The 114715-nt window shown below is 66.7% G+C and carries 99 protein-coding genes and 1 tRNA gene (2 of these 100 only partly in view); 45 read left to right on the forward strand and 55 right to left on the reverse strand.

What is annotated here, in order from left to right:
- On the reverse strand, positions 1–1363 hold the beginning of the coding sequence (locus ASF61_RS01645) for a TonB-dependent receptor (protein WP_229205667.1). 1436 nt of this gene lie to the left of the window's left edge; only the first 1363 of its 2799 coding nucleotides appear in the window; the start codon lies at positions 1361–1363; the stop codon falls past the left edge of the window.
- A 223-nt stretch (positions 1364–1586) separates the two neighbouring features.
- Here ASF61_RS01645 and ASF61_RS01650 point away from each other — a divergent pair, with 223 nt between their 5' ends.
- The 3 genes from ASF61_RS01650 to argH all read left to right on the forward strand — a co-directional run bounded on the left by ASF61_RS01650 (position 1587) and on the right by argH (position 5685).
- A complete protein-coding gene (locus ASF61_RS01650) occupies positions 1587–2711 on the forward strand; it encodes a succinylglutamate desuccinylase/aspartoacylase family protein (protein WP_056150485.1) in 1125 nt (374 codons plus the stop codon).
- A gap of 21 nt (positions 2712–2732) precedes the next feature.
- Positions 2733–4127, forward strand: coding sequence for a YfcC family protein (locus tag ASF61_RS01655; protein WP_056150487.1), 1395 nt, complete (start codon positions 2733–2735; stop codon positions 4125–4127).
- Positions 4128–4290: 163 nt separating this feature from the next.
- Positions 4291–5685, forward strand: a complete 1395-nt coding sequence (argH, locus tag ASF61_RS01660; protein WP_056150489.1) for an argininosuccinate lyase — start codon at positions 4291–4293, stop codon at positions 5683–5685.
- Positions 5686–5807: 122 nt separating this feature from the next.
- On the opposite strand, the gene ASF61_RS01665 is transcribed toward argH, so the two are convergent.
- The gene (locus tag ASF61_RS01665) at positions 5808–6461 is read right to left on the reverse strand and encodes a hypothetical protein (protein WP_056150491.1); all 654 of its coding nucleotides are present in this window, start codon (positions 6459–6461) and stop codon (positions 5808–5810) included.
- A 302-nt stretch (positions 6462–6763) separates the two neighbouring features.
- Between ASF61_RS01665 and ASF61_RS01670 the strand changes: the two genes are divergently transcribed.
- On the forward strand, positions 6764–9337 hold the full coding sequence (locus ASF61_RS01670) for a M4 family metallopeptidase (protein ID WP_056150493.1): 2574 nt from the start codon (positions 6764–6766) through the stop codon (positions 9335–9337).
- A 186-nt stretch (positions 9338–9523) separates the two neighbouring features.
- Entirely contained in the window at positions 9524–11389 is a 1866-nt protein-coding gene (locus ASF61_RS01675; RefSeq protein ID WP_056150495.1) for a M4 family metallopeptidase, read from the forward strand.
- A 40-nt stretch (positions 11390–11429) separates the two neighbouring features.
- Here ASF61_RS01675 and ASF61_RS01680 read toward each other — a convergent pair whose 3' ends face one another.
- Positions 11430–13064: a hypothetical protein gene (locus ASF61_RS01680; RefSeq protein WP_056150497.1), complete on the reverse strand. Its 1635-nt coding sequence runs from the start codon at positions 13062–13064 to the stop codon at positions 11430–11432.
- Between the two features lie 114 nt (positions 13065–13178).
- On the opposite strand from ASF61_RS01680, the gene ASF61_RS01685 reads away from it, so the two are divergent.
- Entirely contained in the window at positions 13179–14438 is a 1260-nt protein-coding gene (locus tag ASF61_RS01685; RefSeq protein WP_056150499.1) for a Xaa-Pro peptidase family protein, read from the forward strand.
- Between the two features lie 82 nt (positions 14439–14520).
- On the opposite strand, the gene ASF61_RS01690 is transcribed toward ASF61_RS01685, so the two are convergent.
- The 14 genes from ASF61_RS01690 to paaA form a co-directional block, all read right to left on the reverse strand.
- Positions 14521–14949, reverse strand: coding sequence for a hypothetical protein (locus ASF61_RS01690; protein ID WP_056150501.1), 429 nt, complete (start codon positions 14947–14949; stop codon positions 14521–14523).
- A 65-nt stretch (positions 14950–15014) separates the two neighbouring features.
- The gene (locus ASF61_RS01695) at positions 15015–15440 is read right to left on the reverse strand and encodes a PIN domain-containing protein (protein ID WP_056150503.1); all 426 of its coding nucleotides are present in this window, start codon (positions 15438–15440) and stop codon (positions 15015–15017) included.
- Positions 15431–15694: a hypothetical protein gene (locus tag ASF61_RS23555; RefSeq protein ID WP_162241963.1), complete on the reverse strand. Its 264-nt coding sequence runs from the start codon at positions 15692–15694 to the stop codon at positions 15431–15433. Before ASF61_RS23555 ends, ASF61_RS01695 begins: the two co-directional genes overlap by 10 nt.
- 78 nt (positions 15695–15772) lie before the next feature.
- A complete protein-coding gene (paaZ, locus tag ASF61_RS01700) occupies positions 15773–17818 on the reverse strand; it encodes a phenylacetic acid degradation bifunctional protein PaaZ (protein ID WP_056150505.1) in 2046 nt (681 codons plus the stop codon).
- A 19-nt stretch (positions 17819–17837) separates the two neighbouring features.
- Complete coding sequence (locus tag ASF61_RS01705; protein ID WP_056151198.1) at positions 17838–18449, reverse strand: phenylacetic acid degradation protein PaaY; 612 nt, start codon at positions 18447–18449, stop codon at positions 17838–17840.
- Positions 18450–18475: 26 nt separating this feature from the next.
- Positions 18476–19792 carry a phenylacetate--CoA ligase PaaK gene (paaK, locus tag ASF61_RS01710; RefSeq protein ID WP_056150507.1) on the reverse strand — a complete coding sequence of 439 codons (1317 nt, stop codon included), beginning with the start codon at positions 19790–19792 and terminating at the stop codon, positions 18476–18478.
- 9 nt (positions 19793–19801) lie between these two features.
- Positions 19802–20251 (reverse strand): hydroxyphenylacetyl-CoA thioesterase PaaI, encoded by a 450-nt coding sequence (gene paaI, locus ASF61_RS01715; protein WP_056150509.1) that lies wholly within the window; start codon positions 20249–20251, stop codon positions 19802–19804.
- Positions 20244–21842 (reverse strand): 3-hydroxyacyl-CoA dehydrogenase PaaH, encoded by a 1599-nt coding sequence (gene paaH / locus ASF61_RS01720; protein ID WP_056150511.1) that lies wholly within the window; start codon positions 21840–21842, stop codon positions 20244–20246. Before paaH ends, paaI begins: the two co-directional genes overlap by 8 nt.
- A 1-nt stretch (position 21843) precedes the next feature.
- Positions 21844–22644, reverse strand: coding sequence for a 2-(1,2-epoxy-1,2-dihydrophenyl)acetyl-CoA isomerase PaaG (gene paaG, locus ASF61_RS01725; protein ID WP_056150514.1), 801 nt, complete (start codon positions 22642–22644; stop codon positions 21844–21846).
- 18 nt (positions 22645–22662) lie between these two features.
- Positions 22663–23745, reverse strand: a complete 1083-nt coding sequence (gene paaE, locus ASF61_RS01730) for a 1,2-phenylacetyl-CoA epoxidase subunit PaaE (RefSeq protein WP_056150516.1) — start codon at positions 23743–23745, stop codon at positions 22663–22665.
- An 11-nt stretch (positions 23746–23756) separates the two neighbouring features.
- Positions 23757–24329, reverse strand: a complete 573-nt coding sequence (paaD, locus tag ASF61_RS01735; protein WP_056151200.1) for a 1,2-phenylacetyl-CoA epoxidase subunit PaaD — start codon at positions 24327–24329, stop codon at positions 23757–23759.
- Between the two features lie 55 nt (positions 24330–24384).
- On the reverse strand, positions 24385–25137 hold the full coding sequence (gene paaC / locus ASF61_RS01740) for a 1,2-phenylacetyl-CoA epoxidase subunit PaaC (RefSeq protein ID WP_056150519.1): 753 nt from the start codon (positions 25135–25137) through the stop codon (positions 24385–24387).
- Positions 25138–25144: 7 nt separating this feature from the next.
- Positions 25145–25441, reverse strand: a complete 297-nt coding sequence (gene paaB / locus ASF61_RS01745) for a 1,2-phenylacetyl-CoA epoxidase subunit PaaB (RefSeq protein ID WP_056150521.1) — start codon at positions 25439–25441, stop codon at positions 25145–25147.
- Entirely contained in the window at positions 25438–26439 is a 1002-nt protein-coding gene (gene paaA / locus ASF61_RS01750) for a 1,2-phenylacetyl-CoA epoxidase subunit PaaA (RefSeq protein ID WP_056150522.1), read from the reverse strand. The genes paaB and paaA overlap by 4 nt, the downstream gene beginning before the upstream one ends.
- 152 nt (positions 26440–26591) lie before the next feature.
- Between paaA and paaX the strand changes: the two genes are divergently transcribed.
- From paaX to ASF61_RS01765, 3 genes are all read left to right on the forward strand, one after another.
- On the forward strand, positions 26592–27515 hold the full coding sequence (gene paaX / locus ASF61_RS01755) for a phenylacetic acid degradation operon negative regulatory protein PaaX (RefSeq protein WP_056150524.1): 924 nt from the start codon (positions 26592–26594) through the stop codon (positions 27513–27515).
- A gap of 113 nt (positions 27516–27628) precedes the next feature.
- The gene (locus ASF61_RS01760; protein ID WP_056150527.1) at positions 27629–28759 is read left to right on the forward strand and encodes a M14-type cytosolic carboxypeptidase; all 1131 of its coding nucleotides are present in this window, start codon (positions 27629–27631) and stop codon (positions 28757–28759) included.
- Positions 28760–28921: 162 nt separating this feature from the next.
- Positions 28922–30070, forward strand: coding sequence for a hypothetical protein (locus ASF61_RS01765; protein ID WP_156369420.1), 1149 nt, complete (start codon positions 28922–28924; stop codon positions 30068–30070).
- A gap of 13 nt (positions 30071–30083) precedes the next feature.
- Here the strand turns inward: ASF61_RS01765 and pmbA are convergent, their stop codons facing one another.
- On the reverse strand, positions 30084–31460 hold the full coding sequence (pmbA, locus tag ASF61_RS01770) for a metalloprotease PmbA (protein WP_056150531.1): 1377 nt from the start codon (positions 31458–31460) through the stop codon (positions 30084–30086).
- Positions 31461–31567: 107 nt separating this feature from the next.
- On the opposite strand from pmbA, the gene yjgA reads away from it, so the two are divergent.
- From yjgA to ASF61_RS01785, 3 genes are all read left to right on the forward strand, one after another.
- The gene (gene yjgA, locus ASF61_RS01775; protein WP_056150533.1) at positions 31568–32188 is read left to right on the forward strand and encodes a ribosome biogenesis factor YjgA; all 621 of its coding nucleotides are present in this window, start codon (positions 31568–31570) and stop codon (positions 32186–32188) included.
- On the forward strand, positions 32178–32795 hold the full coding sequence (mog, locus tag ASF61_RS01780) for a molybdopterin adenylyltransferase (RefSeq protein ID WP_056150536.1): 618 nt from the start codon (positions 32178–32180) through the stop codon (positions 32793–32795). The genes yjgA and mog overlap by 11 nt, the downstream gene beginning before the upstream one ends.
- A 125-nt stretch (positions 32796–32920) precedes the next feature.
- On the forward strand, positions 32921–33595 hold the full coding sequence (locus ASF61_RS01785; RefSeq protein WP_056151202.1) for an alpha/beta hydrolase: 675 nt from the start codon (positions 32921–32923) through the stop codon (positions 33593–33595).
- Positions 33596–33608: 13 nt separating this feature from the next.
- On the opposite strand, the gene ASF61_RS01790 is transcribed toward ASF61_RS01785, so the two are convergent.
- The gene (locus ASF61_RS01790) at positions 33609–34163 is read right to left on the reverse strand and encodes a carboxymuconolactone decarboxylase family protein (protein WP_056150538.1); all 555 of its coding nucleotides are present in this window, start codon (positions 34161–34163) and stop codon (positions 33609–33611) included.
- A gap of 116 nt (positions 34164–34279) precedes the next feature.
- Between ASF61_RS01790 and ASF61_RS01795 the strand changes: the two genes are divergently transcribed.
- On the forward strand, positions 34280–35629 hold the full coding sequence (locus ASF61_RS01795) for an aspartate aminotransferase family protein (RefSeq protein WP_056150539.1): 1350 nt from the start codon (positions 34280–34282) through the stop codon (positions 35627–35629).
- 37 nt (positions 35630–35666) lie between these two features.
- Here the strand turns inward: ASF61_RS01795 and ASF61_RS01800 are convergent, their stop codons facing one another.
- The 4 genes from ASF61_RS01800 to ASF61_RS01815 all read right to left on the reverse strand — a co-directional run bounded on the left by ASF61_RS01800 (position 35667) and on the right by ASF61_RS01815 (position 40497).
- The gene (locus ASF61_RS01800; RefSeq protein WP_056150542.1) at positions 35667–36521 is read right to left on the reverse strand and encodes a fumarylacetoacetate hydrolase family protein; all 855 of its coding nucleotides are present in this window, start codon (positions 36519–36521) and stop codon (positions 35667–35669) included.
- Between the two features lie 44 nt (positions 36522–36565).
- Positions 36566–37456, reverse strand: a complete 891-nt coding sequence (locus tag ASF61_RS01805) for a 2OG-Fe(II) oxygenase (RefSeq protein WP_056150544.1) — start codon at positions 37454–37456, stop codon at positions 36566–36568.
- On the reverse strand, positions 37453–38727 hold the full coding sequence (locus ASF61_RS01810) for an MFS transporter (RefSeq protein ID WP_056151204.1): 1275 nt from the start codon (positions 38725–38727) through the stop codon (positions 37453–37455). The genes ASF61_RS01805 and ASF61_RS01810 overlap by 4 nt, the downstream gene beginning before the upstream one ends.
- A 321-nt stretch (positions 38728–39048) precedes the next feature.
- Complete coding sequence (locus tag ASF61_RS01815) at positions 39049–40497, reverse strand: KamA family radical SAM protein (RefSeq protein ID WP_056150545.1); 1449 nt, start codon at positions 40495–40497, stop codon at positions 39049–39051.
- A gap of 239 nt (positions 40498–40736) precedes the next feature.
- Here ASF61_RS01815 and ASF61_RS01820 point away from each other — a divergent pair, with 239 nt between their 5' ends.
- A complete protein-coding gene (locus ASF61_RS01820) occupies positions 40737–41204 on the forward strand; it encodes a cache domain-containing protein (RefSeq protein ID WP_056150547.1) in 468 nt (155 codons plus the stop codon).
- Between the two features lie 27 nt (positions 41205–41231).
- On the forward strand, positions 41232–42941 hold the full coding sequence (locus tag ASF61_RS01825; RefSeq protein ID WP_056150549.1) for a methyl-accepting chemotaxis protein: 1710 nt from the start codon (positions 41232–41234) through the stop codon (positions 42939–42941).
- On the opposite strand, the gene ASF61_RS01830 is transcribed toward ASF61_RS01825, so the two are convergent.
- A complete protein-coding gene (locus ASF61_RS01830; protein WP_056150552.1) occupies positions 42843–43445 on the reverse strand; it encodes a DNA-3-methyladenine glycosylase in 603 nt (200 codons plus the stop codon). The genes ASF61_RS01825 and ASF61_RS01830 overlap by 99 nt on opposite strands.
- A gap of 201 nt (positions 43446–43646) precedes the next feature.
- Between ASF61_RS01830 and ASF61_RS01835 the strand changes: the two genes are divergently transcribed.
- Together ASF61_RS01835 and ASF61_RS01840 are read left to right on the forward strand one after the other, a co-directional pair.
- The gene (locus tag ASF61_RS01835) at positions 43647–44513 is read left to right on the forward strand and encodes an HDOD domain-containing protein (RefSeq protein ID WP_056150554.1); all 867 of its coding nucleotides are present in this window, start codon (positions 43647–43649) and stop codon (positions 44511–44513) included.
- A gap of 25 nt (positions 44514–44538) precedes the next feature.
- On the forward strand, positions 44539–45759 hold the full coding sequence (locus ASF61_RS01840; RefSeq protein ID WP_056150556.1) for a DUF2863 family protein: 1221 nt from the start codon (positions 44539–44541) through the stop codon (positions 45757–45759).
- Positions 45760–45782: 23 nt separating this feature from the next.
- Here ASF61_RS01840 and ASF61_RS01845 read toward each other — a convergent pair whose 3' ends face one another.
- Entirely contained in the window at positions 45783–46292 is a 510-nt protein-coding gene (locus tag ASF61_RS01845; protein WP_056150557.1) for a DNA-deoxyinosine glycosylase, read from the reverse strand.
- A 42-nt stretch (positions 46293–46334) separates the two neighbouring features.
- Positions 46335–46472, reverse strand: a complete 138-nt coding sequence (locus ASF61_RS23675) for a hypothetical protein (RefSeq protein WP_200919781.1) — start codon at positions 46470–46472, stop codon at positions 46335–46337.
- 170 nt (positions 46473–46642) lie between these two features.
- On the opposite strand from ASF61_RS23675, the gene ASF61_RS01850 reads away from it, so the two are divergent.
- Together ASF61_RS01850 and ASF61_RS01855 are read left to right on the forward strand one after the other, a co-directional pair.
- Positions 46643–47551 (forward strand): DMT family transporter, encoded by a 909-nt coding sequence (locus ASF61_RS01850; RefSeq protein ID WP_056150559.1) that lies wholly within the window; start codon positions 46643–46645, stop codon positions 47549–47551.
- Positions 47548–48039, forward strand: coding sequence for a GNAT family N-acetyltransferase (locus ASF61_RS01855; RefSeq protein WP_056150560.1), 492 nt, complete (start codon positions 47548–47550; stop codon positions 48037–48039). The genes ASF61_RS01850 and ASF61_RS01855 overlap by 4 nt, the downstream gene beginning before the upstream one ends.
- A gap of 194 nt (positions 48040–48233) precedes the next feature.
- On the opposite strand, the gene ASF61_RS01860 is transcribed toward ASF61_RS01855, so the two are convergent.
- From ASF61_RS01860 to ASF61_RS01895, 8 genes are all read right to left on the reverse strand, one after another.
- Complete coding sequence (locus ASF61_RS01860) at positions 48234–49991, reverse strand: glycine betaine ABC transporter substrate-binding protein (protein WP_373994521.1); 1758 nt, start codon at positions 49989–49991, stop codon at positions 48234–48236.
- Positions 49988–51220 (reverse strand): imidazolonepropionase, encoded by a 1233-nt coding sequence (gene hutI, locus ASF61_RS01865; RefSeq protein ID WP_056150562.1) that lies wholly within the window; start codon positions 51218–51220, stop codon positions 49988–49990. The genes ASF61_RS01860 and hutI overlap by 4 nt, the downstream gene beginning before the upstream one ends.
- 21 nt (positions 51221–51241) lie before the next feature.
- A complete protein-coding gene (locus ASF61_RS01870; protein WP_056150564.1) occupies positions 51242–51826 on the reverse strand; it encodes a HutD family protein in 585 nt (194 codons plus the stop codon).
- Positions 51823–53196 carry a formimidoylglutamate deiminase gene (locus tag ASF61_RS01875; RefSeq protein ID WP_056150566.1) on the reverse strand — a complete coding sequence of 458 codons (1374 nt, stop codon included), beginning with the start codon at positions 53194–53196 and terminating at the stop codon, positions 51823–51825. Before ASF61_RS01875 ends, ASF61_RS01870 begins: the two co-directional genes overlap by 4 nt.
- Positions 53193–53981 carry an N-formylglutamate deformylase gene (hutG, locus tag ASF61_RS01880; protein WP_056150569.1) on the reverse strand — a complete coding sequence of 263 codons (789 nt, stop codon included), beginning with the start codon at positions 53979–53981 and terminating at the stop codon, positions 53193–53195. Before hutG ends, ASF61_RS01875 begins: the two co-directional genes overlap by 4 nt.
- A 23-nt stretch (positions 53982–54004) precedes the next feature.
- Entirely contained in the window at positions 54005–55549 is a 1545-nt protein-coding gene (gene hutH, locus ASF61_RS01885) for a histidine ammonia-lyase (RefSeq protein WP_056150571.1), read from the reverse strand.
- A 3-nt stretch (positions 55550–55552) separates the two neighbouring features.
- Positions 55553–57253 (reverse strand): urocanate hydratase, encoded by a 1701-nt coding sequence (gene hutU / locus ASF61_RS01890; RefSeq protein ID WP_056150573.1) that lies wholly within the window; start codon positions 57251–57253, stop codon positions 55553–55555.
- Between the two features lie 95 nt (positions 57254–57348).
- Entirely contained in the window at positions 57349–59046 is a 1698-nt protein-coding gene (locus ASF61_RS01895) for an amidohydrolase (protein WP_056150575.1), read from the reverse strand.
- Positions 59047–59142: 96 nt separating this feature from the next.
- Here ASF61_RS01895 and msbA point away from each other — a divergent pair, with 96 nt between their 5' ends.
- On the forward strand, positions 59143–60987 hold the full coding sequence (msbA, locus tag ASF61_RS01900; protein WP_056150577.1) for a lipid A export permease/ATP-binding protein MsbA: 1845 nt from the start codon (positions 59143–59145) through the stop codon (positions 60985–60987).
- Positions 60988–61006: 19 nt separating this feature from the next.
- Here msbA and ada read toward each other — a convergent pair whose 3' ends face one another.
- A complete protein-coding gene (ada, locus tag ASF61_RS01905; protein WP_056150578.1) occupies positions 61007–62098 on the reverse strand; it encodes a bifunctional DNA-binding transcriptional regulator/O6-methylguanine-DNA methyltransferase Ada in 1092 nt (363 codons plus the stop codon).
- 142 nt (positions 62099–62240) lie between these two features.
- Between ada and hutC the strand changes: the two genes are divergently transcribed.
- The 6 genes from hutC to ASF61_RS01935 all read left to right on the forward strand — a co-directional run bounded on the left by hutC (position 62241) and on the right by ASF61_RS01935 (position 71902).
- Complete coding sequence (gene hutC, locus ASF61_RS01910) at positions 62241–62972, forward strand: histidine utilization repressor (RefSeq protein ID WP_056150580.1); 732 nt, start codon at positions 62241–62243, stop codon at positions 62970–62972.
- A gap of 253 nt (positions 62973–63225) precedes the next feature.
- The gene (locus ASF61_RS01915; protein WP_056150582.1) at positions 63226–67542 is read left to right on the forward strand and encodes a PAS domain S-box protein; all 4317 of its coding nucleotides are present in this window, start codon (positions 63226–63228) and stop codon (positions 67540–67542) included.
- Between the two features lie 198 nt (positions 67543–67740).
- On the forward strand, positions 67741–68067 hold the full coding sequence (gene trxA, locus ASF61_RS01920; protein ID WP_056150583.1) for a thioredoxin TrxA: 327 nt from the start codon (positions 67741–67743) through the stop codon (positions 68065–68067).
- A gap of 170 nt (positions 68068–68237) precedes the next feature.
- Positions 68238–69500 (forward strand): transcription termination factor Rho, encoded by a 1263-nt coding sequence (gene rho, locus ASF61_RS01925; protein ID WP_056150586.1) that lies wholly within the window; start codon positions 68238–68240, stop codon positions 69498–69500.
- 292 nt (positions 69501–69792) lie between these two features.
- Positions 69793–70062, forward strand: coding sequence for a type B 50S ribosomal protein L31 (locus tag ASF61_RS01930; RefSeq protein ID WP_056150587.1), 270 nt, complete (start codon positions 69793–69795; stop codon positions 70060–70062).
- Positions 70063–70177: 115 nt separating this feature from the next.
- Complete coding sequence (locus ASF61_RS01935; RefSeq protein WP_056150589.1) at positions 70178–71902, forward strand: glycosyltransferase family 39 protein; 1725 nt, start codon at positions 70178–70180, stop codon at positions 71900–71902.
- Between the two features lie 24 nt (positions 71903–71926).
- Here the strand turns inward: ASF61_RS01935 and ASF61_RS01940 are convergent, their stop codons facing one another.
- On the reverse strand, positions 71927–72313 hold the full coding sequence (locus ASF61_RS01940; RefSeq protein ID WP_056150591.1) for a hypothetical protein: 387 nt from the start codon (positions 72311–72313) through the stop codon (positions 71927–71929).
- Positions 72314–72814: 501 nt separating this feature from the next.
- On the opposite strand from ASF61_RS01940, the gene ASF61_RS01945 reads away from it, so the two are divergent.
- The 8 genes from ASF61_RS01945 (at position 72815) to ASF61_RS01980 (ending at position 82499) form a co-directional block, all read left to right on the forward strand.
- Positions 72815–74734: an AAA family ATPase gene (locus ASF61_RS01945; RefSeq protein WP_056150593.1), complete on the forward strand. Its 1920-nt coding sequence runs from the start codon at positions 72815–72817 to the stop codon at positions 74732–74734.
- Positions 74735–74832: 98 nt separating this feature from the next.
- Positions 74833–74917 (forward strand) — tRNA-Leu (locus ASF61_RS01950).
- A gap of 236 nt (positions 74918–75153) precedes the next feature.
- Positions 75154–75717 carry a hypothetical protein gene (locus tag ASF61_RS23080; protein ID WP_156369421.1) on the forward strand — a complete coding sequence of 188 codons (564 nt, stop codon included), beginning with the start codon at positions 75154–75156 and terminating at the stop codon, positions 75715–75717.
- Positions 75718–75821: 104 nt separating this feature from the next.
- Positions 75822–76328 (forward strand): hypothetical protein, encoded by a 507-nt coding sequence (locus ASF61_RS23085; RefSeq protein ID WP_156369422.1) that lies wholly within the window; start codon positions 75822–75824, stop codon positions 76326–76328.
- Positions 76329–76507: 179 nt separating this feature from the next.
- The gene (locus ASF61_RS01965) at positions 76508–77239 is read left to right on the forward strand and encodes a choice-of-anchor J domain-containing protein (RefSeq protein WP_056150599.1); all 732 of its coding nucleotides are present in this window, start codon (positions 76508–76510) and stop codon (positions 77237–77239) included.
- A gap of 190 nt (positions 77240–77429) precedes the next feature.
- A complete protein-coding gene (locus ASF61_RS01970; RefSeq protein ID WP_056150601.1) occupies positions 77430–77876 on the forward strand; it encodes a hypothetical protein in 447 nt (148 codons plus the stop codon).
- Between the two features lie 170 nt (positions 77877–78046).
- Positions 78047–81637, forward strand: coding sequence for an MHYT domain-containing protein (locus ASF61_RS01975; protein WP_056150603.1), 3591 nt, complete (start codon positions 78047–78049; stop codon positions 81635–81637).
- Positions 81630–82499, forward strand: coding sequence for a response regulator (locus tag ASF61_RS01980; RefSeq protein ID WP_056150605.1), 870 nt, complete (start codon positions 81630–81632; stop codon positions 82497–82499). Before ASF61_RS01975 ends, ASF61_RS01980 begins: the two co-directional genes overlap by 8 nt.
- Positions 82500–82513: 14 nt before the next feature.
- Here ASF61_RS01980 and ASF61_RS01985 read toward each other — a convergent pair whose 3' ends face one another.
- The 8 genes from ASF61_RS01985 to ASF61_RS02020 form a co-directional block, all read right to left on the reverse strand.
- Complete coding sequence (locus ASF61_RS01985) at positions 82514–83734, reverse strand: pyridoxal phosphate-dependent aminotransferase family protein (protein WP_056150607.1); 1221 nt, start codon at positions 83732–83734, stop codon at positions 82514–82516.
- A gap of 106 nt (positions 83735–83840) precedes the next feature.
- On the reverse strand, positions 83841–85247 hold the full coding sequence (locus tag ASF61_RS01990; RefSeq protein ID WP_056150609.1) for a HAMP domain-containing sensor histidine kinase: 1407 nt from the start codon (positions 85245–85247) through the stop codon (positions 83841–83843).
- Positions 85240–85947: a response regulator transcription factor gene (locus ASF61_RS01995; protein WP_056151208.1), complete on the reverse strand. Its 708-nt coding sequence runs from the start codon at positions 85945–85947 to the stop codon at positions 85240–85242. The genes ASF61_RS01990 and ASF61_RS01995 overlap by 8 nt, the downstream gene beginning before the upstream one ends.
- Positions 85948–86168: 221 nt before the next feature.
- Positions 86169–87341 carry a glycosyltransferase family 4 protein gene (locus tag ASF61_RS02000; protein ID WP_056151209.1) on the reverse strand — a complete coding sequence of 391 codons (1173 nt, stop codon included), beginning with the start codon at positions 87339–87341 and terminating at the stop codon, positions 86169–86171.
- Between the two features lie 11 nt (positions 87342–87352).
- Positions 87353–88537, reverse strand: coding sequence for a glycosyltransferase family 1 protein (locus tag ASF61_RS02005; RefSeq protein WP_056150611.1), 1185 nt, complete (start codon positions 88535–88537; stop codon positions 87353–87355).
- Positions 88534–89475, reverse strand: a complete 942-nt coding sequence (locus ASF61_RS02010; protein WP_082491155.1) for an NAD-dependent epimerase/dehydratase family protein — start codon at positions 89473–89475, stop codon at positions 88534–88536. The genes ASF61_RS02005 and ASF61_RS02010 overlap by 4 nt, the downstream gene beginning before the upstream one ends.
- A gap of 6 nt (positions 89476–89481) precedes the next feature.
- Positions 89482–90522: a GDP-mannose 4,6-dehydratase gene (gene gmd, locus ASF61_RS02015; protein WP_056150612.1), complete on the reverse strand. Its 1041-nt coding sequence runs from the start codon at positions 90520–90522 to the stop codon at positions 89482–89484.
- Between the two features lie 172 nt (positions 90523–90694).
- Entirely contained in the window at positions 90695–93010 is a 2316-nt protein-coding gene (locus ASF61_RS02020; RefSeq protein WP_056150614.1) for an NADP-dependent malic enzyme, read from the reverse strand.
- Between the two features lie 291 nt (positions 93011–93301).
- On the opposite strand from ASF61_RS02020, the gene thiL reads away from it, so the two are divergent.
- Entirely contained in the window at positions 93302–94282 is a 981-nt protein-coding gene (thiL, locus tag ASF61_RS02025) for a thiamine-phosphate kinase (RefSeq protein ID WP_056150616.1), read from the forward strand.
- Here the strand turns inward: thiL and ASF61_RS02030 are convergent.
- Complete coding sequence (locus ASF61_RS02030) at positions 94267–96906, reverse strand: EAL domain-containing protein (protein ID WP_056150618.1); 2640 nt, start codon at positions 96904–96906, stop codon at positions 94267–94269. The two genes, thiL and ASF61_RS02030, sit on opposite strands and share 16 nt — an antisense overlap.
- Positions 96907–97120: 214 nt before the next feature.
- On the opposite strand from ASF61_RS02030, the gene ASF61_RS02035 reads away from it, so the two are divergent.
- The 7 genes from ASF61_RS02035 to ASF61_RS02060 all read left to right on the forward strand — a co-directional run bounded on the left by ASF61_RS02035 (position 97121) and on the right by ASF61_RS02060 (position 101388).
- A complete protein-coding gene (locus ASF61_RS02035; protein WP_056150620.1) occupies positions 97121–97606 on the forward strand; it encodes a CinA family protein in 486 nt (161 codons plus the stop codon).
- Between the two features lie 94 nt (positions 97607–97700).
- A complete protein-coding gene (locus ASF61_RS02040) occupies positions 97701–98441 on the forward strand; it encodes a hypothetical protein (RefSeq protein ID WP_056150622.1) in 741 nt (246 codons plus the stop codon).
- Between the two features lie 12 nt (positions 98442–98453).
- Positions 98454–99002: a hypothetical protein gene (locus tag ASF61_RS02045; RefSeq protein ID WP_056151213.1), complete on the forward strand. Its 549-nt coding sequence runs from the start codon at positions 98454–98456 to the stop codon at positions 99000–99002.
- 146 nt (positions 99003–99148) lie between these two features.
- On the forward strand, positions 99149–99412 hold the full coding sequence (locus tag ASF61_RS23845) for a hypothetical protein (RefSeq protein ID WP_082491157.1): 264 nt from the start codon (positions 99149–99151) through the stop codon (positions 99410–99412).
- Positions 99412–99933 (forward strand): AlpA family transcriptional regulator, encoded by a 522-nt coding sequence (locus tag ASF61_RS02050; RefSeq protein WP_056151215.1) that lies wholly within the window; start codon positions 99412–99414, stop codon positions 99931–99933. Before ASF61_RS23845 ends, ASF61_RS02050 begins: the two co-directional genes overlap by 1 nt.
- Positions 99934–100009: 76 nt before the next feature.
- Positions 100010–100336: a helix-turn-helix transcriptional regulator gene (locus ASF61_RS02055; protein ID WP_056150624.1), complete on the forward strand. Its 327-nt coding sequence runs from the start codon at positions 100010–100012 to the stop codon at positions 100334–100336.
- A complete protein-coding gene (locus tag ASF61_RS02060; protein WP_056150626.1) occupies positions 100333–101388 on the forward strand; it encodes a cation diffusion facilitator family transporter in 1056 nt (351 codons plus the stop codon). Before ASF61_RS02055 ends, ASF61_RS02060 begins: the two co-directional genes overlap by 4 nt.
- Here ASF61_RS02060 and ASF61_RS02065 read toward each other — a convergent pair whose 3' ends face one another.
- Together ASF61_RS02065 and tcdA are read right to left on the reverse strand one after the other, a co-directional pair.
- The gene (locus ASF61_RS02065) at positions 101389–101892 is read right to left on the reverse strand and encodes an FKBP-type peptidyl-prolyl cis-trans isomerase (RefSeq protein ID WP_056150628.1); all 504 of its coding nucleotides are present in this window, start codon (positions 101890–101892) and stop codon (positions 101389–101391) included.
- An 88-nt stretch (positions 101893–101980) separates the two neighbouring features.
- Positions 101981–102814, reverse strand: coding sequence for a tRNA cyclic N6-threonylcarbamoyladenosine(37) synthase TcdA (gene tcdA, locus ASF61_RS02070; RefSeq protein WP_056150630.1), 834 nt, complete (start codon positions 102812–102814; stop codon positions 101981–101983).
- A 74-nt stretch (positions 102815–102888) separates the two neighbouring features.
- Here tcdA and pdxH point away from each other — a divergent pair, with 74 nt between their 5' ends.
- The 3 genes from pdxH (at position 102889) to ASF61_RS02085 (ending at position 106057) form a co-directional block, all read left to right on the forward strand.
- Positions 102889–104124 carry a pyridoxamine 5'-phosphate oxidase gene (gene pdxH, locus ASF61_RS22485; RefSeq protein ID WP_082491158.1) on the forward strand — a complete coding sequence of 412 codons (1236 nt, stop codon included), beginning with the start codon at positions 102889–102891 and terminating at the stop codon, positions 104122–104124.
- 156 nt (positions 104125–104280) lie between these two features.
- Positions 104281–104784 carry a flavin reductase family protein gene (locus ASF61_RS02080; RefSeq protein ID WP_056150631.1) on the forward strand — a complete coding sequence of 168 codons (504 nt, stop codon included), beginning with the start codon at positions 104281–104283 and terminating at the stop codon, positions 104782–104784.
- Positions 104785–104872: 88 nt separating this feature from the next.
- A complete protein-coding gene (locus ASF61_RS02085) occupies positions 104873–106057 on the forward strand; it encodes an acyl-CoA dehydrogenase (RefSeq protein WP_056150634.1) in 1185 nt (394 codons plus the stop codon).
- Between the two features lie 60 nt (positions 106058–106117).
- On the opposite strand, the gene ASF61_RS02090 is transcribed toward ASF61_RS02085, so the two are convergent.
- From ASF61_RS02090 to pyk, 8 genes are all read right to left on the reverse strand, one after another.
- Positions 106118–106807 (reverse strand): OmpW family protein, encoded by a 690-nt coding sequence (locus tag ASF61_RS02090; protein ID WP_056150635.1) that lies wholly within the window; start codon positions 106805–106807, stop codon positions 106118–106120.
- Between the two features lie 81 nt (positions 106808–106888).
- Positions 106889–108256, reverse strand: a complete 1368-nt coding sequence (locus tag ASF61_RS02095; RefSeq protein WP_056150637.1) for an SGNH/GDSL hydrolase family protein — start codon at positions 108254–108256, stop codon at positions 106889–106891.
- Between the two features lie 190 nt (positions 108257–108446).
- A complete protein-coding gene (locus ASF61_RS02100) occupies positions 108447–109547 on the reverse strand; it encodes an L-threonylcarbamoyladenylate synthase (RefSeq protein ID WP_056150639.1) in 1101 nt (366 codons plus the stop codon).
- The gene (locus ASF61_RS02105) at positions 109544–110740 is read right to left on the reverse strand and encodes a 5-(carboxyamino)imidazole ribonucleotide synthase (RefSeq protein ID WP_056151219.1); all 1197 of its coding nucleotides are present in this window, start codon (positions 110738–110740) and stop codon (positions 109544–109546) included. Before ASF61_RS02105 ends, ASF61_RS02100 begins: the two co-directional genes overlap by 4 nt.
- 6 nt (positions 110741–110746) lie before the next feature.
- Positions 110747–111241: a 5-(carboxyamino)imidazole ribonucleotide mutase gene (gene purE, locus ASF61_RS02110; protein WP_056150641.1), complete on the reverse strand. Its 495-nt coding sequence runs from the start codon at positions 111239–111241 to the stop codon at positions 110747–110749.
- A 1-nt stretch (position 111242) separates the two neighbouring features.
- A complete protein-coding gene (locus ASF61_RS02115; protein ID WP_056150643.1) occupies positions 111243–112139 on the reverse strand; it encodes a phosphoribosylaminoimidazolesuccinocarboxamide synthase in 897 nt (298 codons plus the stop codon).
- A 95-nt stretch (positions 112140–112234) separates the two neighbouring features.
- Positions 112235–113299, reverse strand: a complete 1065-nt coding sequence (gene fba, locus ASF61_RS02120) for a class II fructose-bisphosphate aldolase (RefSeq protein WP_056150645.1) — start codon at positions 113297–113299, stop codon at positions 112235–112237.
- 80 nt (positions 113300–113379) lie between these two features.
- A protein-coding gene (gene pyk / locus ASF61_RS02125; protein ID WP_056150647.1) for a pyruvate kinase crosses the window boundary here: on the reverse strand, positions 113380–114715 show its 3' portion. The gene runs 119 nt beyond the window's last position; 1336 of the gene's 1455 nt are visible here — the last part of the coding sequence; its start codon lies beyond the right edge, outside the window — the gene reads right to left on this strand; the stop codon is at positions 113380–113382.

A 114715-nucleotide genomic window follows, 5' to 3' on the forward strand; every position in this document is an offset into this window, starting at 1 on the left:
AGTCGTAATCCCAGCCCTGGATGCTGCCGGTCAGGCCCACCACGTAGCGCTGGCTTTCGCTGGTCAGCTCGCTGGTGCGGCGGCCGGCGTCCGGCAGGCGCATGCGCAGGTCGACCATCGGGTCCGACAGCGTGTAACCGTCGAACACGGACAGCTTGCCGGAATCGATCTCGGCGCGGTTGGTCGAGCCGTCGGCATTGGTCTTGTTGTCGGCGCGCGCAGCCGAGCCGACATACCAGCTCTTCGAGCGGCTCAGCGCCACCTCGGCATACAGCTGGCTGTTCTGGTTAATCTGCAGCACGCCGCGCGTGAGCGAATTGAATTTTTCCGTGCGCGGGAACAGTTCGGTATCGCGCATGTAGTTGTAGGTGCAGCCCTGGTCGCCGCCGGCGCCGCCGGGCAGGTACAGGTTGGCCGGTGCCGCGCATGCCGGCACGTACGGGTTGAAGGTGCGCGCGGTCAGCGGCGCGCCGTTGACGGTGAAGTTCTGGTCCTGCAGTTCCTCGAGCTGGCTGCGGCTCAGGCGGATGTTGGCCGGGGTGGTGTAGCTCGACAGCAGGTGCGGCAGGCGCTCGGGAATGCGCAGGTCGCCGATGAAGCGGCGCTGCGCCGTGCTCAGCGAACTGGTCTTCTGCACGTCCGCCACGGTGAAGATGTTGAAGCCGTCCTGGTCCAGGTTGCCGAAGCCGGCCGTCAGGGTGGCCGTGCGCTTGCCGCCGCCGCCCTCCTGGGTCTTGTTGCCATACACATTCATCTCGACGCCCTGGAAATCCTTGCGCGTGATGAAGTTGATCACGCCGCCGATGGCGTCGGTGCCGTACAGGGCCGAGGCGCCGTCGAGCAGCACCTCGACGCGCTGGATGGCCGAGGCCGGAATGTTGTTGAGATCGACGCCGGTATCGTCGCCGGGCGAAGCGAAGTTGGCCATGCGGCGGCCGTTGAGCAGCACCAGCGTGGACGAGGTGCCGATGCCGCGCAGGTTGGCGCTGTTGAAGCCGCGCTGGTCACCGCCGACGTTGATGCTGGCGCCATCGGTCAGGCCGCCGACATTGGACGACAGCCGGGCCAGGATCTCGGAGGCCGTGGTCACGCCGACCTTGTCGATCTCGGCACGCGTGATCACCTGCACCGGCAAGGCGGTTTCCGCTTCGATGCGCTTGATGGCCGAGCCGGTGATTTCCACGCGCGGCACCGGCTTGGCCACGGCGGTGTCGGCTTCGGCAGCGCTGACCGGCGCGCCGGGCGCCTGCTGCGCCAGTGCCGGCTGCGCGGCCAGACCCAGCAGGCCGGCCACGCCCAACCCCAATCCCAGACTCAGCCCCAGTGTGCGGCGCACCGCGTAAGCCATCGTCGAAACTCGCATGCCGTGCTGGTCAGCCATAATATTCTCTTCTTGGTAAAAAACCGGTAATGTTATAAACAGATACATCGATAAAATCGACTGTACGCATAAGCCGCCAAAAACTCAAGAAAGCGCCGCCCGATTCGCGCACTATGATTTACTTTGTGAAAATAGTGCTACATACTCAAGCGCTGTTCGCCGCGCCGATTACCGTTTTCCACCATTTTTCCTGCCGTCCGCCACCATGCAAGCACAAAAACACCCCCTGTCCGGCCTGCACAGCGCCAATACCTTCGAACTGACCAGTTTCCATTTCGGCACGCCCGGCGCCGGCAAAAAAGTCTATATTCAGGCTTCGCTGCACGCCGACGAGGTGCCCGGCATGCTGGTGGCGCAATTCCTGCGCAAGCAGCTGACGGTGCTGGAACAGGAAGGCCGCATCCGCGGCGAAATCATTCTGGTGCCGGCGGCCAATCCGATCGGGCTGGCGCAGGCGATCCAGGGCGCCGCCTTCGGCCGCTTCGATCTGACCACCGGCATCAATTTCAACCGCAACTACAAGCACGTGTTCGACGATGTCAAGGTCGCGGTCGACGGTCTGCTGGGCCAGGACGACCAGGCCAATGTGCGCCTGATCCGCGAACACGCGCGTGCCTCGATCGCCACCTGGCAGCCGAAGACCGACGCCGAAACCCTGAAAAAAGTGCTGATGACGCTGGCCGTGGACGCCGACATCGTGCTCGACCTGCACTGCGATAACGAGGCCGTGATGCACCTGTACGCCGGCACGCCGCTGGCCGACGCGGTGGCGCCGCTGTCGGCCCTGCTCGGCGCGCACGCACTGCTGCTGGCGCTGGAAGCGGGCGGCGAACCGTTCGACGAAGCGTGCAGCCGCCTGTGGTGGGACCTCGACCGTCACTTCGCCGGCGCCTACCCGATTCCGCCCGCCTGCGTGGCCGTCACGGTGGAGCTGCGCGGCGAGGCCGAGGTGCGCTACGACCTGGCCGAGCGCGACGCCAGCGCCCTGCTGCGCTACCTGGCGCTGAACGGCGTGATCGACGATGGCAACGATGGCGAGGCGCTGCCCGCCCCGCTGTGCGCGCCCACGCCGCTCGAAGGCGTGGAGCCGCTGTACGCGCCGCACCACGGGGTGCTGGTGTACGTGCGCGAGATGGGCGAGCAGCTGCAGCCGGGCGACGTCATCGCCGACCTGATCGACCCGGTCAGCGGCAGCACCACCGCCATCCGCACCAGCGTGGCCGGCGTGTTCTTCGCGCGCAGCGCCCACCGCCACGTGCTGCGCGGCATGAACGTCGGCAAGGTGGCCGGCGCCACCGCCTTCCGCGCCGGCGACCTGCTGAGCCAATAAGCTACCGATATCGACCACACAATGGCCATCAAAAAATTCAAGCTGCCGCACACGTTTGTCCTGCTGTTCATCATCCTGGCGCTGATCGCCGCCGCCACCTGGCTGGTCCCGGGCGGCAAGTACGACACCACGCTGGTCAACGGCAAGCAGCTGATCGTGCCGGGCAGCTTCCATTACGTGCCGAGCGCGCCGCAAGGCGTGGTGGCCCTGCTCAAGGCGCCGATCAAGGGCTTCGTCGAGGCGGCGCAGATCATCGCCTTCGTGCTGATCGTCGGCGGCGCCTTCGCCGTGCTGCACAAGACCGAGGCGGTGGACGCCATGATCAAGGCGCTGGCCCAGGCGCACCAGAATTCGCGCTTCATCCAGAAGGCGCTGATTCCCGTCTTCGTCACGCTGTTTTCGATCGGCGGCGCCACCTTCGGCATGAACGAGGAAGCGATTCCGTTCATCCTGATCTTCGTGCCGCTGGCGCTGGCCCTCGGCTACGACACCATCACCGGCGTGTCGATCCCGTTCCTCGGCTCGCAGGTCGGCTTTGCGGCCGCCTTTCTCAATCCGTTCAATGTCGGCATCGCCCAGGGCATCGCCGGCGTGCCGGTATTTTCGGGCTGGGGCTACCGCCTGATCGCCTGGACCATCGCCACCGCGATCACGGTGGCCTTCCTGATGTGGTACGCGGCCCGCGTGAAAAAAAATCCGCAACTGAGTCCCACCTACGCGCTCGACCTCGACAAGCGCCGCGAGCAGCCGGAAGGCCTCGGTGAATTTACCGGCATGACCGCGCGCCACAAGCTGGTGTTGTGGATGTTTGCCGGCTCGCTCGGCATCATGGTGGTGGGCGTGGTTCATTACAGCTGGTACATCGACGAAATCGCCGCCCTGTTCCTGACCATGGGCGTGGTGATCGGCCTGGTGGGCCGGCTCGATTCGGGTCAGATCGTGGACGGCTTCATCCAGGGCGCGCGCGACCTGGTCGGCACGGCGCTGGTGATCGCGCTGGCGCGCGGCACCATGATCCTGGCGCGCGACGCCCAGATCATCGACACCATGCTGCATGCCCTGACGCCGCTGGTGCAGTCGTCGTCGCCGATCTTCACGGCCTGGAAAATGTTCGGCATCCAGACCGTGATCAATTTCTTCATCCACTCCGGCACCGGCCAGGCCGCGCTGACCATGCCGATCATGGCGCCGCTGGCCGACCTGGTGGGCGTGACGCGCCAGACCGCGATCCTGGCTTTCCAGTTCGGCGAACTGACCACGCCGATGATCCCGACCTCGGGCATCACCGTGGGCGTGCTGGCGCTGGCGCGGGTGCCGTGGATCACCTGGGCCAAGTGGATGGTGCCGCTGCAGCTGATCTACGCGGTGATGGCGCTGGCGCTGCTGGTGCCGCCGGTGCTGATGCATTGGCAGTGAGCTGGTCGGCACCGAAATCCGTCATTCCCGCGCAGGCGGGAATCCGGTCCCGCGTGCACTCCATTGATTTAATGACCGGAATGACAACCTCGACCGATTTTTGTACGGCTGGCAGTTTATAATCGTCCAGTTCCGACTTACGTGCCCACTACTTTTTCTCACCATGACTGATCAATTCTCCAAAAAAAGCGAAGCCTGGTCGGCCCGCTTCAACGAACCTGTGTCCGACCTGGTCAAGCGCTACACGGCGTCCGTGTTCTTCGACAAGCGCCTGGCCCAAGCCGATATCGAGGGTTCGCTCGCGCATGCCGAGATGCTGGCGCACCAGGGCATCATCAGTGCGGCCGACCGCGCCGAGATCGAGCGCGGCATGGCGCAGATCCGGGCCGAGATCGAGGCCGGCCAGTTCGCATGGCTGCTGGACCTGGAAGACGTGCACCTGAATATCGAGAAGCGCCTGACCGAGCTGGTCGGCGACGCCGGCAAGCGCCTGCACACGGGCCGTTCGCGCAACGACCAGGTGGCCACCGACATCCGCCTGTACGTGCGCTCGGCCATCGACGACGTGGTGGGCCTGCTGAACGCCCTGCGCGGCGCGCTGACCGACCTGGCCGAGAAGAACGCCGACACCATCATGCCCGGCTTTACCCACATGCAGGTGGCGCAGCCGATCACGTTCGGCCACCACATGCTGGCCTACGTCGAGATGTTCGGCCGCGATGTCGAGCGCATGCTCGACTGCCGCAAGCGCGTCAACCGCCTGCCGCTCGGTGCCGCCGCGCTGGCCGGCACCACGTTCCCGATCGACCGCCTGCGCGTGGCTGCCACGCTCGGCTTCGACGACGTCTGCCACAATTCGCTGGACGCCGTCTCCGACCGCGACTTCGCGATCGAATTCACGGCTGCGGCGTCGCTGGTGATGATGCACGTGTCGCGCATGGCGGAAGAGCTGATCATCTGGATGAGCCCACGCGTGGGCTTCATCGACATCGCCGACCGCTTCTGCACCGGTTCGTCGATCATGCCGCAAAAGAAAAATCCGGACGTGCCGGAACTGGCGCGCGGCAAGACCGGCCGCGTCTACGGCCACCTGACCGGCCTGCTCACGCTGATGAAAGGGCAGCCGCTGGCCTACAACAAGGACAACCAGGAAGACAAGGAACCGCTGTTCGACACCGTCGATACGCTGGTCGACACGCTGCGCATCTTTGCCGACATGGCCGGCGGCATCACCGTCAAGCCGGACCATATGCGCGCGGCTGCGCTGCAGGGCTATGCCACTGCGACCGACCTGGCCGACTACCTGGTCAAGAAAGGCCTGCCGTTCCGCGACGCGCACGAGGCGGTGGCCCACGCCGTGCGCGCCTGCGACGACCTGAAAATCGATTTGTCGGAGATGACGCTCGAGCAGCTGCGCGCCTACTCGCCGCTGATCGGCGACGACGTGTTCGCGGTGCTCACGCTGGAAGGCTCGGTGGCCGCGCGCGACCACGTGGGCGGCACCGCGCCGAACCAGGTACGCCAGGCGATCGCGCGCGTGCGCGCGCAGCTGGCCTGACCAGGCGCTGCGACCCACCGGCTGCGTGGCAGGCCAGCGCCATGCGATGGCGCAGGGCCCGTCGCGCGCTTGCGCTGCCGGCGCCGGTCTGGCGCCGGCAGCGACGGTCGGTCCCAGTCGCGTCAATGCATCTTGAACCGCGCCAGCGTGGAAAACGCCGGCCCGGTCTGGTCCTGCTCGAGCAGCACCGTCAACTCGGTATTGGTGCAGATCATGTTCACCAGCTCGATGCGGTCCCACGCCAGCTGGCGCAGGATGGCCTGGTAGGTGCCGGGGCCGCGGCTGGCGGCGTCCAGGTGCAGCGTCAGCGCATTCAGACCGTCGAGCCGCGCCAGCAACTGCTCGCCTTCGAACGCCTGTTCCACCAGCGGCGCCACCGTGCTGCTGCAGATGACCATCACCTCATTGACCCCGCGCGTGACCGTCACGAATGCGCCGCGCAGCGGCTCGGTCGCGGCCAGCAGCCTGCGGTGGCATTCGTGGCTGGTCTCGCTGTGGCGAAACGTGTACTCGGTCAGCTCGGTGCGCGTGGTCAGTTCGCCCGTATTTTGCACCAGCACGATGTCGCGGCCCGGTTCGGCCGGCAGGCGCTCGGCCACGCGCCGCAGCGCCGTCACCACTGCAGCCTGCCCGACCGGTTTCCATAAATCGCTTTCGAGCTGGGGCTGCAACTGCCGCGCCAGCTCGGACAGGTTGATCAGGCCCCGCTTCAGTCCTTCCGTCAGAAAGGCCGACTCCCGCACAATACGTTCCACTTTGGTGGCAATCGACAACATGAACTATCCCCACATGACATAGATTCCAGGCGCAGTGCCGAGCATCGCCCCTGTATGAACCAAGTGTAATTCGCCAGAGTAACAATCTAAACAGTTTTCAGCGAAAAACGCGTCGAGTGTTGCATAGAAGCTAAATTAAATGACGAGCCCGCCTTCAGCCCGGCCCGCCGCCCCATGACTGATTTGAGCCATTTTTTCTCGCCAGACCCATTTTTGAAGTTTTTTGACTTGCCGTGAGCAACCGGAATAGTGTCGTCATTCCGGCTGGCACCATGTCGCCGCGTAACCATTTGGGAGAAGAAATGAATCTACGTAAGACCCTGATCAGCGCCTCCATCGCCGCCCTGCCGGTCATGGCCGCGATGCCGACCCAGGCGGCGACCGCCTCGTTGAACGCCCAGAACACTGACACCAAAACCCAGTCCCTGCTGACCCAGCTGGCCCAGCGCGACGCCCAGCTTGGCCTCGGCAGCGACAGCAACTTCCGTATCGCCAACCAGCATCCTGGCACGGGCGGCAACAAGATCACCCGCGTCGAGCACACCTACAAGGGCTTGCGCGTGTTCGGTTCCGAGGAAATCGTCGTGACCGATACGGGCGGCGAGATCGTCAGCGTCTCGGTCGCCGAAAAACGCGCGGGCCTCGAAGCGGGCGCCAACCTGGCCAGTACCGAGAGCGTGAATACCGCGCAACGCGTGGTCGCCAAGGCCGCGCCGCAGGCGACGCCGCCGGCCAACATCAAGCCCGCCTTCAGCGCCGACGCCGCCATCGCGCGCGTGGCCAAACAGGTGGCCCCCACCGGCGAGCACCGCTGGCCGCCGACGGCCGAGCTGCTGATCTACCCGGTCACGGCATCGGTCCGCACCGCCGAAGCTGCCGACAAGGCCGACGACGAACTCAATGCACTCGACCTGGAAGAGGTCGTGGAGCGCTATGCCCTGGCGTACTACGTCAAGACCCGCATGGTGGTGGACCGCAAGCCGGTCTATTACGACACCATCCTCGACGCCAGGACCGGCGAAGTGATCGCCCAGTGGCGTGCGCTGCAAACCGTTGTGGGTACCGGCAACAGCCAGTACAACGGCGCGGTGCCGATCAACACCAGCCTGAACGGCAGTACCTACCAGATGCTCGACACCACGCGCGGCACGGGCGGCAAGTTCGGCGGCATGGCGATCACCAATGCCAACCACAGCTCGCAGCAGAATCCGAGCTCGGGCAGCATCTACACCAACTCGACCAACACCTGGGGCGACGGCAAGCAGTACATCTCGGGCGGCAGCACCACCAATGCCAACGGCCAGACGGCAGCGGTCAATGCCTTGTGGGGGCTGATGAATACCTACGACACCAACAAGAACGTGCTCGGCTGGAAGTCGCTCGACGGCAACAACACCGCCACCTATATTGCCGTGCACGTGGACAACGCCTACGACAATGCCTTCTTCGATCCCAGCTGCAAGTGCATGTATATCGGCGATGGCGGCCAGTCGTTCTACAACCTGGGCTCGATCGACGTGATCGGTCACGAAATGTCGCACGGCATTACCGACGCCACGTCCAACCTCGTGTACGCCGGCGAATCTGGTGGCCTCAACGAATCGAACTCCGACATCGGCGGCGACATGGTGGAAGCCTACGCCCGCAACGGCGGCACCGGCACGGTGGTCCCGGCCGGCAACGACTGGATGACCGGCAAGGAAATCGCCCGCAACGGCCAGCCGCTGCGCTGGATGTACAAGCCGAGCAAGGATGGCCGCAGCCCGGACGCCTGGAGCAGCACCATCAAGAACATCGACGTCCACCTGTCCAGCGGTCCCAACAACCGCATGTTCTACTTCCTGTCGCAGGGTTCCAACGCCAGTTCCGGCAGCGACTATTACAGCAAGTACCTGACCAAGAGCCCGGCAGCGATGACCGGCATCGGCAACGACAAGGCTTACCGGATCTGGTTCAAGGCGCTGACTACCAAGTTTACGTCCAGCACCAACTACGCCGACGCCCGCGCCAAGGTCTTGCTGGCAGCGCAGGAACTGTATGGCGCCTCGTCCAAGGAAGCGATCGCCGTACAGCGTGCATATGCTGCCATCAACGTCGGCAGCGACGTCGACGAAGCGGGCAGCAGCAGCGGCTCCGGCCTCAGCATTTCCACCCAGCCGGCCAGCATCTCGGTCGCAGCCGGCGCCACCGCGTCGTTCAGCGTGGGGGCCAGCGGCGGCACCGCGCCCTACAGCTACATCTGGTACCGCAACGGCGCCGTGATCGCAGGCGCCAGCAGCGCCACCTATTCGTTCACGGCCACCCAGGCCGACAACGGCGCCACGTTCAAGGCGCTGGTGCGCGATGCATCGTCCACCACCAAGACTGCCACCTCGAGCGAAGCCACGCTGACGGTGGCCGCTGCCGGCAGCGGCGGCGAGCGGCTCACCAATGGCGGTTTCGAATCGGGCACCACCGGCTGGGCGGGCGATACCGGCACCATCGGTACCTTCAGCGGCCAGACCGCCTACGAAGGCCAGCGCTATGCCTGGCTGGGCGGCAACGGCAAGCGCGCCACCGAAACCCTGACCCAGAGCGTGGCGATTCCGTCGTCGGCCAGCAGCGCCAAGCTGTCCTTCGCGCTGCATATCGATACCGCCGAAGTGGGCCAGGCCACGTACGACACCCTGGTGGTGACGGTGAAAAACAGCGCCGGCACGGTGCTGGGCACGCTGGCCACGTACTCGAACGCCAACGCGGCCAGCGGTTACCAGGTGCGCAACTTCGACCTGTCCGCCTACCGCGGCCAGACGGTGACGCTGTCGTTCGTGGCGACCGAGGACTCCGCGCAGCAGACGTCGTTCGTGATCGACAAGGTAAGCCTGATCACCCAGTAAGCAGGTTGCACGGGCCGCCTGCGCGGCCTTCCCGATGTGCCCCCGGGGCGGAACAGCGGCCACGCTGTTCCGCCCTTGATCTGCCGCAGCACCACCTCCTCCCCGCCGTTCTAGCGTGAGCTGTCCGCTCAGGCGGCCCCGGCCGCATCATCCGATGCACGCTGGAACCGGAATCAGGAGGGTGAGATGAATCGCTCCACGTCTTTATTGCTGCTTTCCGCACTGGCCGGCACGGCCATGGCCCAGCCACTGCCGCCGTCGTCAGCGTCATCGTCGCCGCTGATGGGCGGCCCGGTCGCGCCGCCCTCACCGCAGCAAACCGCCACCCTGCTGGCGCGGCTGGCCGCGCTCGATCGGGCCAACGATCCCCGGCGCACGCTGGCGCCGCAAGCGGACAGGCAGAGCTACCGCATCGCCGCCCACCACCCGGGCGCCGCCGGCCAGACCATCGCGCGCGTGCAGCACACCTACCAGGGACTGCGCGTGTTCGGCTCGGAAGCGGTGGTGGTCACCGACCCGGCCGGCGCCATCGTCAGCGCCTCCGTCACCGACCGCCGGCCGGGCGCGCAAAGCCTGGCCGCGGGCGGCACCGCGCCACCGGCGCCGGCCGACGTGACACCGAAGCTCACGCCCCAGCAGGCGATTGCGGCGGCGATCCGCCCGGTGCGCGACCGCGTGGAAACCATCGAACACCGCTGGCAACCGGTCGCGGAACTGCTGCTCTACCCGGTGGTGACCAGCGCACCGACCATCGCTGCCGCTGCCAAGCCCGACGCCGAGCTCAATGCGCTCGATGTGCAGGAGGTGGTGCAGCGCTACGCGCTGGCCTATTACGTCAGAACGCGCATGGTCAAGGGCCGGCAGCCCCGGCAGCTCCTCTACCACGACACCATCGTCGATGCCCGGACCGGCGAGATCCTCGCCCAGTGGCAGGCGCTGCAAACCGCCGACCATAGTGGCACCGGGACCGGGACCGGGACCGGAACAGGAACCGGCAACAGCCAGTACAACGGCGTGGTGGCGCTGTCCACGTCGCAGGACGGCCAGCAGTTCCGCATGCTCGACACCACGCGCGGCAAGGGCGGGCGCTTCGGCGGCATGGCCATCACCAATGCCGACCACAGTGCCATGCACAATCCCGATCCGGGCCAGGTGTATGCCAGCGCCAGCAACAGCTGGGGCGATGGCAAGCAATACACCGGTGGCAGCACCACCGACGCCAACGGCCAGACCGCCGCCGTCAATGCCTTCTGGGGGCTGATGAACACCTACGACACCAACCGCAACGTGCTGGGCTGGCAGTCGCTCGATGGCAACAACACCGCCACCCACATCGCGGTCCACGTCGATCGCGACTACGACAATGCCTTTTACGACGACCGCTGCAAATGCATGTTCATCGGCGACGGCGGCTCCTACTTCTACAACCTCGGATCGATCGACGTGATCGGCCACGAGATGTCGCACGGCGTGACGGCCGCCACGGCGGACCTGGTGTACGCGGGCGAATCGGGAGGGCTGAACGAATCGCACTCGGACATCGGCGGCGAGATGGTGGAAGCGTATGCGCGCGGCGGCGGCGCGGGCGCCACCATACCGGCCCGGGGCAACGACTGGCTGGTGGGCCAGGAGATCAGCCGCGACAGCAAGCCGCTGCGCTATATGATCAAGCCCAGCCTGGACGGGCGCAGCGCGGACGCGTGGAGCACGGGGCTCAAGAAGCTCGACGTCCATTATTCGAGCGGGCCGAATAACCGCATGTTCTACTTCCTGGCGAAAGGCTCGAACGCCGATCCCGCCAGCGACGCCTACAGCAAGTACCTGGTCAAGTCGCCGCAGGCGATGACCGGCATCGGTAACGACAAGGCCTACCGCATCTGGTTCCGGGCGCTGAGCACCAAGTTCACCTCGTCGACCAACTATGCGGCCGCCCGCGCGCGGGTGCTGGAAGCGGCGCAGGAACTGTACGGCGCCGGCTCGAAGGAAGCGGTGGCTGTGCAGCGCGCCTACGCCGCCATCAACGTCGGCGCAGACATCGACGAGGCGCGCTGACGCTCAGTCAACGCTCCGTCAACGCTCCGTCAACGCACCATCAACGCACCGTGACGAATACCGGGTTCGAATAGAACCACAGGCTGCGGTAGTTGCGGTCGTTGATGTCGTTGAAGCGCTGGGTGGCGTCGGCGGTGCTGGTGCGCTGGTCGGCCAGCGGCTCGCCACCCTGGGTCAGACCGGCAACGTCGGTGCCGAGGTTGGTGCCGCGCAGGCGGAAGTACTGGTTCTTCGTGGCCGTGGTTTCGTAGGTGATGGTGTTGTAGCCATCGGCATCGACTTTCCAGTCGGCGCTAGTGAAGCGTTTGACCACGCGGGTGCTGGCGTTGGTGGCCACGGCGTAGGCGGCGGTACCAGGCGCCGCCCTGGCGCCGATGTCGCCCACGATCAGGTCCACGTGGTCCACCAGCGGTTTCACGCTGGCCGAGGCGCCGCTGTCCACCGGCTTTTCGTAATTGTTTTTCGCCGGGCTCTTGAAGCGGATCGTCACCACCACTTTTGCACCGTTGGCCACCGTCAGCTCGCCGCCCATTTCCTTGCGGTCGCTGCTGCTGGCCAGGTTGAAGTCGAGTGCATTGATCAGGTCACCATAGACCGAGAACATTTTCCCCGAACGCAGTCCCTGCAACAGGTCTTTCGCGGTGGGCGTGCCGCTGGCGCTGTTGAAGACGTAGTTTTTCGCGTACTCGCCCGGGAAGTAGCCGCTGCTGTTGTTGCCGACAATTTTGAAGTGGGTGTCGGAGTCGGTCAGGTTCCAGACTCGGCGCCCCTCGCCCAGCAGCGCATCCCACACGCCGCCCAGCTTGGCCACCACGTAGTCGGTGCCGCCGTAGACGCGCAGCGGCGCATTCTCGGCCGTGTAGGCTGCGGTGTAACCGCCCCGGTCCGGCTCCATCTGGTTGCCGACCATGCCTTCGATGGCGAACACGATGTTGGGCGCAGTATCGTTGAACCGGCGGAAGTCTTCCACCGTGTAGCTGCCCTTGTTGCGCGACGGGTGATTGATGACGGCGTAGCTGGTGTCCGGGTAATTGTCCTTGAGCCAGGAGATCGCCTTGACCGCGTCGTCGCCGGTCTTGTTGTAGCGCGTATCGCCGTACTTGGCCTTCCAGGCCGCGACGTCGGCAGGGTCGAACAGCGATGGATCGCGGGTCGTGAACAGGTATTCGAATTCACGCACGCCGCGCGTGCTGACGGCGAACTTGTCGCTGCCCTCGAAGATGCCGATGCCGATGTGGTCGTGGGTCGGCATGTCCCATTCGAAGCCCGAGAAAATCAGCTTGTCGGTATAGGTGCCGGCTGCCTGCAGGGCGGCCAGGTGCGGCTGCTCGTAGCGCTCGACGCCGGTGGCCATCGGGATCGGGGCGGCCAGCAGCACGCCCTTGTCGTCGCGGGTGGACACGCGCAGGTGGTTGGTCACCGCCATCCAGTCCAGGCCATAGCTGGTGAAGGCCTTGCCGAGGATCTTGTCGAGCGTCTGGCTGACGTCGGCGTCGGCCGACTGCGTGGTGTGCGTGTGCAGGTCGCCGGCCAGCCAGCGGCCCTGGGCGATCGGCGGCACGTTGTTCTGGATGGCGCCGTCATCGCTGCCGCCGCAGGCGGCAAACGCGACGGCAATGGCCACGGCGGACGGAATCAGCATGAGGCGGGAAGCGAGACGTGGACGGTACGACATGATATCTTTCTGAAAGTAAGTTCGCGATGACGGCACGTTAACACCGCTCTGTGACCGCCTGATGACAGCTGCTATCATCGCGAACCTTTATCCACATCGCACCGGGAACAGTACATGACGACAGGCGTAACCTCGCACGGCACTATAGGCGGCAAGACCATCGACGAGGCGCTGGCCTCTTTATCGGACATGACGGCGGGCGCAGTCCCGATCGGGCAGGCCGAACACCTGGAGCGCGTGGCGCGGGCCCAGGCCTTCATGCGCGAACAGGGGATCGCCGCCATCTACATCAACGCCGGCGCCAACCTCACCTACTTCACCGGCACCAAGTGGCACGCCAGCGAGCGCATGGTGGGCGCCATCCTGCCTGCCAGCGGCGCCATCGAATACATTGCCCCCGCCTTTGAAGAAAGCACGCTCAAGGATTTCATGCTGGTCGATGGCCCGGTCAACTGCTGGGAAGAGCACGAAAGCCCGTACCAGCTGTTCATCGCCACCCTGCAGCGCATGGGGATTGCCCCGGCTGGCGGCGCCGCGCCGCGCATCGGCATCTGCGAAAGCGCCGCCTTCTTCATCTATGACGGCATCCGCCCGCTGGCTGCCGCTGCCGGCTACGCACTGGAAAACGCCAGCCTGGTCACGGCCCACTGCCGCACCCGCAAATCGGCCAACGAAATCGCCCTGATGCAGCGCGCCAAGGACATGACGCTGGCCGTGCACGTGGCAACCGCGTCCATCCTGCGCGAGGGCATCACCACGACCGAGGTGGAGCAGTTCATCGACCGCGCGCACCGCAAGGTGGGCGCCAGCGGCTCGTACTTCGTGATCGTGCTGTTCGGCGAAGCGACCGCCTATCCGCATGGCGTGAGCTACGTCCAGACGCTCAAGCCGGGCGACACGGTGCTGATCGACACCGGCTGCAAGCTGCACAACTACATCTCCGACATCACCCGCACCTATGTGTACGGCGAGATCAGCGAACGCCAGCGCTCGGTGTGGAACAGCGAGAAAAAGGCGCAGCTGGCAGCGTTCGAAGCGGCCCAGCTGGGCGTGCCGTGCGAAGCGGTGGACCAGGCGGCCCGCCGCTCACTGGAAGCAGACGGTTACGGCCCCGGCTACAAGCTGCCAGGCCTGCCGCACCGTACCGGCCACGGCATCGGGCTCGACATCCACGAGTGGCCTTACCTGGTGGGCGGCAACAAGACGCCGCTGGACGTGGGCATGTGTTTTTCCAACGAGCCGATGATCTGCATACCCGGCGAATTCGGTGTGCGCCACGAAGACCATTTCTACATGACGGAAAACGGTCCGAAATGGTTCACCGAACCGGCCCACAGCATCGACGATCCGTTCGGCCTGGCCGGCAACGCCTGACCAGCCCTGCACTGCACGGCGCCACCAGGCCCGATCGCACGGCCGGCAGCTGCACCGCGGTGGCGCAGTGTCGGCCGCCGCGCTAGGCGTCGAGGTTCTTGACGGCGCGGTAGAAGCGCAGCGGCACGGTGGCGGTGAACCGGCCGCCGACCGCACGCCCGACCACGATCGGGCTGAAGATATGGCGCATCGGCGAGGCGCTGCGGTGGGTGTACACCTGGCCCTGCGCCGATTCGCCGGCAGGCAGGTAGCCGAACATGGCGATGCGCGCCAATAAGGCCGTGGTATCGGCCGCCGCCACCGTGCCGCGCACGGGCAAGTGCTCGAGGGCAGCCGCGCCGATATAGCCAGCCACGCCCAGCATGGCGATGCGCAATATCCCCACCAGGTCGAACCCGCGCGGCAGCAGCCCCACCGCCAGCAAACACGCCAGCGCCACGCCGAACGTCACCCAGGTGCGCGGGTTGTCGATCGGATTGAGGACGAATCGGGTCTTGGTAAAAAGTGCCATGGCGCTGCCTGCAGAGGGAAAACGTTATTGTGAAGGGTGGGCGGGGAATTGAAAAGTACTAAGCTTCACGGCGCAGGGGGCCTGATGTTGATGGCCAAGCCGTTGACGATTTCATAAGGCACACGCACCATCGGGCCCTCACCGCCGAAATCGGCAGGATTGCGGGTAATGACTACCCGTCGATGAACCTCGGCAGTGGCACGTATGATGCAATCGAGCAGAGGCAGCTTTGGTGGCGTTTTCAGGCTGCGGCCACGGATGAGCGCCGCGCGTTCCATGATATCGTCGTCGGGATGCACCACTTGGATACTTGCATCGGCCAGGAACTTTTTGAATCGCTGCACACCGGCGTGATCCATTTTGCATGCGATCTCCACCCAGGTAATCGAACTGATCATGGCATCCCGGTAGTGCATGATCTCGATCACCGCCGCCGCATGGCCCTCCAGATTGTCGATCAGGATATTGGAGTCAAAAAGAACTAGGGACATTCTGCGCGTATTTCTTTTTGGTACTCGACCGCATCGCGCGGCTTGTCGGGGTCGCCCTTCCATGTGCCGTGAACGCTCATCACGGCAGCAAGTCGTCGCGAGCGTTCCAGGTTTGCAGCCGCATCGGGTCCGTTGGAAATCGCTTCCAGCAGTTGCCGACGCGTCATGCCGGCAGGTGCGATGCCACGTGCTACCGCTAACGACTGCAGCATTTCCAGCTCGCGGTCAGCCAGCTCAACGTCAGATTCGGCCATTGCACACCTCCTGCCAGTGATCAGGTTTCGCCAGTGTATAACAGTCTTCGTCGGCTGTCGTATGGTGTGTGTGCGCGATTATTGACGCTTCATCACCAGCGTCAGGATATCGTAACTGGCCACCAGCTCGTCGTGCTGGTTGGTGACCTGCACGTCCCAGGCCACCACCCCCTGCCCGACGCCCTTGTCGTCGGTGCGGTTGCGATCCACCTTGCGTTTGCAGGTGAGACGGGCGCGGATGGTGTCGCCGATGGCGACCGGGGCCACGAAGCGCAGGTTGTCGAGGCCGTAGTTGGCCAGCACCGGACCCGGCGCCGGCGAGACGAACAGGCCGGCGGCGGCCGACAGCACGAAGTAGCCGTGGGCGATGCGCTGGCCGAACTGGGTGTCCTTGGCCGCGATCTCGTCGAAGTGCATGTAAAAGTAATCGCCCGAGACGCCGCCGAAGTTGACGATGTCCGCTTCGCTGACGGTACGACGGTGGGTCAGCAGCGAGTCGCCGATGTGCAGTTCCTCGAAGTGCTTGCGGAACGGGTGCACTTCGCTTTCCTGCACGCGGGCGCCGCGCACGTATTCTCCGGTCACTGCCGCCAGCATGGTCGGCGAACCCTGCACCGCCGCCCGTTGCAGGAAGTGGCGCACGGCGCGGATGCCGCCCAGTTCCTCGCCGCCGCCGGCGCGTCCCGGGCCGCCGTGCTTGAGTTGCGGCAGCGGCGAACCGTGGCCGGTGGAATCGACCGCCGCTTCGCGCTCGAGGATCAGCACCCGGCCGTGCGAGGCGGCCGCCACCGGCACCGCATACGCTGCGATCGCCGGCTCCTTCGTCACCAGCGTGGACACCAGCGAGCCCTTGCCGCGCGCCGCCAGCGCCAGCGCCTGGTCGATGCCATGGTAGCTGATGATGGTGCTGACCGGCCCGAAGGCTTCGACGTCGTGTACGGCGTCGTTGGCCATGCCGTCGCGGCACAGCAGCAGCGTCGGCGCAAAGAACGCGCCATCGGCCACGCCCTCGCCCACCGGCGCGAAACCATCGCGCGCGCCGAACAGCACTTCGTTGCCTTGCGCGAGCCGCGCCAGGCGCTCGCCGACATCGCGCTGCTGGTCTTTCGACGCCAGCGCGCCCATGCGCACGCCCTCCACCGAGGGGTCGCCCACGCTGACCTTGGCCAGGCGTTCGCGCAGGCGCGTGCCCACGGCATCGACCATGGCTTCGGGCACGATGACGCGGCGAATCGCCGTGCACTTCTGCCCCGCCTTGCCAGTCATCTCGCGCGCCACCTCCTTGACGAACAGGTCGAACTCGGGATCGTCGGGCGTGATGTCGGGTGCCAGGATGGCGCAGTTGAGCGAGTCCGCTTCGGCCGTGAACGGCACCGAATGCGCGATCAGGTTGCGGTTCACGCGCAGCCTGGCCGCCGTGTCGGCCGAGCCGGTAAAGGTGACGGCGTCGCATCCTTCGAGCCGGTCGAGCAGGTCGCCGGTGGCGCCGATCACCAGCTGCAGGCTGCCGGCGGGCAGCAGGCCGGAGGCATCGATCATGCGCACCAGCGCCTCGGTCAGGTAGCTGGTCGCCGTGGCCGGCTTGGCGATGCAGGGCATTGCGGCCAGGAAGCTGGGTGCAAATTTTTCCAGCAAGCCCCATATCGGAAAATTAAAGGCGTTGATGTGGACCGCCACGCCGCCGCGCGGCACCAGGATGTGGGTGCCGGCAAAGCCGCCGTTCTTACCGAGCGCCATGGCCGGCCCCTCGTGCAGCACATTGGACGACGGCAGTTCGCGCCCGCCCATGCTGGCGTACGCAAACAGGGTGCCGATGCCGCCCTCGATATCGACCCAGCTGTCGGCGCGGGTGGCGCCGGTCAGGTGCGAGATCGCGTACAGCTCTTCCTTGCGTTCGAGCAGGTACAGCGCCAGCGCCTTCAGGCGCGCGGCGCGCTGCTGGAAGTCGTGCTGCATCAGGGCCGGCAGCCCGGTCTTGCGCGCGTAATCGAGCGCTTCGCCGAAATCGATGACGTCGGCGTGGGTGTGGTAAATCAGGCTTCCGGTCAGCGCGTTGTGCAGCGGCGTGGCTGCTTCGCGACCGATCCAGCGGCCGCCGATCAGGCTTTGCAGGGTGGGTTTCATGTCGGGTCTCCGTTGGGCTTCAGGCCGAAGCGTTCTTGTGCAGGTGCAGCGGCAGCGACGATTCCCAGCTGACGCGGGGACGGTCGGCTGCCACCTCGGTCAGCGCCTCGACTTCGCGCATGGTGGTCATCGAGCGCACTGCCAGTTCGTGGTAATGGCCGGTGCCGCTGGTTTTCCAGGCGATTTCATCGTCCCGCAGCGGGCGCATCACCCTGGCCGGCGTGCCGACCACCATGCTGCGTTCCGGGATGTCCATGCCGGCCCGCACGAAACTCATCGCTGCCACGATCGACTCGGCGCCGACCACGGCGTTGTCCATCACCACGCTGTTCATGCCGACCAGCGCGTTGCGGCCGATGCGGCAGCCATGCAGCACGGCGCCGTGGCCGATATGGCCATCGACGCCGACCACCGTGTCGGCGCCGGGAAAGCCGTGCATCACGCAGGTGTCCTGCAGGTTGGCGCCCTCTTCGAGGATCAGGCGGCCGAAGTCGCCGCGCAGGGCGGCCAGCGGCCCCACGTAGCAGCGCGGACCGACGATCACGTCGCCGATCAGCACCGCGCTCGGATGGACGTAGGCAGTCGGATGCACGACCGGGGTGACGCCGTTGATTTCATAAACCTTGACCACCATGGCTCCTTGTCTTGGGGTTAGTCTCAGCGGGGGCGCTGGTCGATCACGCGCCGCGCCTTGCCGGTCAGCGTGCGCTCGATGCCGTCGGGCGCCAGCAGCTGCACCCGGGTCGTCACGCCCACGTTGGTCTTGATGCGCGCCTCCAGCTCGGCGGCCAGGCCGGCCACGGACAGGTTGCCGGCCTGCGGCCGCAGCTCGGCCAGCACGTCGAGCTGGTCGAGGTGCCCCTCGCGCCGGACGATCAGCTGGTACTGGGGCGCCAGTTGCGGCATTTTGAGTATCAGTTCCTCGATCTGCGACGGGAAGACGTTGACGCCGCGGATGATCAGCATGTCGTCCGAGCGGCCGGTGATCTTGCCGATGCGGCGCATCGACCGCAATCCCGGCGACGTGGGCGGCAGCAGCCGCGTGAGGTCGCGCGTGCGGTAGCGGATGATGGGCAGCGCCTCCTTGGTCAGCGAGGTGAATACCAGTTCGCCTTCCTCGCCGTCGGGCAGCACGGCGCCGGTGTCGGGGTCGATAATCTCGGGATAAAAATGGTCTTCCCAGATGACCGGGCCATCCTTGCTCTCGATGCATTCGCTGGCCACGCCGGGCCCCATCACTTCGGACAGGCCGTAGATGTCCACCGCGTCGATGCCGGCGCGCTGCTCGATTTCGCGGCGCATGGCGTCGGTCCAGGGTTCGGCGCCGAAGATGCCGACCTTGAGCGAGCTGGCGGCCGGATCGCGTCCTTGCCGCTGGTATTCCTCGATGATGTTGAGCATGTACGACGGCGTGACCATGATCACCGACGGCTTGAAGTCCTCGATCAGCTGCACCTGGCGCTCGGTCTGGCCGCCCGACATCGGCACCACGGTGCAGCCGAGCCGTTCGGCGCCGTAATGGGCGCCCAGGCCACCGGTGAACAGCCCGTAACCGTAGGCGATATGCACCATGTCGCCGCGCCGCCCGCCGGCGGCGCGGATCGAGCGCGCCACCAGGTTGGCCCAGGTGTCGATGTCGCGCTGCGTGTAGCCGACCACGGTCGGCTTGCCGGTGGTGCCGCTCGAGGCGTGCACACGCACCACCTGCTCGCGCGGCACGGCAAACATGCCGAACGGGTAGTTGTCGCGCAATTCCCGCTTGCCGGTGAACGGAAACCGCGCCAGGTCGGCCAGCGTTTTCAGGTCGCCGGGATGCAGGCCGGCAGCGTCGAATGCCGTGCGGTAGTGCGGCACGTTGTCGTACGCGTGCTGCAGCGTCCAGCGCAGGCGTTGCAGCTGCAGCGCCTGCAGTTCGTCGCGGCTGGCGCGCTCGATCGGCTCGAAGTCCGATGGATCCGGTATGCGGTAGGCCATGTCTGCTCCTCATTGCTGTGCCAGCACGTGGCCGCCCACGCGCAGCGATTTGCCACGAAACAGGGCGACCGTGCGGCCGTCCTGGTTGACCACCACGACGTCATACACGCCGCTCTTGCCGGCCAGCGCCTGCTCGCGCGCGGTGGCCGTCAGCACGTCATGCGCGCGGCCCGGCGCCAGGTAATCGATGGTGCATGCCGCCCCGACGGTGTTGAAGTTGTAGCTGTTGCAGGCAAAGGCGAACGCGCTGTCGGCCAGCGTGAAGATAAAGCCGCCGTGGCAGCTGCCATGCCCGTTGAGCATGTCGGCGCGGATCGTCATCGCCATGGTGGCGTGGCCGGGACCGACGCCAACGAGCGTGATGCCCAGTCCCCGCGAGGCGGGATCGCGCGCGTACATGGCCGCGGCCACCTGCTCGGCCAACGCCTGCGGATCGGGATCGGTCGTCATCTCATGCATGGATGGTCGCTCCCGATGCGTGCCTGCGCCGCAGCAGAGGCGAAACGCGATAACGGTCTTCGCCATAGCTGGTGGCCAGGTTGTCCAGCACCGTCACCACGTGGTCCACGCCGACCGCGTCGGCCCAGGCCAGCGGTCCGCGCGGGTAATTGACGCCCTTTTGCATGGCCAGGTCCACATCGGCCGCGCTGCACACGCCCTGGTTGACGGCATCGGCCGCCTCGTTGGCCAGCATGGCCACGGTGCGCATCACCGCCATGCCGGGCACGTCGTCGAGACGGGTGACGGTGAAACCGGCTGCCTGCAGCAAGCCCACCACTGCCTGGTAGGCCTCGGGGGCGCACTGGTCGGCGCAGGCCACTGCAATGCGGCTAGCGCTCGCGTAATCGAGGGCCAGGTCCACCAGCACCGTGTCGGGGTGCTGGTTGTCGGCAGCGCGCCGGGTGGCGCTGCGGCCATCGGTCAGGTACACGGCGGCGCCGTTGCAGTGGAACGCCGGCGCATGGTCGGCCTGGCGTGCGTGTACTTCCGCCGTCTTGCGGTGGGCCACGTCGATGCCGGCAGCGCGCAGCCGCGCTGCCAGCGCGTCGGTCACCGCAGCGCCGTGCGGCTGCACGGCTGCCAGCCCTGCGCCAACACTGCCCGCTTCCTGCGTGTAGCTGACGAACGCCGGCCTCGGTAGCGCGGCCTCGGACCGGGCCGGATCGTTGACCGCGCCGTCGCCGTGGCGGTAGCAGCCGCGCCCCGTCTTGCGGCCGAGGAAGCCGGCATTGACCAGCTCCTGCTGCTGCACCGACGGGGTGAAGCGCGGGTCGTTGAAATAGGCCGCGAACACCGACTGCGTGACCGCGAAATTGACGTCGTGGCCGATCAGGTCCATCAGCTCGAACGGTCCCATGCGAAAGCCACCTGCGTCGCGCAGTACGGCGTCGATGGTGGCGGCATCGGCCGCGCCCTCGGCCAGCAGGCGCCAGCCCTCGGCATAGTATGGCCGCGCCACCCGGTTGACGATGAAGCCGGGCGTGGAGCGCGCATGCACGGGCTGCTTGCCCCAGGCAGCGGCGGTGTCGTACACGGTCTGCGCCACCGCGCTGTCGGTGGCCAGCCCGCTGACCACCTCCACCAGCGCCATCAGCGGCACCGGGTTAAAGAAATGCATGCCCACCAGCCGCTCCGGCGCGCGCAGCCCGGCGCCGATGGCGGTGACCGAAATCGACGACGTGTTGGTGGCCAGGATGCAGCCGTCGTGCACCAGGTTTTCCAGCTGGACGAACATGGCGTGCTTGGCGTCGAGGCTTTCCACGATCGCTTCCACCACCATGGCCGGGTTGGCGGCAGCGAGTTCGTCCAGCGCCAGGACCGGTTGCAGCCGCGCCAGCGCGGCGGCAGCGTCCACTGGCGTCATGCGCTGTTTGGCAACGAGCTTGTTGAAGGCTTGCCCGATATCGGCCATGGCTTTGGCCACGGACTCGGGACGGCTGTCGTACAGCTTGACGGTATGGCCGGSGGCAGCGGCCACCTGGGCGATGCCGGCGCCCATGGCGCCGCTGCCGATGACGGCCACGATGCGATCGTGTGACAGTGCGGTCATGTCATTTCCCCGTGAATTGCGGCGCGCGCTTTTCCATGAAGGCTGCCACGCCCTCGCGGTAGTCGCTGGTGCGTCCGAGCTCGCTCATCATCGCGCATTCGAGCGTGAGCTGCTGCTGCAGGGTGTTCTGGGCGCTGGCGTGGATGGCGCGCTTGGTAAAGGCCAGTCCCTGGGTCGGTGCGCTGGCGAAGTGGCGCGCCAGCCTGGCCGTTTCGGCAGCCAGGTCGGCGTCGGGCACGGCCTTCCAGATCAGGCCCCACTGCTCGGCCTTCTCGGCCGTGAGCTTCTCGCCCAGCATGGCCAGGCCCATGGCGCGCGCGGTGCCGACCAGGCGCGGTAAAAAATAGGTGCCGCCCGTGTCCGGGATCAGGCCCAGCTTGCAGAACACTTCCACGAACGTCGCGGAACTGGCGGCCAGCACGATGTCGCAGGCCAGCGCCAGGTTGGCGCCGGCGCCGGCCGCCACGCCGTTGACGGCGCAGATCACCGGCATGGGCAGGGTGCGCAGCGCCAGCACCAGCGGCGCATAATTCTTTTCCACCGAGTCGCCCAGGTCCACCGGCCGCGTACCGGGCGCATTGGACACGGTGCGATCGGACAGGTCCTGGCCGGCGCAGAAGCCGCGCCCGGCGCCGGTCAGCACCAGCACCCGCACGCTCTTGTCGGCGCCGACGCGGCGCAGCGCGTCGCGCACCTCTTCGTGCATGGCCTGGGTAAAGCTGTTCAGTTTATCGGGGCGGTTCAGGGTCAGCGTGGCGACGCCGGCGTCGATCCCGAACACGATGTGTTGATAGACGTTCATGATGGATTCGTTCCTTTCTTATTCGGCCTGGTCGAAGTCGATCACCACCTTGCCGGTGACAGGGAAGCTCTGGCAGCTGAGCACGAAGCCGCGCGCCACTTCGTAGTCTTCCAGTGCGTAGTTGATATCCATGTCCACCTGGCCTTCGACCAGCTTGCAGCGGCAGGTGGAGCACACGCCGCCCTTGCACGCATAGCGCATGTCGATGCCGGCGCGCAGGCCGGCGTCGAGCAGCGACTCCTGGTTCTGCGCCATGGTGAAACTGCTGGCACTGCCGTCCATGATGACGGTCACTTCGGTCTGCTGCGCACCGGCGTCCGTGGCCGCGTGGGCCCTGGCCTGGCGCGGGCCGTTGGCGCCGGTGGCGGCAAACAGTTCGACCTTGATCGCGTCTTTGGGCATGCCCGCCTGCTGCAGGGCGGCCGCGACGCCCAGCATCATGTCTTCCGGCCCGCAGATGAAGGCCACATCGACATCGGCCACGCGCACCCAGTAGCGCAGGAACTCGGCGCATTTGTCCTGCGTGATGCGGCCGTTGAACAGGTCGATGTCCTGCTGCTCGCGGCTCATCACGTAGGCGATGCGCAGGCGGTCGAGGTAGCGGTCCTTGAGGTCGGACAGCTCGTCGCGGAAGATCACCGAGGAACTGGCGCGGTTACCGTAGAACAGCGTGAAGCGGCTGTGCGGCTCGACCGCCAGCGTGGTCTTGATGATCGACAGGATGGGCGTGATGCCGCTGCCGGCTGCAAACGCCAGGTAGTGCTTGCGGTTGGCGGCATCGAGCGGCACGTTGAAGTGGCCCGACGGCGGCATCACGTCGAGCACGGCGCCCGGCTGCAGGTGATCCACGGCCCACGACGAAAACACGCCGCCCGGGGTGCGCTTGATGGCAACGCGCAGCGTGTCGTCCTGCACCGCCGAACAGATGGAATACGACCGTCGCACATCCTCGCCGTCGATCTGCGTGCGCAGGGTCAGGTGCTGGCCCTGCTGGTAGGCATAGCTGGCGCGCAGTTCGGGCGGCACGGCAAAGGTGACGGCAATGGTGTCGCGCGTCTCGTGGCGCACCTGGGCCACCGTCAGGGGATGGAATTGGCTCATGGTCTTAGCGATCAGTGACACTTGAAGTAATCGAACGGCTCGCGGCAGTCGAAGCAGCGGTACAGCGCCTTGCAGGGCGTGGAGCCGAACTGGCTGGTGACGGCAGTGTGGGTGGAGCCGCAGTGCGGGCAGGCGATGCGCGGTGGCGGCGCTCTGCGTGAAATGGCCGCGGCCGGGCCGAGGCCGAGCCGGCTGGTGTCGATCACCTGCTCGGCCGGCGGCGCGATGCCGTAATTGCGCAGCTTTTGCTTGCCCGTTTCGCTGATCCAGTCGGTGGTCCAAGCGGGACTGAGCTGGGTGTGCAGCACCACTTCGCGCACGCCGTGTGCATGCAGCGCCTCGGTGATGGCGGCGCCGATCACCTGCATGGCCGGGCAGCCGCTGTAGGTGGGCGTGATGGTGACGTGGCAGGCGCCATCGTCGGTCACCTGCGCGGCGCGCACGATGCCCAGGTCGATGATGCTGATGGGGGGGATTTCCGGGTCGGGGACGTCGTTGAGCCAGCCGAAGACGCGGTCGCTGTCGTAGCCGGCGCCTGCAGCGGCGCTGGAGCGCCCGGATGGGACTCCCGCCTGCGCGGGCATGACGGCGCGCGGGCTGCCGGTGGACGCCGATGTCTTGGGGGTGTTCATGCGGGGCTCACCACTGCGCGTTCGGGTACGCGCGCTGCAGGAACTGCATCTCGGCCAGGATGTAGCCGAGGTGCTCGGTGTGGCGTCCCTGCTTGCCGCCGCTTTGCATCCAGGCGTCTGCCGGTGGCATGGTCAGGGTGGCCTCGGCAAAGATCTCGGCCACGTGCGCCAGCCATTGGCTGCGCAGCTGCGCGCCCGGTGGCGCGATGCCGGCGTCCACCATGGCCTGGTCCACCGCGTCGTAGGCGAACGCCTCGCCGCTGTACATCCATAGCGCATCGGCGGCGGCCTGGGTCTTGGCATGACTGACGGCCGTGCCGTCGCCCATGCGCACCACCAGGTCGCCGCTGCGGCGCAGGTGGTATGTCACTTCCTTGAGCGACTTTTCGGCGATGGCGGCAATGCGGGCGTCGCTGGCGTGCGTGAGGGCGGCGATCAGGAAGTAGTGCCAGGTGTCGAAATAAAACTGCCGCATCATGGTGTCGGCGTAGTTGCCGTTCGGCTGTTCGAGCAGCAGGCAGTTCTTGAAGTCGTGGGCGTCGCGGTGATAGGCCAGGCGGTCTTCGTCGCGGCCGGCGCCTTCCAGTTCGGCCGCATACTCGTACCACAGGCGGGTCTGGCCCAGCAGGTCGAGCGCGACGTTGGACAGCGCCATGTCTTCTTCCAGCGCCGGGCCCTTGCCGCACAGGCGGCACAGTTGCTGGCTCAGGATCAGGGCATTGTCGCCCAGGCGCAGCAGGTAATTGACCTTGGTGTCCATCGGCAGCTCACAGGTTCTTGACTTCTTCCGGCATCGGGAAGAAGGTGGGGTGGCGATAGACCTTGCTGTTGGCCGGCTCGAACAGGGCGCCCTTGTCGGACGGGCTGCTGGCCACGATGTCGGCCGCGCGCACCACCCAGATGCTCATGCCCTCGTTGCGCCGCGTGTAGACGTCGCGCGCATTGTTGACCGCCATTTCGGCGTCGGGCGCATGCAGGCTGCCCACGTGTTTGTGCGCCAGGCCGTGCTGGCTGCGGATGAAGACTTCCCACAGCGGCCATTCCCTGCTGGTTGGCGATGTCATGCGGCCTCCGTGGTGCGTGGTTTTTTGTCGGCGTGCTTGTCGGCATGGACGACCAGCGCCTCGCGGAACCAGGCGCCCTGCTCCCAGGCGTCGACCCGGGTGCGCAGCCGTTCGCGGTTGCACGGGCCGTTACCCTTGAGGACATTCTGGAACTCGGTCCAGTCGATCGCGCCGAACTCGTAGTGGCCGGTCTGCGCATTGAAGCGCAGGTCGGGATCGGGGATGGTCAGCCCGAGGAACTCGGCCTGCGGCACGGTCTGATCGACCATGCGCTGGCGCAGTTCGTCGTTGGAAAACAGCTTGATGCGCCACTGCGCCGACTGCGCGCTGTTGACCGATTCGGCGTCGGACGGGCCGAACATCATCAGCGACGGCCACCACCAGCGGTTCAGCGCATCCTGCGCCATGGCTTTCTGCTCGGGCGTGCCGCGCGCCAGCGACAGCATGATGTCGTAGCCCTGGCGCGCGTGGAACGACTCTTCCTTGCACACGCGCACCATGGCGCGCGCGTACGGCCCGTACGAGCAGCGGCACAGCGGGATCTGGTTGATGATGGCCGAACCGTCGACCAGCCAGCCGATGGCGCCCATGTCGGCCCACGACAGCGTCGGGTAGTTGAAGATGCTCGAATACTTGGCCTTGCCGCTGTGCAGGGCAGCGAGCAGCTCGTCGCGCGTGACGCCCAGGGTTTCGGCCGCGCTGTACAGGTACAGGCCGTGCCCGGCCTCGTCCTGGATCTTGGCCAGCAGGATCGATTTGCGCTTGAGCGTGGGAGCGCGCGTAACCCAGTTGCCCTCCGGCAGCTGGCCGACGATCTCCGAGTGCGCATGCTGGGAAATCTGGCGGATCAGGGTCTTGCGGTAGGCGTCCGGCATCCAGTCCTTGGCCTCGATGCGCACGCCGGCGTCAATGCGGGCCTGGAAGGCGCGCTCGTCGTCGGCCATGTCGTCAGCGCTGCGGACCGCGCTCAGGCCGGTCTCTACTTGTTGGGCGTACATCGTGGTCTCCTCCTCTGTACTCGATGAAGTGATCATACGATACGAAATTATTTTATGCTACCGATTTTTTGAATCATATTGAAATCTTGCAGATATTTCCCTCGAACGACGTTTCAACCGGTAAACTGACGGTTTGCTTTCCGCTGGACTCCATGGACTGTTCCGACTGGATCACCGACTTCCTCGCCCACGACCCGCCGCGCTCGAAATCGCTGGTGGTGACCATCTTCGGCGACGCCATCGTGCCGCACGGCGGCATGGTGTGGCTGGGCAGCCTGATCGAGCTGCTGGCGCCGTTCGGTGTCAACGACCGGCTGCTGCGCACGGCCGTGTTCCGCCTGGCGCAGGAGGGCTGGCTGGGCGCCCGCCGTGACGGCCGCCGCAGCGCCTACGCGATCACGCCCGACGCCATGGCGCGCTTCTCGCACGCCTACCGCCGCATCTACGCCGAACCGCACGCGCACTGGGATGGCCACTGGACCCTGGTGCTCAGCGGCGAACGCGCGCTGACGCCGGCCGAACGCACGGCCGTGCGCAAGGAACTGTTATGGGAAGGCTACAGCGTGATGGCGCCCGGCATCCTGGCCCACCCTGCGGCAGAACCGGCTGCACTGGCTGACGTGCTGGGGCGCCTGGGCGTGAGCGGCAAGCTGTTCGTGGTGCGCGCGGCCACCGTGCCCGGCGTCGGCGCCCGGCCGCTGGGCGAACTGGTGGCGACCGGCTGGGACCTGCGCGCCGTGGCGGCCGCCTACGAACTGTTCATCGCCCGCTTTGCGCCGCTGCGCGATGCGCTGGGCGCGCGCGGGACCGGTCAGCCGACGCCGCAGCAGGCGTTCGTGATCCGCACCCTGCTGATCCATGCCTACCGCCGCGTGCAACTGCACGACCCGCAACTGCCTGCCGACCTGCTGCCGTCTCCCTGGCCCGGCACCGACGCCTACGCGCTGGCGCGCCAGCTGTACCTGGCGGTCCACGTGGCGGCCGAGCAGCATATCGACACCGTGCTGCGCCGCGCAGACCCGGCGGCGGCACCGGCAGAGGCGGCGTTTTATGCGCGGTTCGGGGGCTTGCGCTGAGGCGCCGAGAATTTCTTGACCACGACCGGCGTGTCGCCAAGCGCCACCACCCTGTATGATGTCGCCACTGCGCCACAAGCGCTCGACTCTGAATTTCAACGGGACCATTCACCATGCCTATCAAAATCAGCCAGCAGTTCGACGCCGGCGCCATCGACGTCATCAGCGCCGACAACCCGGCCGCGATCGACCTGCACATCCGCAAGGACTCGCACGCCGACATCACCCAGTGGTTCTACTTCCGCGTGCAGGGCGGTGCGTCCACGCCGCTGACACTGCGTTTCCTGAACGCCGGCAAGACTGCCTACCCGGACGGCTGGAAAGACTACCAGGCCGTGGCCAGCTACGACCGCGACACCTGGTTCCGCGTGCCGACCTCGTTCGACGGCGAGGTCATGACGATCAACCATACCCCGGAATACGACAGTGTTTACTACGCCTATTTCGAACCGTATTCGTGGGAACGCCACCTGGCGCTGCTGGACAATGCGCAACTGTCGCCGCTGGTCAAGCAGGTCGACCTGGGCAGCACCATCGATGGCCGCGACCTGAACATGCTGGTCATCGGCGACCCGGAAGCGGAACAAAAAGTGTGGGTGATCGCGCGCCAGCACCCGGGCGAAACGATGGCCGAGTGGTTCGTGGAAGGCATGGTCGACGCGCTGCTCGATCCGGCCAACCCGTTCGGCCGCAACTGCCTGAAGGAAGCCGTGTTCTACGTGGTGCCGAACATGAACCCGGACGGCTCGGTGCGCGGCAACCTGCGCACCAATGCCGCTGGCGCCAACCTCAACCGCGAGTGGCTGAACCCGACCATGGAGCGCAGCCCGGAAGTGTTCCTGGTCAAAAACAAGATGCTGGAAATCGGGTGCGACCTGTTCCTCGACATCCACGGCGACGAGGGTTTGCCGTACGTCTTCGTGGCGGGCAGCGAATCGCTGCCGACCTGGACCCCGGACCAGGCCGAAGGCCAGCAATACTTCATCGACAACTTCCTGATCGCCAGCCCCGACTTCCAGGACGAATACGGCTACGGCGAAACCCCGTACACGGACGAAACGCTGACCATGGGTTCGCCCCATATCACGCACCAGTTCGGTTGCCTGTCGCTGACGGTGGAACTGCCGTTCAAGGACAATGCCAACGACCCGGACGCCGACACCGGCTGGAACGGCGCCCGCAGCGCCGAGCTGGGCAAAGCCGTGCTGCAGCCAATCTTGCAGACCCTGGTCGCGCAGCAGTAACTGGGCAGTAACTGAGCAGTTACTCAGTAGTTATTCAGCAGTAGCTCGGTCGTCAAGCCAGCCACCTTGTCCTGGCGCTGTGCCAGCACAAGGTGGCTGTCACCCGCAAAAATACACTGACCTCCAGCGGCGCCAGCGAGCGCCTTCTCCCTGGAGGATCAGATGACCATCCGTTCACCCAAGCGCCGCCCGGCCGCCACTCTTTTGCGTGCCGTACCGGGCGTGCTCGCCGGCCTGCTCCTGCTGGCCGCCTGCAGCACCCCTTACCGTCCTCCCGTGATACTCGAGCGCGACACGCGCTTCCCCGGCCTGGTCGATCTGCCCGCGCAGGCCCGGGGCCGCAGCGCCGAGGTGCTGCTGGTGCACGGCATCTGCACCCACGACGCGCGCTGGGCGCAGCAGGTGGTGGCGCAGCTGGGACGGTCGATCGACGGCGCCACCGTGTCCCCGGCAAGCATCGCCGGCGCAGACACGAATGACATCGAGATCGTGCCGTCCACGGTGGACACGGCGGCCGGCCGCCTGCGCTTCCACGCCCTGATCTGGTCGCCGCTGACGACGCCGCTCAAGCGCCAGCTGTGCGACGACCAGACCGACAAATCGGCAGCATGCACCGGCGCGCCGCCGTACCCGCACCGGCGCGCACTGTGGAACGCCCGTCTGAAAGATACGCTGATCGACGATTGCCTGCCCGACGCGCTGATCTACCAGGGCGTGGCGCGCGACACCATCCAGCTGCGCATGCGCGAGGCCATCCTGCGCGTGCTGGGCAGCGTTACGCCTTCTGATGAGGAGGCCGACAAGCTGCCGCTGGTGGTGATCGCCCACAGCATGGGCAGCAAGATCATGTTCGATACGCTGCTGCGCATGGGCGAGGAGGCGCCTGGTTCGCGGGCGGCGGTCACCGCGCGGCGCACCATGGCCAGGCTGCGCATGCTGGTGATGGCGGCCAACCAGCTGCCGTTGCTGTCGCTGGCCGACCAGCCGCTCGACACCGGCAGCGCGCGCACCGCGCAGCCGGACAGCCTGCAACGGCTGCTGCACCAGCGCGCCGGCGACGGGCGGCGCACGGCGGCGACGCTGACCGTTGTGGCTTTTTCCGATCCCAACGACGCGCTGTCCTATACGCTGCCGGCACAGCGCTACGCCGGCCAGGGCGTCAGCGTCCACAACATCCTGGTCTCGAATGCACCGACGTGGCTGGGATTGCTGGAGCGGCCGGACCGCGCCCACCTCGACTACCTGAACAATCCGGACGTGGGCCGGCTGGTGGCCTGCGGCGTGCCGGCCAGCGCCTTGTGCGTCAAATAATGGCGTGACGAAGTCAGCTTCCGCCGACCACCATCTGCTCGAGCAGGATCGAGCCGGTGCGCTTGGTGCCGCGCACCATGGTGTCGGCGCCGACCGCCACGATCTGCGCCAGCATGTCCCGCATGTTGCCGGCAATCGTGATCTCTTCGACCGGGTACTGGATCTCGCCGCGCTCGACCCAGAAGCCCGAGGCGCCGCGCGAATAGTCGCCGGTAACGTAGTTGGTACCCTGCCCCATCAGCTCGGTGACCAGCAGGCCGGTGCCGAGCTTGCGCAGCATGGCGGACAAATCGTCGCCGGGTGCCGTCAGCGACGACGACAGCGTGAGGTTGTGCGAACCGCCCGCGTTGCCGGTGGTGCGCATGCCCAGCTTGCGCGCCGAATAGGTCGACAGGAAGTACCCCTGCACCACGCCGTCCCTGACCACGTCGCGCGCGCGCGTCGTCACGCCTTCGTCGTCGAACGGGGCCGAGCCCATGGCGCCGATCACGTGCGGGTCTTCGTGGATCTGCACGTGCGACGGCAGCACCTGCTTGCCGAGGCTGTCGACGAAAAACGTCGACCTGCGGTACAGCGCCCCGCCCGACGTGGCCTGCACGTAGGCGCCCAGCAAACCGATGGCCAGCGGCGCCTCGAACAGCACCGGGCAGGTGCGCGTGCTCAGGCTGCGGGCACGCAGCCTCGCCAGGGCGCGCTCGGCAGCGTAACGGCCGATCGCCTCCGGCGACGCCATGCGCGCCGCATCGCGCACCGACACATACCAGTCGTCGCGCTGCATGCCGGCGCCGCGCCCGGCAATGGCCGCCATCGACACCGTGTGGCGCGAATACGGGTAGCCGCCGATGAAGCCGCGCGAATTGGCCGAGACGAATTGCGAGTGCTGCACGTGCACGCCCGCCCCCTCGCTGTTGGTCACGCGCGCATCGACCGCAAAGGCGGCCGCTTCGGCGCGCCGGGCCAGTTCCACGGCGCCGGCGGTGTCGATCTCCCACGGATAAAACAGTTGCAGGTCGGGCGGCGCCATTTCCAGCAGCTCGACGTCAGGCAGGCCGCCGCAGTCGTCTTCGGCGGTGAAGCGGGCGATGTTGTAGGCCGCTTCCACCGTGGCTTGCAGGGCGGCAGTGGAAAAATCGGAGGTGCTGGCATTGCCGCGCCGCCGGCCCAGATGGACGGTCACGCCCATGCCCTTGTCGCGGTTCTGCTCGATGGTCTCGATCTGGTTCCGGCGGACCGAGACCGACAGGCCGCTGCCCTCGCTGAAATCGACCTCGCAATCGGTGCCGCCCTGCGCTTTCGCGTAACCCAGCACGTCGCGGGCGAGCTGCTGCAGCTGTTCGTGCGTGTGGCTGAAGCTTAGGCTCAAGCTCGGGCTGGCGGGGCGGTCGGACATGGGCGGTTTTCGTCGGCAGGCAGCTAAACCGGGTATCATAGCAGTCGTTCACAGTTTACAGGGACGGCTGCACGCCGGACCACGAGTCTTTCCCGAGAGTTAATCATATGGTAAATCCAAACCGCGGCGCCGTCGGCTTCAGCTCCACCGAATTCGAACAGGAATACGAGCGCCCTTCCAAATCCGAGATGAAGCGCCAGGTCGACGCCCTGCAAAAGCTGGGCGAGGCGCTGGTCGCCGAGCCGCGCGACCGTGTCAAGCGCGTGCCGATGCCGGAGGACGTGCGCGACGCCATCCTCGAGTGCCAGACCATCACCAACCATGAAGGTCGCCGCCGCCAGATGCAGTTCGTCGGCAAGAAGATGCGCACGCTGGACGAAGCGGAAGTGGCTGCCATCCAGCAGGCCATCGACAGCTGGAAAGGCGCCTCGAAGGCCGACACCGCCGCCATGCACGCGCTCGAGCGCCGCCGCGACAAGCTGCTGGCCGACGACAAGGCGCTGACCGTGCTGTTGTCGGAGAACCCGGAACTGGACGTGCAGCACCTGCGCACGCTGATCCGCAATGCCCGCAAGGAGCAGGCCGAGAACAAGCCGCCCAAGGCGTACCGCGAAATCTTCCAGATCCTCAAGCAGGTCGAGGCCAAGAAGAAAAAGGCGGCAGCCGGCGCTGCCGACGACGACCTCGACGCCGCTCTCGACGCCGACAGCGAACACGATGACGAATAAGCCGGAACCGGTGCTGGTGATCGGCCTGGTCTCGGTCTCGGACCGCGCCAGCGGCGGCGTCTACCAGGACCAGGGCATTCCCGCCCTGCAGGACTGGCTGGCGCGCGCCATCACCACGCCCTACCGCGTGGAGACGCGGCTGATCGCCGACGAGCGCGCCCGGATCGAGGCGACGCTGGTGGAACTGGTCGATATCGCACGCTGCCACCTGGTGCTGACCACGGGCGGCACCGGGCCGGCGCGGCGCGATGTCACGCCCGAAGCCACGCTGGCCGTGGCCACCAAGGAAATGCCGGGCTTCGGCGAGCAGATGCGCCAGATCAGCCTGCACTTCGTGCCGACCGCCATCCTGTCGCGCCAGACCGCCGTGATCCGCGAGACGGCCGATCACGCGGCCCTGATCATGAACCTGCCGGGCCAGCCGAAGGCAATCGCCGAAACGCTGGGCGGCCTGAAAGACGCCGACGGCAACACGGTCGCGGGCGGCATCTTTGCCGCAGTCCCCTATTGCATCGACCTGATCGGCGGACCGTATATGGAAACCGATGCGGCCCTCTGCAAGGCATTCCGGCCCAAATCGGCGCTGCGGCCTGCGCCTGCTGCGTGAACCTGGCTGCCGACGCCGGGCGGCGCCGCCTGGTGCGCGCTGCCGCGTTGTCGGCGGCGCTGGCGCCGATCGCTGCCCTGATCCCTGTGTTGCCTGCCACGGCAACCGCCACTCCGAGGAAAACTATGAGCCTGCTGCAAACCATCGAAAAAGAAACCGGCGCCAACCCGACTGTCGCCATCATCTGGATGCACGGCCTGGGCGCCGACGCCAACGACTTCGTGCCGATGCTGCAGGAACTCGACCTGCGCGGCCTGCCGGCGATCCGCTTCGTGTTCCCGAATGCCGACACCATGCCGGTCACCGTCAACGGCGGCTACGTGATGCGCTCGTGGTATGACATCGTCGCCACCGACCTTGGTCGCCAGGAAGACGAAACGGGCCTGCGCGCCTCGCAGGCCAAGGTCGAGGCCCTGATCGCCCGCGAAAAGGCGCGCGGCATCGCTGCCGACAGGATCATCCTGGCCGGCTTCTCGCAGGGCTGCGCGATGACGCTGCAGACCGGCCTGCGCCAGAAGGAAAAGCTGGCCGGCATGATGTGCCTGTCCGGCTACCTGCCGATCGCCCCCAAGGCCGCCACCGAGTTCACCCAGGAGAGCCTGGCCACGCCCGTGTTCATGGCCCACGGCCGCATGGACCCGGTAGTCCCCGTCACCCGCGCCACCGCCTCGCGCGACCTGCTGCAACAGTGGGGCTACCAGGTGGAATGGCACGATTACCCGATGCAGCACTCGCTGTGCCAGCAGGAGGTCGATGATATCGGTGCGTGGTTGAAGCGGGTGCTGGTTCAGGCCAGCTGAGGCCTTAGGTCCGTTAATCCGGCAACGCCGGCGCATCCGTCGGCGGCACGGCCGTCTGCGCTGCATTCATCACCATCGCCAGAAACGTGTAGTAGCCGTTGATGCCCATCAGGTCCACCACGCCATGCTCGCCGAAGGCGGCCAGTGCGGCGGCGTAGGTGGCGTCGTCCACCCGTTGCTGGCGGTGCAGCTGCTGGCAGAAGGTCAGCACCAGTGCCTCGTCGGCCGGCAGGTCCGGCGGCTGGCGCCGTTCGGCAATCGCTGCGATCGTCGTCTCGGCGATGCCGTATTCGCGCGCGATCGGGGCGTGGATCGCCCACTCCACCTGCTGGCTCCACTGGCGCGCCGTGACCAGGATGGCCAGCTCCGTCAGGCGCGTGCCGATGGCGCTGCGGTAGCGCAGGTATTCGCCCATGCGCTGGGCAGCTGCCATCAGTTCCGGACTGCGGATCAGCGGCACGAACGGTCCGTACAGGGCGCCGCGCGGGCCGTCGATCACCGCTTGCGCTGCCACCTGCTGGCTGGCGGTCATGTGGGCAAACGGTATCGGTCCCAGGCGATCGGTCATCTTGTCACTCCTCTCAAATTTCTGCCCATGGTGCGGCATGGATCAACAGAAAACAAGCTGAACGCGGATATTGTCTGCTGGCAATCACACGTCGCCACCTGCCCGAAAGGACCTCCATGAACCGCCCCCGCCCTGCCAGCCACCTGATCCACCGTCATCTGCGCCAGACGCCGCCCGTCGTCGGCGCGGCCGCCGGCATGGTCGTGCACGACCGCGAAGGCCGCCGCTACCTCGATGCCAGCGGTGGCGCGGCCGTGTCGTCGCTCGGTCATGCGCACCCCGAGGTGCTGGCGGCCATGCATGCCCAGATCGACCGCAATGCCTACGCCCACACGGCCTTCTTCACGTGCGAGGCGGCCGAGGAACTGGCGGCGCGGCTGGCCGCCGATGCGCCGGGCGACCTCGATCAGGTGTACCTGGTCTCGGGCGGTTCCGAGGCGATGGAGACGGCGCTGAAACTGGCGCGCCAGTATTTCGTCGAGGCGGGCGAAACGCAGCGCAGCGTCTTCATCGCCCGCCGCCAGAGCTACCACGGCAATACGCTCGGTGCGCTGGCCATCGGCGGCAACGAGTGGCGCCGCCGGCCGTTCGCGCCGCTGCTGATGGACGTGGCGCGGGTGGCGCCGTGCTTCGAGTACCGCGAGCGCGCGCCGGACCAGAGCCTCGAGGCCTACACTGCGTCCCTGCTGCGCGAACTGGAAGACACCATCATCGCAACGGGGCCGCAGCGCATCATCGGCTTTTGCGCCGAAACCGTGGTGGGCGCCACGGCCGGCGCCGTGCCGCCCACGCCCGGCTACTTTCGCGGCGTGCGCAGCCTGTGCGACAAGTACGGCATCCTGTGGATTGCCGACGAGGTGATGTGCGGCATGGGGCGTACCGGCACGCTGTACGCGTTCGAGCAGGAAGGCGTGCTGCCGGACCTGGTGGTGCTCGGCAAGGGGCTCGGTGCCGGTTACCAGCCGATCGGCGCGGTGCTGGCACGCGCGCCGGTGGTCGAGCGGCTGCGCCAGGGCAGCGGCATCTTCATGCACGGTCACACGTACATGGGCCACCCGGTGGCTGCCGCCGCCGCGCTGGCGGTGCAACAGGTGATCCGGCGCGACAACCTGCTGGGCGCTGTGACCGGCCGCGGCGCCGTGCTGCGCACCATGTTGCGCGAAGCGCTGGGCGGCCATCCGCACGTCGGCGACATCCGCGGCCGGGGCTTGCTGATCGGGGTGGAACTGGTGCGCGACCGCGCGACCAGGGAGCCGTTCGATCCCGCGCTGGCGCTGCACGCGGCGATCAAGCGCGAGGCGATGGCCTGCGGCCTGATGGTCTATCCGATGGGCGGCACCATCGATGGCGTGCGCGGCGACCATGTCCTGCTGGCGCCGCCGTTCATCGCCAGCGACGCCGACCTGGCCGAGATCACCGACCGCCTGGCGCAGGCGGTCAAGCGGGCGATCGCCGGCGCGTCCTGACCGCAACGACCGGAGCGCCCGGAGCGCCCGGGGGCGGCTATTTGCGCGGCCGCCAGTCGATCACTTCCTGCTGCTGCTCGCCGAGGCCGGGAATGCCCAGGCGCAGCTGGTCGCCCTTTTTCAGGAAGCGCGGCTTGGCCAGTCCCATGCCCACGCCCGGCGGCGTGCCGGTGGCGATCACGTCGCCCGGCTCCAGCGTCATGAACTGCGACAGGTAGCTGACGATCTGCGCCACCGTGAAAATCATGGTGGACGTATTCCCGGTCTGCATGCGCTTGCCGTTTACTTCGAGGTACAGGTCGAGGTCCTGGACGTCGCCGATGTGCTCGGGCGTGACCAGCCACGGACCGACCGGGCCGAACGTATCGCAGCCCTTGCCCTTGTCCCATTGCGGGCCGCGCTCGAGCTGATACGAGCGTTCCGACACGTCGTTGACCACCGTGTAGCCGGCCACGTATTTAAGCGCCTCGTCTTCGGTCACGTATTGCGCGCGCGTGCCGATGATGACGCCCAGCTCCACCTCCCAGTCGGTCTTCTTGGAGCCCTTGGGCAGCATGATCGGATCGTCCGGGCCGCTCAACGCGGTATTCGCTTTCAGGAACACGATCGGCTCCTTGGGCGGCGCCATCTTCGCTTCGGCCGCGTGGTCCGAGTAATTGAGGCCGATGCAGACGAACTTGCCCACGTGCTTGACCGGCACGCCGAAACGCGGGTTGCCGCGCACCACCGGCAGCGTGGCGGGATCGATCTTTTCCAGCTTGCGCAGGGCCTTGGGGGCCAGCTGGGCGGCGTCGATATCGTCGATCACGCCCGACAGCGCACGCAGCTTGCCTTCGTCGTCGATCAGGCCAGGTTGTTCTTTGCCGGGACGGCCATAGCGCACAAGTCTCATGGTTTGCTCTCAAAGGGTACGGAAGCCCGCATTTTACCTCTGGCTCAGCCGTAGCGCGCCTGGCGCAGCCATTTGTTGGCGATGATCTTGGTGCCCTGGACCACCGGCGCGCCGCCGTGCAGGGTCTGGTGGTCGGGATGGTGATGCGGGTCGGTGTTGAGGAACCACAGCGCACTGCCCTTTTTCGGATAGACCTCGAGGCCCAGGCCCGGAAACACGGTGCCGCCGCCCTGCTCCACGTCGGTCAGGTACAGGATGAAGGTGGCCAGGCGCTGGCCGCCGCGCGCCAGGTGGCTGCGGTGGCCGCTGGCGTCGGGATCAAGCCAGTCGTAGTGCGGCCGGTACTCCTGCGTGCTGGCGTACCGTTGCAGCTGGAACGGCTCGCCGCGGTCGGCCGGCCAGTGCGACAGCAGCGCCAGCCGGCGCTCGATGCGATCGGCAATCGCGGCCTCGCCCCGGGCGATGAAGGCCATGTCGCTGGTGCGGCCCTCGTGCACCACGCTCGCACCGTCTTCGGCGCCGGTGACGGTGGAGCGCGTGTAGCGCGAGGAGGAATCAGCCCCGGCATCGCAGTGCGCGACGAGGGCGTCGCACTCGCCGCTGTCGAGTACATTGCCGAGCAAGATCACCTGTGGGCTTTTCAGCACGAACAGCACGTCGATGGCGCGCTGGTCCACCATGATGCGGTTGCGCGTGGTGTCGATGAAAGGCATGGCCTGGTCCGGCGCGTGCACGTTGGCGCCGGGTCCGATCGCGCGTGCGTGCACCGCTTCGTCGAGGGCCGCGCGCGCCACGTCCAGCGTGTACTGGCCCGAGCGCGCCATGCTGTTGACCATGTCGAGCGGGCTGCAGCCGCGCGCCAGGTTGTCGGCGATCCAGTCCTGCCACGACTGCGGCAGCGAAGCGAGCACGGGAGAGGTGGCGGCATCGGTCATGGACTGGTGGGAACCTTATCGGAAGCGGGTGTGATGTCCATTCTACCGGAAGCGTCGTCCGTCTCGCACCGGCGCTGCCAGCAGCGCCAGCCATACCACGCCAGCCCCGGCGCCTGCAGCGCCAGCAGCAGGGCGAAACCTGCCTGATAGGCCTGCGCCGGATAATGGCCGCCGCCGTCGGGCCGCCAGCAATCGAGCACCAGCCCGAAGCCCGCCTGCACCGCGAACGCGCCCAGAAAGATCAGCAGGTTCAGGCAGGTGGCCGCACGTCCGGTCAGCCGGCCCGGCAGGCCCTGCGCCACCATCGTGTACTCGATGCCGGTCACCGTGCCCACCAGCGTGAACAGCACCGCCAGCACGGCCAGTGCCGCCACGCCCGGCTGCCAGCCGCAGACCAGGCCCGCCTGCACCAGCAAGAACAGCGCCACGCCGGCAGCGGCCACGCGCACCGTCGGCACGCCACGGCGTGCGGCCCACTCGGTGATCATGCCCACGGCGATGGCGCCGGCGATCACTGCACCCATGGCCACGTACAGCAGCCAGCTCACGCGGTCCTCGGCATAGCCGGCCACGTCGCCGAGCCAGCGGCCGATCCACAAGCCCTGGATGCCGAAGAACACCATGTGCGGCACCAGCACCAGCTGCGCCGCCTCGCGGAACGCCGGGTGGCGCAGGATCTCGGCCATGGCCGCGCGCAGCGGCTGGTGCTGCACGGTGGCCGGCTGCGGCGGCACCAGCAGCCGGATCAGCACGCCGGTCAGCATCAGCGCCGAAGCCAGCCCCACGAACAGGCTGCGCCAGTCGGTGTAATCGAGTGCGATGCGCACCGGCAGCGTGGCCGATGCGGCGCCCAGGCCGCCGACGGCGATCAGGTAGCCCTGCATCGACGGCAACCGCGCCGGCGTGAGCCAGGTCGACAGCGCCTTGACCGCCGCCATGAAGCAGCCGCCCACGCCGAACCCGATCACCGCGCGCGCCACCAGCAGCTGGGCAAAATCATGGCCGCCCGCAAATGCCAGCGCTCCCAGTGCAGCGATGACCAGCAGCGGCAGCTGCACCCGCGCCGGCCCCCAGCGGTCGAGCGCCACCCCCACCGGCAGCTGCGCCAGCGCGAAGGCGAAAAAGAAGGCGCTGGTGAGCAAGCCCAGTTGCCCGGGTGTGAGCGCCAGCGCCGCCGTTAGCGCCGGCGCCAGCGTGGCGTTAATCATGCGCAGCAGCGTGGACAGATAATGGCCCAATGCGAACGGCAGAAAGACCATCAGCACCACCATGCGTCGCGACAGCGCCGGGGCGATACCGGCAGCGCCGTCTGCGTCGGCAGCCGGCGGGACCGCGGGCAAGCGGCCAGCTTCCGCGCACGCTGCGCAGTCGGCGCCATCGGCGTAACAAGCATGCTCGGCGCAAGCTACGCAGTCTGTGCCACCGGCGCAACGAGCACGGTCGGCGCACGCTACGCAGTCGGCACCATCGACGCAACGAGCGCGGCCAGCGCACGTCGCACGGTCGGCATCATTGGCCCAACAAGCGCGGTCAGCGCAGGCTGCACGCTCGGCGCGGTCAGCGCGATGGACAGGACCGGTGGTCAGCATCGTTCAGGCGGCGCTGGGGGTGACGGGCATGGCGGGGCCGGCCGACGCGCCGCAGCCGTTGGCGGCGCGGGCGCTGCCGGCGGGCACCAGCTGGATCACCTTGCGCTCGCCGGCCGGCGCCGGCGCGTGGTCATGGCCGCTGCGGCTGCCGCCGTCCTCCTCGAAGAAGAACCGGTCCGCGCCGAATGCCGGTTGCAGCTCGTCGAGCCAGGTGGCGTGCGGGTCGAACCTGGCGTAGAACGGCCTGCGCACCCAGTCCGGGTTGCGCGCCTGCAGAAACTGCAGCGCAAACACCTTTTCGCCGCCGATGGTGACCACGCCGTCCACCACCACCTTGCCCGGGAAGGCGCTCATCGACGGGCCGCGCACGGTGCGCGCCAGGCCGGACACCATCTGGTACGCCGCCTGGAAAATCTCGTGCGCCCGCGCCAGCGGCAGCTGGAAGTAGTCGTGCGGACCGGTGTCGCGCTCGACGAACATATAGTAGGGAATCGCCCCCAGGCGCACGCCGGTCTGCCACAGCTCGGCCCAGCTTTTCGGGTCTTCGTTGATGTGGCGGATCAGGGGGCCCTGCATGCGCAAGGTGGCGCCGGTGCCGACGATGCGTTTGACGGCCTGCCGGGCGATTTCCTGGCGTAGCTCCACCGCGTGGTTGTAATGGCCCATCAGGGCCAGGTTCTTGCCCGCCGCGACCACCCGCTCGAACAGGCACAGCAGATCGTCGGCGTCGCGGTCGGTGACGAAGCGCTGCGGCCAATACGCCACCGACTTGGTGCCGATGCGGATGTTCTGGATGTGCGCGAGTTCGGGGGCGAGCAACGGTTCGATATAGGCTTCGAGCGAACGGGTATTCATCACCAGCGGATCGCCGCCGGTGATCAAGACATCGGTCACCTGCGGCTGCGTCTTCAGGTAGGCGGCCAGCTCGGTCGATGCGCGGGCATCGAACTTGAGGTCGTCCATGCCGACGAACTGCGGCCAGCGGAAGCAGAAGGTGCAGTAGGCGTGGCAGGTCTGGCCGGCACTCGGAAAGAACAGTACCGTCTCCTGGTACTTGTGCTGCAGGCCGCGCAGCGGCACGCCGTCCATGTGCGGCACGTTGTGCGTCATCTGCCCGGCCGGATGCGGATTCATCTGCAAGCGGATCCTGCGCACCAGCGCGGCCAGCGCCTCCGGCCTGGCGTTGCCCAGCACCAGCGCGCGCAGCTGGGCGTAGTCGTCCGGCGCCAGCATGTCGCGGTGCGGGAACACCAGCCGGTAAATCGGATCGTCGGGGATGTTGTTCCAGTCGATCAGCTGGTCGAGCACATAGTCGTTGGTGCGGAACGGCAGCACCTGCGATACCACCTGCACGGCTTCCTGCAGCTCGGGCGTGAGCCACTGCCACTGGCGCGCCTCGGTAATCGTCTGTCGGGTATAGGGTTTGAACTTGGCGGGGGCGGGAACGGTCATGAGGACTCCTGTCACAGTCGAAGGGCGGAGACTGGATGCTAGGGGCCACGTCCAGGTTCGTAGTTGCCAGATATCAACGCCACGATTAAATGACCATAGGAAATAAATCAGGCCTTGAAGCAAGTTGGCTGACTGCCACACCAGGAATTTCCATGCGGCCATTACTTGCGTCATCGCAATTTCTCCCGTGCCCCGCGCCGGTACAGTTCACAGCTCCCTCCCCCTGTAAGGACCTCGTCATGAAACTGCACCCCGTCATCACCAGCGTTGCTGCTGCCGCCCTGTTGTCGTGCTACGCCGTGCCGGCACTGGCTGCCGAGCCGACCGAAAAAGACGCCATCGCCATGGCCGAACGCGGCGCCGCCTTCATCAAGGCCCACGGCAAGGACGAGATGATCCGCAAGGTGGCCGCGCGCGACCCGGGCTTCATCCAGGGCTCGCTGTACGTGGACATCCGCGACCTGAAGACCGGCATCGTGCTGGCGCACCCGGTCAACCCGTCCATCGTCGGCAAGGACCTGACCGATGTGCCCGACGCCAGCGGCAAGAAATACCGCCGCGAGATCATCGACCTGGCCGCCAAAAAAGGCAGCGGCTGGGTCGATTACCAGTACAAGAATCCCGCCACCGGCAAGCTGGAACAGAAGACCACCTACATCCTGCGCGTGGACGACGTGGTGCTCGAAGCCGGCATTTACAAGAAATAACACCATTGACACGCACGGGAGAGCACCATGCTGAACAAACTACGGATCGGTCCCAAACTGCTGCTCGCGCCCGGCCTGGTGCTGCTCCTGCTGATCGTCACGGCAGGCGCGGCGTCGGTCGGCATGGTGCGCCAGAACGCCTCGCTGGAGAACCTGGTGCAGATCAGGGCCGCGCGCCTGAAAACCACGGCCGACGTGGCCGGCGAAGCGCGCTATGCCCATGCCCAGATCTACCAGCTGCTGGCGTGGGTCAACGGCAGCTTTGCGCAAAGCCGCCTGGACCAACTGGGGCTGCAGATCAAGACCCGCCACGCCGGCATCGAGGATGCTTTGCGGCGCCTGGCCGGCGCCGCCATCCAGGGCGAGGAGCGGCGCTACGTCGAGCAGTCGCTGGTCGCCCTGGCCGAGTACCGCAAGGCGGTGCTGGAGACCATGGACATGGCGCAGATGGACCAGAGCATCGCCACCAACGCCATGTCCAAGGCCGAAAAGCAGTTCCTGGTGCTCAACGATCAGCTGGCGCAGCTGTCCGATCTGGAAAAGCGCCTGAGCGAACGGGCGCACGCCCGCGCCACGGCCGACTTCCACGCGCTGGCCGGCACCATGGGGCTGCTGGTGCTGCTCTCGATCGTGCTGTCGCTGGGTGTGACCATGGCCGTGCGGCGCGCCATGCTGCGCGATATCCGGGGCATCGGCGAGGTCGTGATGGCGCTGGCCGAGGGCCGGCTCAGCGCCGGCCGCAGCCCGCAGGGGCGCGACGAAATCGCCGACACCGCGCGCCTGCTCGACCAGAGCATGGGCAACCTGACCGGCACCATCGCCACCATCCTGGGCGCGGTGCGCTCGATCGACACGGCTGCCCACGAAATCGCCAGCGGCAACCAGGACCTGTCCACCCGCACCGAGATGCAGGCCAGTTCGCTGGAACAGACCGCCAGCGCGATGGACAGCCTGACCCAGGCCGTCCAGCAGACAGCCGCCAACGCGCGCCAGGCCTGCCAGCTGGCGGCCGACGCCAGCGACATGGCGCAGCGCGGCGGCGCCGCCGTGCAGCAGGCCGTGCAGACCATGGCGACCATCCGCGGCAGTTCGCGCCAGATCGTCGACATCATCGGCGTGATCGACAGCATCTCGTTCCAGACCAATATCCTGGCGCTGAACGCGGCGGTGGAAGCGGCGCGCGCCGGCGAACAGGGACGCGGCTTTGCGGTGGTGGCGGCCGAAGTGCGCACGCTGGCCCAGCGCTCGGCAGCGGCAGCCAAGGAGATCGACGCCCTGATCTCGGCGTCGGTGGCCACCATCGACAGCGGCAGCGCATCGGTACACCAGGCCGGCGAGCGGATGGTCGATATCGTGGCGTCGGTGCAGCAGGTCAACGACATCATCGCCCGCATCAGCGCCGCCAGCGCCGAGCAGGCCCAGGGCATCGCAGAAGTCAACCAGGCCGTGGGCCAGATGGACGACGTGACCCAGCAGAACGCGGCGCTGGTGGAGCAGGCGGCAGCGGCGGCAGAAAGCCTGCAGGAGCAGGCGGTGCAGCTGTCGCAGGCGGTGTCGGTGTTCCAGGTGGGCGAGGTGGCGGCCGATGCGGCAGCAGCCGGGACGACGCTGGCCGACGTGTCGGCTGCGGCGGCGCCGTCACTGGCGGAACGGCTTGCTCAGAAAGCGCGAGCTCGCCAGGCCAAAGCGCCACGGCAGCTCAACGGCTTTGGAAATGCCGATGCGCGGGCCGGCTAACACTTCCATGGCCAGCACCTCGGTGGCTGCGCCGGGGTCGGCGCCTGGCGCCGGCGCCAGCAGCTGAAACGGCGCAGCGTCGAGCGGCAGATTGTTGTCGGCGCGGGTTATGCCCAGCGCCTGGCACAACCGCCCCGGACCTGAACACAGCAGCCGCTCGTCTTCCAGGCCGCGCCGTTCGCGCATCTGCGCCAGTCCCGCCAGCGGCTCGATCGCGCGCAGCAGCACGCCGGCGCCGTGGCCGTTCTCGCGGCAGACGAAGTTCAGGCACCAGTGGATGCCGTGCGAGCGGTAGACATAGCTGCGGCCCGGCGGGCCGAACATGGAAAAATTGCGCGGCGTCTCGCCGATATAGCAATGCGACGCCGGCTCCTCGCGGTCGTAGGCCTCGGTCTCGACGATACGCCCGCCCACCCCGTTGACCAGCACCGTGACGCCGATCAGCTGGCGCGCCACGATGTGCGATGGCGCCTCGAAATCGATTCCGGCAATGATTTTGCTCATGGCTACATTGTAAGGGATGCCACAAAAATGCTAACAAAACATCACCAAACGTGCGCGTGCGAAACACTCTTTTTTAAAAATATAGCCTCATAGCAATAAAAAAGCCAGAAAATCGCTCAGCGAGGCAGCGCTTGCGGCGATAATACCGGGTTACGCGTGCGCCTCTTTTGCGCCTCCCACCAGCTTTTGACGATACGCACCATGAACACAGTTTCATCCCCAGCCCTGCCAGTAGAAAACGCGGTCGAAGAAGCGCTGATGCGTTCCATCCGGATTCCGCCCCGTCCCAGCCTGCTGGTGGACCTGCAGCACGAGCTGGCCAAGCCCGATCCGTCGCCGCGCAGCATCGCCCGCATCATCGGCAGCGACGTCGGCATGTCCGGCGCGCTGCTCAAGCTGGCCAATTCGCCATTCTTCGGCGCTGCCCGCAAGGCCAAGTCGGTCGAGCAGGCCATCAATTTCCTCGGCGTCGACCTGTGCGCGTCCACCCTGACCGGCTTGCTGGCGCGGCGCGCCATCGACGGCCAGGGCGCCGACCTGAGCGCGTTCTGGGAAGTGTCGATGCGCCGCGCCCAGGCGCTGGTATTCACCTCGCGCAAGCTGCGCATCGCGCCGTCCGACATCGCCCACACGTTCGGGCTGTTCTGCGATATCGGCGTGCCGCTGCTGATGGACCGTTTCGCCGACTATGCCGCCACCTACGACGACGCCTGCGACGATACCGCGCGCCGCTTCACCGACATCGAGGATGCGCGCTACAGCACCAACCACGCGGCCGTCGGCTGCCTGCTGGCACGTAACTGGGGCCTGTCGCCGGACGTCTCGTGGGCCATCCTGCTGCACCACGACTACCGCGTGCTCGACGACCCCGCCACCGACGACGCCGTGCGCTCGCTGGTGGCGCTGACGCTGCTGGCCGAGAAAGGCATCGAGCGCTTTTTCGGCCGTCCGCTGTCGCGCGAGTGGGACAAAGGCGGCACGCTGGCATGCCAGCACCTGGGTCTGACCGAAGACGAAGTGGCCGACCTGCTCGACGAATTGCACGAAGCCTTCCATAACGAACGATAACGAACGATAAAGTAGCCCGATCCGCATGCCCAAAAATAAGCGCCCCGTCCCCCGCAAATCCGCCAACTCGCCTGAAGTCAAGGACGAGCAGAACACCACCGAACTGTGCGCGCTGGCGCTGGACCTGTCGGACGGCGAGGCCAATCCCGACATCGTTGCTGCCGCCACCCGCGAAGACCTGGCGCAGAAAGCCATCGCCTTCCAGCGCCTGCTGCGCCGCCTGCTCACGCAAGGCAAGGACGAGGTGCTGTACGGCGCGGTGGAACTGGCCCGCGACGAATCGGTGGACGGCTACCGCTACCTGAAAAACGCCATCGAGGAAGGCGCGGCCAACCTGATCCTGCGCCGCGAAGGCGCGGCCGACATCGAGATCGACGCGTTCGCCATTCCCGTCTTCGTGCACAGCCAGGGCGGCCTCGATCCGGCGCACGATTTCCAGGACAGCGCCGCCTACGACGCGGTGCTGGCCAGCCTGACGGCCGCCGGCCTGGAAAGCCCGAAAGCGAAGGTGGTGCTGGTCAGCCACGCCTACGACCTCGCTGAAATCGAACGCATCACCTATGGCCAGTTGCACGCCATGCTGCGCGAAGCGGCCACCTCGCTGACCGAGAAAAAACTGACAGCTGCGCCGGCGCTCGAGCGCAGCATGGCGCAAGGCTGGGCACCGGTCACGTTCGGCCGCGCAGACAGCGCGGTCGAAGCGCGTTTCCTGGTCGGCTTTGCCCTGAAGCGCGCCGACGACCCGTTCTACCAGGTGCCGAAAAGCGAAAAGGCCGCCGATGCCTACTTCGCCAAACGCGCTGCGGCCTACCAGCAGTGGACCGCCGATTTCGCGCCGCTGGTCGCGCGCTGCCTGGGCCGCGGACGCGGCGCCGACGGCGCGCTCACGCTCAATTTCCAGTACCAGGACCTGTTCTTCGGCGCGCGCGAACAGGCGCAGGCCGAATACGCGACCCTGCAAATCCTCGCCACCATGAACGCCGCCATGGCCGGCCACGCGCCGGACCAGCTGTCGGCCATCATCGCGCCCACCGACATCGACGACGACATGCTGCTGCGCGTGCAGCTGTGCGCCGGCGACACGGTGCTGGCCACGGCCGACAAGCCGCTCGACCTGACCGCCGACCTCGAAGTGGAAGTGGACGACCTGCGCGACGCCCTGGCCAGCATCGGCCTGACCGACATCGCGGTCGCACTGCGTTTCGATGCCGACGGCAAGCCGGTGCAGGTGCGGCCGCTGGCTTGAGGTTCCCCTGAGCGGCCGCGCGGTCAGTATGCGGCCGGTGGCGCCAGCAAATCTTTCAGTTGACTCCACCGCGCCAGCTTTTCCCCATACGCCAGCGTATAGGCCGGGCTGCTCGAGGGCAGCGCCGCGATGCGGTAGCGCGTGGCGTGTTCGCCCAGCACCTTCAGGCCCAGCTTGTAGGCCGTGCCGCCGTTGAAGGCGATCGCGGTGATGGCAGGATGGCGGGCCAGCAGCGCTGGCAGGTCGTTGTCGTCGCGCTGGCGGATGGCGCTGTCCAGGCTGCCGTGGCGGTGGGCTTCGGCCACCACGTCCCACAGGCCGACGCCGTGGCGCAGCAGCGTTTGCAGGCGCTGGTCATACGGCAGCGGCACCAGGTCTTCGCCGATCACGGCCGAGATCAGCATCCAGAACCGGTTCTGTTTATGAGCGTAATACTGCGCGTGGGCCAGCGATTGTTCACCGGGCAGGCTGCCCAGCACCAGCAGCCGGGTATTGGCATCCACCACCGGGGGGAAGCACTGCTTTCGTTCCATTGCGCCATCCTGCGGTATCGAAGATGGCGGCCATTGTACCGGTCAGCGGAACAGCGAGTGGCCGAACAGGGTCTGGACGGCGCTCTGCATCGGTTCGACCGACAGCATCAGCACCAGGCTGGTGGCCACAGCGACATACAAGACCACGGAAACAACTTTAATTTGCAATGCGGTGTTCATGACCGCCTCCGGTTCAAATAGGACATGCACGGGGTATCGGTGCATAAACCATCATAGTTCGTTTTCGCTATTTTTCTTTTGTCTTTACATAATTTAATCAGGCCAGCCGACAGCACCGGGCAAAAAATAGCAGCTAGGCAAGTTACTGCCCGGACAGCTATACTGGTCCGATGTCAACACCGCTGCTCTTCATCACCGCCTGCCTGATCTGGGGCTCCACGTTCTTTGCCATCACGCTGCAGCTGGGCGATGTGGCGCCGGCCGCGTCGGTGGCCTACCGTTTCGGGCTGGCCGCCGCGGTGCTGTTTGCCTGGTGCGCGCTGCGCGGCGACCGGCTCTGGCTGCCGTGGCGCGCGCAGCGCTGGCTGTTCGCACAGGGCCTCGCCACCTTCGCGCTCAGCTACATCTGCACCTACACGTCCGAGCAGTACCTGGTGTCGGGCCTGGTGGCGGTGCTGTTCGCCCTGATGGTGTTCTGGAACCCGCTATTCAACCGCTACGCCTTCGGCACTGCGGTCAGCCGCCGCACGCTGGCCGCCGGCAGCGTCGCCATCCTCGGCGTGGTGCTGCTGTTCTCGCAGTCGATCGCCGGCGCCTGGCGCGACCTGGCGGCCGGCGGCAGCGGCCATTTCCTGCTGGGCCTGGTGCTGGCGCTGCTGGCCACCATCGCCAGCACGGTCGGCAACCTCCTGGTGATCAAGGTGCGCCAACAGTCATCCAATGTCCTGCTCGGCATGGCGTGGGCCATGGCCTGGGGCAGCCTGCTGGTGGCCGCGTGGGTGCTGGTCAGCGGCCAGCAGTTCACGCTGTCCGCCGCGCCGCGCTACTGGGCCGGCCTGCTCTACCTTTCGCTGTTCGGCTCGGTGATCGCGTTTGCCGCGTATTTCACGCTGATCCACCGCATCGGCTCGGACAAGGCCGTGTATGTCGGCGTGGTGACGCCGGTGATCTCGGTCCTGCTGTCGATCCGGCTCGAGCACTACCGTCCCGGCGCGGTCGAATGGGCAGGCATGGTATTGTGTCTGTCCAGCGTCGCCTGGGCGTTGCAACCTCCTTCTGTTACCGTTAAAACGACATGAGTCCTTCAGAACTGATCATCCGCCCGGCCGAGCCGGCCGATATTCCCGCCATCTTCGGCATGATTTTCGAACTGGCCGTCTTCGAAAAGCTCGAGCACATGGTCGTCGCCGACGAAGCGATGCTGCACGAGGCGCTGTTCTGCGACAAGCCCGCCTGCGAGGCCATCGTCGGCGAGGCCGATGGCGAAGTGGTCACCTTCGCGCTGTTCTTCCATAATTTTTCCACCTTCCTGTGCAAGAAAGGCCTGTACCTGGAAGACCTGTACGTCAAGCAGTCGATGCGCGGCCGCGGTTACGGCAAGCAGATGCTGGTCGCGCTGGCGCAGATCGCCACCGAGCGCGATTGCGGCCGCTTCGAATGGTCGGTGCTGGACTGGAACGCCAGCGCCATCTCGTTCTACGAAGGCATGGGCGCCACCATCATGCCCGACTGGCGCATCTGCCGTGTCACCGGCGACGCCCTCACCCAGCTCTCGGCCCAGCGCTAAAAAAATTCCCGCGACACGGGAAGTGATCGCGGGACCGAACCTGTGTCAGAGGAGAGGGAGATGTTTCGACGCCCTCACTATAGCTGCGTCGTTCGTGCCCGTGACGCCGGCTTACAAACACTTACGCCCGAGAGCATTCGCTTACATCGCTTTACATGAACGGCACCTGGACCGGCAGGGTGACGGCGCCGCTGTTACGTGCGCGTGGCAGGCGCCCTGCCGGCCACCCGTTCGAGCAGCTCGAACGCGGCCTGGGTGAGCAGTGCCAGCACCGCTGCCGGGATCGCGCCGGCCAGCAGCATCTGGTTGTCGTTCAGTGCCAGGCCGATGGTGATCCGTTCGCCGAAGCCGCCGGCGCCGATGAAGGCGGCAATGGTGGCCGTCCCCACGCTCATCACGGCGGCCGTCTTGACGCCGGCCAGGATCACCGGCAGGGCCAGCGGCAGCTCGATCAGCCACAGGCGCTGGGCAGGGCGCAGGCCCAGCGCCTGTGCGGCCATGCGCAGGCCCGGCGCCACCTGCAGCAGACCGGTGCAGGTGTTGCGCACGATCGGCAGCAGCGCATACACGACCAGCGCGATCAGGGCCGGCACCGTGCCGATCATGCCCAGCAGCGGAATCAGCAAGGCCAGCAGCGCCAGCGACGGCACCGTTTGCAGCATGCCCGTGGCGCCCAGCACCACCTGCCGCAGGCGCGGATAGCGCGCCGCCAGCACACCGAGCGGCACCCCGATCAGGCAGGCCAGCCCCACTGCCACCAGCACCAGCGTCAGGTGCTGGCGCGTCAGGCGGCCCAGGTTGTCGTCGAAGATCTTGTCGGCCAGGGTGCGCCACGACGACGCTGGGCCGGTGGCGGCCGGGGCTGCTGCACCGGTAGTCGAAGCACCGTTCGTCGCTGCACCGGTGGTCGAAGCACCGGTGGTCGCTGCGCCGGTAGTCGGAGCACCGTTAGCCGCTGCTCTGCTGGCTGGCGTCGCGGTGCCTGCGGTGCCGGGGGTTGCTGCGCCGGAAGTCCCTGCGTTCGCGGCGCCAGCGCCCGGTGCGGCCGGAGTCGGCGTTTCCGCAGTTGCTGCCCCTTCGGCCTTGGCCGGCCCCAGGCCACCGGCGGCGAGCCACGTGCGCGCCACCTGGCTGAACGGCTTGCCGTCGATTTCAGCGGCGGCGTTCATGGCGATCATGGCGTCGGCGCCGATGCGCCCTTCCAGCTTGCCGATCGCCTGCCACGCCGCCGGGAAGCGCTGCGCCGCGTCGAGCCGGTACAGCAGCACGGCGTCGTAGCGGGGGAAGTAGCCGCGGTCGTCGTGCAGCACGCGCAAGCCGTACTGGCGGATCTTGGCGTCGGTGGAATAGATGTCGATGACATCGGTCTGGCGCTGGCGCAGCGCCTCGTAGGCCAGGCCATGGTCCAGTCCCTGCGGGCGCTGCGGCAGGCCGTAGCGCGCGGCCAGTCCCGGCCAGCCGTCGGCGCGGCCGATGAATTCGTGAGAGAGGCCCAAGCGCAGCGCCGGCTGGCTGGCCAGTTCGGTGATGGCGGTGCTGGCCGCATCGGCGCGCATGGCCAGCGCATAGGTGTTGTTGAAGCCGAGCGGCACGGCCACGCCCAGGCCCAGGGGGGCGAGCTCCCTGCGGATCTGTTCGAGCGACGTGGGCTTGGGATGGCGCAGGATCTCGAGATCGATGGTGCCCAGGTATTCGGCATACACGTCGATGCGTCCCGCCCGCAGCGCGGCCAGCACGATGGCGGTGTTGCCCAGACCTTGCAGGTGCACGACCCGCGCATGCGGCGCAGCGACCTGCGTAATCACTTCACCGAGGATGTAGGACTCGGTGAAGCGCTTGGAGCCGACGTACAGCGTGTCGCCTGCCGCCCGGGCGGCGCCGCCGGCCAACAACAGCGAGAACAGCATCAGCCAGGCTGGCAGGCGTGCCCGGGCAAACGGCCAGCCGGTCATCGACGCACGACCGGCGTCGGCGCACGCCATACCCCGCCATTGACCACGCCCTGGCAGGGATTGAAGCCGATCGCGTAGGCCAGTTCGCCCGGCTGGGCGATGCGCCACAGCGCGAAGTCGGCGCGCTTGCCCACCGCCAGCGTGCCCACCTGCTGCTGCAGACCGAGCGCGCGCGCCGCGTGCACGGTGCAGCCGGCCAGCGCTTCCTGCGGCGTCAGGCGCCACAGCGTGCACGCCATATTCATCGCCAGCAGCAGCGAGGTCAGCGGCGAGGTGCCGGGGTTGCAGTCGGTGGAGACGGCCATCGGCACTTCGAGCGCGCGCAATGCGCTGACCGGCGGCGCATTGGTATCGCGTAAAAAATAGTAGGCGCCCGGCAGCAGCACGGCCACGGTGCCGGCAGCGGCCATGGCGGCGATGCCTTCCGAGCTCAGATGCTCGAGGTGGTCGGCCGACAGGCCATCGTAGCGCGCCACCAGTTCGGCGCCGCGCTGGTCGGACAGCTGCTCGGCGTGCAGCTTGACCGGCAGGCCATGGGCTTGCGCGGCCTGGAACACGCGCTCGGTCTGCGCAGGCGAAAAGCCGATGCGCTCGCAGAACGCATCGACCGCATCGACCAAGCCCTCCGCGGCCAGCGGCGCGATCATCGCGCACACGGCGTCGATGTAGTCGTCGGCGCGGTCGGCGTATTCGGGCGGCAGCGCGTGGGCGCCGAGGAAGGTGGTTGCCACCTGCACCGGCAATTCGCGCCCGAGGCGGCGCGCCACGCGCAGCATCTTCGCTTCCGTCGCCAGGTCGAGCCCATAGCCGGACTTGATTTCGAGCGTGGTCACCCCCTCGGCCAGCAGGCTGCGCACGCGCGGCAGGCTGTGCGCCAGCAATTGGTCCTCGCTGGCGGCGCGGGTGGCGCGCACGGTGGCCATGATGCCGCCGCCGGCGCGGGCGATGTCCTCGTAGCGCGCGCCATTGAGGCGCGCCTCGAATTCGCCGCTGCGGTTGCCGGCATAGACGATATGGGTGTGACAGTCGATCAGGCCGGGGGTGAGCCAGCAGCCGTCGCCATCATGCACGCTGGCGGCAGCGCTGTCGGCCGGCAGCGCTGCCCGTGGTCCGAGCCAGGCGATGCGGCCGTCGCGCACCGCGATCGCTGCATCGGCAATCTCGCCGTAACCGTCGTCCGCAGCCATGGTGGCCAGGTGCACATTGGTAAACAACACGTCCCACGCCATGGGCGGCCCTTCAGTTGTTGTTCAGTTGTTGATCAGGTCGACCACGAACACCGTGGCCTGCGCCGCTTCCAGGGTCCAGGCCTGTTCGCCATCGAGGACCAGCAGATCGTAGCGCACCAGCGCCAGCCGCTCGCGCGCGCTGCACACCGACAGCGCTTCGCCGTCGGCCAGAAACACCAGCGTGGTGCCGCTGCGCCGGGGCAGCGCCACCGTGCCGCGCACGATGAACGGTTCGATCCGGTGCCGCCAGCGGCCGCGCCGGGTCATCACGTTGAAGTCGAGCGTGGGCTGGCCGGCCGGCCCGCTCAGCGTCGCATGGACCACATCTTCGCCGGCAAATTCCACCAGCGGTTCGCTGGGGCTGAGCACGATGCGCTCGTCGCCGAAGTCCAGCAGCACGCCGTCGCCGGCCACCAGCGCCAGCGAACGGTCGACGCCGGGAAAGCGGGAAAATGGCCCATCGGCGGCGATGCTGGCCAGGCTCACGCGCCAGTCGAAATCGTCCATGCTGGCGCCCGGCGGCGACACCGCCAGCTCGGTGGTGGTGCCGCCGCCGTTTTTCCACGGCGTGGGCCGCAGGCTTGCGTACTGAATCAGCCGGTTCATCGGAATTCCCTCAGTTCTGCCATCGTCTGCCTGAAGCGCGCGGCGATCGCCTGCTGCGCCACATGTTGTGCATTGCGTACCACCCAGCGGCCACCGACCATCACGTCGCGCACCAGGTTGTCGTTACCACTGAAGACCAGGCTCCCCAGCACCTCGGACAGCGCCAGGCCGCACAGAACCGGATGCGCATCGTCGAGCACCAGCACGTCGGCCCGCCGGCCCGGCGCCAGCGCGCCCACCGGCCGTCCTGCCGCCTGCGCCCCGCCCTGCAAGGCGCCCTGCCATAAAAAGTCGCCGACCTGGCGCTGCCCCGTCGACACCGCGATATTGCGGCGCTGGTGGTGCAGGCGCTGGCCGTACTCGAGCCAGCGCAATTCCTCCACCGGACTGTGCGACACGTGACTGTCGCTGCCGATGCCGAAGCGCCCGCCCGCCGCCAGGAACGCCTGCAGCGGGAACACCCCGTCGCCGAGGTTGGCCTCGGTGGTCGGACACAGGCCCGCCACCGCGCCGCTGGCGGCGATGCTGCGCACCTCGCCCGGCGTCAGGTGCGTGGCGTGAACCAGGCACCAGCGACCATCGACCGGCACCTGGTCGTACAGCAGTTCCACCGGCCGCCGCCCCGTCTGCGCGAGCGACTGGCGCACCTCGGCCTGCTGCTCGGCGATGTGCAGATGCACGGGCCGCCCGGGCGGCAGCGCCGCCACCACCGCCCCGATCTGCGCCAGCGACGCTGCGCGCAGCGAGTGCGGCGCCACGCCCACCTCGGTCTGGCCGTCGCGCAAACCGGCCAACGCCTCGATCACGCGCAGCACGTCGTCGGCGTCGGTGCGGAAGCGCTGCTGCGCCGGCGTCAGCGGACTTTCGTTAAAACCTGAATAACTATACAACACCGGCAGCATGGTGACGCCGATTCCCGCCAACCGTGCGGCAGCAATCACGCGCTCGGCCGTTTCGGCCGGCCGGTCGTACCAGTTGCCGTCGGGTTGGCGTTGCACATAGTGGAACTCGCACACCGAGGTGTAGCCGTGGCGCAGGCAGTCGGCAAACAGCTGGGCGGCAATCGCCTCGATCTGGTCCGGCGTGATGTTGCGCGCGAACCGGTACATCAGGTCGCGCCAGGTCCAGAAACTGTCGTCGCTGTCGGCGCCCGCGCACTCGGTGCGCCCCGCGAGCGCGCGCTGGAAGCTGTGCGAATGCAGGTTGATCATGCCGGGCAGCGCGTAGGTGACGCACGCGATGTTCTCGCCTGGCGGCGCCGGCGCGTCGGGCGTGACGGCGGTCAGGGTGCCGCCGGCATCCCAGGTCAGCAGCACGTCGTCGCGCCAGCCCCCGGGCAGCAGCGCGTGGCGGGCCAGCAGCCGGTTCACGCGCGCACCCAGTCGGCGGCTGCCTGCGTCATCTGGTGCAGCAGGCCCTGCACCTGGGCCGCCAGGTCGGTGCGGTAGCCGTACGGCGCCTGCTCGTCCATGTAGGTGGACTGGCACATCTCGAGCTGGATCGCGTGCACGCCGGTTTCGGGGCGGCCGTAATGACGCGTGATGTGGCCGCCCTTGAAGCGGCCATTGACGGCCACGCTGTAGCGGTCCTGCACCAGCGCGCACGACACCACCGCGTGCGCCAGGTCCGGTGCGCAGCTGGCGCCGTCGGCGGTGCCGAAGTTCAGGTCGGGCAGCTTGCCCGTGAAGAAGCGCGGCACGTGCGACGCAATCGAATGCGCGTCCCACAGCACCACCCGGCCGTGGATGGCCAGCAGGCGGTCGAGCTCCGCCCGCAGCCGGGCGTGGTACGGCTGCCAGTAGCACTGCAGGCGCCGCTCCACTTCGGCCTGGTCCGGCGCCTGGCCGTCCAGGTAGAGCGGCTCGCGGTGGAAGGTATCGACCGGGCACAGGCCGGTGGTGTCCTGGCCCGGGTACAGGTTGGTGTCTTCGGGCGGCCGGTTGAGGTCGATCGCGTAGCGCGACCAGCGCGCCGACAGGGTCGAGGCGCCCATCTGCTGCAAGAAGCCGTACAGGCGCGCCAGATGCCAGTCGGTATCCTGGCGCGCGGTGGCGGCGGCGGTCATGGTGGCGGCGATCTCGTCAGGGATGTCGGTGCCCACGTGGGGCATGGACACCAGCAAGGGGATGGTGCCGGCCTGGAACTGGTAATCCATGGTGTCTCCGGTAAGCGCTGCGGTCAAGGGTGCAGCGGGGCGAACAGGTCGCGGCAGGCGGCGCTCAGTTCTCCGCGCAGCACCATGTCCTTGGCAGCCGCGATATCGGGCGCAAAGAAGCGGTCGGCGTCGAAGAACGGCACCGAGCGCCGCAGCTGCGCATGCACATGTTCGAGGTGCGGCGCGGTGGTAAGCGGACGGTGGAAGTCGATGCCCTGCGCCGCCGCCATCAGCTCGATGCCGATGATGACCGCCGTGTTCTGCGCCATGTCGTCGAGCCGGCGCGCCGCGTAGGTCGCCATGCTGACGTGGTCCTCCTGGTTGGCCGAAGTGGGAATCGTATCGACGCTGCCCGGGTGCGCCAGCGACTTGTTTTCCGACGCCAGCGCGGCAGCGGTGACGTGGGCGATCATGAAACCGGAATTGACGCCCGGCTCGGGCACCAGGAACGGCGGCAGGCCGGACAGGGTGGCGTCGATCAGCAGTGCGATGCGGCGCTCGGCGATGCTGCCGATTTCGGCGATCGCCAGCGCCAGCGTGTCGGCGGCAAACGCCACCGGCTCGGCGTGGAAATTGCCACCCGAAACCACCACCGACAGATCGCCATCCTTGAACAGCAGCGGATTGTCGGTGACGGCATTGGCCTCGATCAGCAGCGTGCGGGCAGCGTTGCCGATGATGTCCCAGCAGGCTCCCATCACCTGCGGCTGGCAGCGCAGGCAGTACGGATCCTGCACCCGCTCGTCGCCGACCAGGTGCGAGGCGCGGATCGCGCTGCCGGCCACCAGCTGGCGGTAGATGGCAGCGGCGGCGATCTGGCCCGGCTGGCCGCGCACTTCGTGCACGCGGGCGTCGAACGGGGCGTCGCTGCCCTTGGCGGCGTCGAGCGACAGCGCGCCGGCAACAAAACCCGCTTCCAGCAGCCGCTCGGCCATGAACAGGCCGTGCAGCGCCAGCGCGGTCGATACCTGGGTGCCGTTGATCAGCGCCAGGCCCTCTTTCGCCGCCAGCACCACCGGCGCAATGCCGGCCGCCTGCAGCGCCGCACCGGCGTCGGTCAGGATACCGTGCACGCGCACCTGCCCTACCCCCAGCATGGCCAGCGTCATGTGCGACAGCGGCGCCAGGTCGCCCGAGGCGCCCACCGAGCCCTTGGCCGGGATGGCCGGCATGATGCCGGCGTTGTACAGCGCGATCAGGGTGTCGATGATCAGCGGACGCACGCCCGAGTAGCCGCGTGCCAGGCTGCCGATCTTCATCAGCATGATCAGGCGGCACACGGCGTCCGACAGCAGTTCGCCGGTGCCCACCGAGTGCGACAGGATCAGGTTGCGCTGCAGCTGTTCGAGCTGGTCGTCCGGGATGCGGGTCTTGGCCAGCAGGCCGAAGCCGGTGTTGATGCCGTAGGCGGCGTCGCCCTGGGCGACGATGGCGCGCACGGCGGCGGCCGAGGCGTCGATCACGGGATAGGCGTCGCGGTCCAGCGCCAGCGGCGCGGCGTGGTTCCAGACCTGGCGCAGGTCGGACAGCGTCAGGGCGCCGGGTTTCAGGGTGAGGGAGAAGGTCATGATTTAATCTTTGGCGTTGAGCATGGGGAGGTTGAGGCCATTGCGGCGGGCGCAGGCGATGGCGCTATCGTAGCCGGCATCGGCGTGGCGCATCACGCCCGAGCCGCTGTCGTTGACCAGCACCCGCGCCAGCCGTTTGGCGGCGGCGTCGGTGCCGTCGGCAACGATCACCACGCCCGAATGCTGCGAGTAGCCCATGCCGACGCCGCCGCCATGGTGCAGCGAGACCCAGGTGGCGCCGCCGGCCGTGTTGAGCAGGGCGTTGAGCAGCGGCCAGTCGGATACGGCATCGGTGCCGTCCTTCATCGCTTCGGTCTCGCGGTTCGGGCTGGCCACCGAGCCGGTATCGAGGTGGTCACGGCCGATCACGATCGGGGCTTTCAGTTCGCCGCTGCGCACCATCTCGTTGAAGGCCAGGCCGGCCAGGTGGCGCTCGCCCAGGCCCAGCCAGCAGATGCGCGCCGGCAGGCCCTGGAAGGCGATCCGTTCGCGCGCCATGTCGAGCCAGCGGTGCACCCGCGCATGGTGCGGGAACAGCTGCTTGATCTTGGCGTCGGTTTTATAGATGTCTTCCGGGTCGCCGGACAGCGCCACCCAGCGAAACGGTCCGCGTCCCTCGCAGAACTGCGGGCGGATGTAGGCCGGCACGAAGCCGGGAAAATCGAACGCCCGCGCCACGCCATGGTCGAGCGCCACCTGACGGATGTTGTTGCCGTAATCGACCACCTGCGCGCCCAGCGCCTGGAAGTCCAGCATGGCCTGCACGTGCGCGGCGCACGAGGCGGCAGCAGCAGCCTGCAATGATGCGTGACGCGCGGGGTCGGCCTGCGCGGCCTGCCATTGCGCCACGCTCCAGCCCTGCGGCAGGTAGCCGTTGATCAGGTCATGGGCCGAGGTCTGGTCGGTCACCAGGTCCGGCACCAGGCCGCCGGCGCGCGCGCGGCGCACCAGTTCCGGCAGCACGTCGGCAGCGTTGCCGAGCAGGCCGATCGAGATCGCCTCGCCCTTCGCCTTGTGTTCGGCGATCATGGCCAGCGCCGCGTCGATGTCGGCGGCCTGCTGGTCGAGATAACGGGTGCGCAGGCGGAAGTCGATGCGCGACTGCTGGCACTCGATGGTCAGCGACACGGCGCCGGCCATGGTGGCGGCCAGCGGCTGGGCGCCGCCCATGCCGCCCAGGCCGGCGGTGAGCACCCAGCGCCCGGCCAGGTCGCCGCCGAAATGCTGGCGTCCGGCCTCGGCAAAGGTTTCGTAGGTGCCCTGCACGATGCCCTGGGTGCCGATGTAGATCCAGGAGCCGGCCGTCATCTGGCCGTACATGAACAGGCCCTGGCGGTCCAGTTCATTGAAGTGATCCCAGTCGGCCCACTTGGGCACCAGGTTGGAATTGGCGATCAGCACCCGCGGTGCATCGGCGTGGGTCTGGAACACGCCGACCGGCTTGCCGGACTGGATCAGCAGGGTCTGGTCGTCGTCGAGCACCCGCAGCGACGCCAGGATCTGGTCGAAACAGGCCCAGTCGCGCGCGGCGCGGCCGATGCCGCCATACACGACCAGGTGCTGCGGGTTTTCCGCCACTTCCCGGTCCAGGTTGTTCTGCAGCATGCGGTAGGCGGCTTCCGCCCCCCAGTTCCTGCAGCTGCGTTCGGGGCCGCGCGGGGCGCGGATATCACGGGTGGCGTCGAAACGGGGATCTGGCTGCATGGTCGCTCCTGCTCCTGGCGGTGGAATAGACGCCCAGCATAGGTTGTCTATACAACCAAGTCAACCGCCTTCGCCGGTTTTCACTGATCTAGTTTTCACTTATCTTTCACCGCCGCGCTTTTATACACGCGCTTGCCGCCCATCCAGGTTTGCAGCACCTCCACCTTGCCCAGCTGCGCCGGTGGCACCGCGAAAATGTCGCGGTCGATCACGACGAAATCGGCCCACTTGCCCGGCTCGAGCGAGCCGATCACGTTTTCCTGGCGCGCCGCATAGGCCGCATCGAGCGTGAAGCAGCGCAGCGCCTCGTTCAGCGTCATGGCCTGGTGCTTGTACCAGCCGCCGACCGGCACGCCGGCCGCGCTCTGGCGCGTGACTGCCGCATGCAGGCCTTCGAACGGGTCGGGCGGCTCCACCGGAAAATCGGATCCGCAGGCGATGCGCGAGCCCTGGTCGAGGAAGGTGCGCCACGCGTAAGCGCTCTTGATGCGCTCATGTCCCACGCGCTGCTCGGCCATGTTCTGGTCGGACGTGGCGTGGGTGGGCTGCATCGACGGAATGATGCCGAGCGTCTTGAAGCGCGGGATATCGTCGGGCAGCACCACCTGGGCGTGCTCGATGCGGTGGCGCAGCGCGGCCGCCTGGTAGCGGGGAATCAGCTGCGCGTAGGCGTCGAGGATCTGGTGGTTGCCGGCGTCGCCGATGGCGTGCACATTGACCTGGTAGCCGGCCTTCATGGCCTTGTCCATCTTGGCGCGCATCTCCGCGTCCGGGTAGAACAGCAGCCCCCTGGTCGACGGCAGGTCCGAGTACGGCGCCATCAGCGCGGCACCGCGGCTGCCCAGCGCACCGTCCGCGTACAGCTTGACGGCGGCCAGTGCATAGGTGTCGTTGGCGTAGCCGGTCAGCGGCCCGTTCTTGGCCAGCTGGTCGAAGTCGGCGCCGGTGTCGCCGATCATCGCGTACACGCGGGCGGTCAGCTTGCCATGGTCGGCGTAGTCGCGGTAGATGCTGTCCTGGGCGGCCGTGATGCCGGCGTCGTGCACGCTGGTCAGGCCCGCTTTGGCCAGCAGCGCCAGCGCGTTGTCGAGCATGGCCCGGGCCTGGGCCGGCGTGGGCAGCGGCACCACCTTGTCGGCCAGCGCCATGGCGCTGTCGACCAGCACCCCGGTCGGTTTGCTCCTGGCGTCGCGCTCGATCTTGCCGCCGGCCGGATCGGGCGTGTCGCCGGTGATGCCGGCCATGGCCAGTGCCGTGCTATTGAGCCAGCTGGCGTGGCCGTCCACGCGGTGCAGCAGCACCGGCCGGTCGGCCACCACCGCGTCCAGGTCGGCCGCAGTGGGAAAGCGGCCCAGCTTCCACGCTTCCTGGTTCCAGCCATAGCCGATGATCCAGGCATTGTCCGGGTGGGCGCGGGCAAAGTCGGCCACTGCGCGCAGCGCGGCCGGCAGCGAGGCCGGCGCAAACAGGTCCACGCCCGAGGCGATTTCGCCGAGCCCGAACACGTGGCCGTGGGCGTCGATCAGCCCGGGCAGCACGGTTTTGCCGTGCACATCGACATGGCGCGCGCCGGGCAGGCGCGCCGCCGTTTCCGCCTCGCTGCCCACTGCCACCACCCTGCCCTGGGCGTCGAAGGCCAGCGACGTGAAACGCTGCAGCGGGCCGGCAGCGGTCAGCGTGTAGCCGTTGGCGTGGTCGATGATGGTCTGGGCATGCGCAGCGGGGACGGCGGCGGCGCCCAGCGCAATGGTCAGGGCCAGGGTCGGCAGGGGGCGCGTCAAGGGGGTGAGCATGGTTTTCTCCGGTCGGAAGCCAGCTGGCAGTGTAGCGAAGTTTGCATCGTGGCAGGACGGGTACAATGGCGGTTTCGCCGAAATCACCACACCCCAGTGAACAGCCGCCAACTCTATCACCGCCTGCTCAAGGAATTCCGCCCCTACCTGTGGATCGGGTTCTTCACCCTGTTCGCAGTCGGCGTGGCCGCCGCCACCGACGTGGTCCTGATCCGCCAGCTGCAAAGCGTGATCGATGCGCTGGCGCCGTCGCACGCGGTGGGCGGCATGCGCCCGCCGGCGTCCGGCATGCTGGCCATGGTGCAGAACTGGCTGTCCGACCTCCTGCCCGCCAGTGACAATGCCGCGCTGTGGAGCATTCCGGCCGTGATTTTCGGCCTGGCGCTGGTGCGCATGGGCTCCAGTTTCGTCGGCGAATACGGCGCCGCGTGGCTCAGCAGCCGGGTCCAGGCCAACCTGCGCGAATCGATGTTCGCCCGCATCATGCGCCTGCCGACCGGTTATTTCGACCAGTCGTCCACCGGCACCACGCTCTCGCGCGTGGCGTTCGACGCGGCCCAGGTGGCGCAGGCCGGCCTGACCGTGGTCAACGTGGCCGTGCGCGACTCGGTGCTCACCATCGGCTACCTGATCACGATGTTCATCGCGGACTGGCAGCTGGCCTTGTTCTGCCTGATCCTGATGCCGCTGGTGGCGGCCGTGGTCACCTTTGCCGGCCGCCGCATGCGCAAGCTGAGCCAGAGCGCCCAGGCCGCCATGGGGGATCTGACCAATGTGCTCGACGAGAGCATCAGCGGCCAGCGTGTCGTGAAAATCTTCGGCGGCCAGCATTACGAGCAGACCCGCTTCGACCGCGTGGTCAAGCTCAATCGCCAGCTGGCCGTCAAGCACGCGGCCACCTCGGCGCTGAACTCGGGCGTGATCATGCTGCTGATCGGGATCACGCTGTCGTCGGTGATTTATTTCTCGCTGTTGCGCCACCAGGCCGGCGCCCTGACGGCCGGCGACTTCGTCTCGTTCATCGTGGCGCTGATGGCAATGCAGTCGCCGATCAAGAACCTGACCAAGATTAACGAGCCGCTGCAGCGCGGCCTGGCCGCCGCCGACTCGGTGTACGGCCTGATCGACACCGCCACCGAGGCCGACACCGGCCGGCACGACACCGTGCGCGCACGCGGCCAGCTCACGCTCGACAATGTCAGCTTCCAGTACCTGGGCGCCGACGGCAAGCCGCTGGTGGCCGAGGCCAGGCCGGCGCTGGACCGGGTGTCGCTCGAGATCCGCGCCGGCGAAACGGTGGCGCTGGTGGGCAGCTCGGGCAGCGGCAAGACCACGCTGGCCAGCCTGCTGCCGCGGTTTTACGACGTCAGCGGCGGCGCCATCGCGCTCGACGGCGTGGACCTGCGCGACTATTCGCTGGTCGCGCTGCGCCGGCAGATCGCGCTGGTCAGCCAGGACGTGGTGCTGTTCAACGACACGCTGGCGGCCAATATCGCCTACGGCGACCCGGCGCCGTCGCAGGAGCGCATCGAAGCGGCCGCGCGTGCCGCCCATGCCCACGAATTCATCGTGCGCCAGCCGCACGGCTACCTGTCGCCGGTCGGCGAAAACGGCCTGCGGCTGTCGGGCGGCCAGCGCCAGCGGCTGGCAATCGCCCGCGCCATCTATAAGGATGCGCCGATCCTGATCCTGGACGAGGCCACTAGCGCGCTCGACACCGAGTCCGAACGACTGGTGCAACAGGCGCTCGAGCGCCTGATGGACGGCCGCACCACGGTGGTGATCGCCCACCGCCTGTCCACCATCGAGAATGCCGACCGCATCGTGGTGCTCGACGGCGGCAGGATCCGCGAGGTGGGCAGCCACGACCAGCTGCTGGCCAATAACGACATGTACGCGCGGCTGTACCACACGCAAAAAATCACCCAGGTGGCGCCGTAACGGCGCTGCCGCCTGCGGTTCACGGCTCCCGTTCGCGGTCGAGCAGCGCCGCCTTGCGATCGACACCCCAGCGGTAGCCGGACAGCGCGCCGTCGTTGCGCACCACGCGATGACACGGAATCGCCACCGCCAGGACATTGGCGGCGCAGGCCCCGGCCACCGCGCGCGCACCCTTGGGCAAGCCCACCAGCTCGGCCAGTTCGGCGTAGCTGACCGTGCGCCCGGCGGGAATCGCGCGCAGCGCCTGCCATACGCGCTGCTGGAACGCGGTGCCGCGCACGTCGAGCGGCAGGTCCAGGCCCAGCGCCGGGTGCTCGACCAGGCCCACCACGCGCGACACCACCTGCTCGTAGCCGGCCTCGGCGCCGATCAGTTCCGCCTGCGGAAAGCGGTCCTGCAGATCGCGCAGCAGAAAATCGGGATCGTCGTCGATCAGGATGGCGCACACGCCATGGTCCGTGCTGGCGACCAGGATGGCGCCGAGCGAACAGGCGGCAATCGCAAAGCGGATCTGCGCGCCCTGCCCGCCCTTACGAAATGCAGTGGGCGTCATGCCCAGCACGGCCGGCGCCTGCGCGTAAAAGCGGCCGCTGGAATTGAAACCGGCCGCATAGATGGTGCCGGTGACCGACGCCTGCTGCGCCAGCGCGTCCTGCACCCGCCGTGCGCGGCCCGCACTGGCATAGGCCTTGGGCGTGATGCCGGTGGCCGCCTTGAACAGTCGGTGGAAGTGGAAACGGCTCACGCCGACGGCCGCCGCCAGCGCGTCGAGGTCGGGCACATCCTCGCCGGCACGGGCAGCGGCGTCGATCAGGGCGCAGGCGCGCGCCGCCAGCGCCGCCTGGCGCACGGCCAGCGGCGGCTGGTCGGGTTTGCACCGCAGGCACGGTCGAAAGCCGGCCTGCTCGGCTGCCTGGCGGCTGGCGTGGAAGGCGACATTGCGGCGCAGGGCCGGACGCGCCGCGCACGACGGCCGGCAGTACACCCCGGTGCTGCGCACTGAATACCAGAACACGTCGTCGGCGCGGCCATCGCGCGCCTGCACGGCGGCCCAGCGGGTTTCGTCATCGGCATAGGCCGGTGCGCAAGTGTCCAACAAAGCGGTCTCCATCTGGTTCTCCCTGCATGAATCGCAATACCGTCATCGTAGCCGGCAGCCCGCGCGCGCGCACTCCGGCGCTTGCTTTCGAATTGTATGTCGATGCTAGAATGCCGGTCAGCCGCCTGTCCGGGCGCGCCCACGGAGACCCGGTTTGGACCAGCAAGCACACAATCGAGCACCCGACCATACCCCGATTTTTCAGCGGATCAAGGATTATTTATTGGCGCAGATCGGCGCCGGTGTGTGGAAGGAAGGCGATGTCATCCCTTCCGAGCAGGCGCTGGTCAAGCAGTTCGGCGTCTCGCGCATGACGGTCAACCGCGCCGTGCGCGAACTGACCGCCGAGCAGGTGCTCACGCGGCGCCAGGGGTCGGGCACATACGTGGCCCAGCAAAAATACCAGTCCACGCTGCTGCAGATCAAGTCGATCGCCGAGGAAGTGCGCGCCCGCGGCCACGTCCACCGCAGCAGCCTGCAACACCTCGAGCAGCTCAAGGCCAGCGAGCTGATGGCCCGGCAATTCGATCTGCCGGCCGGCCACCCGCTGTTCCACTCGGTGATCATCCATTTCGAGAACGGCGTGCCGATCCAAGTGGAAGACCGCTGGGTCAACCCCGACTGCGCGCCCGACTACATGGCGCAGGACTTCGGCGCCGTCACCCCCAACGAATACCTGATGCAGGCCGCGCCGCTGCAGGGCGCCAGCTACAGCATCGAGGCGCTGCCGGCGCCGCGCGAGATCGCCGACATGCTGGCCATCGAGGTGCGCCAGGCCTGCCTGGTGCTGCGCCGCCAGACCCTGTCGGGAGGACGCATCGCCAGCATCGCCACCATGTGGCATCCCGGTCACCGCTACCAGTTCGCCGGCAGCGTCAGCCAGTAAGCCCGCCTCTGCGCGGCACACCTCGGCCGCGCCCGTCAAAGTTACTGAAGTTACTTTCAAGCAACAAGAAGCGGCCCGCGCCGGACGCCTGCACAATCTCACCCATTGTCACGAAAATGCCCGGAAAACCGTGGTTTTATGCGGTCGTTTTCGTGTCCGCGCAACAGATGGTGGGCGAGATCACGCGGCGGTTATGGCAGGCGTTAAAGCTGATATAGTTTCCTGCAGACACAACCGCCCCGAAAGGCCGACCTTGTTCCGCACGCGCTCCCGCACCGCTTTGCCGTCCTGGCGCCCGCTGGCGCGCCGGTGGGCCGCGTGCGTGCTGCTGGGCGGCCTGCTGGTTTGCGCCGGCGCGGCAGCGGCCGAACAAGTCGCCATCCAGCTCAAGTGGCAGCACCAGTTCCAGTTCGCCGGCTACTATGCGGCCCAGGACCAGGGTTATTACCGCGACGCCGGGCTCGATGTCACCCTGCGCGAAGCAACCCCGGGCCGCGACCCGGTGCAGGAAGTGACTGATGGCCGCGCCCAGTATGGCGTGGGCAACACCACGCTGCTGCTGTCGCGCGCGCTGGGCCAGCCGGTCGTGGTACTGGCGTCGGTATTCCAGCATTCCGCCGCCGCGCTGCTGGTGCGCCTGGGGCCCGACGGCAAGCCGCGTCCATGGCCCGGCAGCCGGATCATGCTGGCGCCCAATAACGAAGAGCTGAAGGTATACCTGAAAAAGTCCGGCGTGCGCTACGACAGCGTCTACCAGCTCGATCACACCTATCAATTCGACGACTTCATCGCCGGTCGGGTGGACGCCATGTCGTACTACACGACCCAGGCGCTGTTCGCGCTCGAACGCAGCCGGGTGCCGTTTGCGGTGCGCTCGCCGCGCAGCGAGGGGCTCGATTTCTACGGCGACGTGCTGTTTACCACCGAGAGCGAGCTGCGCGAACACCCTGCCCGCGCCGAGGCGCTGCGCCGGGCCACGCTGCAGGGATGGCGCTACGCCATGGCCCATCCGGCAGAGGTGGCAGACCTGATCCGCGCCCGCTATCCGCAGCGCCGCAGCCGCGAACAGCTGATGTTCGAAGCGGCGCAAATGGCGCCGCTGCTACAGCAGGACCTGGTGGAACTGGGCTACAGCCATCCCGACCGCTGGCAATCGATCGTGCGCGCCTACCGCGAGCAGGGCATGCTGCCGGCCGACTTTCGGCTCGACGGCTTCCTGTACCAGCCGCGCGTGGTGCCTGCGCTGCTGCGCTACGGCCTGCCGCTGCTGGGCGCTGCGCTGGTGCTGGCGGCAGGCCTGGTCATCTGGCGCCTGCGCCGCCAGGCTGCAGCGCTGCACCAGGCCCGCCGCGAACTGGCGCGCTCGGAAAACATGGCCATGCTGGCGCTGGAAGGCTCGGGCGTCGGCATGTGGGAGTGGCAGATCGAGGCCGGCAGGCTGATCCTGTCGGACCGCTCGCGCGAACTGCTCGGGCACGATGCCGACGAGGGTACGGCCCCCTACCCGTCCGACCTCCGGCAATGGCGCGCCGACATCCATCCCGACGACCTGGGGCGCGTGGACCGCAACGTGGAAGAATACCTGGCCGCCAGCGCCGTGGAAGACGCCCGCTTCGTCGTCGAGCACCGCATGCGCTGCCGCGACGGCAGCTGGACGTGGCTGCTGGCGCGCGGCACCGTGGTCGAACGCGCGGCCGACGGCCGGCCGCTGCGCGCCATGGGGACGTTTGCCGACATCACCGAGCGCGCCAACGACGAGCAAACGCGGCTGCACGCCGTGCTCGACGCCACGCCCGGCGCCATGCTGATCGCCGACCGCAGCGGTCGCATCCATTACGCCAATCCGGCCTGCCTGCGCGCCTTCGGCGTCGAGGGCAGCCTGGCCGGACGCAGCATGGCGCAACTGGCGCCGGAGAGCATGCGCAGCAACGGCTCCACGCGCGAACTGTTCGCCCGCCCCGGCCTGCCGGGCCGGGTCATGCCCGCTTACCGCGCCGACGGCGACACCTTCCCGGCGATGGTGCACCTGGCGCCGCTGGACCTGGGCGGCCAGCAGCTGGTGGTGGTCAGCCTGCGCGACATGACCCGGCGCCAGCGCGCCGCAGAAGCGATGCACGCCAATTCCGAGCGCTACCGCCTGATCGTGCAGACCGCCGCCGAAGGCATCTGGATGACCGACGCCGAGGACCGCACCACCTTCGTCAATCCCGCCATGGCCGCCATGCTGGGCGTGGACGCGGACCAGGTGCTGGGGCGCGCCATGGCCGAATTCATGGACGACGCCGGCCGCGTGCTGCTCGGGCAGCGCCTGCAGCGCCAGCGCGCCGGCGAAGCGGTGCAGGGCGACATCCGCCTGCGCCGCGCCGATGGCAGTGCGCTGTGGTGCGTGCTGTCGACCACCGTGATCACTTCCGACGCCGGGCATTATGCCGGCACGCTGGCCATGCTCACCGATATCACCGCGCGCCGCGCCGCCGAAGAGGCGTTGCGGGCCACTGGCCAGCGGCTGTCGTCGATCTTCAACGCCGTCACCAACGGCCTGGTCATGGTCGATGGCGGTGGCGCCATCCTCGAGAGCAACGCTGCCGCCGCGCGCATGCTGGCGCATGCCTTGGCCACCGAACCGCAGCCGCACGGCGAGTGCGACGGCCTGTGGTGCGGCGTGCGCGAGGACGGCAGCCGGTTCGACAGCGTCAGCCACCCGGTGCGCCTGGCCCTCGTCACCGGCATGCCGGTACGCGACGTGGTGATGGGAATCGCCCAGGCCGATGGCGCCATGCGCTGGCTCTCGATCAACGCCGAGCCGATTCCGGACGCCAGCGGCGCCGTGCCGCTGGCGGTGGTGAGCCTGACCGACATCAGCGACCGCAAGCGCGGCGCCGACGCACTGCGCGAATGGAACGAGCACCTCGAGGAACGGGTGATGCTGCGCACGCGCGAACTGGAACAGGCGCGGCGCCAGGCCGAGGAAGCGAGCCAGTCGAAAGGCCAGTTCCTGGCCCACATGAGCCACGAGATCCGCACCCCGATGAATGGCGTGATCGGCATGGCCTACCTGGCGCTCAAGACCGACCTCGACCCGCGCCAGCGCGACTACCTGGAAAAAATCCGCTTCGCCGGCGAGCACCTGCTGGGCATCATCGACGACATCCTCGACATCTCGAAGATCGAGGCCGGCCGGCTCGATATCGAACAGGTCGATTTCGCGCTCGACCAAGTGATCCAGACCGTGACCACGGTGGTGGCGCCCAAGGCGGCCAGCCGCGAACTGGAACTGGTGTTCGATCTCGATCCGGCGCTGCCGCGCGTGCTGCGCGGCGATCCGCTGCGCCTGGGCCAGGTGCTGATCAATTACACCAACAACGCCATCAAGTTCAGCGAAAAGGGCCGAATCGACGTCCGGGTGCGCCAGGTGGTGGCCGACGCCCACGGCTGCCTGCTGCGCTTCGAGGTGAGCGACTGCGGCATCGGCCTGTCCGAGCTGGAAATCGAGCGCCTGTTCCAGTCGTTCCAGCAGGCCGACACCTCGATCACGCGCGAGCATGGCGGCACCGGCCTCGGTCTGGCGATCTGCAAGCAGCTGGCGCAGCTGATGGGCGGCGAGGTAGGCGTGCGCAGCCAGCCCGGCGTGGGCAGCACCTTCTGGTTCACCGCGCGCCTCGGCATTTCCGACGCCAGCATGCCGCAGGTGCTCGACCGCATGCAGGACACGGCTGCCGAGCTGCAGGCCGCCAGTGCGGGCGCCGCCGTGATGACCGCGCTGCAGGGCGCCCGCATCCTGCTGGTCGAAGACAACACCTTCAACCAGCAGATCGCGCTTGAAATGCTGGAAGACGTGGGCGCCTCGGTATGCCTGGCGGCCAATGGCCAGGAAGCGCTCGACCTGCTGCGCCAGGCCACGTTCGACTGCGTGCTGATGGACGTGCAGATGCCGCTGATGGACGGCCTGGAAGCGACCCGCCACATCCGCGCCGACCCGCGCCTGGCCGACCTGCGGGTGCTGGCCATGACCGCCACCGCCACCAGCGACGACCGCGCCCGCTGCATTGCCGCCGGCATGGACGACTTCATCTCCAAGCCGATCCAGCCGGCGCTGATGTACCGCACCATCGCCCAGTGGCTGCCGGCGCAGCGCAGCGACGTGGCGCCGGCAGGCGAGCCGCGCCCGGCCCCGCGGTCCGCCTTCAAGACCACGCTGGCCGGCGATCCGGCCGTGATCGACCTGTCGATCCTGGCCAAGCTGCTCGGCTACCACCCGGAGAAGGTGCGCAAGTTCGCCTTCAAGTTCCTGCACAACGCCCAGGAGGGCCTGTCGGCCATGGAGGCGGCCATCCGGCGCGGCGACCTGGCGCAGGTGCGCGAACTGGGGCACCGCCTGAAATCGCCGGCGCGCACGGTGGGGGCGCTGGGCATGGGCGACATGCTGGCCAGCCTGGAACTGCTGCCCACCGGCGCCAGCGACGCCGCCAACCTGGCCGCCGCCCGCGTCTGCCTGACGCGCCTGTGGCCGCTGCTGGAACTGATCACCGAGCAGATCATGCAGAACACCACGTTTGCCGACGAAAATTGACGTGGAAACTCAATCCCCGCGCAGTTTGAAAAAATGGGTTATTATTTGATCCATCCCGCCTGCCGACCGTTGTTGTCTTCCAAATCCCGGACATTGAATTCGCGCATATCGTCGCAAAGTATTCTTTGTAGCTGGCTTAACGGCAACCCTGGCATCGTCCCCAGGCGTTATTGATCCCACACCTCGACTGAGGAAACTATGAGCGAAAATATCAAACACATCACCGATACTTCTTTTGATGCCGACGTGCTGAAATCCGACCGTCCGGTACTGGTCGACTTCTGGGCCGAATGGTGCGGTCCCTGCAAGAGCATCGCCCCGATCCTGGAAGAAGTGGCCAAGGAATACGGTGGTAAGATCACCATCGCCAAGATGGACGTCGATTCGAACCAGGCCGTACCGGCCAAGTTCGGCATCCGCGGCATTCCGACCCTGATCCTGTTCAAGAACGGCGTGCCGGCAGCACAAAAAGTCGGCGCCATGGCCAAAGGCCAGTTGACCAGTTTCATCGACAGCAATATCTAAGTAAGATAGTATGACGGACAGGCGGTTGTTTCTGCGCTCGCAAAAGCAGCCGCTTCAGATCCGGAAAACGGCGCCCGGCCCGACCGCAGCGCGTTTTATATAAATAACAGACAACACCACGCAGTTCCCTCCCCTACCTTTACGTTCCCGTCACGGGACACTCAACACATATGCATCTATCTGAATTAAAGGCCTTACACGTCTCGGCGTTGCTGGAGATGGCCATCGGTCTTGATATCGACAACGCGGCCCGCCTGCGCAAGCAGGAGCTGATGTTCGCGATCCTGAAAAAACGCGCCAAATCGGGCGAGCAGATTTTCGGCGATGGCGCCCTCGAAGTGCTGCCCGACGGCTTCGGCTTCCTGCGCTCGCCCGACGCCAGCTACATGGCCTCGACCGACGACATCTATATTTCGCCCTCCCAGATCCGCCGCTTCAACCTGCACACCGGCGACTCGATCGAAGGCGAAGTGCGCACCCCGAAAGACGGCGAACGCTATTTCGCCCTGGTCAAGGTAGACAAGGTCAACGGCGAATCGCCGGAAGCCTCGAAACACCGCATATTGTTCGAGAACCTGACGCCGCTGCACCCGAACGAGCCGCTGCGCCTCGAGCGCGACATCAACGGCACCGAGAACATCACCGGCCGCATCGTCGACCTGATCGCGCCGATCGGCAAGGGCCAGCGCGGCCTGCTGGTGGCCTCGCCGAAGTCCGGTAAATCGGTCATGCTGCAGCACATCGCCCACGCGATCACGGCCAACCACCCCGACGTGACCCTGATCGTGCTGCTGATCGACGAACGTCCCGAAGAAGTGACCGAAATGCAGCGCTCGGTGCGCGGCGAAGTGGTCGCCTCCACCTTCGACGAGCCGGCCACCCGCCACGTGCAGGTCGCCGAGATGGTGATGGAAAAAGCCAAGCGCTTGGTCGAAATGAAAAAAGACGTGGTGATCCTGCTCGACTCGATTACCCGCCTGGCCCGCGCCTACAACACCGTGATCCCGGCCTCGGGCAAGGTGCTGACCGGTGGTGTGGACGCCAACGCGCTGCAGCGCCCGAAACGCTTCTTCGGCGCCGCCCGCAATATCGAGGAAGGCGGTTCGCTGACCATCATCGCCACCGCGCTGATCGAAACCGGCTCGCGCATGGATGACGTGATCTACGAAGAATTCAAGGGTACCGGCAACATGGAGGTGCACCTGGAGCGCCGCCTGGCCGAGAAGCGCGTGTACCCGGCCATCAACCTGAACAAGTCGGGCACCCGCCGCGAAGAACTGCTGATCAAGCCGGACCAGCTGCAAAAAATCTGGATCCTGCGCAAGCTGCTGTACTCGATGGACGAGATCGAGGCGATGGAGTTCATCCTCGACAAGATGCGCGCCACCAAGACGAACACTGAGTTCTTCGACATGATGCGCAGAGGCGGCTAAAGCCGCAATGCGCAAGGAGCCTGGCCCTGCAGGGCCAAGCCGTTGCGCAGGCGTGGGGCATGCCCCACGAATTCCCTGCTCCACCGCAGAGGCGGCTAAAGCCGCAAAGGCGGCTAGGCTGTCAATCTTCGCCGCAAAACAGGCAACCGCTCCAGGTTGCCTGTGTTGGTTTACCGCTGTATAATCGGCGGTTGCACTATTTTTAATCACTGGCAAGTGATCAGCAATCGGGTCAAGAGGCAGGACAGACCGACGAAGTGCTGTTTGGCTACCAAACTTACCGAGGCTATACATGAAAGTCGATACCCATCCAGAATACCGCGAAGTTGTTTTCCACGACCTGTCGTGCGATTTCAAGTTCATCACCCGCTCGACCATCGGCACCCGCGAAACGATCAACCACGAAGGTAAAGACTACCCGCTGGTCAAGATCGAGGTGTCGGCTGAATCGCACCCGTTCTACACCGGCAAGCACAAGATCGTCGACACCGCCGGTCGCGTCGAGAAGTTCCGTCAGAAGTTCGGTACCGTCGGTTCGAAAACCGCTGTTGCAGCAGGTTGATTCCCGCGATACCAGTGAAAAAAGCAGCCTCTGGCTGCTTTTTTTATTTCGGGGGCGCCGCCGGCTGTCCGCTTTTCCTTCATACTCCCGTCTACCTCAATTTGCACTCTGATCGATGAAGCCCGTCCGTCTTCCCGCCGCTGCCACGCTGGCCCTGCCGCGCCTGGCCCTGTTTGCCCTCGGCCTGCTCTACATCCTGCCCGGACTGATCGGCCGCGAGCCGTGGAAGAACGACGACGCCGCCAGCTTCGGCATCATGTGGACCATGGCCCACGGCACCTGGCAGGACTGGCTGGTGCCCAATATCGCCGGCCTGGCCATTCCCGATGACGGTCCGCTGGCGTTCTGGATCGGCGCGCTCGGCATCAAGCTGTTCGGCTGGCTGCTGGGCGACGTGCTGGCGGCCCGCGTGGGCACCGTGATCATCTTCCTGTCCGGCGTGCTGTCGCTGTGGTTTGCCACCTTTAACCTGGGCCGGCGCCAGGATGCGCAGCCGCTGCGCCTGGCCTTCGGCGGCCAGCCAGAACCCGACGATTTCGGCCGCACCCTGGCCGACGCTGCGGTCCTGATCTACCTCGGCTGCCTGGGGCTGCTGGTCCACAGCCACGAAACCACGGCCGACGCGCTGCGGGTCGCGCTGACCGCCTTCATGTTGTACCGCACCGTGCGCTACGTGGAAGCGCCGTCGCTGCGCAACGCAGCCCTGAGCGGCCTGGCCATCGGCCTGCTGACGCTGACCCACGGCTGGGTGACGCCGGTGTGCTTTATGCTGGCCGTTTTCGCCTGTACCCGCCTGCTGGCCCAGCCCGTGGGCCGCGCGCTGCGCGACCTGGGCCTGGCGTTCCTGGTGGCGGCCGCCGTGGCCGCGCTGTGGATCGCGCCGGCCATGCTGCTGCAACCGTACCATCAGCAGCCGGTCCAGGACTGGAGCGCGCTGCATCTGGCGCAGTTCGGCCTGCCGACGGTGGCTGCCCTGACTTTCTTTTTCCGCGTGGGCGTCTGGTTCTTCTGGCCGGCCTGGCCGTTTGCCGGCTGGGCCATCTGGGCCTGGCGCCGCCAGCGCCTGGCGCTGCACATCGTGGTGCCGCTGGCCTTTGTCACCACCGGCGCCGTGATGGCGCTGTGCGCCACCGCGCCCGAGCAGGGGCAGCTGCTGATCCTGCTGCCGCCGCTGGCCGTGATGGCCGCATTCGGCCTGCTGACGATGAAGCGCGGCGCCATCAACGCCATCGACTGGTTCTCGGTGATGGCGCTGACCTTGTGCGCGGCCGTGATCTGGGTATTCTGGGTCGCCAAGCTCACCGGCTGGCCGGCGCAGGCCGCCAAGAACGCGTTGCGGCTGGTGCCGGGCTTTACGCCCGAGGTGGGCGCGGTGGCGTTTCCGGTGGCGGCACTGGCCACGGCCGGCTGGTTCGCGCTGGTGTACTGGCGCGTGACGCGCCGCCCTGCCGTACTGTGGCGCGCCGTGGTGCTGTCGTCGGGCGGCCTGATCCTGATCTGGATCCTGATGATGACGCTGTTCCTGCCGGACCTCAATTACAGCAAGAGCTACGCCAGCGTGGCGCGCCAGATTGCGCTCAATCTGCCGCCGGACGCGGACTGCATCGAAACCAATGCCGGTCCGGCCCAGCGCGCCTCGTTTGCGTTTTATGCGCAACTGCCGTTCACCGGCGTCGAGGGCGGTCGCTGCAGCCTGTTGCTGCTCCAGGAAAGCAATCGCGCACGCGACCGCCGCGATGTCGAACCCCACCATCGCGGCAAGCAGTGGAGGCTGCTGTGGGAAGGACGGCGTCCGGCCGACCGCGACGAACGCTTCCGCCTGTACCGGCGCGTTGACTGAAACGGCGGCTGGCGTGGTGATCGCTTAACGCCGCGCCATGACGATGGTGTTGGCAGGCAGCGCCTGCGCCATCGGCAGCTTCTCGAAATTGCTGATGCCGACTTCGTCACCGGACTCGCGGAACACGATGCGCGTGCCTTGCGCGGTAATAAACTCCTTGGTGGACACAGGAATGATACGCACGCGCTTGCCGTGATCGACCTGGGTAAAGAAATGGTTGCCGCTCTGGGTGAACTGCACCACCTGGCCATTGCTGAGGCGGTAGAGGTTGGCATAATCGCGGAACTGGTCAGGTGCCAGATAGACGCTGCCGGCGCTGACGTTTACTTGCGGCATATTGTCCTGGGCCTGGGCGGCAGGCACAGCGGAAAAAGCGAGGGCGGCGGCGACGGCGATCAAGATGGTTTTCATGGTGTACTCCGTGAGTAAGGTGGCGATGAACGTTGCAGACTGGGGTGCTGGCATCGCCGCTGTGCTTCGTGTTTGCAGCGGCTGATGTCAACACCTTAACAAGCGGCGCCGCAAAAATCCGGCGTTTGCGACCGACGGCCGAACGGCCGGTATCAACGGCAAAATCGCGCGATGAACTGCCGCGCCCAGCAATGTCGACAAGTTGCTAACGAAGCGCCCGCCCCTGCCGGGAAATACTTGCAAGCCCTGCCACGAAAGGCGCCGTTGCTGTTGCCGGCGCCATTTTTTTTCGCCGCAGTGCGATACAAATGGCGTCAAGCCAGCTATAGTGCTGAACAGGACGAGTTGCCGTAGGGCATATAATTTTCATAATATCCGTCCAGAAATGCGATTCCGGCAGCGCCACACTGCGCGCCGGCCCTTGGCGGCCTCGGCTGCTGCGCCCTATCCCTGCGCCCAGCCCGACACTCAGACCAGCTGCCCACACTGGATAGCGCTCATATGTTTACACTGCACAAACTTCAAACTGCTTTACGCAACACCTACGTCCGTATCGCCCTGCTGCTTGCCGTGATCGGCATCGCCGTGGTCGTGGGCTGGCGCAAGGAAGTGCCGCAAGACAGCAGCCCGCTGTTGCGCACGCAAGATATCTCGCTGATCACCGCACTGGCCCATCAGCGCGACAAGCTCGAATACCTGATGATCGCCGCGCCGCTGTCGGACGCGCCGCGTTACATCATCAAGCTCAAGGGTGATCCGCTGCTGCGCGTGGTGAAGGTGCCGGGCACGTCGCACCTGAGCCTCGAGCGTGAGGTTCTGCTGCGCAATAACATCCCTTATGCGATCGCCCGCGAAGACTACCTGGCCTCGCACAAGGCCGTGCTGGTCGACGAAGACGACAGCACCATGGCGCGCGCCGGCGCCTTCCTCAAGCGCCACGCGATCGACATCCTGCTGGTGTGCGTGGTGCTGTTCCTGCTGCGCCATGGCCTGCCCGGCACCGGCATCAACGCGACCGTGCTCAACCCCGACCAGCTGACCGGCAGCATGGACGACCTGATCGGCATGGAAGACATCAAGCAGGAAGTGCTGCACCTGGAAGACATGATCCGCAACCGCGCCATCTACCGCGAACACGATATCGACAAGCCGTTCAACGTCATGCTGACCGGCCCGGCCGGCACCGGCAAGACCAAGCTGGCCGGCTACCTGGCCAAGCGGCTCGACATCCCGCTGATCCAGGCCTCGGGCTCGGCGCTGGAATCGGGTTACATCGGCGGCGGCTCCAAGGCGCTGCACGCGCTGCACCGCAAGGCTTGCGCGCGCGGCAACTGCATCATCTTCCTCGACGAAGCGCAGGGCCTGTTCATGCCGCGCGGCCGCGGTGAAAAGAAATGGGAAGACGACACTGCCAACACCCTGCTCGGCCTGCTCGACGGCGTACGCAGCGACAAGGGCGCCGGCGTGATCTGGGTAGTCGCCTCCAACTTCGACGATGCCTCGACCAAGATGGACGAAGCGATGCTGCGCCGCTTCTCGGTCAAGATCAATTTCCGCCTGCCCAACAAGACCGAGCGCAGCGAACTGCTGCGCTCGTTCCTGGCGCGCAAGGCCGAGGGCTGCGTCGACTGGGACCACCTCAAGCTCGACCACGTGGCCGAGATCACCGCCAACCTCAGCCCGGCGCTGCTGCAGACCGTGGTCGAACGGGCCAGCATGATCGCCATCCAGGAAAACAAGGTCATCGATACCGACCTGATGTTCCGCGCCTTCGAGCGCGCCACCATCGGCCTCACCGACCGCGCCACCACGGCCGAAAAGACACGCCAGCGCGAGCGCGTGGCGCTGCACGAACTCGGTCACTTCTTCATGCAGATCGATCCCTGGCTGCGCGAAGGCATGTCGCTGGCCGAGGTCAAGGAACGCTCGCCGTTCCTCAAGATCAGTACCGAATCGGTATCCAAACTGGGCGCGCTCGGCTACGTGCTGTCCGCGGCGGACGATGTTGCGCTGCGCACGCTCGAAGAGCTCGAACGCGACGTGATCCAGCTGTACGGCGGCGTGGCGGCGGAAGAGCTGTTCTACGGTGCGCGCGGCATTTCGGTCGGCAGCCAGAACGATATCCAGAAAGCCACCTCGATGCTCGACATGATGGTCAACCAGCTGTCGATGTACTCGCGCTCCAAGCTCGACTACACCCAGTTCAAGCACCGCGATACCGACCTCGACCAGGTGCAGGCCAAGGCCGACGAACTGTACACCTACACCCTGCAGGCGATCGCCGACTACCGCGACCAGATCATGGAACTCAAGGACGTGCTGATGGACCAGTACGTGTTATCGAAAGACGCCATCTTCAGCCTGCTCGAAGCCCAGCAACAACGGCTGTCGCGCCAGCCGGTCCTGGTCGCGCTTGCCTGAGCCTGGCGGCGCTTGCCGCAGCATCGAATTTTCCAGCCCCCAGCCTTGCGGCGGGGGGGCAAATCAGTGATAATACGGCTCGCATTGCATGCAGACCTGCCTCGGTGGTGGAATTGGTAGACGCAGCGGACTCAAAATCCGCCGCCGCAAGGCGTGCCGGTTCGATTCCGGCCCGGGGCACCAACAGGTCATCCAGCACAACAAGTAAGCGCAACAGTCACAGTCAGAAACCCGCCCATCTCCCATGACGGCGGGTTTTTTGTTTTCCACGCCCACCACACCACCGCCCCAGCCGGCATCGCATAACCTTGCCAATTTGTAATGATGCATTCATTGACGTCGTCCTGGCGTTTGCCTAGCATGGATTGCAACTGCGGCCACCCGCCCGCATCCCGAGGACTTCACACAACGATCCGTCCATGCGCTCCTTCGATCTTCCGCGCCTGCTGGCGCATGCCGTTGCCGCCTGCCTGCTCACTGCCGTTCTCCCATCTGCCGTGACGGCCAACGCGGCCACTGCCGCCAGCCGCAGCGGCGCCAGGGACGATCCCGCGCCGCCCGCGTCGCGGGCCGAGGGCGACCGGGCCGGTCTTCACGCGGGCAGGCACGGTGTCAGGACGCCACCGGGCTGGATGGCGATGGCGCTGCCCGGGGTGCGCGGCCACATCCAGGCGGCCGACAGCGACGACAGTGTCCAATTCATGTACAACGACGAGCGCAAGCTGGGCGGGCTGGTGATGGTCACGGTCACGCCCGGCGGCGGCTACGCCAGCGTGATCAAGACTTTCACGCTGGACCAGGCGAATCCGCCGCAGTTGCGGTTGCTGGCGCCCGGCGCCTACACGCCGCTGTGCCACCCGGGCCATGCCTGCAGCGCCATCCACGCCGAGCACCAGGTGATCAGCCTGTGCTTCGGCGAAGCGGCGTGCCGCATCCTGTACTACGAGAACCAACAATTGCGGGAAGCGGTCATGACCGACTAGCAGCCAACGGCCGCGCGCGGCTGCCGCCCGGCCTCGGTGTGTACGCGAACAGACCTTCGCGCGCCGGCCGACTATGCTGACGCTTTTTCACTCCGGGAGTTGCCATGGGATTCGATCTGCAAACTTTATTGCAACAACATGCTGGCCACGTCACCGCCGCCGATCCCGACGGTGTTGCGCAGGCCTTCAAGCACATCGTCGGCGAACACCCGCCCCCTACGGTGGCTAGCGGCATCGCCCATGCCTTGCTGTCCGATCAAACGCCAGCGTTCTCCCAGATCGTCAGCCAGCTGTTCCTGCGCAGCGATACCGGCCTGCGCACTGAACTGCTGAATCTGCTTCTCGACAACGTCAGCCCGACCATGTTGTCGGCGCTGGCCGGCAGCGTCGGCGCCTTGTTCACGGAAAATGGCCACCCACATCTTTCCGCAGAGCAAATAGCTGATATCACGCCACCGCAGGTTGCAGAAATAGCCGTTGTAGCGCAACAACATAACGTCGGTATCGTGGAGCGCGTGGCCGCGCTGTTTGCCCGCCATGCCGAGGTATTTAACGGACTCGACAGCAGCATTCTCAAGGTAGCGCTGGGCGCGATGGCGCAGCAGCACTAGTTTGCGCCACAAAACCTGCTTCAAGCGAACCCATCCTTAAGGTGCGACAAAGCTTTACTGTGTGAAATATAATCGAACCGTCACAAAAGTTGCTGTATGTTTCATTTCGTTTCACGCAGTATTCAAACTTTGACATTCAGCACTAGCTGAATCACAACTACATGGGATGGAGGTTAGAAATGGCTGTTTCGTTTAAATCCGCAGTAACGCCGCTGATCGTGGCCGCCGCGCTGTCGTTCGGCGCCGCCGGCACCGCCTCGGCAGACGCATTGACCGAGAATTTCGACGGCGGCCTGCCGTCCGGCTGGACTGTTGTCAACAACAGCGCCCCGCAGGGCGCCATCAACTGGTTTACCGGCGATACGTCGGTATTCGACGCCTACGAAGGCGCAGCGAATTCCTATCTTGGCAGCAATTTCAATGCGGTAGCCAACAGCGGTACCATCAGCAACTGGCTGATCCTGCCAACCTCCACCTATCGGAACGGCGACACGCTGTCGTTCTACACCCGCACCGATACCGCGTCGTTCTTCCCCGATAACCTCGAAGTGCGCTTCAGCACCAGCGGCGGTGTCGATGTCGGCAATACTGCAGACAGCGTCGGCACCTTCAACACCCTGCTGCTGACCATCAACCCGACCCAGGCCATCGGCGGCTATCCGGAATCGTGGACCCAGTACAATGTGTCGCTGAGCGGATTGACAGGCGCGACCAACGGCGCTTTCGCCCTGCGCTACCTCGTCACCGACGCCGGCGTCAGCGGCAACAACGGCAACTACATCGGCATCGACAGCCTCAATATCACCGCCACCGCCGTGACCGCCGTACCGGAACTGGAAACCTACCTGATGATGGCTGCCGGCCTGGGCCTGGTTGGCTGGATGCGCAAGCGCAAGTCGCGTTCTGCCTGATCAGTACCTGTTTTACCGCAGCAGGCGGTCCGTCATCATGGCATGACGGGCCGCCTGGCGTTGACGGCCACCTCCCGCCACGGCATGCCATCGCGGCAATGTATCTGCTCTGATATTTTAATTTCCTCATGGTAAATGTGCGATAATCGGCAATCTGCTTTCTCCGATAACACGCCTACCTTACCGCGCCATGAGCACCGACAGTTCCGCCTCCGTCCTGCCTGAGCATCCCCTGGAATTCTGGGAAGATCGCGTCAAAGCCACCCGCTGGATGCTGACCAAGACCGTGTTGCTTGGAGTACTGGCGGCGGTGCTGGCCATCCTGGGCCAGGGCTGGCTGGAACGGGCCGCGCCGCTGCTGCCCATCATCAGCCAGAACTACGGCATCTGGCAGCTGTGCTACCTGGCGACACTGCTGCTCACCTTCGTGATCTGGGCGCTGGCCATGCGCCAGAAAATGGCGCTGCTCGAAAACAGCAAGCGCGGCATGCATACCCAGCAGCGGATCGCCCAGCACAATGCACGTCGCAAGCAGGCGGCCGCCGAAGCGCGCCAGCGCCGGGCGGAACGGGAGCGCGCGCAGGCGCGCGAAATCGCTGCCAAGCGCGGCGCCCGGAGCAACAAGTTCGACTACTGATCGATCGGCGATGGATCCATCGGTGACGGGCTGCTGAGCACCGGTGCGCGGCGGCCGCCCGACTGGTTTTCGCACCACATTCAAATCCGCCGCGCAACACTCTGCGGGGCTTGCAACAGTCCTTTTGTGATATGGTTTCTGCTCCAGATCGGCGCACAGACCACTATCATATGACTACCGCCACGCTGCTTCATCTGTTCTCGCCGCCGGCCGATCCGTCGTTGCTGCAGTACGGCGTCTATACCCCCTCGCTGGTGGTGCTGTCGGTCCTGGTGGCGGTTTTTTCATCATGGATGGGGTTGCAAGTGGTGGACCAGGCCAAGGCGGCCACCACGCGCGGGCTGCGCGCCACCATGCTGGCCAGCGGCAGTCTGGCGCTCGGGTGCGGCGTGTGGGCCATGCACTTCATCGGCATGCTGGCCTTCGACCTGTGCACGGAGGTCGATTACGCTCCCGGCGTGACCATCCTGTCGGTGCTGCCCAGCCTGGGCGCGTCCTGGGTGGCGCTGCACATCATCGGCCGCCGCGAACTGACCAGCGGGGCCCTGCTGACCGGCGGCGTGCTCACCGGCGCCGGTATCGGCGCCATGCATTACACCGGCATGGCTGCGATGCGCACCAGTCTCGATCTGCAGTACGACCCGGCCATGTTCGCGCTGTCGATCGTGGTGGCCGTGGGCCTGGCCACGCTGGCGATCTGGATTCGCTTCGGCGTGCGCACCTTGCGCGGCCACGTACATCCGGTCCTGCCTGGCCTGCTCGCGGCCATCGTGATGGGCTGCGCCATCGCCGGCATGCACTATACCGGCATGGCGGCAGCGCGCTTCAGCGGCGTGCCGGTGGCCGCCGGCGGCGCAGCGCAGCACACCAGCTTCCTGGCGCTGTCGATCGCGGTGATCACCGTCGCCATCACGGTCTTCGTCCTGGCCGCCAATGGCTTGCTGCGCTACCGCGACCTGTACCGCCAGTTGAGCGAGAGCGAGCGCTGGATGCGCGCCCTGCTCACCACCACCATCGACGGCGTGGTGACGGTGGACCGCGACGGCGTGATCCACGAATTCAATGCCTCGGCCGAACGCATTTTCGGCTGGCGCCGCGATGAAATCGTCGGCCGCAATATCCGCCTCCTGATGACCGATGCCGACGTGTCCGACGACGACGGCCTGCCCGGCTTCCTGCGCCATTCGGCGGCCGGCGCGGCTGGCACGGACGCCACCGCGCCTGCGGACGCAGGCGCGGTCAGCGAAGTGATGGCGCTGCGCAAGGACGGCAGCGCCGTACCGATCCGGCGCGCCATCGGCCATGCCCGGCTCGCGCAGCGCGAACTGTTCGCGCTGTTCATCACCGACATCAGCGACCGGCGCGCCATCATGCAGGCGCTGCGCGCCAGCGAACAGCAGTTCCGCTCCCTGATCCGCAACATTCCCGGCATCTCGTTCCGCAGCAGCATGGCCTACGATATGCCGCCGGTGTTCGTCAGCGACGGCATCGAGCGCCTGGCCGGCTTCCCTGCCAGCGACTTCGTCGGCCCGCAGCGCGCGCGCACCCTTGGTACGCTGGTGTTACCGGACGACCGCGCGTACGTGGAGGCGGCCATCAGCCGCAGCGTCGCCCAGCTGACCGCCTACCAGGTCGAATACCGGATCCGCCACGCCGACGGCAGCATCCGCTCGATGTGGGAACATGGCGCCGCCACCCGCGATGAAGACGATGCCGCCACCGTGTGGATCGACGGCGTCATCCTTGACATCAGTGAGCGGCGCCGGATGGAAGAGGAACTGCGCCAGGCCAAGGAGACCGCCGAACAGGCAGCCGCCGCACGTGCCAGCTTCCTGGCCAATATGAGCCATGAAATCCGCACGCCGATGAACGCCATACTCGGCTTTACCGACGTGCTGCTCGATACCGAACTCGATCCGGCCCAGCGCCGCCACCTGGGCACCGTGCGCAAGGAAGGCCGTGCGCTGCTGCGCCTGCTCAACGAGGTGCTGGACACCGCCAAGCTCGATAAAGGCGCGGTGGAACTGGAGCCGGTCGACTACAGTTTGCTGGCCCTGATCGACGAACTGGCGTCCACCTTCGGCAGCAATGCCCGCGCCAAGGGATTGACCATCGATGTCGAGTACGACCCGTCGCTGCCGGTCTGGCTGCACGGCGACGAGTTGCGCATGCGGCAAATCCTCGGCAACCTGCTCGACAACGCGATCAAGTTCACCAGCGCCGGCAAGGTGACGCTGCGCGCCGGTGCGCGCCACGGCCAGCTGCAGATCGCGGTGCAGGATACCGGCATCGGCATCGCGCCCGAACGCCAGGCCGCCATCTTCGATCCGTTCACCCAGGCCGACGCCTCGATGACGCGGCGCTTCGGCGGCACCGGTCTCGGCACCACCATCAGCCGCCAGCTGGTCACGCTGATGGGCGGCACCATCACCGTCACCAGCGTGGCCGGCGAAGGCGCCACCTTTACCGTGCTGCTGCCGCTCGAGCCGGCCCATACCCGCGACGGCGCGGGCCGCGAGGCGGAACGCAGCGACTACGCCCTGCCGCCGCTGCGCATTTTGGCCGTGGACGATGTACCGCAAAACCTGGAACTGCTGACGCTGATGCTGACCAGGCGCGGTCATGCCGTGCACACCGCCAGCGACGGCGCCATCGCCGTCCAGCTCACCGGCGACCACAGTTTCGACGTGGTGCTGATGGACGTGCAGATGCCGATGATGGACGGCCTGACGGCCACCCGCGCCATCCGCGCCCGCGAAGACGAAAGCGCCAGGCTGGCCGGCGCAGCGCCGGTCCGGGTGCCGGTCGTGGCCATGACCGCCAGCGTGCTGGCGACGCACCGGCAAGCCACGGCCGATGCCGGCATGGACGGCTTTGCCTCCAAGCCGGTCGACTGGTTTGCCCTGTCGCACGAGATCGCACGGGTGCTGCACCTGCCCGCGGCAGCGCATGGCACGGCGACCGACGCACCGGCGCAGCAGCGGGTCCTCAATCACAAGGCCGGCCTGCAGCGCTGGTCCGGCAAGGAGGCCGTCTACCAGCAGGCCCTGGCGCGCTTTGCCGCCGACTACAACGACGGCGCCGCCACGCTGGCCACGCTGCTGGCCGGCCCCGCCTCTTCGCGCCTGACGGACGCCCAGGCATGGTGCCACCGGGTGCGGGGCGTGGCCGCCAACCTGGGCCTGGAACAGCTGGTGGCCACGCTGGGCCGCATCGAAACGCTGTGCAGCGCGCCAGCCGATGCCGCCGACGCACCGCGCGAAGAAGCACTGGCGCAGCAGCAGCGGCAACTGGCCAGCCAGCTGGAAGCAGCGCTGGAAGCCATCCACGCCATGCAGGCGATTACCACCCGGCGCGACGCCGCCCAGGCGCGGCTGCGCGAAGACGACGTCGGTGATGGCGCCGGCCAGGCGCAAGCCTCCGGTGCGGCGCCGGCCGGTATGGCAGCAGGTGCCGGTGCCACCGCGGCCATCGCGCCCCCGTCATCCGGCGCAGCCACGACGGCGAGCGAGGCCACGCCGGCCGCCTTCGACCCGGCGCCGGCACGCGCCCGTGCGGCGGCGCTGCTGCCGTCGCTGCAGCGCGGCGCGCTCGACGACGCCGCGCTGGCGGCGCTGGCCGCGAGCCTGGCCGGTGCGCCGGCAGCGCCGCGCGGCCACCTGGCGACACTGCACGCCGCGCTCGACGATTTCGACTTCGCGCGGGCGGTCGCGACGCTGAACCTGCTGGTGGACAGCCTGCCGGAGAGCGGCGATGCCTGAGAACGCGCCCTTGCTGCCGCTGCTGCTGCTGGTCGATGACGAGGCGAGCAACCTGCAACTGCTGCGCCACATCCTGCAAGACCATTACCGCCTGCTGTACGCCAAGGACGGTCCGCGCGCACTGGCACTGGCGCAGCAGGAGCTGCCGCAACTGGTGCTGCTGGACGTGATGATGCCGGAGATGACCGGCTATCAGGTCTGCCGCCTGCTCAAGCGCGATCCCGTCACCCACGACATCCCGGTGATTTTCGTCACCGCCCTGTCCGACGCCGCCGACGAGGTGGTCGGCTTCGAGGCCGGCGCGGTCGATTACATCACCAAGCCGGTCAGCCCGCCCATCGTGCGCGCGCGGGTACGCACCCACCTGGCCCTGGCGCGCGCGCGCGAACGCCAGCGCACCAGCGAAGGTATCGTCGAGCGCCTCGGCCTGCACGTCGCGCAAACGGACAAGGACATCGAACACGCCAGGGATCACGCGGCCGGTCTGCACGTGATCCGCACCAGCCAGTACGCGCACATCCTGGGACTGGCGCTGGGCATGGACCAGCAAGCGCTGGACGACCTGCTGGGCGTGGCCTACCTGCTGGCGCTCACGCACCACGAGAAATGGGATGGCAGCGGCAGCCCGCACGGCTTGCGCGCAGAGGCGATTCCGCTGGGACAGCGCATCGTGGCGATCGCCCACGGGTTCGACACGCTCACGTCGGCGCGCCCCGGCCGGCAGGCCTGGTCCGTCGAACAGGCGGTGGCGTATCTGCAGCAGCAGCGCGGGCTGCACTTCGAGCCACGGCTGGTCGATCTCTTCATTGAACAGATGCCCGCGCTGCTCGAGATCAAGCAGCGCTGGGCAGAGCATACGTAGTCAGGCCACGGCGCTTACGCCACCAGCCTGACCTGGCGTCCGGCCAGACGCGCCATCACGGCCACCAGGTGATCGATCTGGGCCACGGTGTGGCCGGCGTTCATCATGAAGCGCAGGCGCGCCTGGCCTACCGGCGCGGCCGGGAACTGGATCGCATCGACGTGGATGCCTTCGCGCCGCAGTTCGATGGCATAGCGCTGGCAGGTTTCGGCGTCGCCGATCAGCACCGGCAGGATCGGGGTGTCGGTCGAGATGATGGTGTAGCCCAGCGGCGCCATCTGCTCGATGAAATAGCGCTGGTTGTCCCACAGGCGTTGGCGCCGCTGCGGTTCCTCTTCCAGCAGGTCGAGCGCAGCCAGCAGCGCTGCTGCCTGGTCCGGTGGCGGCGGGCAGGTGAAGCCGTAGGCGGAGCTGGTCAGGCGGATCACGTCGGCCACGTCGCGCTCGACGGCCACGAAGCCGCCGATCGAGCCGAGCGCCTTGCTCAGGGTACCCATCTGCATGATGTTCTGGCTGTAGCAGCCGAAGTGCTCCGAGGTGCCGCCGCCGTTGGCGCCGAGGATGCCGGTGGCATGGGCATCGTCGATGTACAGCAGCGCGCCGAAGCGCTCGGCCAGCGCCACCAGGTCCGGCAGCGGTGCGATCGTGCCTTCCATGCTGAACACGCCGTCGCTGACGATGATCGGCGTCGTGCCTTCCTGGGCGCCCGCCTGCAGCAGCGACTCCAGGTGGTTCATGTCGCAGTGGCGGTAGTTGTAGCGCAGCGCGCCCGACATCTGGATGCCTTCGCGGATGCTGATGTGGTTGTACTCGTCCGAGTAGTACGCATATTTGTGGCGCTTGCGGGCGCGGAAACCGTGCAGGCGCGCCAGCGTGGCCGCCTTGACGATCGACGACAGCACGCCGATATTGGTCATGTAGCCGGTCACGAACAGCACCGCGTCGCTCTTGTGCTTGAGGGCGCCCAGGCGCGCTTCGAGCTCGCGGTACACTTCCAGGTCGCCGCCGAGCAGGCGCGATTCGCAGTTGCCCACGCCGTAGCGGTCCAGGCCGCGCTTGGCGGCCGCCACCAGCCGCGGGTGGTTGGCCAGCGCCAGGTAGTTGTTGGTACTGAAGGACACCACTTCCTGACCGCCGCTGATGAAGGTGGGGTCCGGCAGCGTGGCGTGGACGGCGGAGTCGTGGTGCACCGGGTGGTGCTGCAGCCAATGGGCGATGTCGGTCAAGTCATGCATGATGGAGTAGGGTTCAGTGAGTGTGAAACCATCATAGAACCGGGCGACTCTCCACAAGCTTGCGGTGACATTACAAACAGGAAAGCTAGTTACACGCCAGCGTGCGCTAGTTCGTGGCCAGCGGCAGCACCAGCCGCGCCACCAGGCCCGGCGCATTGTCTTCCAGCGCCAGCCGGCCGCCGTGCGAGGTGGCGGTGGCGCTGACGATCGACAGCCCCAGGCCGTTGCCCGGCAGGTGGCGGCTCTTGTCGAGGCGGTAGAAGCGCTGGGTCACCTTGTCCAGCTCCTCGGGCGGGATGCCGGGGCCGTTGTCGCTCACGGCGATCGACGCCATGCCGTGATGCAGGCCGGCGCGCACCCGCACCGCCGATCCCGGTCCCGCATACTTGAAGGCGTTTTCCAGCAGGCTGGCAATCGCGCTGGCGAGCAGGTTGCGGTCGCCATCCACGTACAGCGACTCGGGCGCTTCCACGGTCAGCGCGATGTTGTCGTCTTCCGCGATGGCTTCGTACATCTCGCCGATGTCGGCCACCACGCGGCCCAGGTCGAGCCGCTCGAACATGCTGGTGCGCATGCCCGACTCTACCTCGGCGATCTGCAGCAGGCGTTCGAACAGGCGGATCAGGTCGTCGATGTCGTCGATGGCGTCGTGCGAGGCGCCCGACAGCCGTTCGACGCTGGCATCGTGGCGCAGCGCGTCGTCGAGCCGGCCGCGGATGCGCGAGAGCGGCGTGCGCAGGTCGTGGGCGATGGCGTTGGAGACGTGGCGGATACCTTCCATCAGCAGCTCGATGCGGTCGAGCATGCGGTTGATGTCGCGGTTCAGGCGCGCGAATTCGTCGTCGCCGCTGATGGTGATGCGGTGACTGAGGTCGCCCGCCTCGATGCGGGCGGCGGTGCCGCGTATCTCGCCCAGCTTGCCCTCGATGGTGCGCCGGAACAGCAAGGCGCCCGCCACCGTCAGCAGCAGCGACACGCCGGCGCCGGCCAGCAGCGCATCCCAGATCAGCTCGCGCACTGCTTCCTGCTCGCTCAGGTCGCGGCCGACGATCAGCACGCCGCCGCCGGCCAGCGGCAGCAGGTACAGGCGCGCCGGTTTCAGGTGGCCTTCGCGCACCACGTCGGCGCTGAGCATGGTGGCGCGCGGTGCGGTCTTGCCGGCGATGGTCCCTTCGGCCAGCGGCCACGAGCCGAGGTTGCCCGCCAGCGCCTTGCCGCCGCTGTCGAGCAGCTGGTAGATTTCGCGGTCGCTGTCGATGCCGTCGTTGAGCAGGCGCCGGACTTCCTCGATCAGGCTTTCATGGCCGCCGGTGGCCGCGCGGTGCAGCAGGCGCCGGGCCTGGGCGACGATCTTGCCATCGAGGTTTTGATCGAGCACGCCGATGGTGCCGGTGTAAAACACCAGCGACACCACCGCGATCGACAGGGTGCCCAGCAAGCCGTAACCGAGCACCAGCTTGGCGGCGATCGATGCGCCCCACAGCCGCGAGGCGGACCGCAGCCGGTCAGCCAAGCGGATACTCCCCGTCCGCCGGCGCCGTGGCGCCCATGCGGTAACCGACGCCGCGCAGGGTGTGGATCAGCATCACCGGGAAGTCCTTGTCCACCTTGGCGCGCAGGCGGCTGATCTGGACATCGATCACGTTGGTTTGCGGGTCGAAGTGATAGTCCCATACCGATTCGAGCAGCATGGTGCGGGTGACCACCTGGTTCTCGTTGCGCATCAGGTATTCGAGCAGCCGGTACTCGCGCGGCTGCAGCGTGATGACCTTGGTGCCGCGCGTGACGCGCATGGTGCGCAGGTCGAGCCGCAGGTCGGCCACCTGCAGCTGGGTGCTGTCGGCGCCGGGGGCGCTGCGCCGCAGCAGCGCCTCCACCCGCGCCAGCAGTTCGGAAAACGCGAACGGTTTCGGCAGGTAGTCGTCGGCGCCGCCGCGCAGGCCCGTCACGCGGGCGTCGATGGTGGACAGGGCGCTGACGATGATGACCGGCGTGTGCTTGCCCAGCGCGCGCAGTTTGTCGACGATGGACAGGCCGTCGATGCGGCCCGGCAGCATGCGGTCGAGGATGATGATGTCCCAGTCCTCGCCGGTGGCGTAATCGAGTCCGTCCGGGCCGGTGGCGCAGGCGGTCACCAGGTAGCCCGCCTCGCGCAGGCCCTTGCAGATGTAGTTCGAGGTTTCGGCTTCATCTTCGATGACCAGGCAGCGCACGCGTTTCTCCATCAGGGGGTGATGGCCTATTTTAACCGCATCCACTGCAAATACCGGGGTGAACCCCCGCCGGAACGCCGTCGTTGCGTCGCACAGCGATGACGCCATCTTGGCAGCGTCAACGGAGAGGACCGTCGTCAGGGCGCAGAGTTCGCTTGCAATGATAATTTTTTGCCCTGGAAAAAGATTTGCGCCAGATCAAAAAGTGCCGCAATGGCGGCTCACACAGCTCCAGGCCGCTGCTGCAGTTGCCGGTACAGCGCATGGTAGTCGCGCGCCATGCGCTCGGCCGTAAACAGCGCGCCGTAGCGCACCGCGGCCTGCCGGCCCATGGCGGCAACGCGCTGCGGGTCGTCCCACAGCGCGCGCATGGCGGCAGCCAGCGCGATCGGATCGTCGGGCGGCACCGCCAGCCCGGTCTGGCCGTCGAGATTGACATAGGTGGTGCCGGTGCCGATCTCGCAGGAGATCAAGGGCTTGCCGAACATGGCCGCCTCCAGCAGCGAGATGCCGAACGCCTCCGCGCGCAGGTGCGACGGAAAGACCATGGCGTAGCAGGCCTGCAGCAGCGCACTCTTGTCGTCCTCGTCCACCGCGCCCACGAAGTGCACGTGGTCGAGGCCCAGCCGCGCAGCGTGCTGCCGCAACGCCTGCTCGAGCGGGCCGGCGCCGGCGATCACCACCGGATAGCGGCCGGCAGCGCCGGTAACGGGCGTGGCCAGGTGGGCCAGCGCATCGAGCAGGACATGCAAACCCTTGTAGTAGCGCAGCACGCCGAGGAACAGGAAAAAGCGTCCGGGGAGCGGATCGCCCGCAGGCGTGCCGCAGCGCGCGCGCCAGCGCGCCACCGCCGCCGCCGGCGGCGTGCGGTAACCGGCCCGGTCCAGACCATAGCCGATCACGCGGGTCTTGCCGGCAAACCGGCGCAGTACCGGCGACGACGCCAAGTAATTGGGCGACGCGGCGACGATGGCGTCCACCCGGCCCAGAAAGCAGTGCTGCAGCGGTGCGTACAGGCGCAGCAGCCTTTTCTGGCGCACGATGTCGGCGTGGTAGCTCACCACCGTCGGCTTGTCCACCCTTGCCAGGAAGTGCGCCAGGTCCATGAACGGCCACGGGAAGTGGTAGTGCACGATGTCGGCCTGGCGCGCCAGCGCAGCGAGCTTGCCGATGGCGCCCAGCGAAAAGCCGGTGGACGCGATCTCGATATTTTGCCGCGCGCGGTGCACGACATGGCCTTCGACGTCGATGCGCGAGGCGCCGCCGCGCCCGAGCGTGAGCACGGTGTTCTCCACGCCCAGCCGGCCGGTGCCCACGCACAGCTGGCGGATCGCCTGCTCCACCCCGCCCCACGAGTCGGGATAATACGTCTTGTAGAAATGCAGCACGCGCATGGCGGCGCCGCTCACGCTGCCAGCACTTGCCGGTACACGGCGGCGGTGCGGCGCGCCGCGTCGTCCCAGCGCATCGCCAGCGCGCGCTGCCGGCCGGCGGCAATCAGGCGCGCGCGCACGCCGTCGTCGCGCGCCAGCGTGCCCAGGGCAGCGGCGATGTCGTCCACCGACAGCGGATCGAATTCCAGCGCTGCGCCCTGCGCCACCTCGGGCAGCGACGCGGCATGCGCGCAGGCCACCGGCACGCCGCTGGCAAACGCTTCGAGCAGCGGCAGGCCGAAGCCTTCGTACAGCGACGGAAACACGAAGGCGCCGGCGCCCGCGTACAGGTGGCGCAACTGCATGTCGTCGGTCACGCGGTCGAGCCAGACCACGCGCTCGCCGCGCTCGCGCGCCGCCTTCAGGCGCTGCACCAGTTCGGCGCTGCGCCAGCCCGGCGCACCGGCGATCACCAGCTGCCGCGCGGCGCGCAGCACCGGCGGCAGCGCCAGGTAGGCGTCGAGCAGGCGTCCAACGTTCTTACGCGGCTGCAGGGTGCCGACGCACAGGTAATAGCCGGCCTGCAAGCCATAGTGCGTCAGGGTGGCCGCCAGCGCTGCGGGCGCGGGCGCCTCGAACCACTGGGCGCCCACGCCGTGGTGCAGCACGCTGATGCTGCGCGCGTCGATGCCGAAGTGTTCGACCAGCTCGCGCGCGGCAAACTGCGACGGCGCGATCACGTGCTGCGCCTTGCGCACGGCGCGCCGTTGCAGCCAGTTTTTCAGGCGCCGCCACTTGGGATTGCACCAGTGCGGGTGCGAGACGGGCAAGGCGTCGTGCAGGGTCGCCACCACCGGGCAGTCCATGCGCACGATGCGGTAATCGGTGGCGTGGAACAGGTCCAGCCGCTTGCTGTCACCGCCTGCGCCGGCGGTCAGCGTACGGCTCACGTCGAGATAGGCGCCGGCCGGCAACAGCAGGTCCCCGAGCGTGGCGACCGGAAACGACAGCGGCAGCGCGCGCCCGGCGCTGAGCGGCGCGCCGCCGCCGGGCGGGGCAAAGCTGAACGGCAGCACCTCAATGTCGGCGGCGCCCGGCAAATGCTCGAGCAAGGCCCGCGTGTAGACACCGATGCCGTCGATGCGCCCGCCGGTCAGCGCCGGCTCGATCATGGTGGTGGACAGACCGACCCGCAACGGCGCTGCCACGCCGCTCATGCTGCAAACATCCAGCGCAGCGTGTCGGCCAGCGGCACCGGCGCCAGGTCGCCGATCACGGCGGCCAGCCGGCGGTTGTCGCCCACCAGCCGCACCACTTCGTTGGCGCGCACAAAGGCCGGATTGACGCGGACGTCGATGCGGTAGCCGGCAATGTCGGCCATCAGGTCCAGCACTTCGCCCAGCGACCAGCCCGTGCCCGAGCAGACATTGAAGACGCGGCCGGCGGTCGCGGCGACCGGTGCGGCCAGCAGGCGCCGGTAGCTGTGCGCCACCATGCGCACGTCGGAAAAATCGCGCCATACCTGCAGGTTGCCCAGCTCGATGCTGGCGGCGCGCCGGCGGCAGTGGGCGACGATCTTGGACAGCAGGAAGTGCTCGTCCTGGCCCACGCCCGTGTAGTTGAACGGCCGGGCGACGATCAGCGGCAGGCGGTCGGCCCACAGGCGCGCCATGGTTTCCATTGCCAGCTTGCTGACCGCGTAATCGTTGGCGGGCGCGGGCGGCACATCCTCGCCGATCGGGTCCGCTGTGGCGTTACCGTAGATATTCGCGCTCGAGGCCAGCAGCACTGCCGAGGGGCGCTGGCCAGATGCGTCCAGTGCAGCGAGCGCCTCCAGCAGGTTGCGGGTGCCGACCAGATTGACCCGGTACATCTGTTCGGCGTCGCCGTGGTGGACGAAGGCAATCGCCGCCAGGTGCACCACCACGTCGGGCCGCACCTGCTGCACCACTGCCGCCAGGCCGGTGCGATCGTTCAGGTCCACGCCGAATTCGTCCTCGCTGGCAGGGTCGCCGGCGCCGGGCAAGACGATGCCGAACACCCGGTAACCGGCCGCGCGCAAGGCCTGCACCACGTAACGGCCCGTGAAGCCGGCGCTGCCGGTGACCAATGCGCGCCGGCCGGCGCCCTCTGCTGTCGTCGCAACATTCACCATCGGCTCCTAGAACGAGACGCCGGCGCGGTTGCGGCGCAGGTCGGCTTCCACCATCATCCGGCACAGCTGCTCGAGCGTCGTATGCGGCTGCCATCCGAGCTCGGTGGAGGCCTTGGTGGCGTCGCCGATCAGCAGGTCCACTTCGGCCGGCCGGTAGAATTTCGGGTTGACGCGCACCAGCACCCGGCCGGACGCGCGGCAGATCCCGGTTTCCTGCGCGGCCGCGCCCTGCCAGGCGAGGTCGATGCCGGCCGCGCGAAACGCCATGGTGACGAAATCGCGCACGGTCTCGCTGCGGTTGGTGGCCAGCACATAGGTGTCGGCCGCATCGGCCTGCAGGATGCGCCACATGCCTTCCACGTATTCTTTGGCATAGCCCCAGTCGCGCCGGGCGTCGATGTTGCCCAGTTCGAGCACGTGCTGCTGACCGAGGTGGATCCGGGCCACGCTGTCGGTGATCTTGCGGGTGACGAAGGCGCGGCCGCGCAGCGGCGACTCGTGGTTGAACAGGATGCCGGAGGCGGCGTAGATGCCGTACGACTCGCGGTAGTTGACCGTCATCCAGTGCGCATACAGCTTGGCCACGCCATACGGGCTGCGCGGGTAGAACGCGGTGTCTTCCTTTTGTGGCACCGCCTGCACCTTGCCGAACATCTCCGAGGTCGAGGCCTGGTAGAAGCGGATGCCGCGATCGACGATGCGGATCGCCTCGAGCAGGTTGACCACGCCCAGGCCGGTGATTTCGCCGGTGGTGAGCGGCTGCTCGAACGAGACGCCGACGAAGCTCTGCGCGGCCAGGTTGTAGAGCTCATCGGGCTGCACGCGCTGCAGCAGGCGCACGATGGCCGACAGGTCGGTCAGGTCGAACTCCACCAGGTCGAGCTGCGGGTGGGCGGCAATGCCGAGCTCCTCGATGCGCCAGAAATTGACCGAGCTGGTACGGCGGTAGGTACCGGTGACCTGGTAGCCTTTGTCGAGCAGCAGTTGCGCCAGGTAGGCGCCGTCCTGTCCAGTAATGCCGGTGATGACCGCTTTCTTCGAGTTCATCGTGGATGCCTGTGGAAGGTAACGAAGGTGACGAGAGTGACCAAGTGGATGCCGATTGCGCTCGATTGTAATCGAGTCGGCCGGCACGCACCACCACCTGCGGCAAGGCATCGACCGGCAAAAAAAAACCGCTACCCAGGTAGCGGTTTTCCGGTGCGGCCAGCGGTCCCGCTTACGCTTTGCCGGCCACGGCATCGACCACGCACAGCGCGGTCATGTTGACGATGCGGCGCACGGTGGCCGATGGCGTCAGGATGTGCACGGCGCGCGAGCAGCCGAGCAGGATCGGGCCGACCGCGATGCCGTTGCCGGCCGCCGTCTTCACCAGGTTGTAGGCGATGTTGGCCGAGTCCATGTTCGGCGCCACCAGCAGGTTGGCGTCGCCGGTCAGGGTCGAATCGGGCATGATGGCCTGGCGCAGCTTGGAATCGAGCGCCGTGTCGCCGTGCATTTCGCCGTCGATTTCCAGGGTCGGATCGAGCTGCTTGACCAGGTCCAGCGTGGCGCGCATCTTGCGTGCCGATTCGCTGTTGGACGAGCCGAAGTTCGAATGCGACAGCAGCGCCGCGCGCGGCGACAGGCCGAAGCGGCGCATCTCGTCGGCCGCCATCACCGTGATGGCCGCCAGCTCGCTGGCGCTCGGGTTTTCGTTGACGTGGGTATCGACCATCACCAGCTGGCGCTCCGGCATGATCAGCACGTTCATGCCCGCGTACACGCAGGCGCCCTCGCGCTTGCCCAGCACCTGGTCGATATACTTGAGGTGCAGTTCGGTGGTGCCGAAGGTGCCGCAGATCATGCCGTCAGCGTCGCCCTTCTTGATCATCATGGCGCCGATCAGCGTGTGGCGGCGGCGCATTTCCAGCTTGGCGTATTCCTGGGTCACACCGGCGCGCGACGTCAGCGCGTAGTACGACTGCCAGTAGTCGCGGTAGCGGTCGTCGTGGTCGGGGTTGATGACGTCGAAGTCGGTGCCGTGTTTCAGGCGCAGGCCGAACTTGGCGATGCGCGCCTCGAGCACGGCAGGACGGCCGACCAGGATCGGACGCGCCAGTTTTTCATCGACGATCACCTGCACCGCGCGCAGAACGCGCTCTTCTTCGCCTTCGGCATAGACGATGCGCTTGAGTTCGACCGGAGCCTTCTTGGCCACCTGGAACAGCGGCTTCATGAAGGTGCCGCTGCGGTACACGAATTGCTGCAGGCTGTCCGCATACGCTTGTAGGTCCTGGATCGGACGGGTTGCCACGCCCGAGTCTTCGGCCGCCTTGGCCACGGCCGGCGCGATCTTGATCAGCAGGCGCGGGTCGAATGGCATCGGGATCAGGTATTCCGGACCGAACGACAGGTTGGTGAAGCCATAGGTGGTGGCCACGATGTCGGACTGCTCGGCGTGCGCCAGTTCGGCAATCGCGTGCACGACCGCGATTTCCATCTCGCGCGTGATGGTGGTGGCGCCGCAATCGAGCGCGCCGCGGAAGATGTAAGGGAAGCACAGCACGTTGTTGACCTGGTTCGGATAGTCCGAACGGCCGGTGCAGATGATGGCGTCGCCGCGCACGGCCTTGACTTCGTCGGGCAGGATTTCCGGATTCGGATTGGCCAGCGCCAGGATCAGCGGGTTCGAGGCCATCGCCTTGACCATATCCTGCTTGAGCACGCCGCCGGCCGACAGGCCGAGGAAGATGTCGGCGCCGGGAATGACTTCGGCCAGCGTGCGGGCGTCGGTCTCGCGGGCGAAGCGTTCCTTGTCCGGGTCCATCAGCTCGGTGCGGCCTTTATAGACGACACCGGCCAGGTCGGTCACGAAAATGTTCTCGAGCGGGAAGCCGAGGTCGACGATCAGGTCCAGGCAGGCCAGCGCCGCAGCGCCGGCGCCGGACACCACCAGCTTGCATTGCTTGATGTCCTTGTCGACCAGCTGGATGCCGTTCAGGATGGCGGCGCCGACGATGATGGCGGTGCCGTGCTGGTCGTCGTGGAAGACCGGGATCTTCATCCGCTCGCGCAGCTGGCGCTCGATGTAGAAGCACTCGGGCGCCTTGATGTCTTCCAGGTTGACGCCGCCGAAGGTCGGCTCCAGCGCGGCGATGATGTCGACCAGCTTGTCCGGATCGAGTTCGTTGATTTCGATGTCGAACACGTCGATGCCGGCGAATTTCTTGAACAGCACGCCCTTGCCTTCCATCACCGGCTTGGCGGCCAGCGGACCGATGTTGCCAAGGCCCAGCACGGCGGTGCCGTTGGTGATCACAGCCACCAGGTTGCCGCGCGCCGTGTATTTATAGGCAGCAGCCTGATCGATGACGATTTCTTCGCAAGGCGCCGCCACGCCCGGGGAGTAGGCCAGCGCCAGGTCGCGCTGGTTGGTCAGTTGCTTGGTCGGCGTCACACTGATCTTGCCCGGCGTCGGGAACTCGTGGTACTCGAGTGCCGCAAGGCGCAGTTGTTGACGAATCTCTTCTTTTTTCTCTGCTGACGAATCCATGCTCTACTGCCTTCCTGTTTGTGCGGTCGGAAAGCCTACGATTTTATCAGACCCAACTTTGCGCATAACTAGGTATTTTCACGCAGGGTGATAATAGTTATCAGTATTTGTTATGATGATTCACATCAAATCTCCAAATTTTCCTTGCTTTTAGGCGCATTAGCCGTAGGGATGCGGTCATATGCCATATTTTCAGCAATTATCGGTTTTTACTATTTATCCGATAACGCTCATTGAAAATGGCAATGATGCAGTACTGCGTGGCGTGACAAGCGCCGTTTACAATGGCGCATGCTCTCCGAATTCGACCTCATACACCATTATTTCCAGCGGCCCGACCACCGCGCTGCCCCTGCCGTCGCGCTGGGCATCGGCGACGACTGCGCCCTGCTCACTCCCACGCCCGGCATGCAGACGGCGATCTCGTCGGACATGCTGGTCGAAGGCCGCCATTTTTTTGCCGGCGAAGAAGCGCTGCGGCTCGGCCATAAAAGCCTGGCGGTCAACCTGTCCGACCTCGCTGCGATGGGCGCGCGCCCGGTCGGCTTCACCCTGGCGCTGGCCTTACCAAGCGCCGAGCGCGACTGGCTAGCCGGCTTTTCCCGGGGCCTGTTCGCGCTGGCCGATGCGCACGACATTGCCCTGATCGGCGGCGACACCACCAAGGGACCGCTCACCATCTGCATCACCGTGTTCGGCGAAGTGGCGCCGGGGCGCGCCCTGCGCCGCAGCGCCGCTGTGCCCGGCGACGACATCTGGATTTCCGGCACGCTCGGCGACGCCCGCCTGGCGCTGGCGGCCTATCGCGGCGAGCTGGCCACGCCGCTGGCCGCAGCGGACCACCAGCAGGCGGCCACCCGCATGCACACGCCCACGCCGCGGGTGGCGCTGGGCATGGCGCTGGCGGCATCCGGCATGGTCCATGCGGCGATCGATATCTCGGACGGCCTGGTGGGCGACCTCGCACATATCCTCGCGCGCTCGGGCGTGGGCGCCACGCTCGATGTCGATGCGCTGCCACCCGGCCCGGTGCTGGCCACGCAGGACGCCGCGCTGCGCCGCGCCTATTGTGCGGCCGGCGGCGACGATTACGAGCTGTGTTTCACGGCGCCGGCCGGCGCCCGTGCAGCCATCCTGGCGGCCGGCGCCAGCACGGCGACGCCAGTGAGGCGGGTCGGCAGCATCGCGGCGCAGCCCGGCCTGCGCCTGGTCGATGCGCACGGCACTGCGCTCGATCTCGGCTTAACCGGCTTCGATCACTTCAAGTCCTGAGCCAGCACGGTGGCAGCGGCTGTCGCCACATCGACCGCCGTCTCGTCTTCCTCGGGCAGGCCCACCTTGCGGCCGCTGCCCTGCATCAGCCAGTAATGGTGGAAGGCCAGGCGGATGTTGTCGCGCAACTGCACGTCGTCCCACGGCTTGGTGTAGAAGCGGTAGATGGCGCCGCGGTTGATCGATTCGAGCACGGCGTCCACGCCCAGGTAGCCGGACAGGATGATGCGGATGGTTTGCGGATACAGGTCCTTGACCTGGCTGAGGAACTCGGTGCCGCTCATGCCGGGCAGGCGCTGGTCGCACAAAATCACCTGCACGTCGTGCAGCGCCAGCTGCTCGAACGCTTGGTCGGCGTTGCCGGCCATGAGCACGTTGTAGTGATCGGGTTCGAACAGCTGGCCCAGCGCCCACAGCACGTCCGGGTTGTCGTCCACCAGCAGCAGGGTTTGCGCCGGCTGCAGCGGCTTGTCCGGGTCCACCGGCAGGCAGCGGCCCGACTCCACCAGCACGCCCATGTCGCGCGGCGCCACCGGGCGGCTGAAGAAATAGCCCTGGATTTCGTCGCAGCGGCCGCGGCGCAGGTATTCGAGCTGGGGCCGGGTTTCCACGCCCTCGGCGATCACCCGCAATTTCAGGCTGTGCGCCATGCTGATGATGGCGGTGGCAATGGCCGCATCGTTGGGATTGGTGGTGATGTCGCGGACAAAGGCGATATCGATTTTCAGCTTGTCGATCGGGAAGCGCTGCAGGTACGCCAGCGACGAGTAACCGGTGCCGAAGTCGTCGATCGCCACCTTGATGCCCAGCGCTTTCAGGCGCGTGAGCACGTCGATGGTGCGTTCGGTGCTCGACATCAGCGCCGTTTCCGTCAGCTCCAGTTCCAGCAGCTCGGGCGGCACGTCGTGGCGCGCCAGCGCACCGCGCACCACCTGTTCCAGGTCGCCTTCTGAAAACTGGCGGCTGGCGACATTGACCGCCACCCGCACCGGCCCCACCGAGCTGCGCAGCCAGGCGCCGATCTGGCGGCAGGCGGCGTCGATGATCCAGTCGCCCACCTGCACGATCAGGCCCGTGTCTTCCATCACCGCCACGAAATCGGACGGGTGGACCAGGCCATAACCGGGCCGCTGCCAGCGCAGCAGCGCTTCGGCGCCGGCGATGGCGCCCGTGTGCAGGTTGACTTTCGGCTGGTAGTACAGCAGCAGCTCGTCGTTCTCGATGGCCCGGCGCAGCGCCAGCTCCAGGTCCAGGCGCGCCAGCACCTGCACGTTCATGCCGGGCGTGAAGAAGCGGTAGCCGTCGCGGCCGGCCAGCTTGGCGCGGCCCATGGCGGTATCGGCATACTTGATCAGGGTTTCGGGATCGCCGGCGTCGTCCGGGTACATGGCGATGCCGATGCTGGCGCTGAGCACGACCTGGTGACCATCGAGGTCGAATGGCGTGCGCAGCGTCTCGCGCACGTCGGTGGCCATGTGCACGGCTTCCTGCTGGTCGCGCGGCATGGTCATGATCAGCGCGAATTCGTCGCCGCCGATGCGCCCCACCGTGTCGCGCAGGCGCGCCGTCTGCATCAGGCGGTTGGAAAACTGGCGCAGCAGCTCGTCGCCCATGTTGGAGCCGAGCGTGTCGTTGACGACCTTGAAGCGGTCGAGCGCGATCATCAGCACCACCACCCGGCAGCCCTTCTCTTGCGCGGCGTCGAGCGTATCGGCCAGGGTCTGGAAGAACAGCGTGCGGTTGGGCAGGCCGGTCAGGCTGTCGTAATGCGCCATGTGCTGCAGCATTTCCTCCGAGTGGCGGCGTTCGCTGACATCGCGCGCCACGCCCAGCAGCAGGGCGCCCTCGCCCGGCCGCTTGAGCAACTGCCAGTACAGCTCCACCGGCACCGACACCAGGTCGCGGCGCATCAGCTCTCCTTCGGCCAGCTCGGGCGCGCGCGGCTGGCCGATGGCGGCCGCGTAATCGTCGAGCCGCAGCGCCTGCGCGCGCAGCGACGCCAGCGTGCCCAGGCCGAGCCGGCTGGCGGTCTGGCCCAGCATGTCGGCGCGCGGGTAGTCCAGCATGCGACAGGCGCCGTCGTTGACGTCGAGCAGTTCTGCGGTGGCGGCGTCGAGCAGGAAGATGGCGTCGGCCGTGGCGTCCATGGCGCTGCGGAAGCGCTGCAATTCGGCCGTGCGCTCGCGCACCGTCGCTTCCAGGCGCGCATTGTAGTCGCGCGCCTGGCGGTGCATCAGGCGCACTTCGAGCAGGTTGCGGATGCGCGTGAGCGCCTCGACCGGGTCGATCGGCTTGCTGAGAAAATCGCGCGCGCCCTGTTCCAGCGCGCGCACCTTGTGGTCCGGTTGCGCCGTCACCACCAGCACCGGCAGCCATGCGCCGGTTTCGAGCGGGCGCAGTTGCGCCATCACTTCGAAGCCGTCCATGCCGGGCATCTGCAGGTCGAGGATGATCAGGTCGTAATGGTGTTCGGCGTGCAGGCCGACGACGGCGCACGGATCGGTGGTGGCGCTGACCGCCTGGTAGCCGGTGGACGTCAGCAGGTATTCGAGCAGTTCCACATTGACCGGCTGGTCATCGACGATGAGTATGCGCGCATGGAAGATGTCGGTCTCGCTGATCATGAAAACATGCCTCCTGGTGAGCCTCCTGGTGGGCGTTCGACGCCGGCCGTTCTGGCCGCCATAGTCCGTCTGAGTGTACGCATGTTCGACATGATGGTCTAATGAATTCAAATAATACCGGTAGTCACTGAAATCCTAGTGCACGGCTCGCAACGATTGCGATCTGCATGGTACAGTGGGGCCACCCTTGATTGCCACACCAAAGGAGACTTCCATGAGCAGCGACACCATCCTCGCCCTGGCCGCGCAAGTCGGCAAAGCCTTGCAAGACAAGGGCCTGATCCTCACCACCGCCGAGTCGTGCACCGGTGGCGGCGTGGCCCAGGCCATCACCGAAATCGCCGGTTCCAGCGACTGGTTCGACTGCGGTTTCGTCACCTATTCCAACGCCTCGAAAACCGAAATGCTCGACGTCGCCGCCGCGCTGATGGCGCAGATGGGCAGCGTCTCCGAGGAAGTGGCCGGCGCCATGGCAACCGGTGCGCTCGGTGCCAGCAACGCCCACATCGCGCTCTCGACCACCGGCATCGCCGGTCCCACCGGCGCCGTGCCGGGCAAGCCGGTCGGCACGGTGTGCTTCGGCTGGGCCAATGCCGACAGCGTGCATACCGAGCGGCTGGTGTTTTCCGGCGACCGCCAGGCCGTGCGCGAGCAGAGCGTGATCCATGCGCTGCAAGGGCTGCTGCGCTTTATCGACTGAGGCCCCGCCCTTGCACGCAAATATTGCCTTCGAGCCATAAAACAATTACCCTCTTCCGGGCGGCGATTTTCCCGGAACAACAGGAGTGGTTCAGATGCATAACACGGTACATTTTATTCTCCAGGGCAAAGGTGGCATCGGCAAGACGCTGGTGTCCACCATTCTTGCGCAGTGGATCGCCAGCAAGGACGTGGCCGAAGGTGCGCAGCCGCTGCGCTGCTACGACACCGACCAGGAGAACGCCACCTTCACCCGCTACAAGGCGATGCAGGTCAAGCACGTGCCGGTCATGACCGACAGCCGCACCATCGATCCCAAGCGCTTCGACGCGCTGATGATCGACATCCTCGAGCAGGACGGCAACTGCGTGATCGACAACGGCGCCAACACGTTTTCGCCGCTGATGGGCTATCTGATCGAGAACGACTGCTTCGCGCTGCTCGCGGAATCGGGCCGCAAGGTCTATATCCACACCATCGTCGGTGGCGGCGACACGCTGCACGACACGGCCATGGGCTTCGTCTCCACCGCCAAGGCCACCAGCGTGCCGCTGGTGCTGTGGGAAAACGAGCACTTCGGCCTGCTGCAATCGGCGGCCGGCAAGCAGTTCACCGAATCGCAGACCTTTGCCGACAACGCCGCGCGCGTCTGCGGCCGCGTGGTGCTTTCGGCCCGCAACGCCGACACCTTCGGCGCCGACCTCAAGAAGATGAACACGGCGCGCCTGACCGCGGCCGAAGTGCGCGAGAGCGACAAGTTCAACGTGATGGAAAAGCAGCGCATCAAGGTCGTGTTCCGCGACCTGTTCGAGCAGCTCGACAAGGTCGCGTGGTAAGCGGCCATGGCCATGGATCAGCACAAGCTGCGCACCCTCGTATTTGAAAAAACCGGCGTCCGGATCGATATCGACGATCCGGTGTTTGCGCTGGTGGCCCTGAACGAGGCGGTGCTGGAAGACGCGGTGGAACGCCACGTTGCCGCCATCGACAGCGCCACGCGCGAACTGCTGCGCCGCGCCCGCGACGCCGGCGGCCTGCCGCCGGAGCGCCACCGCGGCCACGACGCCTCCAATGAGCTGGGCCCGGACGACGCGGCGCATGCCGGTGCGGCGCCGGTCGCGGCTTCGGTCACTGCGCCCGGCGCCGGCAGCGCCACCACGCATCGCGACAGCAGCGCTGTCCACATCACCGTGCGCGAGTGGCGCCTGCTGGCGGCAGCGGCCGGCGTCGCCGTCCTGTCGGCGCTGCTGGTGCTGGCCGGCCAGGCGGCATTCACCAAGCCCGGCCCCACTGCCGCCCAGCTCCGGAGCCTGCAGGAAGCCGAACAGTTAAAAGCGGCCATCGACCGGCTCGATCCCAAGCTGCGTGCTGAAGTGCGGTCGCAGCTTCCCAGATAATTTCCGCTGAACTTGTCAGCCTCGCCCGACTCCAACCGTTCGACCGGTTAGATCCACAATATGTGGTTCAACTGCGTTGGGATCTGCTACGCTCGATCGGTTGTCACTTGACAACCACGAGTCCTTTATCTAGTATGAGAGCTGCCATGGCACGCAACCGCCATCCGAACAAGGAAGTAGAGCAGGCAATCCGCCACGCCGAACACCATGGTTGGCGGGTGATGGTCGGCGGCAGTCACGCCTGGGGAAAACTCTATTGCCCCTATAACGACAGCGAGTGTCGTTGCGGAACTTTTTGCATAGCAAGTGTCTGGAGCACACCGCGAAATCCCAGCAGTCACGCGCGGGATCTCCGCAGGGTCGTCGATCACTGCACGGCGAACCGACATCAGAACGATGGAGCACAATGATGGAATACGAATTTACGCTCAAGTACCAACTCGATGCGGCCGATTGTCATGTCGACGACCTGATCGAACGGCTGGGTGCGGCCGGCTGCGACGATGCGCTGATCGGTACCGGACAGGCAGGGCAGCTGGGGCTCAAGTTCAGTCGTGAAGCGGGGTCGGCCAAAGAAGCCTTGAGGAGCGCACTGGAGGACATCCGTGGCACCATACCAACGGCAAAGCTGGTGGAGGCAGGTCCCGATTTCGTGGGTCTGACCGACGTCGCGGAGTTGATGGGCATGAGCAGACAAAACCTGCGCAAGCTGATGGTCACCAACCCTGCCACGTTTCCTCTGCCGGTGCACGAGGGCAGTTCGGGCATCTGGCACCTGGCAGATCTGCTCGGCTGGCTGCAAGAAAAGGAATATGCTGTGGAAGAAGGTATGGTCGAAGTCGCCCAAACTACGCGCCAGCTTAATCTGCTCAAGGAGCTGCAGCGCCTGCCTGCGGAAATCGATGGCGAAATGCGCAAGTTGTTGGCATGAGCAGGTTTAAAAGCCGCCACCGGCATTTCCGTGCTAACATATGAATACCTATTCATATGACGAAATGTGACGCTTCATGAGCTGCCAACACGATTACACCGGCTGCGATCCTGCGATTGCCGAGCTGGCCGACCTGTTCCACCTGCTGGGCGACCCGACCCGGCTGCGCATCGTGCTGGCCTGCGTGGCCGCGCCGATCGCGGTCAGCGATATCGCCGCCTCGCTCGATCTGAGCAGCTCGCTGGTCAGCCACCACCTGCGCCTGCTGCGCGCCGCGCGCATCGTCAAGTCCGAGCGCCAGGGCAAGCAAGTGTTTTATTCCGCCGCCGATGCCCATATCAGCGGTGTCCTCAACGATATGCTCGAGCATATCGCCGAACCGGCCAACGGGAGCGACGCATGAGCCAGCACCACAGCCACGACACCCACGAGCCCCCCCATCATCACGCGCACGGCAGCGGCACGCACGCCGATCACGACCACGACGACCGGCACGGCCACGATCATGGACACGGGCACGATCATGGACACGGTCATGGCATCGGCCACCACCATCACGGCGACCCCAACACCATGGGCCGGGCGTTTGCGATTGCCATCGTGCTCAACCTCGGCTTCGTGGTGGTGGAATTTTTCTACGGTTATCTCGCCAACTCCACCGCGCTGATGGCCGACGCCGGCCACAACCTGTCCGATGTGCTGGGACTGATGCTGGCCTGGGGGGCGGCCATCCTGGTCAAACGCCAGCCCAGCGCACGCTATACCTACGGCCTGCGCGGCAGCTCGATGCTGGCGGCGCTGTTCAACGGCATGTTGCTGATGGCTGCCTGTGGCGTGATCGCCTACGAGGCGATACAGAAGCTGATCACGCCCGATCCGGTGGCCGGCCTGACGGTGTCCATCGTGGCCGGCGTCGGCATCCTGATCAACGGCTTCTCGGCCTGGCTGTTCATGGCCGGCAGCAAGGACGATATCAACGTCCGCGGCGCCTATCTGCACATGGCGGCCGATGCGGCGATCTCCCTCGGCGTGTTGCTGGCGGGCCTGGCGGTGCGCTACAGCGGCTGGGACTGGATCGATCCGGCACTGAGCATGGTGATCGTTGCGATCATCGTCTGGAGTACGTGGGGCCTGCTGACACAGTCGCTGCGCATGGTGCTGGCGGCCGTGCCCGACAACGTGGACCGCGCCGGCGTCGAGCAATTCCTGCGCGCCCAGCCTGGCGTGAGCGCCGTGCACGACCTGCATATCTGGGCCATGAGCACCACCGAGAATGCGCTGACGGTACAACTGGTGACGCCGGCCGGCTACCCGGGCGATGTGGCGGTGGACCGCATCAGCGCGGCGCTCAAGGACCGGTATGCGATTGACCACAGCACGCTGCAGGTGCGCCTGGGCGCCATGCCGCAGGCGTGCTGCCTGCAGGTGGCGGCGCACGCCGGCGGGCACGACTGATTACTTGACGTCGACCAGTTCGACGTCGAAGATCAGCGCCGAGTTCGGCGGAATGCCGCCGCCCGGTGCGGCGCGCGAGCCATAGGCCAGTTCCGACGGAATGATCAGGGTGCGCTTGCCGCCCACCTTCATGCCGACGATGCCCTGGTCCCAGCCCTTGATCACGCGGCCGGCGCCGAGCACGAAGTCGAGCGGCTCGCCGCGCGGAATCGACGAGTCGAACTGGCGGCCGTGCATGTGCTTGGCCAGCGGACGATACAGCCAGCCCGTGTAGTGCATAAAGACGGTGGAACCGCTGGTCGCTTCGCGGCCGGTGCCGATCTTGGTATCGGTGACGATCAGCGATTCGGCAGCCGGACCCGGGGTGGCGGAACCGACGACCACCGGAGCGGCCGGTGCAGACGGTGTTTCGGCCGGGGCAGCAGGAGCAGCAGGAGTCTGGGCCTGGGCCGACAGCGATGCCAGCGCCAGCAGCGTTGCTGCAAAAACGGAACTACGCTTCATAGATTGATTCTCTCTCTGGATGACTGGGGGACGGCACGCGCACGCGTACCGGCGCGCACCATGATAGCAAACCTGTCCTGGCGCAGGCTTAAATCGCGGCGACGGCTTCCGCTGCAGCGGGCACGGCCGCCAGCTGGCGCAGCACGTGGCCGGCTGCCACCATGCCGAAGGTGGCAGTGACCACCATGGCCGAGCCGAAGCCGGCGCAATTGAGGCCGGTGATGCCGGCAGCGTCGACCTCGCACGCGGCGTCCGGGTACTTGAGCGGCTCCATCGAAAACACCGCATCGACGTGGAACTTGGTCTTTTCGCCGCGCGGAAAACCATAGTCGCTGCGCAGCAGGCGCCGTACCTTCTTGAGCAGCGGTTCCTGCTCGGTGCGGGCCAGGTCGCGCACGGCAACCTGGGTCGGATCGGTCTGGCCGCCGGCGCTGCCGATGATGACCAGGGGAATCTCATGGCGGCGGCAGTGGGCGATCATCGCAGCCTTGGCCTTCACGCTGTCGATGGCGTCGATCACGTAGTCGAAGCGGCCGGTGCCGAGCATGGCGTCGAGATTGTCGGGCGTGACGAAATCCTCGACCTGGTGCACCACGCAGAACGGATTGATCCCGGCGATGCGCTCGGCCAGCGCGTGGATCTTGGCCTGGCCGACCGTGCCGCTCAGGGCCTGGATCTGGCGGTTGATATTCGATTCGGCGACGTTATCGAGGTCGATCAGGGTCAGCTGGCCGATGGCGCTGCGGGCCAGCGCCTCGACGATCCACGAGCCGACGCCGCCCACGCCCACCACGCACACATGGGCGCTGCGAAAGCGCGCCAGCGCCGGCGCGCCGTACAGGCGCGCGATGCCGCCGAAGCGGCGTTCGAAGTCGACCTCGTCGTCGACATCGGCGGGATTGAAGGGTGAATTGGTATCCATCCCGCCATTTTAGCGGACGCGGCAAGAAAAATTATTCTAGAATGATTTTCTCCCCCAGCCAGAGCATTGATCCCATGAGCAACACACTGTTCGACACCGCCCCCGATTTCCACCAGCCGATCGCCGTGCTCAAGCATTGCCACGACCGCATCCGCAAGCAACTGGCGACGCTGGCCAGGCTGCCGGACCACCTGGCCGCCCACGGCGCCGATGCCGAAGCGCAAAAGGCGGCCCAGGTCGTCCTGAAATATTTCAACCACGCGGCCCAGTTGCACCACGACGACGAAGAACAGAATCTGGTGCCGATGCTGCAGGCGACCGCGCGCGACGCCGACCTGGCCCTGCTAGCCGAGCTGGTGCCCGGCATCCTGGCCGACCACGCTGCCATGGACCAGGACTGGGCGCTGCTGCAGGGACAACTCGCCGCGATCGCCAGCGGCGCCGGCGCCGCCCTCTCGGCGGAGAACGTCCAGCGCTTCTGCGACGCCTACGCGGCCCACATGGCCAAAGAGGAAGCCCATATCGCACCGATGGCCAAGCGCCTGTTCAGCCCGGAGCAGATGGCGCAGCTGGGCAGCGCCATGCAGGTCCGGCGCGGCCTGTCCCCCACCCTGCCCGCCAGCCAGGTGCCCGAGCAGCAACAGGTACCGGTCCACAACACGGTCGCGGACGGCGTGGTGCTGGCCGACCTGCGCCTCGACTACGGTCGCGCCAGCCTGACCGAACACGATGTGCTGGACGACCCGATCGCGCAGTTCGGCAAGTGGTTCGACGAGGCCCTGCACGCCAGGGTCAACGAACCGAACGCGATGAGCGTGGCCACCGTCGATGCCGACGGCCGCCCCAGCTCGCGCATCGTGCTGATCAAGCAGTTCGATGCGCGCGGCTTTACCTGGTACACCAATTACGCCAGCCAGAAGGGCCGCCAGCTGGACGCCAACCCGCACGCGGCGCTGCTGTTCTTCTGGAGCGAACTGGAACGCCAGGTGCGCATCGAAGGCACGGTCGTGAAAACCTCGGCCGAGGAAAGCGACAAGTATTTTTATAGCCGCCCGCTGAAAAGCCAGATCAGCGCGATCGCGTCGCAGCAGAGCGCCCCGATCGCCAACCGCGAGCAGATGGAAACCCGCTACGAGGCCGTGGCCGCGGCCAGCGGCGAACACCCGGTGCGCCCTGAACACTGGGGCGGCTACCGGCTCGACCCGGTGCGCATCGAATTCTGGCAGGGGCGCCGCTCGCGCTTCCACGACCGCATCGTGTACCTGAAGCAGGCCGACGGCAGCTGGCGCAAGGAACGCCTGCAACCGTAGGGTAGCAGCACCACCTGCGGGGCGGTCCGCGCTCGCTGCGGCGGTGCCCGGCGTAGCGCCGTGCGCTTGGGGCGCGCGCCACGGTTTGCAGGTTTTCCTGGCGTTAGCCCCGGCCTGCCGATCTTTGGCATAATGGCAAAAAGACTCAGGCTGACCATGCATACCATTTCCCCCCGCGCCGCAGAACGGCCGTTCGACACCGCCCACTTCCGCCAGGCCCTGGGCCAGTTTGCCACCGGCGTGACGGTGATCACCACGCGCCTGGCCGACGGCACCTTTCGCGGTTTGACCGCCAGCTCCTTCAATTCGGTCTCGCTCGAGCCGCCGCTGGTGCTGTGGAGCTTGTCCAACGGCGCCACCAGCATGCCCATTTTTACAGGCAACTCGCACTACGTGATCAATGTGCTCAGCGCCAGCCAGGCCCACCTGGCCAAGCTGTTCGCCACGCGCGGCGCCGATCCCTGGGCCAGCGCCGAGTACGACCTGTCGCGCACGGGCCAGCCGATCCTGAAAGGCGCTTCGGCCTGGTTCGAATGCCACAACCGCAGCCGCTATCCCGAAGGCGACCACGTGATTTTCGTGGGCGAAGTGGAACTGTGCGAATTCTCGCCGAGCCCGCCGCTGATCTTTCACGGCGGCCAGTTCGGCAGCCTGGGCTAAAAACGCAAATTGGTGTCGCCATCAGAAAAGCCGCCCGCCCGGCAGCGGCTTAGAATGCCAACAGCATTCACCATAATGAGAGACCACCATGAGCCAAGCCCGCGCCCAGTTCCACTGGGATGATCCCCTGCTGCTGGACCAGCAGCTGACCGACGAAGAGCGCATGGTGCGCGACGCCGCTGCCGCCTATTGCGGCGACAAGCTGGCGCCGCGCATCCTCGAGGCTTTCCGCCACGAGCAGATGGACACGTCCATCTTCCGCGAAATGGGCGAAATGGGCCTGCTCGGCCCCACCATCCCCGAACAATACGGCGGTCCCGGCCTGAACTACGTGGCCTACGGCCTGATCGCGCGCGAAGTCGAGCGCATCGACTCCGGCTACCGCTCGATGATGAGCGTGCAATCGTCGCTGGTGATGGTGCCGATCTACGAGTTCGGCACCGAGGCCCAGCGCCAGAAATACCTGCCCAAGCTGGCCACCGGCGAGTGGATCGGCTGCTTCGGCCTGACCGAACCGAACCACGGCTCCGATCCCGGCTCGATGATTACCCGCGCAAAAAAAGTGCCGGGCGGCTATTCGCTGTCGGGCGCCAAGATGTGGATCACCAACTCCCCGGTGGCCGACGTGTTCGTGGTATGGGCCAAGGACGACGAAGGTGCGATCCGCGGCTTCATCCTCGACAAGGGCATGGCGGGCCTGTCGGCCCCGGCCATCCACGGCAAGTTCGGCCTGCGCGCCTCGGTCACCGGCGAAATCGTGATGGACAATGTGTTCTGCCCCGAGGAAAACGCCTTCCCGGACGTGCGCGGCCTGAAAGGTCCGTTCACCTGCCTTAACTCGGCCCGCTACGGCATCGCCTGGGGCGCGCTCGGCGCGGCCGAGGCCTGCTGGCACACGGCCCGCCAGTACGTGCTCGACCGACAGCAATTCGGCCGGCCGCTGGCGGCCAACCAGCTGGTGCAAAAAAAGCTGGCCGACATGCAGACCGAAATCACGCTGGGCCTGCAAGGCTGCCTGCAACTGGGCCGCATGAAAGACGCCGGCACGGCCGCCGTGGAAATCACGTCGATGATGAAGCGCAACTCGTGCGGCAAGTCGCTCGAGATCGCCCGCGTGGCGCGCGACATGCTGGGCGGTAATGGTATCTCGGACGAGTTCGGCATCATCCGCCACATGGTCAACCTCGAGGTGGTCAATACCTACGAAGGCACGCACGACATCCACGCGCTGATCCTGGGCCGGGCCCAGACCGGCATCCAGGCGTTCCAGTAAGCGCCGCATGGACGAAAAAAAACCGCGCAGTGCGCGGTTTTTTTATGGGGCATCCAAGTCTCAGAAATTCAGGCCCTTGAAGTTGTAGCCGATGCTGACGCTGGCGGCGACCGGGTCCAGGCGCACGTCCTGGGTCTGGCCGGTCGAGAAGTGCACCTTGGTCTTGAGCTTGGTCTTGATCACGGTGGCGTCGAGGAACCAGTTGTCGTCGATGCGCCAGGTAGCGCCGATCTGGCCGCTGACGCCGGCCTTGTCGTCGAGCTTGTACGTCGCGCCGGGGCCGCCCGTGTTCAGGATCGCGGTCAGCTGGCCCGAACCGCGTTCCTTGACGAACATCGCGTAGGTGACGCCCAGGCCCACGTACGGCCGCAACGTGGCGTTGGCCGGCATGAAGCGGTACTGGATGAAGGCGGTCGGCGGCAGCACCTTGGCGTCGCCGAGCTTGCCGGTACCCTTGATCGAGCCGGCGCCGATCAGGTCGTGCTTGTACGGCACGCCCAGGTCCAGCTCGGCCGACCAGTTATCGGTCAGCATGTAGGCGATGGCAAAGCGCGGCTTGGTGTCGGATTCGACGTCGGCCTTGGTGCCCGGCAGGGCCGGCGCCGAGACGTCGCCCGAATCGACTTTCGGCGTGATCTTGTTCAGGCCCAGGGTGCCCAGCCAGGTGCCGGCCGTTTGTTGCGCCGAGGCGGCCGTGGCCAGCGACATGGCGGCAGCCAGCACCAGCAGTTTGCGCGAGGTTTTGTTCATAGTGTCTCCAGATTTTGTGCGTGTTCTCGTTCGATCGATTCGCCGGCCATCACCTTGGCGGTGGCCGGCGCCAGGCCGGTGTTACAGCCAGCCCTTGGTCACCAGGCTGCGCGACACGTAGCGGGCCAGCAGCAGGTTGTTGAACGGGGTCGGATGGACCTCGTCGGCGAACGAGTAGTGGCTGATGTCACCCGAGATCAGGTTGCTGCCGTTGCAGACGATCGAGGAGCCGATCGGGTTTTTTGCGGCACTGAGGTCGCAGGCCGGCTCGGAGACGTTGGTCAGCCCGTAAGGTCCAGGATTCATCGACTGATCGTGGCTGACCGCGTACACATCGACGATCACGACCTTGGGTTCGCTGCCCAGGCCCGAGGTCAGGGCCGTATTGTAGGCACCGACCATGGCGTCGATCAGGGTGCGGATCTCGGCCGAGCGCGCCCGGCCGCTTGGCGTGGTGGCCACGTCCGGCAGGTTGTTGACGGTGACGTAGTTGGCGCCGTTGGCGATGATCTGGTTTTTTACCAGCGACACGAGCTGGGTACCGGCGTCGCTCATGGCCTTGACCAGGGTCGGACCGTTGGCGGTGGCAAAATCGGCACCGGCCTTGGCACCGGCAGCGGTCGCGTCGGCCGTGGCCTTGGTGACGATGGCGCCGGCATTGGCGAGCACCGCCGTGTTGCCTGGCTGGGCGGCGGCAGTGCCGATCGCGGCCTGGGTAATCGAGGTCTGGGTCGCGCCCGCAGCCTGCCGCGCCGTGGCGACAGCGCCACCGATCGCTTGCGCTGCCGTGGCCGGATTGGTGGCGCCTGCCGCCAGTTGCGAAATCAGGCTGGTGAAGTAGGCGGTGGCGCCAGCAGCGGTACCGGCAGCAGTGGCATCGGCGTTGAGCTTGGAGAGCAGGAACAGCACGTCGTTACCGCCGGCCATGACCAGCACCAGCTCGTCGCCCTTGAACTTGCCGCCCACGGCGGCGAGGTGATTGGCAACCTGGGTAACGACCGGGACGGTCATGAAGCCGGTGGCGGCGCCGGTGGCGATATTGCCCGGCCCGACCGCTTCGGTGACACGGGCGCCGCCCTGGGCGTAGCCGAAGCAGCCGGCATTGGTCTTGCGGGGTACGCTGAAGCCGGGGGCAGTGCCGTCCAGGCCGGTCATGGCAGCGCACGGCGCCGGCAGACCCAGTTGTGCCGCCACCAGTTCGGTCCAGTTACGGCCGGTCAGCGTGGGGCTGATGGCGGTGTTGTCACCGTTGATCGTGAATTTGCCGCCCTTGAGCGCAGCGATGGCGCCGACATTGTAGGAGCCGACGTCGGACAGGCTGTCGCCGAACGACACTTGCGAATTGAATTTGACGCGCAGGGTTTGATCGCCTGCTTCCGGGCTCGAGCCACCGCAACCGGCCAGGATGGTGAGCGCCATGGCGGCGATGGCAAATTTGGTGTGACGCATATTGTCTCCTGAGATATTTTGGCCCAATAGTACGGGCGTGCTTTTCATGCCCAACTAGTCTGCCAGCGTTATGCGCGAATGTATAGCGGCGCGCAGTCAAATCGTCGAGGCTTGTGTTCAAAAAAGAACAATTGCTCGGAAGAGAAACAATTTACTTAATCCATATCAAGCAATCGCTTGATATGGCTCGTCACACGTGGCGCGGTGCCTCCCTCAGAAACCGCGCCAGCACGCCCGCCGAGCCGAATACCGACCTGCGCAGGCGGTCGTTCACGCCGAGCCAGCGCTCCTCCTGCGGTGGGGTTTCCACCAGGATCACGTCGGCCTGTACCAGGTCCAGCGCGCGCAGTGCCGCATAGATGCCGTAGGCATAGCCGACCGGGTCGGCCGGCAGCAAGCGCCCGCTGTCGCCGAGCGGCGCCGTCAGCTGGCTGCAGCCATGGCCGATCAGCGCCACCCGCACGCCCTGCGCCTGCAAACGCGCCACGGTGGCGGCCAAGGCGTCGTGGTCGACCAGGGTGACCGGCGTGTGCGGGGCGTAATGCGATTCCAGCGTGCCGGACGCGCGCGGCGCCGCCTGGTCTGGCGCGGCTGGCAGCTGGCCGATCACGTCGGCAATCTGCTGCGCCGTGATGTGGCCCGGGCGCAGCAGCACCGGGCCGTGCGTGACCAGGCGCGAGAGGTCGATGATGGTCGATTCGATGCCGACCTGGCTGGCGCCGCCTTCGAGCACGGTCACGTGCAGGCCGGCCGCACACGCCGGTTCGCCGTCGATGGCGCCCTCTTCCACGTCGTCGAGGTGAAATTCGTCGCGCACATGCTGGGCGGTGGTGGGACTGACATTGCCGAACTTGTTGGCGGACGGCGCCGCCACCCCGCCGCGCCCGTTCTTGAACGCGCTGAGCAGGGCAATCGCGACCGGATGCGACGGGCAGCGGATGCCGACCGTGTCCTGGCCGCCGGACACGGCGTCGGGGATGTGGCTGGCGCGCTTGAGAATCAATGTGAGCGGGCCGGGCCAGAAGGCGGCCGCCAGCTGGCGCGCAGCGTCGGGGATGTCGGTGACCCAGTAGTCGAGGTCGGCGCCTGGCGCGACGTGGACGATCACCGGGTGATCGTTGGGCCGGCCCTTGGCCTGGTAGATGCGCGCCACCGCCGCCGGGTTTTCGGCATCGGCGCCGAGGCCGTAGACGGTCTCGGTGGGAAACGCCACCAGGCCGCCTGCTTCGAGCACCCGCGCCCCCGCAGCAATGGCCGCTGCAGCGGCAGGCGTTGCACGCACGTCGTTCACGGCGCGATCCCGAGGATGGCGCAGGCGGCCAGCAGTTGCTGCTGCGCCTGTTCCAGGGTGGCCGCCACCAGCGTCAGGTGGCCCATCTTGCGGGCGCGGCGCGGTTCGTCCTTGCCGTACAGGTGCAGGCAGGCGCCCGGCAGCGCCAGCACCTGGTCCCAGGCCGGCTCGCGGACCTCGTCGCTGGCGCCGTCGAACCAGACATCGCCGAGGATGTTGAGCATGACGGCCGGCGAATGCTGGCGCACGTCGCCGAGCGGCAGGCGCGCCATGGCCCGCACCTGCTGCGCGAACTGGCTGGTGATGCAAGCGTCCATCGTGTAGTGGCCGCTGTTGTGCGGCCGCGGCGCCATCTCGTTGACCACCAGCGTGCCGTCGGTCAGCACGAAAAATTCGATGCACAGCACGCCCACGTAACCGAGTTCGGCAACGAAGGCTTGTGCTGCCCGCTGCGCCCTGATTGCGCTGTCGGCCGACACGTTCGGGCCCGGCACCGTGGTGGTAAACAGGATGCCGTCGCGGTGGACGTTTTCGGCAATCGGATAGACCACCGATGCGCCGTCGTGGCCGCGCGCGGTCAGCACCGACACTTCGTACGCCAGCGGCAGCATTTTTTCCAGCAGACAGGTCACCTGCCCCATCTCGGCAAACGCGGCGCGCACGTCGTCGCGGGTGGTGACGCGCACCTGGCCCTTGCCGTCATACCCCATGCGCACGGTTTTCAGGATGCCGGGCAGCAGCTCGTCGGCTATCGCCGCAATGTCGGCCTCGCTGGCGATCACCTGGTGCGGCGCCGGCAGCACGCCCGATTTTTCCGCGCAGCCGACAAAAAAGCGCTTTTCGGCAATGCGGTCCTGCGCCACCGACACCCCCTGGGCATCGGGCGCGACAAACACGGTCTGCGCCAGGCGCGACAGGCTGTCGGCCGGGACGTTTTCAAATTCGGTGGTGACCGCCAGGCATTGCGCGGCCAGCGCGTCGAGGCCGGCGGCGTCGTCATAGCCGGCGTTGACCAGGCGCTGGGCCACCTGCCCGGCCGGGCAGGACGCGGCAGGTTCCAGCACGGCCACCTGGTAGCCCATGCTCTGAGCGGCGTGGGCGAACATGCGGCCGAGCTGGCCGCCGCCCATCACCCCCAGCCAGGCTGGCGGGTTGGCGGCGGGCGGCAGGGGAAGATCGTTAGAATGACTCATCATGTCCTACAACGGCAATGTCATGGCCTTGGCGGCATCGTTCTGGCTCACGCGGAATGCTTCGAGCCGGTCGGCCAGCGCGGCGTCGGTGGCGGCGATCATCGCCACCGCCGTCAGCGCCGCATTGGCGGCGCCCGCTTCGCCGATGGCAAAGGTCGAGACCGGCACGCCTTTGGGCATCTGCACGATCGACAGCAGCGAATCCTCGCCACGCAGATATTTCGACGGCACCGGCACGCCCAGCACCGGCACGATGGTCATGGCCGCCACCATGCCCGGCAGATGGGCGGCGCCGCCGGCGCCGGCAATGATGGCGCGCAGGCCACGTGCGCGCGCACTCTTGGCGTAGGCGAACATTTCGTCGGGCATGCGGTGGGCCGAGATGACTTGCGCCTCGAACGGTACGCCGAACTGCTTGAGCATGGCGACCGCGTGCTGCATCACGTCCCAGTCCGAGGACGAGCCCATGATGACGCCGACCAGTGGCTGTTGTTCAGTCATGTTAGGCCTTCAGCTTTTCGCCGGTCAGGCGCTCGATGGCTTCGAAATACTTGGCCTGGGTCTTGTCGATGACGTCGGCCGGCAGCGCCGGCGCCGGTGCGGTCTTGCCCCAGTCGGTCAGCGTTTCCAGGTAGTCGCGCACGAACTGCTTGTCGAACGACGGCGGCGAGATGCCCACCGCGTACGAGTCGGCCGGCCAGAAGCGCGAGCTGTCTGCGGTCAGCACTTCGTCCATCAGGTGCATCACGCCATTCTCGTCGAGGCCGAATTCGAACTTGGTATCGGCAATGATGATGCCGCGCGTGGCGGCGTACTCTGCCGCTGCCGTGTACAGCTGGATGCTGACATCGCGCATCTTGGCGGCCAGTTCGGCGCCGATGCGGCTTTCCATGTCGGCAAAGCTGATGTTTTCGTCGTGTTCGCCCAGGTCGGCCTTGGCCGCCGGGGTAAACAATGGCTCGGGCAGCTTTTCGGCCTGTTGCAGGCCTTGCGGCAGCGTGATGCCGCAGATGGCGCCCGTCGCCTGGTAATCTTTCCAGCCCGAACCGATGATGTAACCGCGCACCACGGCTTCGACCATGATCGGCTTCAGCCGCTTGGCCACCACGGCACGGCCCTTGACCTGCACCACTTCGTCGGCGGACACCACGGACTCGGGCGCAACGCCGGTCAGGTGGTTCGGCACGATGTGGCCCAGCTTCTCGAACCAGAAATCGCTCATCTGGTTCAGTACCATGCCCTTGCCGGGGATCGGTTCGTTCATCACCACGTCGAAGGCGGACAGGCGGTCGGTGGTGACGATCAGGATCTTGTCGTCGCCGACGGCGTAGTTGTCGCGGACTTTGCCGTGACCGAGCAATGGCAGGGAGGTAATGGAAGACTGGTAGAGGGCGTTCATAGCTTGGCGTATGTTATTAAAAGCGAAACCGGCGGAAAGCAACGCTCTCCGCCGGTCGAGAACTCACGGGTCAGTGTCCCGTTGCAGACAGGATTTTACTTCACAATTTGCGACAGCTCGCCGGCCTTGTAACGCTCGGCCATTTTTTCCAGCGACACCTGCTTGATTTTCGACGCCTGGCCGGCGCAGCCGAATGCTTCGAAACGGGCGCGCACGACCTGCTCGGCAGCCAGGCGGGCCGGTTTCAGGTAATCGCGCGGATCGAACTTCGACGGGTTCTGGAACATGAACTGGCGGATCGCAGCGGTCATGGCCAGGCGGATGTCGGTGTCGATATTGATCTTGCGCACGCCGTGACGGATGCCTTCCTGGATCTCTTCGACCGGCACGCCGTAGGTCTCTTTCATGTCGCCGCCGAATTCGCGGATCACGGCCAGCAGTTCCTGCGGCACCGACGACGAACCGTGCATCACCAGGTGGGTGTTCGGGATGCGCGCGTGGATTTCCTTGATGCGGTCGATGGCCAGGATGTCGCCGGTCGGCTTGCGGGTGAACTTGTAGGCGCCGTGCGAGGTGCCGATGGCAATGGCCAGCGCGTCGCACTGGGTCTGCTTGACGAAGTCGGCCGCCTGGTCGACGTCGGTCAGCAGCTGTTCGCGGGTCATGGTGCCGTCGGCACCGTGGCCGTCTTCCTTGTCGCCTTTCATGGTTTCCAGCGAGCCCAGCACGCCGAGTTCGGCTTCCACGGTGACGCCGATCGCGTGCGAGAACTTGACCACTTCGCGCGACACTGCGACGTTGTATTCGTACGAAGCGACCGACTTGCCGTCCGCTTCGAGCGAGCCGTCCATCATTACCGACGAGAAGCCGGAGCGGATCGCGGCCATGCACACGGCCGGCGACTGGCCGTGGTCCTGGTGCATCACGACCGGGATGTGCGGGTAGGCTTCGATGGCGGCGTCGATCAGGTGACGCAGGAACGCCTCGCCGGCATATTTGCGGGCGCCGGCCGAGGCCTGCATGATGACCGGCGCGTTGACCGCGTCGGCGGCAGCCATGATGGCCTGCACTTGTTCCAGATTGTTGACGTTAAAAGCAGGAATGCCGTAACCATTTTCAGCAGCATGGTCCAGCAGTTGACGCATCGATACGAGGGACATGGTATGTACTCCAAACAATTAAAAAAAGAAACCTTGCCGGAGCAGCACCACGCCCGCGCGCGCGGGCATGGTCTCCGGACTTACTTGTTGACGACCTGACCGACCTTGACGATCCGCAGCGCATTGGTGCCGCCGGCATACCCCATGCGCGAACCCCAGGTGACCACGATGATGTCATCCTTCTTGACGATGCCGCGCGCCACCAGCAGCTCTTCGGCCTGGCGCATCACGGTCGCGCTGTCGCCGGCCTGGGCCAGGTTGAACGCCTTGACGTTGCGGTACAGCGAGGCTTTGCGCTCGGTCACCACGCTTGGCGTCAGCGCGTAGATCGGCGTGTCGATGTTGTGACGGCTCATCCACAGCGCCGTGGAACCGGACTCGGTCAGCGCCACAATCGCCTTCACTTCCAGGTGATGCGAGGTAAACAGGGCCGCGTAGGCGATCGACTGGTCGATGCGGGTAAACGTGGCGTTGAGGAAGTCGGCGTCGAGCTTGTTGTACTCGGACTGCTCGGCTTCCACGCAGATGGCTGCCATCATTTCCACCGTCTCGATCGGGTAGCGGCCCGAGGCCGTTTCCGCCGACGTCATCACCGCATCGGTGCCGTCCAGCACCGCGTTGGCCACGTCCGACACTTCGGCGCGCGTGGGCACGGCGTTGAAAATCATCGATTCCATCATCTGCGTGGCCGTAATGGCCAGCTTGTTCGATTCGCGCGCCATGCGGATCATGCGCTTCTGCAGCGCCGGCACGGCCGCGTTGCCCACTTCCACCGCCAGGTCGCCACGGGCGACCATGATGCCGTCGGACGCGTCGAGGATGTCCTGCAGCACCGGAATCGCTTCCGCGCGCTCGATCTTGGCGATCATCATCGGCTTGTGGCCGTACGGCTCGCCGGCGATATTGGCCAGCTGGCGCGCCATTTCCATGTCGGTCGCGCTTTTCGGGAACGAGATCGCCAGGTAATCGCACTGGAAGCTCATCGCGGTCTTGATGTCTTCCATGTCCTTGGCGGTCAGCGCTGGCGCGGTCAGGCCGCCGCCCTGGCGGTTGATGCCCTTGTTGTTGGACAGCTCGCCGCCGATCTTGACGGTGGTGAAGATCTCGCTGCCGACCACCTTGTCCACCACCAGTACGATCAGGCCGTCGTTGAGCAGCAGCTTGTCGTCGGGACGCACGTCCTGCGGCAGCGCCTTGTAATCGAGGCCCACGCGTTCCTGGTTGCCCAGCTCGCCGTTCTCGCCCCACTTGGCGTCGAGAATGAACTTGTCGCCGTTGGCCAGTTCGATCTTGCTGTTTTCAAATTTGCCGACACGAATCTTCGGTCCCTGCATGTCGGCCATGATCGCCACTTCGCGGCCGCATTCGGCAGCCGCTTCGCGCACCAGGCGGGCGCGGTCGATATGGTCTTGTGCC

The organism is Duganella sp. Leaf126 (assembly GCF_001423125.1).
Lineage (GTDB): Bacteria > Pseudomonadota > Gammaproteobacteria > Burkholderiales > Burkholderiaceae_D > Rugamonas.

Excerpts from the sequence above, each read along its gene's own strand:
- ASF61_RS01650 (WP_056150485.1), top strand. The coding sequence starts at position 1,587 with ATGCAAGCACAAAAACACCCCCTGTCCGGCCTGCACAGCGCCAATACC.
- ASF61_RS01655 (WP_056150487.1), top strand. The coding sequence starts at position 2,733 with ATGGCCATCAAAAAATTCAAGCTGCCGCACACGTTTGTCCTGCTGTTC.
- argH (WP_056150489.1), top strand. The coding sequence starts at position 4,291 with ATGACTGATCAATTCTCCAAAAAAAGCGAAGCCTGGTCGGCCCGCTTC.
- ASF61_RS01665 (WP_056150491.1), bottom strand. The coding sequence starts at position 6,461 with ATGTTGTCGATTGCCACCAAAGTGGAACGTATTGTGCGGGAGTCGGCC.
- ASF61_RS01670 (WP_056150493.1), top strand. The coding sequence starts at position 6,764 with ATGAATCTACGTAAGACCCTGATCAGCGCCTCCATCGCCGCCCTGCCG.
- ASF61_RS01675 (WP_056150495.1), top strand. The coding sequence starts at position 9,524 with ATGAATCGCTCCACGTCTTTATTGCTGCTTTCCGCACTGGCCGGCACG.
- ASF61_RS01680 (WP_056150497.1), bottom strand. The coding sequence starts at position 13,064 with ATGTCGTACCGTCCACGTCTCGCTTCCCGCCTCATGCTGATTCCGTCC.
- ASF61_RS01685 (WP_056150499.1), top strand. The coding sequence starts at position 13,179 with ATGACGACAGGCGTAACCTCGCACGGCACTATAGGCGGCAAGACCATC.
- ASF61_RS01690 (WP_056150501.1), bottom strand. The coding sequence starts at position 14,949 with ATGGCACTTTTTACCAAGACCCGATTCGTCCTCAATCCGATCGACAAC.
- ASF61_RS01695 (WP_056150503.1), bottom strand. The coding sequence starts at position 15,440 with ATGTCCCTAGTTCTTTTTGACTCCAATATCCTGATCGACAATCTGGAG.
- ASF61_RS23555 (WP_162241963.1), bottom strand. The coding sequence starts at position 15,694 with ATGGCCGAATCTGACGTTGAGCTGGCTGACCGCGAGCTGGAAATGCTG.
- paaZ (WP_056150505.1), bottom strand. The coding sequence starts at position 17,818 with ATGAAACCCACCCTGCAAAGCCTGATCGGCGGCCGCTGGATCGGTCGC.
- paaK (WP_056150507.1), bottom strand. The coding sequence starts at position 19,792 with ATGGCCTACCGCATACCGGATCCATCGGACTTCGAGCCGATCGAGCGC.
- paaI (WP_056150509.1), bottom strand. The coding sequence starts at position 20,251 with ATGCATGAGATGACGACCGATCCCGATCCGCAGGCGTTGGCCGAGCAG.
- paaG (WP_056150514.1), bottom strand. The coding sequence starts at position 22,644 with ATGAACGTCTATCAACACATCGTGTTCGGGATCGACGCCGGCGTCGCC.
- paaE (WP_056150516.1), bottom strand. The coding sequence starts at position 23,745 with ATGAGCCAATTCCATCCCCTGACGGTGGCCCAGGTGCGCCACGAGACG.
- paaD (WP_056151200.1), bottom strand. The coding sequence starts at position 24,329 with ATGCCCGCGCAGGCGGGAGTCCCATCCGGGCGCTCCAGCGCCGCTGCA.
- paaC (WP_056150519.1), bottom strand. The coding sequence starts at position 25,137 with ATGGACACCAAGGTCAATTACCTGCTGCGCCTGGGCGACAATGCCCTG.
- paaB (WP_056150521.1), bottom strand. The coding sequence starts at position 25,441 with ATGACATCGCCAACCAGCAGGGAATGGCCGCTGTGGGAAGTCTTCATC.
- paaA (WP_056150522.1), bottom strand. The coding sequence starts at position 26,439 with ATGTACGCCCAACAAGTAGAGACCGGCCTGAGCGCGGTCCGCAGCGCT.
- paaX (WP_056150524.1), top strand. The coding sequence starts at position 26,592 with ATGGACTGTTCCGACTGGATCACCGACTTCCTCGCCCACGACCCGCCG.
- ASF61_RS01760 (WP_056150527.1), top strand. The coding sequence starts at position 27,629 with ATGCCTATCAAAATCAGCCAGCAGTTCGACGCCGGCGCCATCGACGTC.
- ASF61_RS01765 (WP_156369420.1), top strand. The coding sequence starts at position 28,922 with ATGACCATCCGTTCACCCAAGCGCCGCCCGGCCGCCACTCTTTTGCGT.
- pmbA (WP_056150531.1), bottom strand. The coding sequence starts at position 31,460 with ATGTCCGACCGCCCCGCCAGCCCGAGCTTGAGCCTAAGCTTCAGCCAC.
- yjgA (WP_056150533.1), top strand. The coding sequence starts at position 31,568 with ATGGTAAATCCAAACCGCGGCGCCGTCGGCTTCAGCTCCACCGAATTC.
- mog (WP_056150536.1), top strand. The coding sequence starts at position 32,178 with ATGACGAATAAGCCGGAACCGGTGCTGGTGATCGGCCTGGTCTCGGTC.
- ASF61_RS01785 (WP_056151202.1), top strand. The coding sequence starts at position 32,921 with ATGAGCCTGCTGCAAACCATCGAAAAAGAAACCGGCGCCAACCCGACT.
- ASF61_RS01790 (WP_056150538.1), bottom strand. The coding sequence starts at position 34,163 with ATGACCGATCGCCTGGGACCGATACCGTTTGCCCACATGACCGCCAGC.
- ASF61_RS01795 (WP_056150539.1), top strand. The coding sequence starts at position 34,280 with ATGAACCGCCCCCGCCCTGCCAGCCACCTGATCCACCGTCATCTGCGC.
- ASF61_RS01800 (WP_056150542.1), bottom strand. The coding sequence starts at position 36,521 with ATGAGACTTGTGCGCTATGGCCGTCCCGGCAAAGAACAACCTGGCCTG.
- ASF61_RS01805 (WP_056150544.1), bottom strand. The coding sequence starts at position 37,456 with ATGACCGATGCCGCCACCTCTCCCGTGCTCGCTTCGCTGCCGCAGTCG.
- ASF61_RS01810 (WP_056151204.1), bottom strand. The coding sequence starts at position 38,727 with ATGGTGGTGCTGATGGTCTTTCTGCCGTTCGCATTGGGCCATTATCTG.
- ASF61_RS01815 (WP_056150545.1), bottom strand. The coding sequence starts at position 40,497 with ATGACCGTTCCCGCCCCCGCCAAGTTCAAACCCTATACCCGACAGACG.
- ASF61_RS01820 (WP_056150547.1), top strand. The coding sequence starts at position 40,737 with ATGAAACTGCACCCCGTCATCACCAGCGTTGCTGCTGCCGCCCTGTTG.
- ASF61_RS01825 (WP_056150549.1), top strand. The coding sequence starts at position 41,232 with ATGCTGAACAAACTACGGATCGGTCCCAAACTGCTGCTCGCGCCCGGC.
- ASF61_RS01830 (WP_056150552.1), bottom strand. The coding sequence starts at position 43,445 with ATGAGCAAAATCATTGCCGGAATCGATTTCGAGGCGCCATCGCACATC.
- ASF61_RS01835 (WP_056150554.1), top strand. The coding sequence starts at position 43,647 with ATGAACACAGTTTCATCCCCAGCCCTGCCAGTAGAAAACGCGGTCGAA.
- ASF61_RS01840 (WP_056150556.1), top strand. The coding sequence starts at position 44,539 with ATGCCCAAAAATAAGCGCCCCGTCCCCCGCAAATCCGCCAACTCGCCT.
- ASF61_RS01845 (WP_056150557.1), bottom strand. The coding sequence starts at position 46,292 with ATGGAACGAAAGCAGTGCTTCCCCCCGGTGGTGGATGCCAATACCCGG.
- ASF61_RS23675 (WP_200919781.1), bottom strand. The coding sequence starts at position 46,472 with ATGAACACCGCATTGCAAATTAAAGTTGTTTCCGTGGTCTTGTATGTC.
- ASF61_RS01850 (WP_056150559.1), top strand. The coding sequence starts at position 46,643 with ATGTCAACACCGCTGCTCTTCATCACCGCCTGCCTGATCTGGGGCTCC.
- ASF61_RS01855 (WP_056150560.1), top strand. The coding sequence starts at position 47,548 with ATGAGTCCTTCAGAACTGATCATCCGCCCGGCCGAGCCGGCCGATATT.
- ASF61_RS01860 (WP_373994521.1), bottom strand. The coding sequence starts at position 49,991 with ATGACCGGCTGGCCGTTTGCCCGGGCACGCCTGCCAGCCTGGCTGATG.
- hutI (WP_056150562.1), bottom strand. The coding sequence starts at position 51,220 with ATGGCGTGGGACGTGTTGTTTACCAATGTGCACCTGGCCACCATGGCT.
- ASF61_RS01870 (WP_056150564.1), bottom strand. The coding sequence starts at position 51,826 with ATGAACCGGCTGATTCAGTACGCAAGCCTGCGGCCCACGCCGTGGAAA.
- hutG (WP_056150569.1), bottom strand. The coding sequence starts at position 53,981 with ATGGATTACCAGTTCCAGGCCGGCACCATCCCCTTGCTGGTGTCCATG.
- hutH (WP_056150571.1), bottom strand. The coding sequence starts at position 55,549 with ATGACCTTCTCCCTCACCCTGAAACCCGGCGCCCTGACGCTGTCCGAC.
- hutU (WP_056150573.1), bottom strand. The coding sequence starts at position 57,253 with ATGCAGCCAGATCCCCGTTTCGACGCCACCCGTGATATCCGCGCCCCG.
- ASF61_RS01895 (WP_056150575.1), bottom strand. The coding sequence starts at position 59,046 with ATGCTCACCCCCTTGACGCGCCCCCTGCCGACCCTGGCCCTGACCATT.
- ada (WP_056150578.1), bottom strand. The coding sequence starts at position 62,098 with ATGGAGACCGCTTTGTTGGACACTTGCGCACCGGCCTATGCCGATGAC.
- trxA (WP_056150583.1), top strand. The coding sequence starts at position 67,741 with ATGAGCGAAAATATCAAACACATCACCGATACTTCTTTTGATGCCGAC.
- rho (WP_056150586.1), top strand. The coding sequence starts at position 68,238 with ATGCATCTATCTGAATTAAAGGCCTTACACGTCTCGGCGTTGCTGGAG.
- ASF61_RS01930 (WP_056150587.1), top strand. The coding sequence starts at position 69,793 with ATGAAAGTCGATACCCATCCAGAATACCGCGAAGTTGTTTTCCACGAC.
- ASF61_RS01935 (WP_056150589.1), top strand. The coding sequence starts at position 70,178 with ATGAAGCCCGTCCGTCTTCCCGCCGCTGCCACGCTGGCCCTGCCGCGC.
- ASF61_RS01940 (WP_056150591.1), bottom strand. The coding sequence starts at position 72,313 with ATGAAAACCATCTTGATCGCCGTCGCCGCCGCCCTCGCTTTTTCCGCT.
- ASF61_RS01945 (WP_056150593.1), top strand. The coding sequence starts at position 72,815 with ATGTTTACACTGCACAAACTTCAAACTGCTTTACGCAACACCTACGTC.
- ASF61_RS23080 (WP_156369421.1), top strand. The coding sequence starts at position 75,154 with ATGCGCTCCTTCGATCTTCCGCGCCTGCTGGCGCATGCCGTTGCCGCC.
- ASF61_RS23085 (WP_156369422.1), top strand. The coding sequence starts at position 75,822 with ATGGGATTCGATCTGCAAACTTTATTGCAACAACATGCTGGCCACGTC.
- ASF61_RS01965 (WP_056150599.1), top strand. The coding sequence starts at position 76,508 with ATGGCTGTTTCGTTTAAATCCGCAGTAACGCCGCTGATCGTGGCCGCC.
- ASF61_RS01970 (WP_056150601.1), top strand. The coding sequence starts at position 77,430 with ATGAGCACCGACAGTTCCGCCTCCGTCCTGCCTGAGCATCCCCTGGAA.
- ASF61_RS01975 (WP_056150603.1), top strand. The coding sequence starts at position 78,047 with ATGACTACCGCCACGCTGCTTCATCTGTTCTCGCCGCCGGCCGATCCG.
- ASF61_RS01980 (WP_056150605.1), top strand. The coding sequence starts at position 81,630 with ATGCCTGAGAACGCGCCCTTGCTGCCGCTGCTGCTGCTGGTCGATGAC.
- ASF61_RS01985 (WP_056150607.1), bottom strand. The coding sequence starts at position 83,734 with ATGCATGACTTGACCGACATCGCCCATTGGCTGCAGCACCACCCGGTG.
- ASF61_RS02000 (WP_056151209.1), bottom strand. The coding sequence starts at position 87,341 with ATGCGCGTGCTGCATTTCTACAAGACGTATTATCCCGACTCGTGGGGC.
- ASF61_RS02005 (WP_056150611.1), bottom strand. The coding sequence starts at position 88,537 with ATGAGCGGCGTGGCAGCGCCGTTGCGGGTCGGTCTGTCCACCACCATG.
- ASF61_RS02010 (WP_082491155.1), bottom strand. The coding sequence starts at position 89,475 with ATGGTGAATGTTGCGACGACAGCAGAGGGCGCCGGCCGGCGCGCATTG.
- gmd (WP_056150612.1), bottom strand. The coding sequence starts at position 90,522 with ATGAACTCGAAGAAAGCGGTCATCACCGGCATTACTGGACAGGACGGC.
- ASF61_RS02020 (WP_056150614.1), bottom strand. The coding sequence starts at position 93,010 with ATGGATTCGTCAGCAGAGAAAAAAGAAGAGATTCGTCAACAACTGCGC.
- thiL (WP_056150616.1), top strand. The coding sequence starts at position 93,302 with ATGCTCTCCGAATTCGACCTCATACACCATTATTTCCAGCGGCCCGAC.
- ASF61_RS02030 (WP_056150618.1), bottom strand. The coding sequence starts at position 96,906 with ATGATCAGCGAGACCGACATCTTCCATGCGCGCATACTCATCGTCGAT.
- ASF61_RS02035 (WP_056150620.1), top strand. The coding sequence starts at position 97,121 with ATGAGCAGCGACACCATCCTCGCCCTGGCCGCGCAAGTCGGCAAAGCC.
- ASF61_RS02040 (WP_056150622.1), top strand. The coding sequence starts at position 97,701 with ATGCATAACACGGTACATTTTATTCTCCAGGGCAAAGGTGGCATCGGC.
- ASF61_RS02045 (WP_056151213.1), top strand. The coding sequence starts at position 98,454 with ATGGATCAGCACAAGCTGCGCACCCTCGTATTTGAAAAAACCGGCGTC.
- ASF61_RS23845 (WP_082491157.1), top strand. The coding sequence starts at position 99,149 with ATGGCACGCAACCGCCATCCGAACAAGGAAGTAGAGCAGGCAATCCGC.
- ASF61_RS02050 (WP_056151215.1), top strand. The coding sequence starts at position 99,412 with ATGGAATACGAATTTACGCTCAAGTACCAACTCGATGCGGCCGATTGT.
- ASF61_RS02055 (WP_056150624.1), top strand. The coding sequence starts at position 100,010 with ATGAGCTGCCAACACGATTACACCGGCTGCGATCCTGCGATTGCCGAG.
- ASF61_RS02060 (WP_056150626.1), top strand. The coding sequence starts at position 100,333 with ATGAGCCAGCACCACAGCCACGACACCCACGAGCCCCCCCATCATCAC.
- ASF61_RS02065 (WP_056150628.1), bottom strand. The coding sequence starts at position 101,892 with ATGAAGCGTAGTTCCGTTTTTGCAGCAACGCTGCTGGCGCTGGCATCG.
- tcdA (WP_056150630.1), bottom strand. The coding sequence starts at position 102,814 with ATGGATACCAATTCACCCTTCAATCCCGCCGATGTCGACGACGAGGTC.
- pdxH (WP_082491158.1), top strand. The coding sequence starts at position 102,889 with ATGAGCAACACACTGTTCGACACCGCCCCCGATTTCCACCAGCCGATC.
- ASF61_RS02080 (WP_056150631.1), top strand. The coding sequence starts at position 104,281 with ATGCATACCATTTCCCCCCGCGCCGCAGAACGGCCGTTCGACACCGCC.
- ASF61_RS02085 (WP_056150634.1), top strand. The coding sequence starts at position 104,873 with ATGAGCCAAGCCCGCGCCCAGTTCCACTGGGATGATCCCCTGCTGCTG.
- ASF61_RS02090 (WP_056150635.1), bottom strand. The coding sequence starts at position 106,807 with ATGAACAAAACCTCGCGCAAACTGCTGGTGCTGGCTGCCGCCATGTCG.
- ASF61_RS02095 (WP_056150637.1), bottom strand. The coding sequence starts at position 108,256 with ATGCGTCACACCAAATTTGCCATCGCCGCCATGGCGCTCACCATCCTG.
- ASF61_RS02105 (WP_056151219.1), bottom strand. The coding sequence starts at position 110,740 with ATGAGTCATTCTAACGATCTTCCCCTGCCGCCCGCCGCCAACCCGCCA.
- purE (WP_056150641.1), bottom strand. The coding sequence starts at position 111,241 with ATGACTGAACAACAGCCACTGGTCGGCGTCATCATGGGCTCGTCCTCG.
- ASF61_RS02115 (WP_056150643.1), bottom strand. The coding sequence starts at position 112,139 with ATGAACGCCCTCTACCAGTCTTCCATTACCTCCCTGCCATTGCTCGGT.
- fba (WP_056150645.1), bottom strand. The coding sequence starts at position 113,299 with ATGTCCCTCGTATCGATGCGTCAACTGCTGGACCATGCTGCTGAAAAT.